Consider the following 115,343-nt stretch of genomic DNA (forward strand, 5'->3'; position numbering starts at 1 on the left):
GTCAAACGCTTTCTTGCATATTTGTGGCAATTTTCTCCGGCTCGCGCGTTTCGACGCCCCACGGACCCCAGCGGCCAGGGCTGCGGCGATCGCCGTCAAGTAGTTGCCCCCCAGCGCTCTCCGCGCCGCCGATCGCCAAGCCCGGCGCGACGACGCCATACGTCGACCAGTGAGTGCCGGTGCCAGGGCGTCCCATGAGACCGCACCGTTGCTGGCATCGGCCCGCCATCATTGGCATCGCCGGGACCGAGAATATCGCAGGCAGCAGCAAGTATCGCGGTCGTCGCAGTAGCGAGACGATGGCGCGGCTCGCACTCCCGATCGAGCTTGCCGTCAAGCGATCGGCACGTCCACCCGTGCGAGCGGACTGGCTAACGCACTGAGCGGCACAGCCAAGGGCCCCGCGCTCCCCGTTACTGGGCGCTGGCAGTGCCACAGCCACGGCCATCAGATACGAAATTGCGCCACCACATAGATCACGACGATCGAGTCTTGGATGGAGTACGCGGCAAGCCGGGATAGCCTGAGGATCGGTGCGCAGGGCCGCGCTGGTCTATGCAGATCGAGATCACAGCCATCCGATGTCTGTTCCCCAGCAACCGCAGCGAGCGCCGGTGTCTTCGGATACGGGCTTGAGCAGCCGATATCCGTCTACCGATGCTAACGACATGCCTGGAAGGCCTTGTCCCAACCCGCAGTCGATATCCAACGTTTTGATTGCAAATAGGTCGACACGTTGAAAGTACGCGCTCAGGCTGGATCGAGCGCGATCGTCTTCAGCGGGATGTTGATATCGGCGAGTCTGGTCTTGTCCGGTGCGTGGCGGCCTGTAACGAGCGCCTTGCCCTGAACGTAATCCTTCGTGGCGTTGACGCAGTCGAGCGCGATGACATGGCCGCCCTTCAGATACAGGACCGAAAAGCTTCTCGCCGCAGGATCGCCGCGCAAAATCGCGTCGTCGAACCCGATTGAGAGCCCCACGGTCTGGAGACGCAAGTCATACTGGTTCGACCAGAACCAAGGCACGGCTCGATAAGGCTCGCCAATTCCGAGTATATGTTTGGCCGAGACATTGGCCTGATCATTTGCGTTCTGCACCGATTCCAGCCGGATGAGGGCGTGATCGGCAAACGCGTTGGCATGCAGCGCGCAGTCGCCGATCGCATAAATGTCGGGCAAGCTGGTCCGGCAATAGGCGTCGACCTCGACGCCGTCCCCACCAGCAGCGCCAGCCTCCAGCAGGGGGGCGACGGCGGGGGTGATGCCGATACCGACGATCACCATATCGGCGGGGAGGATCTCGCCATCGACCATGCGAACGCCGGTCACACGATTCTCGCCGAGGATATGGTCGACCCTCGCATTGACCCGCACCTCGACGCCATGGGCACGGTGCTCGGCCTCGTAAAAGCGTGACAGCGGTTCGCCGGCGACACGCGCCAACACTCGGTCGAGCGCTTCGAGCACGATCACCTGCTTATCGAGCTTCTTGGCAAGAACGGCTGCCGCCTCGAGGCCGATATAGCCGCCGCCAATCACGACTACATTCCGGGTGGCGTCGAGCTCACGAAAGATACGATCGACATCCGAGCGGGTACGGACACTGTGGACACCCCCAAGATCGTGACCGGCACAGGTAAGCTGCCGCGGCGTCCCGCCGGTTGCCCAGATCAGTCGTCCATAGGAGATCGTCGAGCCATCGGTCAGTTCGACACGGTGTGCATCCGCATCGACGCGCACCACCCGCTTGCCGAGCAACATTACGACATGGCGCTCATCCCAAAAATCGGGTTGTCGGATCAGAATCCGCACGAAGCTCTTCTCCCCCGAAAGATACTCCTTCGATAAAGGCGGCCGCTCATAAGGAAGCCCCGGTTCGTCGCCCAGCATGGCGATGGTGCCCGCGAACTTGCCTTGACGCAGCGCGATCGCCGCCTGCGCACCGCCATGCCCCGCTCCAACGATAAGCACGTCATACTGGACGGCCGCCATGCCAGCCGCATGCGAGGACACCACGTCGCCCGAAACCACCGTCATACACCCGTCCTTCAATCGAAGTTGATCAAACCACTATGACGGACCTCATACTCTTTCCAGTGTGCATCAATACGCGACGTCCCATAGCCGGCATCACGTTCGGGCACGATGACGGATGCCTGATGATGCCGTCGCGCGAGAGGTTCTGTAACAAGGTGAGCAACTCTCAGCCCCAACGCGCGCTTGGCACGATAACGGGGACTAAACGCGATGCCCCTGCGGCCAGCCGAAGGATGTGCGCCGCAATTCGAGCCTATCGGTCCTACCGCCCGCTGACGCAGGCGCTGTTCGATTTCTGCGCGTCGGTCTCCGGGAATATTTCGCCGCGATCGAAGCTGACATGTCCCCAATCTTGTTTCCCGAGACGTATCGCGCGCAGCTTTCCCCGCGCAACGGCACCCGTCTCATGCGGGCGCCGGTCGCCAAAATCATCAACGAAATTGACCAGATCATGCCGCGGCCACGCAATGGATGGCCGAGCTCAATCCTGACGCATACCGGATCTCGCATCCGAGACTTAGGTTTACCTACCAAGACGTTTGTTCGCGGGCGAAACAGTCCCGATCACGCGACGACGGCTAGGCCTGTGTCATGGTTTGACCGAGCAGGGTCCCCCAATCCAGATCGGATTGCACCGTGCCATCGCCCCCCCCGGCAACGTCACAGCAAAACCGAACGCCTGCGGATCAGGCGCACCCGGATAATAGTCGGTACTGACCGCCTGCGCACCGCTGTCGGCCGCTGCTTTCGCCTTGGTCAGGTCGTGGGTACGCGCTTCGACGGTGCCTGAGTCGGTCCGGGTCCGAACGATCACGCCGGCCTTCACCCAAGCGCGGATCCTGGCACCGTCGACCAGCGGATCCTGGACGATCTGGATCGCGCTTTCGGGCTCGCCATCGGGATACCAGCCGAACATGGCGCGCCCGCGCAGCGACCGATGCCCCGCGCGATAGGCATTCGAGACGGCCGGACGCACGTCGAACAGCACGTAGATTCGCCCGCGCGCGGCCTCCAGCGTCGGCCAACCGGACTCATGAATCGAGGCGGAGAGCGTTACCGCCCTGCCCCGGACCTCGTCCGGAACGATCAGCCGCCGCCCCGGTATCGCCTGCCGGATCTCGCGATCAAGCGCGTCAAGTAGCGCGGGATCTTCGAGCGGCAACGGTGCCGCGACCTGCGCGGGGGCCTGCGTATCGGCGGCATTGATCGTGATCATGATCGGCAGGTGCCGCGGGTGCGCGCGCGACCACGCATCGACCACGCCGAGGCACCGCCGCAGCGTCACGCAGGTCGAGATGTAATCGATGTCGGGGACGTGGAACACCTTATACCCTGGTCGCAGCATCGCCGCGCGGTCGAACGCGGTCTTCTCGCCCGCCACCTGCGCGAGACGTTCGCCCTTCGGATCCGCATAGCGCCCGCCCTTTGGATCGGCGAAGATGTCGATCTCGATCTGGCGCACGCCGGAATCGAGCTGCGCGGCGAGCGGCAGATGATAATAATCGAGCGCCGCCGCGGTCTTCGGATCGCGCCGCCTGAGCTCGGCCATCACCGCGTCCGGGATCTTGGGCTTGAAGCTGTTGTGCGAACCGACGACCTGGACGTCGTTCATCCGGGCCGGGGCGCGATCGGGTTTGGCGGCCTGGGTCGAGCCGCCGATCGACAGCGCGGCGAGCAGCGCGATGTGTGCGATCCGCATCAGAATTCCGCCCGCACGCCGAACAGCACGGTCCGGCCCCAATAGTTGATCTCGCCGAACCGCACGTCCTTGTCGTTGTAGGTGTAGAGATGCGCCCCCGACAGGTTGATCGCCTCCAGGCTGACGGTCACGCGGTCGCTCGCCTTGACCGAGATGTTGCCGTCGAGCGATCCGAACGGCGCGGTATAGACCGGCGCCTGCGTCGTGCTGCCGGTGCCCGACAGATACCGGTCGCGCCACACATAGGACAGCCGGGTCGAGATTGGCCCCTTCTCGTAGAAGCCGGTGACGTTGGCGCTGTTCTTCGACAGCCCGATGAGTTCGTCGCGGATCGGCCGCGCGCCCGCGGTGTAGTTCGCCTTGACCGAGGTGTGCGTATAGGACGCCTGAAGCCCAAGCCCGTCGAACGGCGCGGGCAGGAAGGTGAGCACCTGGTTATACGCCGCCTCGACGCCGTAGACCTTCGCGTCGCCGCCGTTCACCTGCGTCGACAGCAGCACCGTGCCGCGACCGGGGATGTCGATATTGACGTTCTGCTGCGTGATGTAATCGTCCATCGCCTTGTAGAACACCGCGCCCGTCAGCGAACCTTCGCGGTTGAAATACCATTCGAGCGATCCGTCGAACTGCGTCGCCAGAAACGGCACCAGCTGCGGGTTGCCGCCGCCAGCGGTCGGCGCGTCGGTCGACACGGTGATGCGTGGTGCGCTGTCGGTGACGTTGGGGCGCGTGAGCACGCGGCTCGCGGCCAGGCGCCCGACCAGGTCGTGCGTCAGCTCGGCGCGCAGGTTGAAGCTCGGCAGCCAGTTGTTGAACGTCTTGGGAAAGCTTGCCGGCGTCGCGACATTGCCCGTCGTCAGCGTGCCGCTCGCGACCTGATCGGTATGGACGTAGCGCACGCCGATATTGCCAGTGACCGGCACCGCGCCGACATCGAAGCCGTAATCGGCGCGGGCATAGGCGCCCCAGATCTTTTCCTTCACGACGAACGACGAGCGGAGATCGCCCGCGGTCAGCGGCGATCCCTGGACCGCATGCGTGAAGAACGCGTCGAGATAAGCCTGCGTCACGGGGACGAGGAACTGGCGTATCGTGTTGCCCGCCACGCCTTTCAGAAAATCATCGTACGGCAGCTGTTCGTAGGCGCCCGCCCCCAGCGACGACAGCGGCGTGTTGGCGGCCGGGTTGACGTTGAAATCGCGGCGGAAATAGTCGCGCTTGCGCCAGTGATATTCGCCCCCCGCCGCCAGCTTGGTGACGAACCCGTCGAAGTCGTGCGACAGATCGGCACGCGTATAGAAATCCCAGTCCTTGCTGTCCTTGGGCGCGATGTTGAACTGGTATAGCTGGTAATTGGCGGGATTGGTCGCGTCGACCGGCGTCGTGAAGGTCGGGATCGTCTTGTACCCGGCCGATCCGTCATAGGTCAGCGGCGCGAAGAACATCGCGCGGCTGCGCACCGTGCCCTCGTTGTAGTTCGGGTGATAGCTGTGCGCGCTCGACCAGTTCACCGCGCCCGACGCATGCCAGGCATCCGAATCCCAGGTCTGCCGCAGCGCGATGTTGAGCAGGTCGTGGCGGTTGAGGCTGTATTCGCGCGACGCCATGAAGCGCACATCGTTGATCGTCGCGGCGACCACCGTATCGCCGTCGAGCTTGACGCTGGAGGGCACGATCACCGGGCGATGCCCGGCCACGCTCGCATCGTCGGGATAGATGTCGAGCCCGAACTCGTCATAGGCGACGTCGAGCCGGGTCGCGAGAATGTCGAGCGTCGTCTCGAACTCGGCGTTCGGCTTCCACTGCGCGGACACCATGCCCGAGATGCGCTTGCGATCCTCCGTCTCGATCGTCGGCCGCGTGCGCGTCGGCGTGTAGAGGCCGGGGGCGAGACCGCCCGAGGCGGGGGCGGTGAACTTGTCGAGGTTCCACCCGAAGTTCAGGAAGCGATCGTTGCGGACCGCCTTCTGCCAATATTGCGCGCCCGCCAGGATGCCGAACGTGCCGCTGGCATTGGTCGCGCTGGTGATGACCGTCGCGTTCGGCTTCACCTTGTCGGTCTGGCTCGTATAGGTGCCGCGCAGGTTGAGCGTCGTCTTGTTGCCGACGTCGAGCGGGTGGAACGTCTTGACGTCGATGTTACCGCCCAGCGCGCCCTCGGTCATGTTGGCGGTCGGCGTCTTGACGACGTCGATGCTCGAGGTGAACTCGGCTGGCAGCATCTCGAACCGGAATTGGCGACCGTTCGCGCCGCCATTCTCGATCAGGTCGTTCAGCGCGACCGGGCTGCCGTTGAGCAGGGTGGTCTGGAACTGCGGCCCCAGCCCGCGCACGCTGACATACAGGCCCTCGCCGCGCGGTCGCGTGATCGTCACGCCGGGGACCATCTGCAGCGCCTCGGCGACGTTCTGCGTCGGGAACTTGCCGATGTCGGTCGAGCTGATCGAGTCGACGCCGTACGCCGCGAGACGCTTGGTCTCGGTCGCGGCGCGCAGGCTGCGGGCGTAGCTGCCGGTGACGACGATCTCGCCAGTCTCGTCGGTCTGCGACGCGGCGGACTCGGCGGGTGGCGCGACAGCGGGACGCTCCTGCGCCTGTGCACCGGTCGTGCTTGAAACCAGGATGAGTGAACCCGAGGCCAACAACAGGCCCTTGACCATACGCATTGAAACTGTCCCCGGCGGCGACGCTGCCACTGAGGGGGCCACTAGGTGGACTCCGCGTCATTGCGGCGAACGAACGGAGACAGTCCCATTACGCGGCATATTATCGTGTCGCGCAAACACCGACACGCGGCGCCGGCACCGCGGAGTTATTGCTATTGCGAACCTTTCTCAAATTCCGTAGGTGCGAAGCGCTGTCAGGGGAATTTCTTCGTGCGTCTCACTTCAACTTGCCTGATTGCCGTGGCGGGGCTCGCGATACCGTACAGCGTTGCCGCGCAGACACCCCCGTCGCATGGCGGGCGCGATCAGGAGATCGTCGTTACCGCCCGCGCATCGCCCACCCCCAGCGAGGCGGACGATCGATACAAGCCAACGCCCGACGCATCGACGCTGCGGTCCGCGGCGTCACCGCTCGATACACCGCAGTCGGTAAACGTCGTGCCCGCGCAGGTTATCCGCGATCAGCGCCCGCGCTATCTCGACGATGTCCTGACCAACGTCAGCGGGATCACGCAGGGCAACACGCTGGCCGGGACGCAGGACACGGTGCTCAAGCGCGGCTTCGGCGGCAACCGCGACGGTTCCGTCATGCACAACGGCACGCCGGTGGTACAGGGCCGCGCGTTCAATGCCGCTACGCAAAGCGTCGAGGTGCTCAAGGGCCCCTCCTCGCTTCTCTACGGGATCATGGATCCGGGCGGGGTCATCAACGTCGTCAGCAAGAAACCGCTGCTCGATACGCATCTCACCGTCGCGCTGACCGGATCGAGCTATGCCGCCGGCCGGTCCGGGCTGGAGGGCATGGCCGACCTGACCGGATCGCTCGGCGGGAATTTCGCCGCGCGCCTCGTTGTCGATCATCAGGACGAAGACTATTGGCGCAATTTCGGCGAGCGCCGCGATACGCTGATCGCGCCGTCGCTCGCCTGGTACGGGCCGCGCACGCAGGCGGTGCTCTGGTACGAATACCGGAAATTCGACTATCCGTTCGATCGCGGCACCGCGCTCGATCCGCGCACGCTGACGCCGCTTGCCGTACCACGCCGACAGCGGCTCGACGATCTGAACAACAGGATGGCCGGGTCGAGCCACCTCGTCCAACTCGCGGTAGATCACCAGCTCGGCGGCGGCTGGGCAGCGCACTTGGCCTCGAGCTACAACAGCGAGACCTACGACGCAGGACAGCTCCGCGTGTCCGGCGTCAACGTCGCGCGGGGCACTCTCACGCGCAGCAACGATGCCACGCTCGGATCGCTCGGCACGGACGCCTATGCCCAGGCCTATGTCGATGGGGCGTTCGGAATGCTGGGTCTCGACCACCAGGTGATCGTCGGAATTGAGTTCGAATACCGGCGCTATTACCGCCGCGACCTGATCCGCCAGCCCGTCCGCTCGACGTTCAGCTATGGGAACCCGGTGTACGGACTGGAGGCATTCCCCTCGGCGGTCTCGGCCAGCGACAGCGATCAGACCGACCGCCTCTACAACTACTCGCTGTTCGCACAGGATTCGATTCCTTTCGGCGACCGCTGGATCGTCAGCGCCGGCGGACGTCTGGTCGGCTTCGACCAGCGCGCCGGACGCGGCCGCCCGTTCGTCGCCAACACCGACCTCACCGCATGGGAATTCGTGCCGCAGGCCGGGCTCGTCTGGAAAGCCGCGGACGTCGTTTCGCTCTATGCGAGCTATACGCGTTCGCTCAAGCCGACGTCGACGATCGCACCGCTCGCCAGCGGCGTCACGATCGGATCCGGGTTCGCCCCCGAACGCGGGCGCTCGTTCGAAGTCGGCGCCAAGCTCGACATCCCCGACCGGATCACCGCGACGCTGGCGCTGTACGACATCGACAAGCGCAATGTGCTCGTGTCGCAGTTCAACACGGCCACGGGCCTGACCGAGTATCGGGCCGCGGGCCGAGCGATCTCGCGCGGCGTCGAGTTCGACGTGTCGGGACGGATCACCAGGACGCTGAGCGTGATCGGCAGCTATGCCCATACGCACGCCCGCACCACCGAGGACCCGGTCTTCGCAGGCAAGCAACTCGCCAACGTCGCACCGCATACCGCATCGCTGTCGGCCGCCTACGCAGTCGGCCCGATCGCCGGCGACGACAACCTGCGTCTGGGTGGCGGTGCGCGCTATGTCGCGCAGCGGCCGGGCGACAGCGCCAACAGCTTCCGGTTGCCGGGTTACACCGTCGCCGACGCGTTCGTGACCTATGACACGGTGCTGGCGGGAAAAGCGGTGACGTTCCAGTTCAATCTGAAGAACGTCTTCGACCGGACCTATTACACGTCCGCGGTCAACGTCTACGGCGTAGCGATCGGCGATCCGCGGCGGGCGATCGGCACGATGAGTTTCCGACTGTGACGACAAGCGTCGCGGTTGTTGCGCTCGGTTTCGGCCGCGCCTCGCCGGTAGCGCCGGCAGGCGTCCGCCTGCTCTATGCCGCCCTTGACGGGGCGGTGGGCGCACGATGACTCGCCGCATTCTGTTCCAGATCCACTGGTTCCTCGGCATCACCGCGGGGTTCGTGCTCGTGCTGATGGGCGTCACGGGCGCGATGATGAGCTTCGAGGACGAGATCATGGCGGCGCTCAGCCCTGGCGTCGTCACGCTGTCCCCCTCGCCGCTCCCCCGCCTGTCGCCAGACCAGATCATCGCCGCCGCTTCGGACCAGCGGGACGGTGCACGCGTGACGCAGCTCGTGATCGATCGCGATCCGACGCGGGCGGCCGAGGTGACGTTCGCGCCGCCGAAGGGCGTCCGTCGTGGACCGCACCTGTTCGTCGATCCGCGCACAGGCGTGCTGCTCGGCCCGGCGACCGGCGAGACAGTCTTCCGCACGGTCATGGACCTGCACCGCTGGCTCGCGCTGCCCGGCGGACCCAACGGCATCGGCCGACAGATCACCGGGTTCGCGGCGCTGTCGCTGATCTTCTTCGCGCTGTCGGGGCTGTATCTGCGCTGGCCGCGGCGCGCGCTCGACTGGCGATCCTGGCTCGTGCTCGACCTGCGCAAGACCGGGCGCAACCTGTATCGCACGCTGCACGCGGTGATCGGCGGCTGGCTGGTCGTCTTCTACCTGCTCAGCGCGCTGACCGGTCTGACCTGGTCGTATGACTGGTATAAGCGCGGTGCGACCTATGTGCTGACGGGCAAGGCCGCCAAAGGCGACGAGCGCCGCGGCGAGCCGTCCGTCACCCCTCCCGCACCCGCGCCGGTATTGGCGCCGGCATGGGCCCGGTTCACGGCTAGCGAAGGGTCGCACTTCGCCTGGGTTGCGATCACGGTTCCGAGCGGCGACAAGCCCGTCGTCATGCGCGTGCTGCCACGCGGCGCGCGGTTCGATCGGATGACCGACGACCTGCGCTTCGATGCGACGACAGGCGCGCTCGTGAAAGCCGACCGCTACGCGAAGCGCGGATCGGGCGCGACGATAGCGGCGAATTTCTATGCGCTGCATACGGGCGCCTTTTTCGGCCTCGTCGGCCGCATCCTGCTGTTCGCGAGCAGCCTCACTATGCCGGTGTTCGCCGTCACCGGCCTGCTGCTGTATCTCGCACGGCGGCGGTCGAAGCGCGCGCTGAAGGCAGTATCGGCGTCGACGATCCCATCGACCGGCACGTCAGGCAGCGACATGCTCGTGGTCTACGCCTCGCAGACCGGCAACGCCGAACGGATCGCTCGGTTAAGCGCTGCGGCCTTCCCCGGCGCGAGCGTTCGCGCGCTGGCGACGCTGGACCAGGATAGCCTGCGCGCCGCCGCCCGCGCGCTGTTCGTCGTCGCGACCTATGGCGAGGGCGACGCCCCCGATCGCGCCCGCAAGTTCGCGGCGACGATGATGGCGGCCCCGATCGATGTTGGCACGCTGGACTATGCGGTACTTGCGCTCGGTGATCGCGAATATCCCGATTTCTGCGCGTTCGGGCATCGCGTCGATGCGTGGCTGCATGCCAGTGGTGGACGGCGGCTGTTCGACCGGGTCGATCGCGACGATGCGGACATCGATGCCGAGCGGCATTGGCAACAACAGCTGTCGGCGATCGCCGGCGCCGCGATCCAGCCCGACTGGCAACGCCCAGCCTATGCCCCGTGGACGCTGGTGGCGCGCGACCACGTCAATCCCGGCAGCCCGGGCGGGGCGGTCTACCGGATCGTGCTGATTCCGGATGCACCGGCCGACTGGACGCCCGGCGCGATCGCCGAGGTATTGCCGCGTCACGATCCAGCCCGCGTCGACCGATGGTTGGTGGGCGTCGGACGATCCGACGAGCCTGGATTGCGCGAAACGCTGATGGACAAGATGCTGCCCGACGTCCGCGACGTCGACGGCAGCGAGGCCCCGTTCCAGGCGCTCGCGCACCGCGACTATTCGATCGCCTCGATCGCGACGTCGGGCACGGTGGAACTTCTGGTCCGCGCCTGCGCCGCGTCAGATGGCGCGCTCGGGATCGGCTCCGGCTGGCTGACGCATGTCGCACCGATCGGCGGGACGGTCTTGATGCGGCTCCGTGAGAATCCGGGATTTGCGAACGCCGATCCCGCCGCGCCCATCATCTTGATAGGTAACGGCACCGGACTGGCCGGGCTAATGGCGCACCTGCGTGATCGCGCGGCCCGCGGCGGTGCGCCCGCATGGCTGCTATATGGCGAGCGATCGCGTGCGCACGACCGACCCTACGCGACGGAATTGGCGGCGCTCGTCAGCGACGGGACATTGGCGCGGGTCGATCGCGCCTTCTCGCGCGACGCGGATTGCGGTCGCTACGTCCAGCATCTCGCTGCCGATGCCGCCGACGAGATTGTCGACTGGGTGGCTCGCGGCGCCGTTCTGTACGTATGCGGCAGCCTCGCCGGGATGGCGAGTGCGGTCGACGCCACGTTGCGCGTCATTCTTGGCGATGCGCGATTGGAAGCGATGGCTGAAACAGGGCGCTATCGCCGGGATATCTATTAGCCAGAACGCCATGCCGAATGCGTCGGCGGCCGGGATCGTTCGCGGTTGCACATTCGCCATGAAGCTGCAGCCAAGGCATATCCCGGTGAGCGCCAGTCTTTGGGCAGCCCACCGTGTTGCGAACGGTGATCTTACCATGCGCGATCGGTCTGTTGCTTCACCATGTCGCGACGCGCCGCAAACTGTTGATACCGGCTCGGTTTGCCTCTGGTGATCTCGGCCCTCCTTGACGCAATGCCACGCGACGGACGGCATGCTCCGCTTGGCTGACGCGACATCCCTGGTTCGCCAGCACCTCTGGCCGCCATCGAGATATCGCTATCATTGTGATATTTGATACCCGCACGCTGGATTACAGATTGGGCATTTCAATGACGTAAACGATATCGACAGCGGCCGTGCCGGGTATCCTGGCTATGAACAGGCTAACGCCATCCGACAGTGTCAATAGGCCTTTCAACGCCCGATAGCTGCCCCTTCCACTACTTTAATTTAAATCAATATCGACTTGATTATTGCTCTGATGGATGATGGACCGCTGCCGCAACAAAGTCGTGCCCAATATACCACACAGGGCAAATAATCTCCTCCCGACATTGGTATACCATTTCTTTCCGCTGGTGAGTCTCTTGGGTTTCGAAAGGGTAACGCCTTTGGAATCAAGCCGATTCACATAAGTTACCCAGGTAGAATGCGGGAATACAACTACGTCGACCGCCTAGCTCTACGTGACCGGTGTTGACATCATCTAGCTAGATGGTAGCCCTATCATACACGGCAACGACCGTGTGCACTCCGGCCGGAACAGGCAGGCCGGGATAGGGGAGGATTTATGATCAAATTTCCGCGCGCGCTCGCGCATTCGGTATCGACGATCGCCGTCGTTGCTGGCTTGGCAGCGTCGGGTACGGCCACCGCACAGACTGGCGCCATGCCGGCGGGCACCGCTCAGACCGATCAGGGCACTCAAACCACCACCGCGCCCCAGACCGTCCAGCAGACGCGGCCAGACTCGGCGCCTGCGACGGCGCCCCTGGGTGACGGCACGGCCGGGACGACCGAAGATATCGTCGTCACCGGCATCCGCGCCAGCCTCGACCGCGCAATCGACATCAAGCGCAATTCCGCGGGCGTCGTCGACGCCATCTCAGCGGAAGATATCGGCAAGTTCCCCGACACCAACCTGGCGGAATCGCTGCAGCGGATCACTGGCGTATCGATCACCCGCGCCAACGGCGAAGGCTCGCAGGTCGCGGTGCGCGGGTTCAGCGGGGGCTTCAACCTCGTGACGCTGAACGGTCGGCAGCTCGCATCGACGAGCATCGATACCAGCACCGGCAACGCCTTCGCGGTCGGTACCGGCCGCTCCTTCGACTTTCAGAATCTCGCGTCCGAAGGCGTCGCCACGCTCGAGGTCTACAAAACCGGCCGCGCCAACATCCCGTCGGGCGGCATCGGCGCTGCGATCAACGTCGTCACGCGCCACCCGCTCGACGCACGCGAAGACGGCCTGTCGGGTTCGATCGGCGCCAAGGCGCTGTACGACAGCTCGGTGGAGAAGGCTGAGGCCAATCTCAAAAAGGTCACGCCCGAGCTTTCGGGTCTCATCAACTGGAAGAACCCGAGCGAAACCTTCGGGGTCAATCTGTTCGGCAGTTATCAGCTTCGCGAGTCGGCGTCGGTTCAGTCCAATCCGAATTATTGGAACATCGTTTCCCTCAACAATTTCCTGAATACGACGACGTATATCAGCCCGACCACAAACATCACGAACCGTCCCACGACGGCGTACGTCCAGATCCCGAACGATAGCCGCTACCAGTTTTCCGAGAACCGACGCGAGCGTCTCAACGGTCAGGCGAACATCCAGTTCAAGCCAACGGATCGGCTGGAGATCACGATCGACGGCCTGTATGCCCGCAACAAGCTGAGCGACGAGCGCAGCGAGCAGACCAACTGGTTTCAGCGGCCGTTCAGCGACATCACGTTCGACGACAACAAGCAGATGCAGTCCGCGATCATCCTCGCCGAGGCCAAGCAGGCGGACAAGGGGTACGAGCAGCAGCGTTTCGCAACGAAGACCGAGCTATACTCGGTCGGCGGCAATTTGAAGTGGAACTTCACGGATGCGCTGTCGCTGAAGCTCGATGCGAACCACTCCAAATCCACGACCGATCCTGACAATGCGAACGGAACGTCGGCAACGACGATATCGATCGGTGCCCCCGTGCGCGCGACGCATAAGGTCGATTTCTCCAATGGCTTCCCGCAACAGTCGGAGACTCTGAACGATTGCAACGCGACCAACGGTGGCCGTGGCGGCAACTGCAACAACGTGCTGGACATCGGCGACGTGGGTACGCAGATCGCGCGGGAGATCTTCTCGAGACAGGAATCGAGGATCAACCAGTACAACGCGGAACTGGGCTGGGATCTGGGCAACGAAAGCCGGTTCGTCGTGGGCGGCAACTATGTCGACGCCAAGATCCACTCGACGAGCTCGAACACGGAACAGCTTCTCGGCGACTGGGGCATCACGGATACCGGTATTGTCGACCGGCTCGCGGGCGACCTTGTCAGCACCTATTGCCTGACCTGCAAGTTCGACAAGTACAACCCCAACTCGACCGGGTCGGCGCTGGTCGCATTCCGGGGCGACGCGGTCGATCTGCTCGACATCTTCTCGCCATTTTATGAGAACGTTCCTGGTCGCAACAAAGTGGAGCGGGCATCGTCGGACAACACGGTGGGGGAGAAGACGTGGGCGATCTATGGTCAGATGGCCTGGCACGGCGACATCGGCGGACGCACGGCCAATGCTCTGATCGGCGTCCGCTACGAGCAGACACGGGTGAACTCGCTGGCTCTCCAGACGATCCCGTCGGCCTTGGAATGGCAGTCGGATAATGACTTTGCCGTCCTCGGCGGCGCGGCGGGCGGCGCAGTGAACGTCAAGTCGAAATATGACAATCTGCTGCCATCGCTCGACTTCAATATCGAAGTGCTCGACAACGTGGTTGCGCGTACGTCGTTTAGCCGGACGCTGGCGCGCGCGGATTATGGCAGCCTGTTCGCGTCCGTCACGGCCAACGCACCAACCCGTCCAACCGCGCTGGGCTCAGGATCAGCACCGGCAAACCGGCAGAACCCGGCATTGTTGCCGCTGGTTTCGGACAATTTCGACGTGTCGGTCGAGTGGTATTACAAGCCGACGAGCTTCGTGTCGGTCGGGTTCTTCAACAAGAACGTGCGCAACTTCGTCGGCAATCAGGTAAGCAACGGCAACCTCTTCGGATTGCGCGATCCCGGTTCGGGTGCGCCCGGAACGCGGTCCGGCACGGCGCTGGACTATCTCAGGACTAACAATATCGCCACCACCGACGAAAACCTGTTCGCCTACACCGCGCTGTTGCAGCAGAATGCCGGAAACCAGGCGGCGGCGACCGCGGCGTTCCAGAACGGGTTTGACGCCGCCACGGGCAAATTTCGCGGTACGTTCTACACCGATCTTGCGCTGGCCGTTAACCTGGTCGGCGATGCTCAGGATCCGCTCGTCAACTTCGCGATCAGCGAGCCGATCAATAACCGCGACGCCAACATCCACGGGTTCGAAGTCGCCTGGACCAATTTCTTCGGGCAATCCGGCTTCGGTTTTGCGGTCTCGTACACCAAGGTCAGCGGTGACGTGAATGTTGATCCCTATGCCGATCCGAACGTCAATATCTTCGCTCTTACCGGGCTTGGCGACAGCGCCAACCTGACTGCGATCTACGACAAGGGGGGTATCTCGGCGCGCGTCTCGTACAACTGGCGCGACAAGTATCTGGCGGCCACCAACCAGGGCGACAACCGCAACCCACTGTTCACCGCGGCGTTCGGTACGCTGGACGGCAGCATCAGCTACGACGTCACACCGGCCTTTTCGGTGTCGCTCGAAGCCGTCAATTTGACGAGCGAGCCATTCCGTCAATATGGCCGGACCGAGACCAACCTGGTGTATGTGCAGGAGCTTAAGCCACGCTTCTATCTCGGTGCGCGCTACCGCTTTTGATGCCTGCAGGCGTGGATTTCGGTCCACTTCCGGCTAGGAAGAAAGGCCGCCGCAACGAGCTGCAGCGGCCTTTTTCTTTTGTCGGTCGCCATCGCGCTGATAGACCTTATGGAAAAGCGGAACCGGAGCGGATGAACCTCGTACAGCTCAACAATATCGACCATGCCGAATTGCGTATCACCCCCCGCGCGGGGGCCGCGTTCGGCGACGCCGCCAATCAGGCGCTGATTTTTCCCGCCGAGTTCGAGCAGGTGCAGCGCGAGTTCGCCATCGTCTTCCGTCGTCGCGACGAGGGCATGCAGGCCTATGCGCTGCTCGGCCTGGACCGCGACGAGAACCTCTTTCTCGCCGACGACCATTGGACGAGCCGTTATGTGCCCGCCAGTCATCAGCGCGGCCCCTTCTCGATCGGGATCGTCCGCGCGCCCGGCGATGCGATCGACGAGCCGATGCTGCAGGTGGATCTTGACGACCTGCGCGTCGGCGAGGATGCTGGCCTGCTGCTCTTCCTCGAGCATGGCGGCAACACGCCGTACCTCGATCATGTCACGGGCGTGTTGCGCCTGCTGTACGAGGGGATGAACACCGCGCCGGCCGCCTATGCCGCACTCGACGAAGCGGGCCTCCTGACGCCGGTGACGCTGACCGTCGATGTAAGCGAAGAGCGTCGCTACACGATTCCCGACGTGCTCGTCGTCGACATAGAGCAGATGGCCGCGCTGACGGGCGACCCGCTCGAGCGGCTGCATGCCTCGGGCGTACTGCGTCTCGCCATCCTCGCCGCAGCGTCGCTCGGCAATATCCAGCAGTTGATTGCCCGCAAGCAGCCGCTGCTGAACCAGTTCGGTTGAGCGCGGTGTCGGGTAGCACGCGCCGTACGCGTGTGATCGAAGGCGAGGACGCGGCCAGCGTGCCCATTGCCGATCTCATCGCCGACGGCCGCCCGGTGATCCTGCGCGGGATCGCGCGCGACCTGCCGCTGGTTGCCGTCGGGCTGGAAGGCGCAATGCCGGCGATGACGTGGCTCAAACAGTTCGACGGGGGGCGTCCTGTCACGGCGTATCTGGGCGATCCGGCGATCGGCGGCCGCTTCGCCTATGCCGACGATTGCGCGGCGCTGAACTTCAAGCGGGAGAGCGGGTCGCTGTCCGGCTATCTTGATCAGATCCTCGCCGACCTCGGCAATCCGGACGCGCCCGCCATCTATATCGGCTCGACCGACATCGATCTGTATCTGCCGGGCCTTCGCGCGGAGGCGGCGTTGCCGTTCGGCGATCCGCAGCTCGCCGAGCACCCACCGCTGGTCAGCATCTGGATCGGCAATCGGACCATCGCCTCGACACATTACGACATGTCGAACAACCTAGCATGCTGCATCGTCGGCCGGCGGCGCTTCACGCTGTTCCCGCCGGAGCAGGTTGCCAACCTCTATCCCGGACCGCTGGAGCCGACGCCCGGCGGACAGGTCGTCAGCATGGTCGACCTCCGCGCCCCCGATTTCGACCGCTACCCGCGCTTCGCCGAGGCGCTGGCGCACGCCGAGGTCGCCGAACTCGAGCCGGGCGACGTGCTGCTCTACCCGGCCTTGTGGTGGCACAATGTCGAGGCGCTCGACGCGTTCAACGTGATGATCAACTATTGGTGGAACGCGGTGCCGCGGTTCATGGATACGCCGATGAACACGCTGCTCCACGGCCTGTTGTCGCTGCGCGACCGGCCCGATCACGAGAAGCAGGCGTGGCGCGCGATGTTCGACCATTATGTCTTCGGTCCCGCGGACCAAGCCCGAGCGCACCTGCCCGAGCTTGCACAAGGCGAGCTCGCGCCGCTGGATGCGATGTCGGCGCGGCGGTTGCGCGCCAAAATCCTCCAGCGCATCAATCGATAGGAGCGGATCATGACCGAGCAGCGCGTCAAGAAAGTGGTCATCGCCGGCGGCGGCACCGCGGGCTGGCTCGCCGCCGCCGCGCTGTCGCGACAATTGGGGCAGTTGCTCGACATCACGCTGGTCGAATCCGACGAGATCGGCACGATCGGAGTCGGCGAAGCGACGATCCCGACGATGCGGTCCTTCCACGCGATCCTGGGCCTCGACGAGCGCGAATTCATGCGCGCGACGCAAGCCACGTTCAAGCTCGGCATTTCGTTCGAGAACTGGGCGCGCGACGGCGATCGCTACATCCATTCGTTCGGCGACCTCGGCAAATCAACGTGGATGGGCGATTTCCACCATTTCTGGCTTGCCGCCAAGGCCGCGGGCGATCCGAGCGAGATCGGCGACTATTGCCTGGAGCTTCAGGCGGCCAAGGCGGAGCGGTTCGCCTTGCCGTCCGAAGGCGAGATCCACTACGCCTATCACCTCGATGCAGGACTTTATGCCCGCTTCCTACGCGCGCGTAGCGAGGCCAACGGGCTGAAGCGGATCGAGGGCCGCATCGCCAGCGTCGACCGCGACGGCGAAACCGGATTCATACGCGCGCTCGTCCTCGACTCGGGCGAGCGGGTTGAAGGCGATCTGTTCATCGACTGCACCGGGTTTCGCGGGCTGCTGATCGAGGGCACCTATGCCGCCGGGTATGAGGACTGGTCGCACTGGCTGCCCACCAACAGCGCGCTGGCCGTGCAAAGCGCGGCGACCGGCCCCGCGCATCCCTACACCCGCGCGATCGCGCATGACGCAGGCTGGCGCTGGCGGATCCCGTTGCAGCACCGCGTGGGCAACGGGCTGGTCTATGCCAGCGACCACCTGTCCGACGATGAAGCGCATGCGAGGCTGCTCAGCGCGATCGACGGTGCGCCGCTGACCGAACCGCGGCTGATCCGTTTCCGCACCGGTCGCCGGCGGCAGGTGTGGATGGGGAACTGCGTCGCGCTCAGCCTCGCCAGCGGGTTCGTCGAGCCGCTCGAATCGACCAGCATCCACCTCGTCATGACCGGCGTCACCCGGCTGATGCAGGCGTTTCCGTTCGGCGGTATCGCGCCCGCGGCGGTGACGCGGTTCAACGAGCAGGCGCAGGCCGAGCTGGAGCGGGTGCGCGACTTCATCGTCCTCCATTATCACCTGAACGAACGGACCGAGCCCTTCTGGGCGGCGCGCCGGGATATGCCGATCCCCGCCACGCTGGTCGAGCGCATCGCGCTGTTCGCTGAGGCCGCGCAGGCCTATCAGGGTGGCGAGGACCTGTTTCGGGTGGCCAGCTGGGTGCAGGTGATGCTCGGCCAGCGGCTTGCTCCGCGCGATCACCACCGCTTGGGCAGCATCATGGGTGGCGCGCAGCTCGCCGGCGTGTTGACCAACATCCGCAGCACCATCGCGGACGCGGTCGCCGGCATGCCAATGCACCAGCAATTTCTCGATCGTTACCTTCCGGCACCGGCCGTCAGCGCCGCCCAAATTCGGTAGGTGACGCTCGTGCGAAGGGTTCTCGTATTGGGATGCCCGCCCTACCCCGTTATGCAACCGTCATGTCAGCGGTCGCATACTGGCCTATGCCGAGATCGGCCTCGCCGCTGACGCCAGGTCCGCGTTCGAGCCGCGCCAAGGGGTCTAATCCACCGGAGTATTCCCGGCTTGAAGCCGGAACGCTGAGCGCGTCGCAGCGGCAGGGGCTTACCCCGGCAAGAGCCCGGCCTTGCGGTAGCTATCGATCATCGTGTCGAACAGCGCGATATGGGCGCAATCCCTTGCGAAAAGCTGCGCGCCCGTGACGGCCGCATAGATGGCACGTGCCCTGTTCTCGCTTTCGTCGGGGCCGACGACGTCGGCAGTGACGAGCAGCGTGCCGAGCCAGGTCACGTTGACGCCGGCAAAGCCTTGAACCTCGGCCTTCACCGGCTCCGGAAGATCGTCATGTTCCGCCGCCATGAAGCTCAACCGGCAGACGCGGTTGTCGTTCGATAGCGATTGGCGGAAGATGTCGGGATAGCGGCGCAGCGCCGCGAGCGGATCAAGCTCCGCGTTCGAAATCGCCGCCAGTTGCGCGACCGCATTCTCCCAATAGCGCCGCACCACCGCCGCACCAAGATCGGCCTTGGTTGGGAAATGATGATAGATGCTCGGCGCGTTGATCCCGACCTCGGCGGCGATATCGCGAAAGTCGAAGCCGTCATAGCCGCGCCCCATCGCGCTGCGCTTCGCCGCGGCAAGCACCGCTTCCCTGGAGTTCGAAGTCCCCAAACGCATCGTCCATCATGGAACCGACCAACTGGTAGAGGGACCTGGACGCTCCCGAGGCAAGCTCGCATTCACCAGGCTACCGGTCACTCGGTAGGGATTCACCATGACGACCCTGACGCCGCCATCGACCGCGAAGCTTCGACTGTTCACCTCGCCCGCCGCCTTCCCCAATCCGCAGCGCCTGCGCATCTTCCTCCATGAAAAGCGGATCGCGGACCGCTTCGACGAGCAGTCTGTGACATGGCACCGGTCGGCGAGCAGCGGCAGTGGAAGCATCTCAAGATGAATCCTTGGGGGGGAAACGCCGAAGCTCGAACTGACCGCCAACGCCGCATGGGGCGAGCATTGCCGCAAGGAAGCGCTGGCGCATATCGCGCTGATCGACGGACATCTGGCCGATGGTCGCGACTGGCTGCTCGGGGGCGACGCCCCCATCTTCTCGGACATCACGCTGGCGACCGTGATCGCGTTTTCGAAGTTCGTGGTCAACGCGATGCCGCTCGACGAGCGCTATAAGCATATCGATGCGTTCTGGCAGCGCTGGCTGCGCAGTCCGATGTTCCTAGCCGCTTATGCCAACCGCAACAGCGGCGTGCCCGAACTGGATACGCGCGAGTGGCCCCGCGATGCCGGGATCGGCCAACACTTCGGTATTACCTTGGGATCGAGCCGCCGCTCGAGCGTTACGCCCCCGCATTCTCGTTATCTCACCGGAAGATATAGCCATGTCCGGCCTCCCCCCAGCCCCGTCCTGCAGCCCGTTACGGTCGGCGATTTGCACCTGCAAAACCGTATCGTCATGGCGCCTCTCACACGCAGCGCGCGGACGCCGGCCTCATCATCACCGAGGCGACGAACATCTCCGCGCAGGCACGTGGCTACGCCATGACGCCTGGGATCTAGTCGGACGCGCAGGTCGGCGCGTGGACGCCGATCGTCGATGCTGTGCACCGACGTGGCGGCAGGATCTTTCTCCAGCTATGGCACACCGGCTGCATCTCGTACCCCGATCTGCATGGCGGTGCGCTGCCCGTCGCGCCGTCCGCGATCGCTGCGGACGGATAGGCGTTCACGAACGACGGGATGAAGGATTTCGTCACGCCGCGTGCGCTGGAGACGGACGAGATTCCCGCGATCGTCGAGGATTACCGGCATGCCGCCGAACAGGTGAAGTCCGCCGGATTCGATGGCGTCGAGGTCCACGTCGCGAACAACTATCTGCCCGAGCAGTACATCCGCGACAGCACCATCCAGCGGACCGACGACTATGGCGGCGCGATCGAGAACCGTCAGCGGTTCCCGCTCGACGTGGTCCGCTCGGTGGTCGAAGTCTGGGGCGCAAACCGCGTCGGCATCCGCATACCACCGGCAACGACCGAGCCCGGCAAGACGCCGCTCGATAGCCAGGTCGGGCGCACCTTCGATGCCTTCGTCGACGCACTGTGCGAGATCGGCCTGTTGTACATCCACGATATCGAAGGCGTCACGCAGCATACGCGCGACGTGCCGGACGGCGTCGACTTCCAGCAACTGCGCAAGCGCTTTGCCGGCGCGTATATCGCCAACAACCGGTACACGCTCGATCTCGCCGAGAAGACGCTTGCGGACGGCAAAGCCGATCTGTTCAGCTTCGGCCGCCCCGTCCTCGCCAACCCCCGACCGCGTCAAGCGGCTCCGGACCGGCGCCCCGCTCGCCGAAGCCCCGAAGCAATATTGGTATGGCGGTGGCGCCGTCGGGTATTAGGACTCGCCCGGCGTGAACGGCAAGATCAAGCTCGCATAGGCTGGAGCGATGACGCCCCGAACGCCAGGACGGGATTTGGGGCCGACGGACAGTAACGCCGCCCCGTTCCACATGAAAACCCAGCGGGCTATCGGCGACCGCCGCGCCGCTAACCGCTGGTTACCGCATTTGCATGAACACCGCGACGGCATTGCGGACGCTATCCGCAAACCGGTCGTAGATTACGCGTGCGACCTCGGCGATGACAGGCTGGCGATCGCGTCCGCCGCGTGCGAATACGGCAACTGCCACGCGCCGGCCGTCGGGCATGGTAATGAACCCGACATCGTTGGTGATACCATCGAGCGTCCCGGTCTTGTCCTCCACCCGGGTTCCCGCGGGGAGCAGCGCCCGAATCCGCCGCGTGCCTGTCGCGCATCGGCCCATCAGGTCAAGCAGAAGCGCGCGGCTTTGCGCCGTCAGAACGGTACCGTTGTCGAGCTTGTTCAACAGCGTGACCATGGCGACCGGTGTCGAGACGTCCCGGCTGTCGGCAAGGTGGCCGCGCTCGCGCAGCAACTGGGCTATCGTGCGATCCATCCGGATGCCCGGTATGTTGTGCGACGACAGCCATTGCTGGACCGCGACGGGGCCACCAAGCGCGGCAAGCAACTGGTCGGTGGCCTGATTGTCGCTGCGGATAATCATCAGCGCCATGACTTTCGCCGCGGGTCGGCCAGCAATCATGTCGCCGAGGCCGCGTCGGCCTTGATCGACCTCGGCGAGATAGGCAGCGGCAATGGCGATCTTGACCGTGCTTGCCATCGGGAAAGGCGTGTCGCCGTTGATCGAAACCGCCGAGCCATCGCGAAGGTCGAGCGCCGCGATGCCATAGTCGCCGGGCCGTTCGCCAACCAGCTTGCTCAGCGCGCGCTCAAGCCCGATGAGTTCGGGGGACGTTGCGGCCGCCGGTGCCGGAATAAGGGTGGCTGCCGCTAAACCGGAAAGAAACAAGCGGAGAAACAGGGGCGCGCGCATCGATCGTCCTTGAGTAGTGTTCTTCGGCGACCGGCAGATGGTAAGCCGAAGAACCTGAACACTTCGTGTTGCATGCCGGTGGATCCCGGGCCTTGGCAGGTCGCGAAGCCGATGCGTTCCGCCTAGCGTTCGGCAGCTTTTGGAGCAAGGCGCGCTGACCCAACCATGGCTCAGTCCGACTACTATGGTCTGGCCGACTTGCTAAGACAGCAATGCTACCTAGTGATCACGAACGGCCGCCACGCCTCCCCGCCCCCGCCCCCGGACGCGGCAGCACCTTGCCGACGCCCGTCGCGCCCATGGCCAAGTGCCCTCTTGCCCACTTTCCAAACAGCGATCGTGCCGCCAACGCCAGCCCCCTCCCCGGAAGGACGGTTAATCGGAAACCGACGCTCGATGGCACGACTGCTGAGACCAATATCGTGAATGCCCAGCGGTCCACTGTTATCGTACCGTGATGCCAAGCATCGCCGATGAGGACGACGCGCGGCTGCAGGCTGCCGTTGTTCGCCTCGTGCTCGGTCGTATCGTCGAAGACCAGCGCTTCGCCGGGGACCCAGCCGCTGCTTGGCCCGCCCGCCGTCAACGATGATCGGCAGCGCGCCAAAACCCGATGTCACGCGCCTTGGGTGGTCTGAAAAGGCGCTTCGGCTCTTGCCACGCAGCACAGAAACAAGGCGAAGTTTCTTTTGAAACGGGTCATGGCACAAAATAGGGGTTGCGCTTCGGCCGCGGGATGTCCGCACTGGCTGCGGGTATTGATGGGACCGGCGCACGGGATCGAGGACGAATGGTCATGCCATGCTGACGATGAACTGCGAGCTTCTCGACCTGCGCGCGCTCATCGCGGTGTCAGACGGGCGCAGCTTTCATCGTGCGGCGCAGCAGCTCAACCTGTCGCAACCAGCGCTCAGCCGGCGCATCCAGAAGCTCGAACAGGTGATCGGCACGCGCCTGATCGAGCGCAGCACGCGGAGCGTCCGGCTGACGCCCGCGGGGCAGCAGGTCGTACCGCTGATCCGACGCGTGCTCGACGAGATTGACGGGTCGCTCGTCGGGCTGATGGCGCAGGGCGAACGGCAGGCGGGCCGGATCACGCTGGCGAGCGTGCCGAGCGCCACGGTGCGCTTCCTGCCGCAGGTGCTGCAACGCTTCGCCGAGGATTACCGCAATACCCGCGTCCGCATCCTCGACCGCTCGGCGTCCGAGTGCGCCGAAGCGGTCCGGACGGGCGAGGCGGAGTTCGGGCTGTCGCTGCCGGTCGCGGTGGATTCCGACCTGTCATACACCCCGCTCCACGACGATCCGTACGGATTGATCTGTCGCAAGGACGATCCACTGGCGACCATGCCCGACGTCTCCTGGGCGGACCTGGTCGGCAAGCGGCTGGTGACGATCCATCGCGCCAGCGGCAACCGGACGACGCTGGAGGCGGGGCTTGCCGCAGCGGGCATCACCCTGACCTGGTTCTATGAGGTGACGCGACTGACGTCGGCGCTGGCGCTGGTCGATGCGGGGCTTGGGCCATCGGTCCTGCCGCGTCTGGCATGCGAAGGACCCGAGGCCCGCGACTTGGTATGGCGGCCGCTCGGGGAACCGGTGATCGCGCGGACGATCGGGCTGCTGAAGCGTCCGGCCGCACCGATCTCGCCGGCCGCCGCCCGGCTCGTCACGTTGCTGACCGCGGCGTGGGCGACGGCATGACGAGCATCGCGCCGTCCCAGCGCGCGACGAGCAACGTCGCGCTGATGTTGGCGAGCCCGCTGGTCAGCGCGCGGATGGTCGACAGGATGCGGTCGACCGCGATCAGCATCGCCGCCGCGCCGACGGGCACGTCGGGCAGCAGTGACAGCGTCAGCAGCAAGGCGGAAAACCCGCTGCCCGTCACGCCCGCCGCGGTCTTCGACGTCGCGAGCATGACGACGAGGTACAGCGCGAGCCGGTCGGGGGGCAGCGCGATGTCGAGCGCCTCGGACAGGAACAGAGTCGCGACCACCAGATAGACTGCGGTGCCGGCGAGGTTAAGCGTGTAGCCAAGCGGCACGATCAGCCCGACGACCGCCGGCGGCACACCCAGCGCTTCCAGCTTGGTCATCAGCCGCGGTAATACGACTTCGCTCGACGACGTGCCTAGCACGATGACCAGTTCGTCACGGAAATGGCGCAGGATCCGGATCGGCGACATGCTGGTCGCGGCGCGCACGGCCCCCAAGAGGAGCGCGACAAGCGTAGCACACGCCACCGCCAGCGTCGCAACGAGCAGTCCCAGCGAGCCGATGAAACCGATGCCATAGGCGCCGACGGTAAACGCGACCGCCCCGAACGCACCGATCGGCGCGGCGCGGATGAGAAAGCCAAAGATCGCAAACTGCAACTGCGTCAGCCCGCGAATGGCCCGTGCGATCGGCTCACCCGCCGGACCGATCCGGATCAACCCAAACCCGACGAGCCCGGCGATGAACAGCACCGGCAGCACGTCGCCCGCGGTGAAGGCGGAGAAGAAGGTGTCCGGCACCATCCGCAACAGGAAGTCGCCCGGCCCGGTGATATGCCTTGCACCGAGCTGTCGATCGAGGTCGATTCCGGCCGGCAATGTCGGCATGCGCAACCCCGCCCCTGGACGCATGAGGCTGGCGACCACCGCCCCCGCGAGAAGCGCGGCGATCGTGATGCCGATAAACACCAGGATCGCGCGCGCGATGGTCGAACCGGTCCGGCGGGCGCCGCCGTGCAGCACGATGCCGTCGACGATCGTGCAGAACAGGATCGGCGGCACCATCATCCGCATCGCCTTGACGAACGCGATGCCGAGCGGGGCAAGCTCGACGCCGATCGTGGGCCAGACATGGCCGACGATCGTCCCCAGCACGATGCCAAGGATCATCTGCACATAGAGCTGACGAAACAGCCGCACCCCGCCCCTTTCATGCGCCGCACACATCAAACACTCCGATCGTTGCAATTGTTAGATCGGTCGCGAACCGCTTCTATCGTCAAACGGTCGCGACGTCTTGCCCGACGTCGCGACGCAGCGATCGCCCAAAGAGGTGATGCCAATCGAGGAGCAGGACGACGATGGATCGGCAACCGGACCAGAACGCGTGAGGATGACGGCTATGATCACGCGTCGTACGACGTTTGGCGCGTTGATCGCATGCGTGGTCGCGCCGCTGATGGTCGGTTGCCAGTCGCTGCCACCCGCCCGTCCAGCCGCCACGTCCGAGCTTAACGTCGTCACCTCGGGTGGTTTCAACGCTGCATTCGATACGCTGGCGACGCGGTATACCGCCGAGACCGGGACGCGCATCGTCACTGGCCACGGGCCGTCGATGGGCGAGACGCCGAACGCGATCCCCGCGCGGCTCGCACGCGGCGAGGCCGCCGACGTGGTCATCCTCGCGCGCTCGGGTCTCGACCGACTGGTCGCCGACGGCAAGGTCGCCCGCGGGACCGAGATCGATCTCGGCCTGTCGAAGATCGCGGTGGCGGTTCGCGCCGGCGCGGCCGTTCCCGACATCTCGACGCCCGACGCGCTGCGTGCGACGCTGATCGCGGCGAAATCGGTCGCGTGGTCGGACAGCGCGAGCGGGGTCTATATCCAGACGACGATGCTCGCGCGCCTAGGCATCGCCGATCAGGTGACGCCAAAGGGCAGGATGATTCCCGCGACCCCGGTCGGCGAGATCGTCGCGCGCGGCGATGCCGAGATCGGCTTCCAGCAATTGTCCGAACTGCAGCCGGTCAAGGGGATCCGCATCGTCGGCCTGCTGCCCGACAGCCTGCAAAAGGTCACCGTCTTCTCGGGCGGCATCGTCGCCTATTCGCCGCGTCAGCGCGAGGCGCGCGCGCTTCTCACCTATCTCTCCTCCCCCTCAGCCGACGCCGCGATCCGCGCAAGCGGGCTCGAGCCGGCGCCGCGAAAGGCACGCCCATGACCGCCGACACCCTCCCCGCCGGCGCGATGCCGCTCGGCGGCGCTGCCACGGCGGCGACCAAGAAATCGGCCTTCAAGTCGATCTTCATCGTCGCCAGCGGCAACTTCCTCGAGATGTTCGATTTCATGGTGTTTGGCTATTACGCCACCTACATCTCGAAGGCGTTTTTCCCGACCGGTAGCGAGTTCGTATCACTGCTGCTGACGCTGATGACGTTCGGCGCGGGCTTCCTGATGCGGCCCGTCGGCGCCCTGGTGCTGGGCGCCTATGTCGATCATCATGGCCGTCGCAAGGGGCTGCTGCTGACGCTCGGTCTGATGGCGCTGGGGACGCTCGCCATCGCGATCACCCCTACCTACGACCAGATCGGCCTCGCCGCGCCGCTTATCATCCTCGCCGGGCGGCTCGTGCAGGGCCTGTCCGCGGGCGTCGAGGTCGGCGGCGTTTCGGTGTATCTCAACGAGATCGCACCGCCGCACCGCAAGGGCTTCTACACGTCGTGGCAGTCCGCCAGCCAGCAGGCGGCCGTGGTGTTCGCCGCGCTGATTGGCCTGCTCGTGTCGACCAGCCTGTCGCCCGAGACTATGCAGGCCTGGGGCTGGCGCATTCCCTTCATCATCGGCTGCGTGATGATCCCCTTCCTGTTCATCATCCGCCGTCACGTCGAGGAAACCGATGCCTTCCTGAACCGCAAGGAGCATCCGAAAATCGGCGAGATCGTGCGGATCATCGGGGCCAATTGGGGGATCGTCCTGCAGGGCGCGCTGATGGCGGTGATGACGACCGTCTTCTTCTACATGATCACCGCCTACACGCCGACTTTCGGCAGCAAGGTGCTGAACCTGGGTCCGGGCGAGGCGCTGTTCGTCACCGCCTGTGTCGGCCTCACCAACTTCATCCTGCTCCCGGTCATGGGGGCGCTATCGGACAAGGTCGGCCGCCGCCCGCTGCTGATCACCGCCAGTGTGCTCGGCGTCGTGCTTGCCTATCCGCTGATGAGCTGGCTCGTGGCGAGCCCGAGCTTCGGCAAGCTGCTGGCCGTCGAACTCCTACTTGCCACGATCTACGCCACCTATAACGGCGCGTTCATCGTCTACCTAACCGAGGCGATCCCGGCACACGTCCGCACCGTCGGCTTCAGCCTCGCCTACAGCATGGCGACCGCAATCTTCGGCGGCTTCACGCCCGCGATCAGCACCGCCCTGATCGGCGCGACCGGGGACAAGGCGATCCCCGGCGCATGGTGTGCCGCGGCCGCGCTGCTCTCGCTGCTCGCGTTGCTCATCGGCAGCCGGGTCAACCGGCACGCGGAGGCGCATGGCTGATCCCGGCCCCGCGCCGCCGACGATCACCCGCCCCGAAACCTTACGACCGACGACTTAAGACCTGCAAAAAACAACAAGAAACGAACATTTGGGAGAGAGACGATGACCTGGAACACCAGGAAGACGATGCTCGCGTGCGGCGCTGCCATGGTGCCGCTCGCGATGATGCTGGCGACGCCGGCCGCCGCCCAACAGGTGCCGACGCCCGGCGCGCAGGACGCCTCGGCGATGCCGAACGCGCCTGCGACCACCCCGCCGGCAGATCCCGAAACACCCACGGGCGATCTCAAGTCCGCCGAAAGCAATGCGCCCGCGAGCGACCCGGGCGGCGACATCGTGGTCACCGGCAGCCGCGTCGCCACTGGCTTCAAGACCCCCACGCCGGTGACGATGGCGAGTTCGGAGCAGCTGCGCGAATCCGCGCCGACCAACCTCGCGGACGGCCTGAACCAGCTGCCAGCCTTCAACGGCAGCACCAAGACGTCCAGTCCATCGACCACCAACAGCCGCGGCGGCAGCAGCGGCCAGAACCTCCTCAACCTTCGCGGCCTCGGCGCACAGCGCACGCTGGTCCTGCTCGACGGTCGCCGCCTGCCCGCAACCAACAGCGGCGGATCGGTCGATATCAACATCATTCCGCAAGGGTTGGTCAGCCGCGTCGACGTCGTCACCGGCGGCGCATCCGCCGCCTATGGATCGGACGCGGTCGCCGGCGTCGTCAATTTCGTGCTCGATACCAAGCTGAAGGGGTTCAAGGCGGAGGCGCTGGGTGGCGTCTCGACGCATGGCGACCTGCCGTCCGCCGGCGGATCGCTGGCGTTCGGCACGTCGGGCATGGACGACCGGCTGCGCTTCGTCGCGGGGGTGGACTATTTCTACCAGAAGGGCCTTCGCGCCGACCAGGACACCGGGCGGGACTGGTTCGACGACAATGCCGGGCAGATCGTGAACCCGGTATCCGGCGCGCGGCCGACGAACCTGATCATTCCGTCGATCCGCAGTTCGCTCGGCACGATCGGCGGTCTGATCAGCGCGGGTCCGCTCCGCGGGACGCAGTTCCTCGCCGGCGGCGGCTCGGCGCCGTTTGACTATGGCACGATCACCGGTACCGCGTTCCAGAGCGGGGGTGACGGCGCGCGCGCCAATATCGGGCTGCAGCCGACCCAGGAACGCTACAACGCGTTTGCACGCACCGAATTCGAGATCGCCCCGGTCGCAACGGTGTTCGTCGAGGGGTTGTATGCGCGCAGCCATACCAACCAGGGCGCGTTCGTCAGCCAGAATGTCGGCTCCAATGCCGCCTACACCATCTATCGCGACAACGCGTACCTCCCCGCCAACATCCTGGCGCGTATGGTCGCGGCGAACGTCCAGTCGTTCCAGCTCGGCCGGTTCGAAAGCGAATTGCCGCTGGTCGAGAATGAATCGACGATCGACGTCTATCACGCATCGGTCGGCGTCCGCGGCGATCTCGGCGGTCCGTGGAAATACGACGCCTCGTATAATTTCGGTCAGTCGGACCAGGAATTACGGTCGAACAACCTGACGGTTGCGCGCAACCTCTATGCCTCGGCCGACGCGGTGCGAAACTCGGCCGGCCAGATCGTGTGCCGCTCGACGCTAGCCGGGCTCGATCCCGGCTGCACGCCGCGCAACCTGTTCGGTCCACAGGCGTCGAACCAGGGGATCACCGACTATGTCACCGGCGACAATGTGCTGAACCTGCGTCTGCGCCAGCAGGTGGTGTCCGCCAATATCCGCGGCGATCTGGGCGACAGCATCCAGCTGGCAGGGCCGATCGCGGTCGCGGCGGGCGTCGAATATCGCAAGGAGACCGCGCGCCAGACCACCGATGCGCTGTCCCCGACGCGGATCGACTTCACCGGCATCCGCGGCGGCCCCTCGGCGCTGTCGGGGCGGCAGGGACCGTATCGCTTCTTCAACCCGCTCCCGTTCTCCGGCGAATACGACATCCGCGAGGGCTATCTCGAGGTCGCGGTGCCGGTGCTCAAGGACAGCGCGATCGCGCAGTCGCTCGACCTGAACGGCGCCATCCGTCACGCGGACTACAGCACGTCGGGCGGGGTCACGACGTGGAAGCTGGGCGCCAGCTGGCAGCTGGTCGACGACCTGCGCTTCCGCGGCACCTGGTCGCAGGACATTCGCGCGCCCAACCTGCTCGAACTGTTCAACCCCGCGACGCAGCTGAACGGCAACGTCGTGTTCAACGGCGTGACCACGCCCCAGGTCAATTTTGCGACCGGCAACCGCGATCTGAAGCCCGAACGCGCCCGCACGATCACCTTCGGCGGCGTGTACCAGCCCGGCTGGCTGCGCGGGTTCCAGGCCTCGGTCGACTATTACAAGATCACGCTGAAGGACGCGATCAGCACGCTGGCCGAGCAGCGCGTGGTCGACGAATGCGCCGCGGGCAACCAGACCCAGTGCGCCAACATCACCGTCCTGCCCTCGGGCTCGCTCAGCATCCTGCGCCCCAACCTCAATCTCGCGCAGCAGACCGTCGCCGGCATCGATTTCGAACTCGGCTACAAGACCGAAGTCGCCGGCGGCGACCTGAACCTGCGGCTCGTCGGCAACCACGCGACGCAGAATAATTCGGAGACGCCGGGCTCCGCGGTGCGCGAGGCGCTGGGCGAGACGACCACGCCGAAATGGAGCGGCATCCTGCAAGCGACCTGGTCGAACGAGGCGTTCTCGCTGTTCGTGCAGGAACGCTTCATCAGCGCGGCCAAGCTCGATGCCACGCGGGTCGAGGGCGTCGACATCAACGACAACACGACGCCCGCGGTGTTCTACACCAACCTGACCGGCACCTATAATCTGCGGATCGGCGGGGGGAAGCAGCAGGTGTATCTGTCGATCGCCAATCTGTTCGACCGCGATCCGCCGCTGTCGCCACCGCCGGTGACGACGTTCACCACCGCGGCGAGCAGCGCCTATGACCCGATCGGCCGCTATGCCACGCTCGGCGTCCGCGTCTCGTTCTGAGTGTTATCGACCCTTTGCAGGAGGTACACGAATGCGAAAACCCCGTATCGCCATGCGCCCGGTGCCCGCGCATATCGTCAGCCAGATGCTGGCCGCCATGCGCGACGAGACCGGCTCGGCGCTCATGATGCGCTATGGCATTAGCTACAATACGTGGCGAAAGCTGAGGGTCGGCGATCCGGTCCGCGATTCGCTTGCCGAACGACTGGAACGACGTGTCGTCGAACTGCAAGCCGCCGACCCCCGATCGTACCGATAGGCGCATCCGGCACGCGGCGGCACGGCGTGACCGCGCAGCGACACTAATCCCGCCGCCCCCGCCGCAGCGATCCAGGCTGAGACACGCGCCAGCGACCGCGTTTCAGGCCAGGTGAAGCTGACCGAAGAAGCGGGACAGCGCCCCATCGATCGAGGATGCGCCATCCTCGACCCGTCGCGAGTCGGTGCGGACTAGCGACGCCATGCCGGCAGTGCCTCTGGTCGCAACCGAGACCTCGGTAACGAGGCGGCCGATGAGATCGAGATCGTCGGCAGCGCCATCGACGTTGCGGTTGATCGTCTGGCCGCTTTGTGCCTGTTCATCGATGCTCGACGCCAGAGCATCGGCGCCGCGCGCCATCTCGTCCACCAGCCCGCGGATTTGCGTCAACCCGGTGGACGCGGCGTGCGTGCCGCGCTGCATGCCGGCGATCTGGCGCGCAATCTCGTCGGTAGCATCCGCGGTCTGCGTCGCCAGCATCCGAACCTCGCCTGCGACGACCGCGAACCCCTTGCCCGCGTCGCCAACCCGCGCCGCTTCCATCGCGGCGTTCAGCGCAAGCAGCTTGGTGCGCGCGGCGATGCTGCCGATCAGCCCGACGATCGCGCCGATCGCACGCGCATCGTCCTGCACGCCGGCCATGTCGCGCGCGAGTTCCGCCGCACGGTCCGCCGCCTGTGCGCTGAGATCGGCGGTCCGCCTTGTGCTGTCGCTCGACTGCCGGATCGCGCCCATGAACTGCGTCGTCGCGGCGGCGATATCGGTCGCGCCGTCAAGCGCCCGCCGTACCGCAACGCCGACGTCGCCGAGTTCGCGCGTCGCTGCGGTCGAGTGATCCTCGAGGTCGCCCGACGTCACCGTGAGCTGGTGCGCCGATCCGCGCAGGCCTGCGAGCACATCGGCGATCTCGTCTTCCAGCATCGTTGCCGCCTGTCGCACGATACGGTTGCGCTCGGCCTCGGCGTCTTCGAACGACCGGCGCCTGATCTCGACCTGCCGTTCGCGCTGGACCTCGGCGATTTGCTGGCGACCTGCTTCTGCGTGCAGGTGTTCGCGTTCGACCACCGAGGCGCGAAAGACTTCGATCGCGCGCGCCATCCGGCCGATCTCGTCGCGCCGTCCGGCATGCGGCGTTCGGCCCTTGGCGTTGCCGCCGGCGATCGCCGCCATCGTCCGCTCGATCTGCAGCAACGGGCGGATGATCGTGCGCTGGACGATCAGGACCGTACCGCAGGCGGCGAGCGAGAACAGCACGAGGCTTGCGAGGACGCTGATCGTCACCTCCTGCCGTTCGAGGTCGTAGGCATGGCGGAACAGGCGTTCGACCCGCACTTCCTGGGCGCCGATCAGCGTATCGGCGATCGTTGAGGCAATCCGTTCGTTCGGGCGGACGTCGCGGCGGAAGATCGCCCATGCGCGTGCCTGCCCGCCATTGCTCGCCGCCGCGGCCACGATCGCCAGGCGGTCCAGGACGACCGCTTGACTCTCGATGTAGCGACTGTGCGGGGTCAACCGAGCCGCGGGAGTACCAACGAGTTGCCCGAGTTGCAGGCGCATCTGGTCCGAACGCGTAGAAAATTTGCGGTGGATGATCGCTCGTTCGCGCGGATCGCGCTCGAGCAGCAGATTGAGCGCATCGCGCTGGAGCGAGCGACTGAGCGAGCGCACTTCGACCAGGTGGATCCGCACGACCTGCGCCGCATTGGCGGCATCGCGCGCAGTCTGGACGCGACTGCGCGTTCCCAGCCCGATCGAGCCGAGCACGCAGACCAGTCCTAGCATGATGGCGACCGGCACCATCAGCCGCGCAACCATGCTTCGCGACCAGAGTTTGGGAATTCCATGGATCATAGGCCAGCGCGCTACGGCAGCGATCTTAACCCTGTGTGACAGTCAGAACGCGATAAGGGGCACGTGCATGGCCCCAACGCCGCCCCATCCACGGCCGACGGTGGCGCGAGCGCCTTTTTCCAGACCGGCGGCACCGATCCGTTCCGGTATCGAGCGTTTGAACCGGCAGAGCGCAATCGGACAGCGCAGAACCGGCCATCGACGCCGTCTCGCCGCGATCCCGGCTTCGAACGGTCCTTTATCTGGCGGCGCCTAGGGCTGCTCGCCAACGGGCGCCACATATTCCCCCATATCCGGCTCATCGTCCTGCGGCTCACCCCGCTGCAGGTGCGAGTGACGGATGCCATAGACGAAATAGAGCAGGATACCGCCGACCATGTACCAGGCGAAAAACATCAAGACCTTCATCGGCACCGTCGTGATGAGATAGACGCACGACGCAATGCCCAGGAGAGGCACTGCCGGATAGAGCGGTACAGAGAACCCGCGCGGCAGGTCGGGCGCAGCGCGGCGCAGGTAGATGACCGACAGGCAGACGATCGAGAACGCCGCGAGCGTGCCGACCGAGGTCATGTCCCCCAGCACGTTGATGTCGAAGAATCCCGCCGCCACTGCCGTGACGACGCCGACCAGCACCGTGTTGACATACGGTGTCTTGAACGTCGGGTGCACGGTCGCGAACACGCGTGGCAGCAGGCCGTCGCGCGCCATCGTGTAGAAGATCCGCGTCTGGCCATACATCAGCACCAGCACCACCGAGGTCAGCCCGATGATCGCACCGATCTTGATGAGCTTGGCCAGCCACCCCCAGGCCGGGCCGAAACTGTCGACCACCACTGCGACCGGATCGGGAACATTGAGCGCGGTATAGGGCACCAGCAACGTCATGATCGCCGCGACGAGCATGTAGATCACCGTGCACACGATCAGCGCGCCGATGATCCCGAACGGCATGTCCTTCTTGGGGTCCTTGGCCTCCTGCCCCGCGGTCGATATCGCCTCGAACCCGACATAGGCGAAGAACACGATCGATGCGGCGCGCATGACGCCGTCGACGCCGAACTTGCCGGCGCCCTGATTGGCGGGAATGAACGGCGTCCAGTTGCGCGCGACCAGTTCGTTCAGATGCGACAGCACGATCACGCCGCCGACCGCGATGAAGGCGACCAGCACGCCGACCTTGATCGTGACGATGATGGTGTTCACCTTCGCGGATTCCGCCACGCCCCGAACCAGCAGCGCGGCGAGCGCCAGACAGATCAGAAAGGCCGGCAGGTTGAAGATCGTCGTCACCGGCAGACCATCGACGATAACCGGCACGCCGCCGCGGATGAGCGGATACCCGGCCGGCCCTGTGAACTGCGGTGGAATATGGATGCCGAAATCGCCCAGCAGGCTGACGACGTAGCCCGACCAGCCGACCGCCACCACCGACGCGGCAAGACCATATTCGAGCAGCAGCAGCGCGCCCATCGTCCACGCGACGAATTCGCCCAACGTCGTATAACCATAGGTATAGGCCGAGCCGGACACTGGCAGTGTCGACGACAATTCGGCGTAGCACAGGCCGGCAAACGCGCAGACCATACCGGCCACCACGAACGACAGCAGCACCGCAGGACCTGCATGGAGCGCGGCCGCAGAGCCGGTCCGCACAAAGATGCCCGCGCCGATGATACACCCGATGCCGAGCATCAGCAGGTTCCATTTGCCGAGCGTTCGCTTCAGTTCACTTGCGGCGGTTTCGCGCTGAACCTGCGCGATCGATTTGCGCGCAAACATGCGCTCGACGATGCCCCTCGAGGCCTGCCTTGCCATACTTCCCCCGGGGTTAAAAACCAGCCAACCAAACCCGTCCAAGCCTAGCGGGCAACCGGGACAACGCAATGTCCCTTAGCATTCGAGTGGCTTAGCGGCTGGGATGAAATTGCCATTCTGTCCTTTATGGGGGGAACAATGTCTGGTCGTTCCAATGCGGTTTGCCGCCTCTCGACACCAAGGGGCCAGGCAGGTCGGATTTTAGGGGCACGGTCCCGGTCGCTGTCGAAACCCGAGAGTAGGGCTTGCGAGAGGCATCCGCTAAAATCCGGCTCGATCGATCATCGTTGCGACCTCGATCGGCAGCTCGGACTGCGACGTTGGCAATAATCGGTTTAACACGGTCTGCACACGCTTGCGCGCTACCTGATATGCCTTGTGGCGGATCGCGCGCGTTGCGTTGGTTCGCCATGATGCGCTCTCACCGAGCAGCGCCTCCCACTTCGTCTCTTCTGCCTCCAGGATCGAGAGCGCCAGACGCAATCCATCCCGTCGCCCGCGCGCCTACTCGTCGGACATAGCTGGCCTCTCCATCGTTCGCGCAACATTGGCCTCGCTCCAGAAGCTTGGCAAGGCAGGCTCGCCCCCCTGCCGCCGCCTGCACCGCTTGCGTTTGCAAACGTCGGGATCAGCGACGGGCGTCTGAACCGACGACGGGCGTCAAAGCCAGCGATGGGCGGGCCGGCACGGTCGACAGCGCCACCGCGCTGGCCACCTCCAAAGGCAGCGCCGTCGCAGCACGCGTATCTCATGACCGTCTATCGTGGCCATGCCACCTGCGGGCGCGTGCGACGGGTTCCTGCAGACTCAGGCGGATCTGCTCGTTTATGTCATCGAAAAGGTCTTCGACAGGCCGTGGTACAACTTTTCGCGGCACACCCACTGGCTGGCGGCATCGGCGATGAAAGCCGTTGCGAACATCGGCAGCATCAGGCCCCGGCTGGCGGTCGTCTCCGACAGGATGATGACCGCGGTCAGCGGCGCGCGGACGACCCCTGCAAAATAGGCGACCATACCGAGGATCACGATCGCACTCGCCGGCTCGCCGGGAAATACCTCGCGCAGCAGGTTGCCGACGCCGGCGCCGACGGCGAGCGACGGCGCGAAGATCCCGCCCGGGAGGCCGGCGATCGCGGTCGCGGCCGTGGCGATCAGCTTGGCCGGCCCAAACCAGAGCGGGGCATCCACGCCGACGATCATCGCGCGCGCGGACGCATAGCCGGTTCCCCAAGTCAGCCCGGTCACGACGCCCAGCACCGCGACGACACCCCCGCAGATGCCGGCGAACGCCACGGGATGCGCACGGGCCCACCCCGTCAGCCGATTGCGGCTGACCGCCATCGCCAGCAGAACGCGCGAGAAGAGCCCGCCCGTCATGCCACCCGCGACTCCGGCGACCGGGGCGACGATCAGCGCGGACAGCAGCGGCATATGCGCGCCGATCGCCCCGAAGTAGATATAGTCGCCCTGCACCGACTGCGCGACCATCCCGGCGATAACGATCGCGGCGAGGACGAGCAGCGTCACGCGCTGCTCATACGCGGAGGCGAGTTCCTCGATCGCGAACAGCAGCCCGGCAAGCGGCGTGTTGAAGGCGGCTGCCACGCCCGCCGCACCGCCGGCGATCACAACGCCACCGCGCAACGGCACGCGGACGATTCGGTGCGTCACCCCCATGACCGCGGCCGCCACTTGGACGGTCGGCCCTTCCCGGCCGACCGATGCACCGCCCAGCACTGCGCCGATGGTCAGCACCGCCTTTGCCGCGACCGTCCGGATCGAAATCAGCGTTCCGGTGGCGTCGTTCGGATTGCCCTGCGCCGCAATGACCTGGGGAATACCGGATCCCCGCGCGAGCGGCGCATAGCGACGGGTCATCCAGACCAGTCCCATGAAGATGAGCGGCGTCGAGATCAGCGGCAGCCAGCGCCAGGTCGCGGCAAAACGGCCGAAGACCGCGCCTGCCCAGTCGGCAGCCTCCGCGAACAGGGTCGCGACGATGCCTATGAGGATCGCACCCGTCAGGATCGCCACGCGCGTCCGAAACTGCGTCGATCGCGGACCTCGCGCGCGCAGCAACGCTCTGTACCGTGACGGTGTCCAGCGTTTAGCCGGTATAAAGCGATTGATCAGGCCAGCCATGATGCTTCTTTAGGTCCCGCCGCCAGTTAGGCTACCCCCTCCCCGCCCACATGCGCGGCCTGCCGGGGATGGGATCAGCCACGAGGCTCCGCCATCCTTGCCCGAAAGCGGCGTTCGGGACGGTCGTCATGCGTAAACAGCGACGCCTGACAGCGCCGAACGACTGGGACGGTGTGACGACCTGTTTTGGAACAGAAGCAATCGTTTAGCGCTTGGAGTTTTGATCATTCCGGGAGCTAGGACAATGACCGATACCACACGCCGCACCTTCGTGACGGGGGCAGCGATTGCCGCCGGCGCGATCACCGCGACGGCCTCAAGCGCGGCGAAGCCAAACGGTGGCAGTAATGCCGCGACGACACCCGCCGCCGCCGCTTATCCCAAGCCTCCCTACCCCGTACAGCGCCAGCCTTGGCCAGGACTAGCGTCGAAGATGACCCCGCGGCCGGATCACGGCGAGACGAGCTACAAGGGCTCGGGCAAGCTCCTGGGCAAGAAGGCGCTGATAACCGGCGGAGACAGCGGCATCGGTCGCGCGGCGGCGATCGCCTATGCGCGAGAGGGGGCAGATGTCGCGATCAACTACCTGCCCGCCGAAGAACCCGACGCCCGGGAGGTCGTTGCGCTGATCCGCGCCGAGGGCCGCAAGGCGGTCGCCATCCCGGGCGATCTGCGAGACGAACGCTTTTGCCGCCGACTGGTGCAGCAGGCGAGCGAGCAGCTCGGCGGGCTCGATATCCTGATCAACAATGCAGCGCGTCAGCAGACGCGTCCCGGTATCGCGGATATCTCGAGCCAGGACTTCGACGATACCATGAAAACCAACGTCTACGCGCCGTTCTGGCTGACAAAGGCGGCGCTCGAGCGCATGAGCGCGGGCGCGGTGATCGTCAACACGTCCTCCGAGCAGGCGGGAAATCCTTCGCCCGATATCGTGGACTATGCCCTCACGCGTGCCGCGGTGCTCAATTTCACCAAGAGCATGGCCAAGCAGGTCGCGTCCCGCGGTATCCGCGTGAACGCGGTCGCGCCCGGTCCGTTCTGGACGCCGCTGCAGGTCAGCGGCGGGACGACGCCCGAGAAGCTACGGAGCTTTGGCGGGGACTCGCCCATGGCTCGGGCGGGTCAACCTGCCGAGATTGCGGCGCTGTACGTTGCCGCAGCCGATCCGTCGCTGAGCTATTCGACCGGCCAGATCTTTGGATCGACCGGCGGCAACGGTCAGCCGGCGTAACCGGGCGCGCCGTAACTTGTTAAGGTTGCGGCGCGAACCACGCGATCTCGATCGCCGCGGAATGCCATGTCGCACTCCGGTCGACGGAGTTCAGCCATGGACGGCTGTAGGACAATGGAAGATACCGGCCCCGCTGATTACGGCGTTCTCCGTTCCGGACGCTTGACCGACGCGCCTTGCTATTGCCCGTCATTCGCTGTCCGGGCTCGACCTCGCCCGGCACTGGCCGGCTTTGTCAGTACGCGGATCAGCGTTGCTTCGGCAGCGCGATAGGGCGTGCCGTCGGCACGTAACACCTCGTGAAACCACACCGTAGGCTCGTCGGAGGTATAGGGCTTCTTCCAGCTGTCCCATGGCAACCGAGTCTGCGTTTTGCCGTCGACGAAGCCCCAATTGACCATGCCGATATTCAGCCGCTTACCGATCGGCAGCGAACCATCGAAGGTCGACCCTGCCCCCCGCGCCATATATTCCGTGCAGAAAACCGGGCGACCATAGCTGAGCATCTGCCGTGCCCGGGCCTCGAACTTTTCGGGCCAACTATAGTCGTGGAAACTCATGACGTCCGAATTCGCGACCTGGATGCGCTCGACGGGATCGAGCGTCGCCGGCTTGTCCCAATCGTCGCCGATCCACAGCCCGCTGGTCAGCGGCTGGTCCGGATCCGCCGAACGGGCCGCGGTGAACGCCTGCGCGATCAGCTCGGCAACCAGCGCCTTCTTGCCCGGCGTCGGCGCGTAATTCCCGCCACCCTCGTTATTCGGCTCGTTCCATACGTCCCATGCCAGCACGCGATCGTCCTTGGCGAACCGGCCGACGATGTCTTTGACATAGGCCATAAGCTTCGGATGGCCCGCCCGGTCGGCGAGCCGTGCGGCGCCGGGTCCCTGCACCCAGCCCGAATTATGCACGCCGGGTATCGGCGGATGCTGTGGCCCAGAGACCGGGTGGGGATCCCAGCAGCTGTCGAACAGCACGAACACCGGCCGGATATGATGGCGCGCCGCGATCGCCAGGAACGCGTCCATCCTCTGTTTCAACCCCTCGGGATCCTCCTCCCAGAGCAGATTGTGGACGAACACGCGCATCGTGTTCATGCCGAGCCCTTCGGCCCACCCCAATTCCTTGTCGATCGTACCAGGATCGAACGTCGCGGCCTGCCACATCTCCAACTGGTTGATCGCGGTCGCGGGCGCGTAGTTCGCCCCGACGGGCCAGGGCTGGCGGGCATACCAGGCGTTGGCAGCCTGTTTGGTCCACAGGTCGCGGGCATCGGCGGCAGCCGGCAAACCCAGTATCCCGGAGATGGCCAAGCAACGTAGCACGAAGCGCATAGTTCGACTCCCTCATCGGCCCAGTAGACCGCATCTCGGCGGATGGTATTCCACCATCCGCCGCATCAGGCGGGCTAGAGGCGGAACCGTGCGCCTACGCCTAAATACCGTCCTTCGTCACGTACATCGCGGGGGTAGGACCGGTCATCGCCATATTGTGCGTAATTCCGAAACGGCTTCGCGAGGATATTGGCCGCATCGAACGTCAGGGTGATGGCCTTTATGGGCGTGTAGTTGAACGAGAAGTCGAGGCGGGTCACGTTTTCCGTACCTTCGCCAAAATACACGCCATCGACGATCTGGTTGCCGTTCAGGTATCGCGACCGGCCGTTATACGACAACCGGGTCGATATCGTGTCCTTCTCGTAGAATAGCGCCGCGTTGTAGCTCCACTTCGACAGCCCCGGAATGCCGACAAACGGCGGCGACGTGTTCGCAGGGCTAAAATCTACCGGGAATCGCTGACTCCCGTCGAGATAGGTCACATTTCCCTGCACGCCGAAGCCGCTGAACAGTCCCGGTAGGAAATCCAGGAACGTCTGCCCGCCGACTTCGACGCCCTTGATCTTGCCGGCCCCGGCATTGGCCTGGGCGTTCACCTCGATCAAGCCATAGAGCGGATCCTGAAAACGCTGGGTGTATCCCGACAGGAAGCCGAAGAGGTCGCGATAGAAGAAGGATGCGGTCAGCGAAGCATTCTTGGAGAAGTAATATTCGATCGTCGCATCATAGTTTGTCGATGTGAGCGGAGCGAGGTTCGGATTGCCGCCATTGCCATAATAGTTCGGGCGACCCTGAAGATTCGCGGCAAACCGCGGATCGCTGAGGATCGTGACCGGCGTACCATCCGCGTTCACGGTCGGCGAGACGTTGGGTGTCAACGTCACTGCGGGATTGAGCGCGCCGAATTCCGGCTTGGTGCGCGTTTCGGTGAATGCGAAACGGATTTGCAGCTTGTCGTTTGGACGAATGCGCAAACTGGCGTTCGGCAGGATGTCGACATAATTGGCATTGGTCGTGATCGGCTGGGTCGCCGTGACGACACTGCCGTTGGCATCGGTTTGAATGACGCCATTGACCACGACGGGTACCGTCCCCTGGCCGCTATACTTGCCGACGGTGTTGACGACGCGGACGCCGAGCAGACCGTCCACCCCGACCGAGCCGATATCAAATTCATATTTGGCCTGGCCGTAGAAGGCGTAAGTCTGCTCTTTCGCAAGGAACGCCTGTAACGGATCGAGCTGGACGTTCGCGGTCGAGAACAGGCGAAGGGCGTCGCGATATCCGCCGTCGTTCGGATTGGCTGCGACGAGCTTCTGAAGCTGGGCGAGCGAGAACTGGCGCAGTGCAGCGGCATTGCCTTCGATTCCGGCGCGGGTCGGCATCAGCCAGCTCGTCCAGCCTTGCGTGTTTCCGCGAAACGCATCCTGCGTGAGTTCGAGCGCACCCGCGGGCGTGTCGGCCAGCGGGATGTTCAGGTTCTCGGTATAGGCATACCGGTTGCCACGCTTGAGCGACGCGTCGCGATCCGTGAATCGTGCGCCGAATTGCAGCTTGGGGAACAAGGAGACGTCGGTGTCGAGGTCGACGTCGCCACGCCACTGCCAGCCGGCACCCTTCACCCGATACACGCTCTCGAAATAGCCGCGCCATTTGTAATTGGCGGGATTGTCGCGGTCATAACCGGGAAGGCTGAACGCGGTGCCGCCGTCGACGAAGAAATTCACGTCCATCGTCGGCGCGGTGGTCTGCGCCATGTCGAAGCTATATTCGTTCGAGGTGTAACGGCTGCGGGTATAAGCGAGATCACTCGAGATATGCGCGCGGCCGATATTCCACTTGAACCCGCCCGCCGTCTGGTAGGTGTCGGTATTGTTGTTGTTGGTACTGCGATATGCCTGTCCGCGTTCGCCGCCCGTCTTGGTCAGCGTCTGGACCTGGTCCGACTTCCCTTCGCGCAGGACGACGTTCGACAACACGGCGCTGTTGTTGAGAAGCGACGCTTCAAACTCGTCGTTGGCACCGCGACCGCGATACCCCTGATACAGGAAGTCATAGTAGAATTCGAGGTTCGACGCCGGTTTCCACTGTGCGCTGGCATTGACCGCGGGACGCCAGCGTTTTCCGCTATCGTTATAGACACCGATCCGTTCCGGAATGCGAAAGGCACGTCCGACCGAATTCGGGCTCACCGTGACGTTGTCGGGTATCGTCGTCGGAACAAAGCCGCTCGCGAAGCGCACGGCGTTCCGGTACTGCGACTGGGCGTAGGACCCGTTGATCAGCACGCCGACTTCGCCGATCCCGGTGTCCGTACGCGCGCTGACCAGGATGTTGCCCAATGGATCGTATTTTTTGCTCTGGTCGTTATAGGTCCCGCGGATCCCGCCCGCGACGACGAACTTCTCGGTGAAATCGAATGGGCGGCGCGAGCGCACGTTGATCAAGCCGGCAAGACCCGGCTCGAGCAGGTCGGCGGTGCCCGACTTGTAAACCTCGAGACCGGCCAGGGCGCCGGCAGGGAAATCCTGCAGCGCCGAGCGCCGTCCCTCAGCGGTAAAGATGTCACGGCCGTTGAAGGTCGTCGCGACGTCGGGAAGGCCGCGCACGATCACCTGGCTTACTTCGTCACTGGACCGATTGACCTGGACACCAGTGATACGAGCGATCGACTCGGCCGCGGTATTGTCGGGCAGCTTGCCGATATCCTGCGCAACGACGGCATCGAGAATCGCGTCGGAGTTTCGCTTGATCGCCTGCGCGCTGCCGAGGCTGGCGCGATAGCCGGTGACGACGATATCGTCCGTCGACGCGGTCGGGCCAGTATCGACAGGTTGCGCGACATCGTCAGCCACGGGCAGATTTTGGGTTGCTTCGGTGCCGGGGCTCTTGCCCTTTGCTGCATTCGTCGCGCGTTCCTGCGCAACGGGGGCCTGCTCTTCGAGTGATGCGTCCGGAGCGGCTGCCTGCTGCTGCTCCGCAACCGTCGCAGCCTGCCCCCACGCCGCCGTGGTCATCAATGCGAATGGTGCTGCCGAAACAAACAATGCGAAGCGCTTCATCATTTTCCCCTCTCCCAATGCAAGCGGCCCAGCTGTTACCGTGGAACTCACCGTTGATCCCATTTGTCTGACTTAGGGAAACAGGTCAAGGCATTCCCAACGAATGTCGATAGACACTCTTATTGAAACCCGGAATTTGCGCTATTTCAATTGTGGGTCAAATCCCTGCGAGCTCACCCCCTACGAGGACCTGGTGAGATTCGCCGCGGTTTCTAAGGATGACGGCACATGTCTTCGATGACGATCAGGCGTTGGGTTTTCAGCATTGTTGCGGTCGCCATACCGGCTTCGGCAGACGCGGCAGTGATCAGTTGGGGCCGGGCCGGCGTTTCACTCGTGCAGTACCGGGCCGACGCGGTCGAGTGCGGCAAGCTCGGTGCCAATGCCGACATCTCCAAGGAGCCTGCGACGCAGGCTATCGTCGCCGCCGAGCAATTTACCGAACGCAATCTCAACGCATCGATCGCCGGCAGCGATCCGGCACTGGAACAGGCGCTGATGGCGCGACGGCTAAGCCCTGCCAAGAAGCTGGCTGAGGCGCAGGGCGTGATGCTGACCGCGACCGAACTGTGTCTCACACGCCTCGGCTATCACCGGTTCACGCTCACCAGTGACCAAAGCGGGAGATTGGGTCGATTACGCCTGGGCTCGCCCGAGCGTCACGCCTATCTCCACGCCTTGGCAAGCGACCCTGCGATCCTGGCGAAACAGGCGGTGCGTCCCACCGCCGAAGTCGCTACGCCGTCAGATCGATAGCGGCCCGTTCCCGACCGGCACTCCAAAATCGGGGGTGCCGTCGGCGCGATAGCGGAAGCGCTGGACACGCGTATGCCGGTTTGGGTCGTATAGGGGATCGCCGGTAATCGCGTCGTAATCGCGCGCGTGGAAGACCAGGAGATCATTCCCCCGCGTATCCACGGTGAAGCTGTTGTGACCAGGCCCGTAGATCCGCCGTTCGGGTGACGTCTTGAAGACCGGTGTCTGGGATTTGGTCCAGCTGGCTGGATCCAGGAGATCGGCATCGTCGCGGGCCGTCAGCATCCCGAGGCAATATCGCGAGTCGGTCGCGCTCGCCGAATAGGTCATGAACACGCGGCCGTTGCGGATCAGCGGTGCAGGGCCTTCGGCGACCTTGAAACCCTGGATTTCCCAGGGCAGCGTCGGCACCGTCAAGCGGGTAGGCTTGGTAGCGAGCGTCGTGGGCGTCGCCAGCGGCGCCAGATAGAGATTGGAGTTCGTGTCGATCCCCGGCTCCTTCTGCGCCCAGCAGAGATACCGTGTCCCGCGGTTGACGAAGGTGGTCGAATCGAGCGTGAATGTATCCCACGGCGTCTGAAGCTCACCTAGCACCGACCAGGATCCCGTCACCGGGTCGTTCCCGTCGCATTGCAGGACATAGGTGCGGATGCGGAACACATCGTCGCCGTCACCCGCCGCGACATACACATACCAGCGACCGTCGATCTGGTGGATCTCGGGCGCCCAGATGTGGCCGGCCATCTTGCCGGATGCAGGCCGACGCCACAGCACCGTCTCCGGCGCATCGGCAAGCCCCGCGATGGTCGTCGCCCGCCGGAGGATGACGCGGTCATAGGCGGGCACTGACGCCGTAAACGTGTAGAGCCCGTCGGCCTGAAGCGCGATCTGCGCATCGGCGCGCTGGCGGATCAGCGGGTTGACGATCGCTCCGTCGCGAGGCCGCCGCGCCAGCAGCGGGTGCGCGAGTCCGGCGATAGCGGCGCCGGCGACGAAGCTGCGGCGGGTCAGGATATTCATCGGCATCGTCTTTCAGTTGTCGAGCGCCGGCCATCCGTCCCGCGACCAGCGCATCCGCGCCAGACGAAGGGTGGCTGCGCCGTGCCTGTCGCGATCATAGGCATGGTAGATCAGGTAATCGCGACCATCGCGGTCGTGCAGGAAGCCGGCGTGGCCGGGGCCGCGAAAGCGATCCTTGCCGGCCGCATCGGCCTGCAGCAGAACCGTCCCGCCGCCGTCGCGCATCGCGACGCCGGCGCGGTCGACATAGGGCCCGGTGATCGCACGCGATCGGCCGATGACGAGGTGGTAGTCGCTCTTGGCACCCCGGCAGCAATGGTCGAACGACGCGACAAGCCAGTACCAGCCGCCATGATCGACGATGAACGACGCTTCGATCGCGGTATTGGGTCCGGGCGCACGGCGCGCGATCGGGATGAGCGGCGCCCCCGGCACGGCAAGCTTGCCGGTCGCGGGATCGAGCCTGGCGAGCTTCAGGCCGGTCCAATAACTGCCCATGGCGAGCCATTGCCCACCCTGCCGGTCGCGCGCGAAATTCGGGTCGATCGCGTTATAGTCGTCGCCGTCCTTCGACGCGATCACCAGCCCATCGTCGCGCCAGCCATAGCCGGGCTTGGCCGGATCGAGCGTCGGGCTTGTCAGCAGTCCGATCACCGACCGCTGCTTGCCGAAGGTCGAAACCGAATAATACAGCCGATACCGTCCGTTGGCGTAGGCAATATCGGGCGCCCAGATATCCTTTGCGCCCGGCACCGCCGCGAGCGCCCAGTCCGGGATCGCCGCGATCGGTCCCGGCAGCGCGCGCCAGGTGACGAGATCGCGCGACGTGCGCGCGAGGATCGGCAACCGACCATTTTGTCCCGTCGAATAGGAATAATAGCTGTCGCCCTCTCGGATCAGCACGGGATCATGCGCCGGCACGATGTCACCGGATAGCCGATCGTTCAGCGACGGCGGCACTGGTGTCGCGCTCACGAGCGAGAACGCCGCGACGACGAGGCAGGATATGGCGCTCGAACGCCAGTCAATCGTCGCCGTTCCGATCTTCGCTGCCGACGTCTTACGGCCCGGCCGTGTCATCGACGTCCGCCGAAATAACGTTCGAGACGCTTCACTTCCTCCGGGGTGACCGCCATCACCGCGCCGTGCTTGGGCTGGGCGAAGTTCGTCGCCTTCATCGGCGACCCGGGATCGTTGAACCGACCGATGTTGCGGAACGTGACGAAGTCGGTTGTCTCCGCAAACCCCATATTGTTGGGTGTCACCCCGAAGACGTCGTACATCAGCACCCACGTATTCGTGCCGTATCTGCGCCAGAGGTTGGGGGCTTCGGCGGCCACCGTCTCCGGATCGATCTTGCGGGGGTCGTAAACATAACCGCGATCGACCCGACCCGATACCGCCTGACGGATGCTGCCGGGCTTTTCGTGCGCGACGTAGAACATCCGGTACTTGCCACCGACGAGAGTGATATCGGCGTCGATCGTGTTCACCTCCGATCGCGGATATTCCAGGACCTTTTTTGGGACCGTTGTCAGCGTCGTGAAGGCGTCATCAGCCTGGGACGCGACCATGAAATTGGGCCCGTTGCCGATCCGCGTGGTGAAATAGACCATCATGCGGCGGGTAGTCGGGTCGTAGATCATCTCCGGTGCCCAGGCGTTGCCCGCGTTTTTGTACGCCGGGAACAGCCGCGACACGTCGACCTTCGCCAGCGTCCAGTGGAGCAGGTCGACGCTCTTCATCAGCAGGAGGTTGCGGTTGTTGCCCCAGCCATACTCCTTTTCGGGACGTTCCCACTCGGTCGTCCGCAGGCCCTCCCGTTTCCCGAATATGTGCAGGTCGGTCATCGCCATGTAGAAGGCGCCGTCGGGCCCGCGCGTGATATGAGGATCGCGAACCCCCTTCTGATCGGCGATCGACCGCCCCGCGAGTATCGGTCGACCTCCGTTCACGTCGGTGAAGGCAAGCCCGTCGCGCGATGTGGCGAAATAGATCGAATGCGTATCGTCTTTGAAATAGACGAGCAGATACGCGGATCGCTTTCCGACTGCGGCTGCCCCGCGCGCCGCCCCCAGGCGCGGGACGATGGTCAGCTGCCGATTGCCCGTTTTCTGGGCGGCCGGGGGCGCTGCATCCGTTGCTGCAGCGCCCATCACGACCACGGTCGCCAAGCCGCAGGTCATGACGGCCTTCGACAGGTGCATCACCAACGCACGGACCCTGCCGGGACGAACCGAACCACGAGCCTGCATCGTCGCCGGCATCATCGGATGTCGAGCATCACGACCGACTTGGGCGGCAGCGTCACCGTCAGCGTTCCGTTCGCCAGTGTCGCACCGGTGAATGCCGCAGGCTTGACGACATCGGGGGCATCGAACGTGTTGTGTGCGTCGATCGCCGACGCGGTCAGGATGCGGCCCGTGATACCGGCCCCCGTCACGCCATCGAGCTTCACCGATACCGTCGCAGGCTGGTTGGGATCGACGTTGGTCAGGCCCATGTGCACCGCGCCATCGACGCCGCGCACCGCACTCGCGCTGACCGCCTTCAGCGTCCACTGGTTCTTGTTGTACCAGCGCGACTGCACGTCGACCGGCAGGACGACGCCGTCCTGATAGTCCTTGTACATGTCGAAGACCCAATAGGTCGGCGTGCGCACCATCCGGTTGCCGTCGGTCAGCAACATCGCCTGCAGCACATTGACCATCTGCGCGATGTTCGCGCCGCGCAGGCGGTCGGTGTGGCGGGCGAAGATGTCGAAGTTGAGGCTGGTCACCAGCGCATCGCGGAGCGAGTTCTGCTGGTAGAGGAAGCCAGGATGGCTGCCCGGTTCCTGATCGTACCAAGTGCCCCATTCGTCGACGAGCAACGCGACGCGCTTGCCCGGATCATACTTGTCCATGCGCTTGGCATGTTCGGTAATGTAATCATCCATCTTGACGGTCTTGGCGAGCGTCCGCGCCCACTGATCCTCGTCGAAGCCGGTCGCTGCACCCTTTTTCGCCCAGTCGTACGGAATTGTGTAGTAATGAACACCGATGCCGTCGAAGTGCGCGCCGGCATCGCGCATCATCACATCGGTCCAGTTATAATCATCCGCATTGGCACCGCTGGCGATCTTCATCACACGCTGGCCCTCGGGCATCTTGACGAACGTCGAATACCGCCTGGTGACATCGGCCGCATATTCCGGTCGCATATTGCCACCGCAGCCCCAAAGCTCGTTGCCGATACCGAACATCGGCAGCTTCCACGGTGCCTTTCGGCCATTGGCCGCGCGTTCCTTGGCCAGGCTGGAGCCGGTCGGGGAGGTCATGTACTCGACCCACTCCGCCATTTCGCTCGGCGTGCCGTTGCCGACATTGCCCGACACGTACGGTTCGGCACCAACCATCTCGGAATAGTTCATGAACTCGTGCGTACCGACCGCATTGTCCTCGGTCACGCCACCCCAGTTCGTGTTGATCTTGACCCTGCGCTTGGCGGGGGCACCGATGCCTTCACGCCAGTGATATTCATCGGCGAAGCACCCGCCCGGCCACCGGATCACCGGCGTGCGGATCGCCTTCAACGCGTCGAGAACGTCGGTGCGGTAGCCGTTGACGTTGGGAATACGGCTGCCCTTGCCGACCCAGATGCCGCCATAGACGCCTGTACCGAGATGTTCTGCGAACTGACCGAAGATCCGCTTGTCGAATTTCGGCGCAGGCTTGTCGCCGTGCACCGTGACCGCCGCCGGTGCCCCGTCGACGGGAGGCGCCTGCTGGGCCAGTGCAGGACTGGAAAGCACGAGCGCAATCGCGGTGAACATCATTCGCATCATTCAGTCTCCGATGCGCGCGCCGGGCGCGCCTTGTCGAGGGTGGTTTGCTCGCCGGTAAGCGGGGTGAGGTGAAGGGCGAGATACCTAGGCGTTGGCCCAGATATCGGCCCAAGCGACGACATTGTCCGGGATTTCGCAAGCGGATCGCTGAACGCGCTGCATGGGGAGTTGCCGTCGACCGCCGGTTGCTCGCAGCCAGCCAATAGCGTGCGACGTCCATGCGGCACGCCCCTCGTCGATTTCCGCCCGCCCGGCGAGTAACGGCCGAGATCGTCATAGGAGAAGGCAAGCATGTTCATCACGATCGATCTCTCGCCTGCAAGATGCGCGCGCCTGCCCACGATCGATGCCTACATCCCGCATACGTCGACTGTGTCGGCGTTTTGCCGCGGCCGGATGTAAGCAGGGTTCCAGTCGCGCGCGGTTTGCCGCGCCAAAAGCCTGCAGAATTCTGCCAATCGGTTCGCTTCGGCTCGATATGTATGGCTTGCAGTCTCACCGCCCCAGCCAACGCGGAGCCGGTGTTCTGCAGCGCGGTCGCGGCCACGCCAGCCAAGATCGACGGTTGGCGCAATGCCACTCTCCTCCCCACATTTCATGGATTTTCTCCATGTCTTGTCCGACAATAGCAACCGATTTTTAATGTGCAAGTGTGTCGGGCGCGTTTTCGGACTCGTCTCGCGCTTGCGTCGCACCATTGGCTCTGCGTAAGTCTCGTTAAATTTGGAGACGTGATGACTGCTGGGAAACGAGGTCGTCCGGCGCATGTTAAGCTGGCACAGAGCATCGGCGTTGCGATCGTCACGGGTCGGCATCAGCCGGGAAGCCTGTTGCCGGGCGAAATCGATCTAGCCGGAAGTTTCGGCGTGTCGCGCAGCGTCATCCGAGAAGCGCTGCGTATGCTCTCCGCCAAAGGACTGGTCGAAAGTCGGCCAAAAATCGGCACGAAAGTCCGTGAGCGGCATGATTGGAATCTGCTGGATCCGGAGATGCTTGGCTGGATGTTCGATGGCGAGCCGCCGCTCCCGTTCGTACGCAGCCTGTTTCAATTGCGCCTGATCGTCGAGCCTGCCGCGGCGGAACTTGCAGCGGCCGGCCGCACCGCGCGGCAATTGTCGGGAATGGGCCACGCCCTCGAAACGATGGCACAGCACGGACTGTCGAGCGAGACGGGCCGTTCGGCCGACTACGAGTTCCATGCCCTGATCCTGCAAGCAACCGAGAACGAACTTCTGGTCAGCCTGTCCGCAAGCATCGCCGCCGCAGTCCGCTGGACGACGTTCTTCAAATATCGACATGAAAAACACCCGCGCGACCCGTTGCCGGAACACCGCGCGTTATTCGAGGCGATCGCCAATAGCGATGCGATCGGCGCACGCGATGCCACGCGTGCGCTGATTCATCAGGCCCAACGCGACACGGAATATGCAATGGGCATCGAGGCGCGCCGGGTGATCGCTTAGGCTCGGCACGTATCGGCCAAAGCGCGTATATGTCGGATCGCCGCGTAGGCGACGAAGACTAGCGACACGACCGGGCAGCGGTCATGGCGGATAGCAGGCCAGCGCCGGTCCCTCAGGCGCTTAACTATGCGCGCCACCGCCGTTTCCATCTCGTCGGATTGGTGCTCGACATATCCATTCCTGCAGCCGGCCTGACTTCAAGAATTTTTGAGGAGCACAGGGGCATCAAGCCTGTGCGATTGCCCGCTGGACCGCGATGTGATGCCGGGTCAGCACCTCGATGTCGATCACGCTGATGTGGGATCGGCTGGCGTCAACATCACCGCCGGTCGCGCATCACCGGCAGATGTCGGCAGTGAGCGCGGTCTGCGGCAACGCGTGCAGCGGGCGCAGCGTCGCTGGCCAGACGAAACTTTACCGGATCGTGACGATGACCTGATCGGCGGCACGACCGGCGGCGTCGACAAGTCGCAACCGGTGGCGGCCCGGCGGGGCAAAGAACAGCAATTGCTGGGCGGCGGGGCCGAGGTCGCGATCGTCGAGGAAGACGTGGTGGGCGCGGACATCGCCGGTCGTCTCGATCGCCAGACGCTGACGGCCGGCGGGGATATCGGGGTCGATCGCATAGACGCTACCCGAAGCGGGATTGACGATCCGCGCACGGCGCGCAGTGGCGGGCGCCGCGGCGATCAGCGACTGACCGGTGCCGCGCAGGAAATATTCGAGCCGCGGCTGCTCGATCGCGTCGGCAAAGGCGATGCGTCGGCGCTCGACGCCGGCCGGCATCGACGGGCCTGCGTCTTCGTCGCGATCGAGCGCGAGCATGACGTCGCGCCAGACCGGCGCCGCGCCGCTCGTACCCGAAACCGCGCGCATCGGATCGCCCTCGACGTTGCCGACCCAGACGGCGACCGTGTAGCGCTGCGAGAAGCCAACGCACCAATTGTCGCGCATGCCTTTCGACGTGCCCGTCTTCACCGCGGTCCAGAACGGCAACCTGAGCGCCGAATCCAGCCCGAACGTGGCCGCCCGCGCGTTGGGATCGGCCATCATGTCGGCGACGATCCAGGCTGCCGCCGGCGTCGTGACCCGGCGGGCGGTGCTGCGCGGGGCATCGACCGTCAGTCGTAGCGGCGACCAGCGTCCGCCATTGGCGAGCGATCGGTACGCGTCGGCCTGTTCGAGCAGCGTCACTTCGGCCGATCCGAGCGCGAGGCTGAACCCATAATAGTCGTCATCCTCGACCAGGCCCCGATACCCCGTATCCCATAACCGGTCGCGAAACGGCTCAACCCCCACGAGCAGCAGCGTCCGCACCGCGGGCACGTTGAGCGATCCCGCCAGCGCGCTGCGCACCGACACACGCCCCTTGAACCCGCGATCGTAATTCTGTGGAACGTACAGCCCCGATGCGGTGTCGAGTTGGACCGGCGAGTCGTCGAGCACTGAGGCCGGCGTCAGATAGCCGCGCTCGATCGCCTGCGCGTAGAGGAACGGCTTCAGCGTCGATCCCGCCTGGCGATACGCGTTCGCGGCATCAACCGCCGGCGCCGTCGATGCGCCGCCGATCCCGCCGACATAGGCAAGCACGTCGCCGGTCGCATTGTCGATCACTACCGCCGCGCCGTCGCGCGCGCGCGACCCGCCTAGCCCCTGGAGCTGGCGACGCAGCGCGGCGGCGACACGGCGCTGGATCGCGGCATCGAGCGTCGTCGTGATCCGCAGCCCCGGCTTGGTGAGCAGCCGATCGGCGAGATGCGGCGCGAGACCGGGATCGAGCGCCAACGTCCGCGCCGGTCCGAGCATCGACGCCGCCTCGCTGGCAAACCGCGCGCAATCGCCCTCGCCGCCGATCCTGCACGCCCGCGCGGCGATCCGGTCCGCGGACGCCTGCGGATCGGGAAGTAAAGCGGTCAGCAGCAGCGAGTCGTCGCGCGCCAGCGCCGCCGGGGTCTTGCCGAACAGCGACAGTGCCGCCGCGCCGATCCCCTGCGCCTCGCCGCGGAACGGCGCGAGGTTGAGATACGTCTCGAGGATCTGGTCCTTGCTCCAGGTCATCTCCAGCGCTTGCGCCGCGCGCATCTGGCGCAGCTTGTCGCGCCAGCCCCGCGCGCCGGGCATGGCGAGCGTCGGCGACAGGAACGCGGCGACCTGCATCGACAGCGTGCTCGCGCCCCTGCCGCGCTCCCCTTTCGCGCGCGACCGGAGCGACCCGAGCACTGCGAGCCAATCCACCCCGCCATGGCTACGAAACCGCGCGTCCTCTGCCGCGACCACGGTGGCGGGCACTACCGGCGCGATCTGGCCGAGCGGCACCCACGCCAAGCGCCTTGCCGCGAAATTGACGCGCGCGCTGTCGATCAGCACGCCGTGACGATCGTACAACCACGCCTCGGACGGTTTCCACGCCGCGCGGACCTGCGCATAGCCCGGCAGGGGCGGCGGGAACGTCGCCCAGTCGCACCCGACCGCCACGAGGATCAGCACCAGCAATCCGGCGAGCGCCGCGCGCTGCGTCATCGATCCGCGACGACCATCGTCTGATTCGGCACCGCCGCATGGATCGCCGGCGAATACATTGCCTCGACCCGGCTCGGCGGCATCTGGAACCGACCGGCGCCGTTCAACCGCAGCGTGTACGACACGGTGGCGGTGCCCTTGGGCAGCCATGCGAAATAGGCGCGCCACGTATCGCGCCCGCGCTCGACATAGCTCGGCCCGCCGCCTTCACTTTCGCCCCCTTCACTGTCGCCGCCCTGCTGGAGCAGTTGCGATTGCCCGCCGAGATCGCCGATCACCGTCGCACCCGCGGGCACGGGATCGCTGATCGCAACCCAGTTCCGCTCGGCGCTCGCCTCGACCGTCAGCGTCACGCGCAGCACGTCGCCTGTCGTCAGCCGCGCTTTGTTGCGCGCCTGCACGACCTCGACCTTCCGCGTCAGGCGATACCCGGCGAACAGCGGTTGCTTGAGCGGCACCGCCGCCGAGACGGATACGGTCGCCCATGGCCCCGCGCCGCCCGCCTGCGCCAGCCGCAGCGGCCCCGCCGCCGCGAGCGGGAACGCCGTCGACCGTGCCGCCTCCGCCAAGGGCCAGCCGCGCGCGATGCTGCGCCCGCCATAGGACAGCATCGTCGCACCGGTGACGGCCTGCGCCGGATAGAGCTGCGCAAAGCGACGCGCGGCGATCGCCCCCCACGCATTGGCGGTCGTCGTGTCCCAATGCCCGCGCGACTGGCGCAGCGCCGTGCCGACCATCAGCCGCGGCGCATCGTCCTGCCAGCCGGGCCGGCCGAGCACCGCGGCGGTGACCTTGTTCGCGGCCTCGTCCGGCGACGACATCAGCCACCAGGACGCGTTGGCCGAATCCGACAGATCCAGCCGGGTGCCCTCGAACACCAGCCGGGTCCGCAACACCGCCTCGGCCTGCGCCTTCGCTTCGGTCGAGGTGCCGGGGATCGCATCGAGCGCCGCAATATAATCGGCCAGGCTCGCGGTCGGCATGTCGGCGGGCGTCATCCCGATCTGGCCGAACATCGCCGACGTCGCCTCACCCTGCCGCGCCAGTGCCGACAGCGCCGCGATCTTGGTCAGGCGGACATCGCCATAATCCTCGCGACGCAGCCGTCCATCGAGCACCGCCTTCATCGCCTCGATCATCCGCGCGCGCTGCACCGGCGGCAGCGACAGGTTTGCCGCCCCCGCGATGGACAGGACATAGGCGGTAAGCGCCTCCGACCCCTGCAGGCTGTCACCCGGGAAATAGCGCAGCAATCCGTCGGGCGCCTGATAGGTCGGAATTTCGCCTGCCAACCCCGTCCAGCCCGCCATGTCGCCCAGCACGATGATCCGCGACAGCCGCTGTTCGAAACAGTTGAACGGATAGCGCGCCATGTAATCGCGCACGCCCGCGAGCGACGGCGCCAGCGTATCGGCGAGGCGGATGTCGACGCTGCCCCGTCCCGGCAACGCGCCGGCCGGCGGTGCGATCGGGATCATCGTATCGTCGCCGACATGCGCGAGCGTCGCCGCCCAGATCTCGGTCGGCACCGCCGAAATGACGTCTTGCGTGACCGTCAGTTGATCGGCGGCACGGCCATCGTCGCTTTTCGCGCTGACCCGCCAGCGCAGCGTGTCGATCCCGGCGGGCGCGGTGAGGTTCCAGGCGACCGGTGCGGCGCCGCCCGCTGGAATGGTGACGGTCAGCGGCTTGCCCTGCGCGATCCGCGGGACGACGTCGACGCTCGCGGTCACCGTCATCGGGCGGTCCGATCCGTTGCGCAGCGTGAACCGCGCCCCGTAGAAATCGCCCGATCGGACCAGTGGCGGCAGACCCGCATAGAGCGACAGATCCTGCGCGGTGCGGATATCGGTGCTGCCGGTGCCGAACGCCTGCGCGCCATCGGTGGCGATCGCGACGAGCTGGAACGACGACAGTGCATCCGACAACGGCACTGCGATGCGCGCGCGCCCTTGCGCGTCGAGCGGCACATGCCCCTTCCACAGCAGCACCGGCTGGAAGTTTTCGCGGTTGAGCCCCGACAGGTCGCCGCCACCACCGCCGCCGCCTGCTTCGAGTGCCTTGCGTCCATAATGGCGTTTGCCGACGACTTGCATCTGCGCGGTCGCGGTCAGCACCGACAACGGACGATCGCCCATCATCGCCTCGAGGATGTTCCAGCTGTCGTTCGGCGCGAGCTGGAGCAACGCCTTGTCGACCGCCGCGAACGCGACATCGGCCTCGCGCGCCGGGCTGCCGTCCGGCTTCTTCACCTGGACGAGGACGTTGGCGGTACCCCGCGGCGCATAACGTTCGCGGTCCGCCTTGACCGCGACGCCGAGCGTATGGCCTTCCCAGCCGACCTTCACCTTGGCGATGCCGAGGCGATAGGCGGGCTTGGCGAGATCGACCAACGCAGTCGGTTCCTGCGCCTCCTCGGGCGTGTCCGACAGGCCGAGCGTCCGCGCGATACGGTGCACCCAGCTCCAGAACCCGCTCTCGACACGGCCGCGCACGACCAGCACCGAGACATAGACGTCGGGCGCATAGGCCGCGTCCATCGGCACCTCGATCACCGGGTCCTTGCCCGACAATTCCGTGACGAAACTCGACAACACCCCCTCGCGCTCGACGCTGACCAGTGCGGTCGCCGCGCGGAACGGCATCCGCACCTGGAACCGTGCGGTCTCGCCCGATGCATAAGCGAGCTTTTCGGGGACGACGTCCATCCGGTCACCATTGTCGCCGCCGAACCACCAATCGTCGTCGCCCGCGAGCCACACTGATTTGACCGAGCGCGCGACATTGCCGTCGGCATCGGTGGACGTGGCCACCGCATAGATCTCTCCCGAGACGCCGGGGTCCGCCTTGCACTGCGCAAGCCCCTGCGCGTCGGTCGTGGCGCTGCACGACGCGGACAGCTTGGTCGTCCGCATCCGGTTGTCATAGGCGTAGAACCCGCCGATCAACCGCCGCCGCGCGGTCAGGATCTGGCGACTGTAGAACGCGACCGACAGCTTTTGCCCCTTGATCGGCTTGCCATCGGTATCAAGCGCGACGAAGCGCAGACGCAGATCGTCCGCGCGCATCATCCAGCCGTCGGCCGCGACGCCAAGCTGGACGCCCGCGGCATAGACCGGGATCGATTTCGACGCGGTCAGCGTCTCACCGTTCGCGTCGCGATAGTCCATCTCGATCTGCATGTCCGCGGTGCCGGGCAGCGTCTGCGGCATGTCGACGGTCATCCGGCGCGTGCCGTCGGTGCCGAGCGTCGCCGGCAGCATCTGGGTCGGCGGCAGAGGCGTCTTGGCATCCTCCCCCTCGCCGTCGAGCGGCTTGACGCCTTCCGCGATCGCATCGCCGCCGAAGCTGTATGCGTCGTAGCCGGTCGGCGTGGCGCTATGCGCGAACCAACCGATGCGGACGTTGACCGGCAGGTTCGCTGCGCCGCCGCCCGACAGATACCCGGCGAACAGATCGAGTTGCGCCGTGCGCGGTTTGACCAGCGCAGTCTTCGGCCCGGTCACGCTCGCGCGCATCGTCGGCAGGCGGTATTCGTCGACCTTGAACGACTGGGCGGATTCGGTGGTGGTATCGCCGACCACGAAGACGAGGTCGTAATCGCCCATCGGCGCGCCCTTGGAGGCGGTCCAGACCGTCTCGCCGGTGCCGTTCGCGCCGATCGTCACGGGCATCTCGAACTGCGTGTCGGATCCGCGATGCGACAGCCTGAGCGTGCCGGTGAAGCCCGGCGCCAGCGAAAAGCCGCGCGCGTCGGGGCGGCGCAGGATGTGCTTCATGTGGATCGTCTCGCCCTGGCGAACCAGCGCGCGATCGAACACGGTGTGGATCATGTCGGTCGCCGCCGAATAGCCGTACGGCAGGTCGAAGTCATAGGGGCGGATGCCCTCGCCCCAGTCGGTCAGGGTAAAGCTGAAATCGTCGCCGCTGCGCGCCGAGATCATCAACGGATGCGCCCCGCCCTCGCCTTTGCAACTGCCATAGGTCTCCGGCTCGGGCAGGCCGCGTGCGACCATCAGGCCGCCGGTCTTGTCGGTCGCACCGCGCGCGAGTGGCTTGCCGGTGCAGCTGTCGCTGACCTGCACCACCGCGTTCGCCACCGGTTTGCCGGTCGACAGCCGCGTGACCCAGGCGAGAGAACGATCGCGGCCCCATTCGAAATGAACCGCGAGATCGGTAACCAGCGCGGCGCTGGCGACGTAGCGCGGCACGTTGCGCCCGAGCAGTGCGCGACCGAGCGTCGGGCTCGCGAGTTCGACGACGTAGAAGCCGGGCTTGCCCAGCGGCAGGCCGACGACTTCGAAATCCTTGCCCTTGCCTGGTAGGTCCAGCTTGAAAGGGTCGCCCGCCCCACTGTCTCCGCTCCCGAACAATATCGGCTTCTCGCCGGTGTGGTTGATCTGGATCGGCTCCGCACCCTTGCGCTCGATCGTCTGGATGTCGGTCTTGCCGGCATCCTCGACGCGGCGCAGCCACGCGGCGATCTCGCCATCGGTGCCGGCGACGCGCAACCGCTGGCCACCGATACCCGCGGTCTGCCCCTGCAACGACGGCTCGACGTTGCGGACGGTAACCGGCAGCACGCCGCCCTGCTTGGCCTCGAGTATCCCGAAGTCGGCCGCGAATTTCACCAGCGGCGGCGCCTCGTCGAACTTCACCTGGAGCGGAAAGCGCTCGCGGTTCGCAAGGATACGGCCGGTCTCGTCCTTGAGTTCGGCTGGCACCGACAGCGTGGCGCGCGTGGCTGCGGGTAACGGCGCGGCGAAGGTCACCTGTTCGATCGTCGCGCGGCGCTTGTCGTCGTCGGCAAAGACCGGTGCGATCGTCTTGCCATCCGCCAGCGTAAGGCGGATCGCGGTCGCGGCACTCATCGGGATCGGTGCCGAAAAGCGGAGATAGGCCTTCTCGACCGGGCTGCATCCTGCGGCGGTGTTGACGCGCGAACATTCGAACCGCGCGGTGAAGGGTTTGCGAACGGTGAAATCGAACCGCTGGTCCGCGCCGGCCAGCTTGCCGCTGGCGCTAGCGATGTTCGCGCCCCAGACCAGCACCATGTCACGGCCCGGTGGCAACGGTCGACGGCATTTCAGCGCGGTGACGCCGGCGAGCGCGCGCTGGCGCAACGCCGGATCGCTGGGCAGCGTCTTGGGCAGCCCTGCGCTGTCGAGGAAATTACCGACCTGATAGGCATCGCCCATTCCTGCCAGCAGCTTGGCCGGAAGATCGGGCGCGAGAACGTCGACCGCGATCTTCTCGCCGATCCCGTCGACCGCGCAATAGGCGTTCGCGGCGATCGACATCCGCGTCGCCGGCATGTTCGCCGCGACGAGGAAGACCTGGTCCTCCTCGATATCGCCATAGCCCGGCATCACGGCGCGCGCGACGGGGCCGCCTGCATCGACGGTGAAACTGTCCGCATCGACCGCGTAGCCCGCAGCGCTCTTGAGGCCATCGCGCGTCGCCAGCGTGCAGCGCGTACCACCGGGCAAGGGTTGCGCGAACTCCCAGACATAGGTCTGCGGATCGGCCCAGCGCCCCTCGCCCGGCACCGCGCATTCGACCTTGAGCGGCGAAGCGGCACGCGGATCACCTAACGGTACGATCGCATCGCTGAACCGCACGGTAAACCGGGCGATCGCGCCATCCGATAGGTTGGGCGTGGCCAGCGTCACATGCGGCTTACCGCCACCGAACGCGGCAACCGGTGCAACAACGATCGCGAGCGCCGCCCACAGTCTAGCAAATCGCATGCCCGCTCTCCCCCCTGACAGGATACGGATCAGGACGCGCTAGTCCAGACGAAACCCGGTGATGACCGCATTCACCCTCGCGACGAACGCAGAAATAGCGGCTAGCGACGAGCGCAGCGTTGCTATCAGATACGGTCCTCCGGATATATGAGACTGGACTTCGCACCCACTGCGGGGCCAGATCTTTGACTTCGATCCATTATCGATCGAACGCATCGGCAGTCGCTCGGCAAATCTTTCTGAAGTAAAGCTAAAATGCCTAATTCGCTCGCCCCTGTCCTGACGCTGCGGGCACCACATCGCCGGCTTGAGGCGCGATAGCCAATCCTTGGACTACGCAAGTTTGCAAAGATGTGATCCACACAGCATCTGTCGCCAATGCGCGATCGCCCTCGACCCGTCGGTTTAGGTGCGCCATGTACACGCCAAGCTTGGCGGGAATGCCGCAGGGGGACGCGTAGGAATGATCGTCTGGGCAGGGATTGTCGGCGCGTTGATCGGCTGGCTCTTCGCCGATCTTGAAACGTACGGACTCGTGATCGGGGGGCTGATCGGCCTCGTCGTCGGCGTCGGATTACGACACAGCGTCCGTACAGAAGTGGCGCGAGCGACGCGCGCACTGCAGGACCAGATCGACAGCCTGACCGCACGCGGCCCATCCGAGAGGGGACGATCGGCGGCACCGGCGCCACCCGTAACCGACGTCGGCCTGTCATCGACAGCGCGCGCCGCCGCCGATGAACCCACACCCAGCCCCTGGGCGACGCCGCCACCCTCCCCGATCGGCGCGACCTTGCGGCGCAATCCGGCGTTTGCAACACCCGCAGGGCCGGCAGAACCGAGCGTTGTCGGAGCGATCATAACGCCTGTCATGACCGCAGCGAAAAACTGGCTATTCGGTGGCAACACGATCGTTCGCGTCGGCCTGATCATCCTGTTCGTCGGGCTATCGTTCCTCGCGCGCTATGCGGCGTCGGCCGGACTGTTCCCGATCGAGCTGCGTCTGGCGTTGGTCGTCGCAGTCGGCATCGCCCTGCTCGCGGTCGGCTTCCGTACGCGAGAGAGACGCCCCGGCTTCGGCCTGGCGCTGCAAGGCGGCGGGATCGCAACGATCTATCTGGCCCTGTTCGCCGCAGCAAAGCTGTATGCCCTGTTTCCGATCATGGCCGCGTTCGTGCTGATGATCGTGGTTTGCGCGCTCGGTTGCACGCTGGCGCTGTTGCAGCGGTCGCAAGCGCTCGCGGTCACCGCGTTCGCGGGGGGCTTTGCGGTGCCGCTGTTGCTCGCGGGCGGTGGTGGCAGCATCGCCGTGGTGTTCGTCTATTATACCATTCTCAATCTAGCGATCCTGGTCATCGCCCAGCGACAGGCGTGGCGCGTCCTCAACCTGCTCGGCTTTTTCGCCACATTCGGCGTGGCGACGCTGTGGGGCACGACACGCTACCAGCCGACCGACTTCGTCGCCGCGCAGGGCTTCCTGATCGCATCGGTGCTGATCTACGTCGCAACCGCGGTTCTCTATGCTCGGGCGACGCCGGGGCGGCTCGGCAATATGGTCGATACCACCTTGCTCTTTGGACCGGCGCTGGCGGGCTTCGGGCTGGAGGTCGGGTTGGTCCACGATCGCCCCTTCGGCAGCGCGTTCGCCGCGATCGGCTTTGCGGCGCTGTACCTGGGCGTGGCAGCCTGGACGATGCGGTATCGTCGCGAGACGTTCCGCGTGATGAACGAGACGATGCTGGCGATCGGCATCGGTTTCGTCACGCTGGCGGTGCCGCTGGCGCTCGGCGCACGCTGGACGTCCGCCGCTTGGGCGCTCGAAGGTGCAGGTGCATTCTGGGTCGGCCTGCGACAGGCGCGCTGGATGCCGCGGCTGTTCGGGATCCTGCTCTTACTCGTGGCGGCGCTGATCTACCTTGGCGGGCTGTCCGACACCGTCTCCGCCATCCCGCTCGCCAATCCAGGCTTCATCGGCGCGATGCTGATCGCGCTGGCCGGGCTGGCGACCGCGTGGTGGCTGCGCGAACCACTGCCGCACAGCCGGTCGCGGTGGGCAAACGCCTATGCGCGATACGAGACGACGATGGCGGCACCGGCGTTCGTGTTCGGCTTCTTCTTCTGGTTCCTGGCATGGTTCGCCGACATCACGCGCATGACCCCGCCGCGCGCCGCCGGTCTGCGAATCGCGCCGGCGTTCGATCCCGGACTGCAACCGCTGCTGATGCTGCTCGCCTTTGTCGGCAGCGCATGGGCGGCGCAGTATGCCGGGCGGCGCTGGCGCTGGCCGGTCGCAACCCGGCCCAGCTACACCAGTCTGATGGCGTTGGTGCTGACGTTCATCGTCACGGCCGGCCAAGGCCACCATGTCCTGCAGATGCCCGACGGCTTGCTGTGGACCGCCGCGATCCTGCTGCACCTGCGGATGCTGTACCGCAACGACCAGGATCAGACGGCGACCGAGTTGCGCGCAGTGCTCGGCGTCATCCATGTCGGCGGGGTGTGGTTTGCGACCGCGATGCTCGCGGACGGCCTGTGGTTGGCGATCGAGACCGCGCGGCTGTGGAACACCGCCTGGGCGCAAGTCACGCTGCTCTTCGCCACCGTGGCGGTGCTGGTGGCGCTGACGATGTGGGCGGGTCGCACGCTGCACACCGCGGCGGCGCAGGACGATGCGATGGGCGGGCGGCGGTGGCCGCTTGATCGGCATGCTCAGGCCTATGGCTGGTACGCGGCGGTCCCGATCGCGGCGCTGGTCTATCTCGGCGCACTGCTGACGGCGGTGATCTCGTCGGGCAATGCGGCGCCCCTGCCCTATCTGCCGCTGCTCAACCCGGTCGATCTGACGCTGGGGTTGTCGCTCGCCGCGCTCGAGCTGTGGCGGCGTACCATTGTGGCGGCGGTGCCGATGCCGCCGGGATCCGCCGCTTTGCGCGACACCGGGATGCTTGCCGCGCTGGCAGGGCTGGCCTTCGTCATGGTCAACACGGTCTGGCTGCGGTTCACGCATCAGATGCTCGGGATCTCGTGGAGCGGCGATGCGCTGCTCGACAGCGTGGTCGTACAGACCGGGCTGGCGATCCTGTGGACGTCGCTCGCACTGGCGTTGATGGTGCTGGCGTCCCGCCGGGCACAGCGCAGCCTGTGGCTGGTGGGCGCCGGACTGCTTGCGCTGACCGTGATCAAGTTGCTGCTCGTCGATCTGAACGCCGCGGGCGGCGGTGCAAGGATCATCACGTTCATCGTGGTCGGCGTCCTGATGCTGGTCGTCGGCTATCTCGCGCCGCTGCCGCCCAAGGCGACGCCTATCGACGACAGGGTCGTGGCATGAGGAGCGTCCTTAGGCGTGCCGGCCTTGCACTGGCGACGGGTGTACTTATCGCCGCGGCCCCGGCTGGCTCCGACGACGATCCACGGGCCTATGCGCGCCACGTGCCGATCGTCATCGCGCCCGGTTCGACCGTGCAGCGACTGGCGATGCCCGCCGCGGTGCTCGCCGCATCGAGGACCGCGAACCTGTCCGATGTCAGGGTCTTCGATGCCACCGGCCGGCCGATGCCGATCGCCCGCATCGCGTCCGCCGCGGGCCTCGCGAAGCGTTACGACGTGCCCGCGCTTCCGATTCTCGGCGCCGCCGATGCGCTGACAGTAACCGGCGTTTCCCTCCGCCTCGACGGCGCCGGCACCGCCCGCGTCGCACAAATCGACGGCAAGCTATCAGGTCGCCCTGCGGAGGCGATCACACTCGGCGTGCTGCTCGACACCCGCGCAGTGGCGGGACGTGCAGACATGCTGATGCTCGACGCAGACGTGCCGCGCGCGCAGCCGGTGACCTTCACCGTCGAAGCGAGCGCCGATCTCAAGGATTGGCGACCGCTTGGCACAGCGGTCGTTTACCGAACCGCTGGCAACGCCGTGGGTCCGCTGAAGCTTGGCGGCGCAGTGCTGGACGACGACTATCTCCGCATCACATGGCGCGCAGCGTCGCGGCTGCTATCGCCGGTATCGATACGAAAGGCGGCGCTGGTCATGCATCCGGCCGCCGCGACCAGCGTGTCGATCGCTGCGTCGCTGCCAGCGCTGACCGACGCCCACGCGGTCGAATTCGAATGGCCCTCCGCAAATGCGTTCGACACGATCCAGATCGTCCCGACCGGCAACGACATGATCCTGCCCGTGCACGTCTTTGGTCGCGACGACCGTGAACAGCCCTGGACGCCCATCGGATCCGGGACGGCCGTACGCGCAGGCGCCGGGCCAACCTCGCCCCCGGGTATCGCGCTGGACGGGCGACGGTATCGCACGGTACGGATTGAAGCAGATCCGCGATCCCCCGGCTTCACCGCTCCGCCCGCCATCAGGTTGGGATTTTCGCCGCGCGCGATCCTGTTCCTTTCCGCCGGCAAGCCGCCCTACATCCTGACAAGCGGCCGAGCGAATGCGCCAGATATCTACCTGCCGGCCGAAGCCATCATGAGCCAGGCGTCCGGCGACACCGTACCGTCAGCCACGGCCACCGCTGCACAGACGGTGCTGCGGCTTGCACCGGTGAGCGATGAGGCCGCAGTCCGGCGCCAGACCCTGCTGTGGAGTGTTCTCTTGGCAGCGACGGCACTGCTCGCCGCAATGGCTTGGGTGCTCTGGAGGCGCAGTGTCGCGACGCAAACAGGCGATAGCAATCCGTAGAGGCACCGCCCCACCTAATGCGGGGTTGACATATATCCGCCTTGCGTCTTAGTAAGGTGCATCCTGAATATATGGGTGTGGCATGAGCGAGCATGAATTCCTGCAAGGCTATGATCCCTCGGCCTATGAACGGCCATCGGTTGCGGTCGACCTCGTTCTGATGAGCGTGATCGACGGCGCGCCTGCTGCGCTATTGGTGCGGCGTGAGGACCATCCGCACCTCGGCCGATGGGCGCTACCCGGTGGCTTCGTGGCGATCGACGAGAGCCTCGACGATGCCGCGCGCCGCCTGCTCGCCGACAAGGCACGGATGAAGGATGCGTATGTCGAACAGCTCTACACGTTCGGCGCAGTGAATCGCGATCCCCGAACCCGGATCATCAGCGTCGCCTATTTCGCGTTGCTCCCGTCGCCGGACTTCGCCGCTGCCCTGAAGGCAGAACCGGAACTGGCGCTGGCCGAGCTGATCGTACCATGGCGTGGCGAAGTCGGCGGACCGGTGGAGGCGTGCTCGACTGACGGCGAAACGCTGCCGCTCGCGTTCGACCATGCCGACATGCTCGGGCTGGCGATGCTGCGGCTGCGCGGCAAGCTCGATTATTCCGGCGTGGCGTTCGCGCTGCTGCCCGAGCGCTTCACCTTGCGCGCCCTTCAGGACGTGCATGAGGCCATCCTGGGGACGAAGCTCAACAAGCCGGCGTTTCGCCGTCGCATGCTCGACCGCGGCTGGCTGGAGCCGACCGGCGAGCGCGAAAGCGGCGCGTCCTTCCGCCCCGCCGAACTCTATCGCCACCGCACCGGCGCCTGACCAGACAGCACAAGGAGAACGATCATGGCATCGATCAAGAACATCGGCTTAATTGCGCAACTACGCAGCGACGCCAGCAACCACGTCATCCGCTATCGCAGCGGCAAGGTCCGGCAGAGCGGGCGCGGGCTGGTCTTCTGGTTCCGCCCCGAGACCGCCAGCATCGCCGAGCTGCCGATGGACGACCGCGAGATGGCGCTGTTCGTCAAAGGCCGCAGCCAGGATTTCCAGACGGTCGCGATCCAGGGCACGCTGACCTGGCACGTCGTCGATCCCGAGCTGCTCGCCGCCCGCGTCGACTTCAGCCTCGGCCTCGTCACCGGCGCCTACAAGAGCGAGCCGATCCAGCGCATCGAGACGCGGCTTGCCGGCCTCGTCAATCAGGCGGCGCTGCAATATCTGGCGCAGGCCCCGGTACGCGCACTGCTCGACGGCGGCCCCGAGCCGCTGCGTCATCAGCTCGAGGCGATCCTGGCCGGGGATCCCGCGCTCGGTGAGATCGGTATCGCGGTGACGGCGGTGCGGCTCACCAATCTCGCGCCCTCCAGCGAACTGGAGCGCGCACTCCAGACACCAACCTTCGAGGGGTTGCAGCAAAAGGCCGACCAAGCGACCTTCGAGCGGCGCGCGTTGGCGGTGGAGAAGGAGCGTGCGATCGCCGAAAACGAACTCGGCAACAAGACCGAGCTTGCCCGGCGCGAAATGCTGCTGATCACGCAGGAGGCGGAGAATGCCCGCAACCGCGCCACCGGCCATGCCGAGGCACAGCAGATCGAAGCCGCCGCCGAGGCGGAGCGGATCCGCACGGTCGAGAGCGCCAAGGCCGAGACCGAGCAGGCGCGGATGACGATCTACCGCGACCTGCCGCCGTCGGTGATGCTGGGCCTGGCCGCGCGCGAGCTGGCGGGCAAGCTCGATACGATTGAGCATCTCAACATCACGCCCGACCTGCTGGCCACGGTGCTTGGCGAGTTCCGCCGCGACGCGCCTGCGCTGCCGCGAGGCTGATCGCATGTCGAGCAATGCCCCACGCGCGGTCTTCGTCACCCGCGAGACCGATTACGAGCTGCTGCTCGCGCGCCACGCCACGCGCGGGCAGGCCAGGTTCTTCCTAGAGACGCGCGGGCAGGACATCGACATGCTGGAGGATCGTCACCGCCAGTTGCATGCCACGCTCCGCGCCGGGCGCGCCGCGGTGCCGGGCGATTGGCGGCAGGCCGAGGTCAGGCGCGCCGACCTCGACCGGTTCCTGTTCGGTCCCGAGGACGTGATCGTCGTCGTCGGCCAGGATGGGCTCGTCGCCAACGTCGCGAAATACCTCGACGGCCAGCCGGTGCTGGGGCTCAACCCCGCGCCAGACCTGTATGACGGCGTATTGGTGCGCGTGCCGCTTGCCCGCCTGGGCGGGCTGCTCCCGGCGAGCGTCGCGGGCGCGGCGCCGACCGAGCGGCGGACGATGGTCGAGGCGCAGCTTGACAGCGGCGAACGCCTGCTCGCACTCAACGAGGTATTCGTCGGCCATCACAGTCACCAGTCCGCGCGCTATCACATCGCTTGCGATGACCGGGCCGAGGACCATTCGTCGAGCGGGCTGATCGTTGCCTCGGGGACCGGCGCGACCGGTTGGGCACGGTCTATCATGGAAGCGACGCACGAAGCGCTATCGCTCGATCCGCAGGAACGCGCCGTCGCGTTCTTCGTGCGCGAGCCGTTTCCCAGCATCGCCACCGGGACGAGTCTGCGCGCCGGCAAGCTTGCGACCGCGCCGCTCGGCGTAACCTCGCGAATGAACGATGGCGGCGTGATCTTCGCCGACGGCATCGAACAGGATTTCCTCGCCTTCGACTGGGGCCGCAACGTCAAGATCGGCCCCGCCGCCCAGACGCTCAACCTGGTTACCGGCTGAGAAACACGGACCGGCCCATTCTCGATAGTCCAGCCTCACGTTGTGCCGCCGACATGCGCACCATGGACCGTCTGAACTACAGGTGAGCGTACAGACCGGCAAACAGGATGGAGCGCGGTACCAGCATCCCCAACGTCGGTCATATGTTCCCGTCATCCCTTATCCCGAACAGGCAGCCACCGTCGTGATCACGGCGATGACACGTCCCGTGGTCCTTCGACGGTCCATCGGTGCCGTTACCCGTATCAAATCTTTCGGCAATAAAGGCGGCCGCCTTCACTTGATCAGGCCGATCAGAAGCGACGGCAGTCATCCCGTAAGGATCGCTCGCCCGCCCCCATTGCTCGAAGGAGCAAGCTGCGGCGATGCTTCGCGACATGCCCTGCCTCGCTTGGACCGAGAGCGCCACCGTGCCCGCCAATATGGTGCAGACTTGCCTTCCCCGTAAATCCCGGACAGTTCGAGAGCAGCATCAATCAGAAAGCGTGTCAGCTCAAAGCGTTCTGATATGCGTCCGCCCGCAAACCGCTTTAATGATGACGTCGTTAACCATTGAGTTCCTGGGGATCCACGTCTGCGCGACGCTAAACGAGGTTTACCTGCTTTACACCGGCAATACACCTGATAGCTTATCCTGACGGGGGATGAACGATGCTCGAACTTACCAATGTCACACATGTGTATGCCAACGGCACGCGGGCGCTCGACGATGTGTCGCTAAGCGTACCTAACGGAATGTTCGGGCTGCTCGGCCCAAACGGTGCCGGCAAATCAACGCTGATGCGGACCATTGCCACGTTGCAAACGCCGACAGCCGGTAAAATTCGTTTTGGCGACATCGACGTGATCGCGAACCCCGAAGCGCTGCGTGAAACGCTCGGCTATCTTCCCCAAGATTTTGGCGTGTACCCGCGCGTATCGGCGTATGACATGCTCGATCACATGGCGGTGCTAAAGGGCATTGCCTCGACACGCGAGCGTAAGGAAACGGTCGAGACGCTGCTCAACCAAACCAATCTGTGGAGCGTGCGCAAAAAAGCGATTGCAGGTTTTTCGGGCGGCATGCGCCAACGCTTCGGAATCGCACAGGCGCTGATCGGCAACCCCGCGCTGATCATCGTCGACGAACCAACTGCTGGCCTCGATCCCGAGGAGCGCAACCGGTTTCTCAACCTCTTGGCGGAGATCGGTGAGAATGTCGTCGTGATCCTGTCGACTCACATCGTCGAGGATGTTGCCGACCTGTGTCCGCGGATGGCCGTCCTGGCGGCGGGTCGGATCCAGCTCGAGGGCGCCCCCCTGGACCTTATCGAGCGGACTCGCGGCAACGTCTGGGCCAAGACGATTGGCCGCGATGAGCTCGATGAAAGCCGGCAGCGTCACGAGGTGATTTCGACACGCTTGTTTGCCGGCCGGACGATCATCCACATCCTGTCCCCGGACGATCCAGGCGATGGCTTTGCGGCCGCGCGCGGTGGCTTGGAAGACGTGTATTTCTCCACGCTTGCGCGGTCACGACGCGTGCCGGCGGCGGACGCCCCTTCCGCCTCGATCGGGGCCTGAGCGCAATGTTCGGCCAGATCGCGCGCTTCGAACTCCGCTATCAGTTGCGCAATCCAGTCTTCTGGACGGTCGCGATCCTGTTCTTCCTTCTGACCTTCGGGTCGATGACGATCGATCAGATCAAGATTGGCAGCGGCGCCAACATTCACAGGAACGCGCCGATGGCGATCGCGCAGATCCACCAGATCATGTCGATTTTCTTCATGTTCGTGACGACCGCGTTCGTCGCCAACGTAATCGTGCGTGACGACGAGAGCGGGTTCGGGCCCATGGTACGATCGACCCGGGTGGCCAAGTTCGACTATCTGATGGCGCGCTTCCTCGGTGCGTTCGTGGCGGCGGCGCTGGCGTTTGCCGCGGTTCCGCTGGCGATCTGGCTCGGTTCGCTGATGCCGTGGGTCGATCCCGAGACGCTCGGGCCGAACCGGCTGGGCGACTTCGCCTATGCGTATTTTCTGCTGGCATTGCCCAACGTCTTTCTGACCTCTGCAATCTTCTTCGCGGTAGCGACGATGACGCGATCGATGATGTATTCCTATCTCGGCGTCGTCGTGTTCCTGATGCTGTATCTGGCGATGACCTCGATCCTGCGCGCCAAGCCGGAATGGCGGCTGACAGGCAGCTATTTCGAGCTGTTCGGGATCAGCGCATTCAGCGGCACGACACGGTATTGGACCGCGAGCGAGGCAAATGCCGGGATGCCTGCCTTTTTCGGCGTGCTGTTGTGGAACCGCGTGATTGCGATCGGCGCCGGGGTGGTGGCCATGGCGGTCGCCTACGCACGCTTCTCGTTTGCCGAACGCGGCGTGTCCAAGCGCAGGTTGCGCAGGCAAATGCGTGCTACCTCGAAGCTGGCGGCGACAATGCCGCTTATCGTCCCGCGTCTGCCGGCAGCCCGGCCGAACGAGGCAAATTGCACGCGGATGATCGCGCGGTGCCAGTTCGAAATGGCATTGGTGTTCCGTAGCCCCGCCTTCGTCGTGTTGCTGCTGATCGGGCTTTTCAACACGTTGGGCGGGATGCTGTTCGCCAACGAGATGTACGGTGCGCCGATCCGCCAGCTCACGTTCGCGGTGATCGCCACGCTGGAGGGTACGTTCAGCATCGTCCCGCTGATCATCGCGATCTATTATTCCGGCGAACTGGTCTGGCGCGATCGAGAACGCGGCATGCACGAAATCGTCGACGCGACCTCGCTGCCGAACTGGGCGTATCTGGTGCCCAAGGTGCTCGCCATCACCGGCGTCCTGTTCGCGACTGCGGTGACAGCGGCGCTGACCGCGTGCATCGTCCAGCTCGCGCGCGGGCAGACCGACCTCGCGCTTGGTCATTATCTTGCCTGGTGGGTCCTGCCGATGACGGCGGACGCGGTTATCCTGGCGGTCCTGGCCGTGTTCGTGCAGGCTTTGAGCCCGAACAAGTATATCGGCTGGGCGATCATGGTCGTCTATCTCGTCGGCACGATCACGCTGACCAACATGGGCTTCGAACACCCGCTCTATCAATATGGCAGCACCGGCACGGTCGAGCTTTCGGACATGAACGGCGCGCAGATCGGTGGACCGCGCGCGTGGTGGCTCAGACTCTATTGGGGATCAATCGCGCTGGCGCTTTGCGTGTTCGCGCACCTGCTCTGGCGGCGTGGCACGGAAACACGGCTCGGGGTTCGTCTCGCCCAGGTTCCACGCCGGTTGATCGGGGCGCCGGGCGCCGTGCTCGCTGGTGCGTTGATCGCGACTACGGCGAGCGGTGCGTATCTGTATCACGACATGAACGTCATCAACCGCTATCGCACCACGCAGGAGGGCGAGGCCCGGCTGGCCGCCTATGAGAAGAAATATCTCAAATATGCGACGCTGAAACAACCATCGGTCACCGACATGCGGCTGACAGTCGCGCTCTACCCCGACCAGCGGCGCATGGAGACGAGCGGGACCTATGTCTTCGTCAACGATACCGGCGCGCCGTTATCCGACCTGCACGTCCGCCTGATGAACGACCAGACCCGGCTGGGTAAAATCGTCATCCCCGGCGCTCGGCTGGTGATGGACGACAGCGATCTTCACTACCGCATATATCGGTTCCGGACGCCGCTCGCGCCAGGCGCACGCGGCACGATGGCGTTCGAGGCGACGCGCTGGCAGCGTGGGCTGGTCGCCAACAACGACGATACCCGCGTTGTCGGCAACGGGACGTTCCTGCAAAACGACGAATTCGCGCCGCAGTTCGGCATGAGCCAGAACGGCCTGCTGAAAGATCGCGCCAAGCGGCGCAAATACGGCCTGTCGCCAGAACTGCGCCCTGCCAAGCTGGAGGATCGTTCGGCCGAGGCGCGCAACCTGATCAACAACGCGTCGTGGGTCCGATCGGACATCACCGTCTCGACGATCGCCAGCCAGGTCCCGGTGGCGCCGGGCCGAAAGATCGCCGACACGATAGCGGGCGGGCGCAGGACCGCGCGGTTCGTCTCGCGGGCACCAATTCTCGCTTTCTTCTCGGTCCAGTCCGCTGCCTATGCCGAACGTTCGCGGACCGTCGACGGCACGCTCCTGACGGTCTTCTACGATCCGCAACACGCCTTCAACGTCGATCGCATGCTTGACGCGATGCAGCGCTCGCTTGCCTATTACCGTGCCAATTTCGGGCCTTATCAGTTCGACTATGCGCGGATTCTCGAATTTCCGGGCTATGCCAGCTACGCGCAGGCTTTCGCCGGGACGATCCCCTATTCGGAACGTATCGGCTTCGTGGCGGACACGCGTAATCCCGACAGGATCGATTATGTCAGCTACGTCACCGCGCATGAATTGGGGCATCAATATTGGGGCCATCAATTGGTCAGCGCCGACATGCAGGGCGGATCGATGCTGGTCGAAACCATGGCGCAGTATTCCGCGCTGATGGTGATGAAGCACCAATATGGCGACGACAAGATCCGCCGTTTTCTCAAATACGAACTCGACAGCTACCTGCGGTCGCGCGGCGGCGACGTGGTCGAGGAGGTGCCGCTCGATCGGGTCGAGAACCAGGGCTACATTCATTACCGCAAGGGGTCGCTGGTCATGTACCTGTTGCAGGATCGTTTGGGGGAAGCGCGCGTCAACGCCATGCTGCGCGGTCTGCTTGCCCGCTATCGCTTCAAGGGAAGGCCCTATCCGCGTTCGCTCGAGCTCGTCGCTGGCTTCCTCTCTCTGGCCCGCACCCCCGCGGAACGCCGGCTCGTGCTCGATCTGCTGGATCGCATCACGGTGTACGACCTGAAGGCTACCGGTGCGACCACGCGCAAGCTGCCGAACGGCAATTTCGAGACTCTGCTGACGATCGACGCTGCCAAATTCTATGCGAACGGCACCGGCGTCGAGAAAGCGGCGCCGCTTGCCGACATGATCGACGTCGGCGTCTTCGACCGACGTCCCGACCTCGGCAGCTTCGCCGCGCAGGACGTGATATCGAAGGAACGTCGACCGATCATCTCGGGCATACAGACGATCCGGATCGTGACCCGCAAGAAGCCGGGCTTTGCCGGGGTCGATCCCTACAACATGTATGTGGACCGTAACGGTGACGACAATGTCGTAGCCGTTTCGCGGCACTGAAACGGCGACGCCTATCTCATGCCGCTACGCCGCCGCAGCCAAGCTCCAAAATCCCGGCTGCCAAGGACCCGCGGTCTCGGCCAGGTATCGAGCCCCGGTACGCCCGCGGCCTTACCTGAAAGACCCTTTTCCACACTCCGGACGGCGTCCCCATGCCCAAACTCCGGCCATTCGTTCAGTTTGGTTCCGCGCTAGGCCTTCGCCTGCTTCGTGGCGTTTCGGCCTGCGACGTCTGCGGCCCTGTTGGTCTGATCATGCACGCCAATACCGGCGTTCGGCGAGGTCCACAGATGACCAGCTCGAGTATTAATTCAAATCAATCAACTATTTGACGATGGAACGACGGCGGGGCGATTTGGTTTGGGACCGTATTCACCATAATGGTCACCGCCCATGCCTGCACTTCGAACCCAGCATCTCATCATCGACTATGCCGATCACGGCACCCCATCCGATCCGCCCGTCCTGCTGATTCACGGCTGGCCTGACGATATGTCAAGCTGGGACGCGGTAATCCCATCGCTGGTCGCTGCAGGATTGCGCGTGATCGTGCCATCGCTGCGCGGCTTCGGCGCGACGCGCTTCGCCAGCGACCGCGAACCGCGCACCGGTAACAGTGCGATCCTGGCGATCGACGCGATCGCCCTGATGGATGGGCTCGGGATCGATCGCTTCATGGTCGCGGGCCATGACTGGGGTTCTAACACAGCCGAGGCGATCGCGGTCGGATGGCCCGACCGCGTCGAACGCATGGCGATGCTCGCCACCCCGCCGCGCCTCGGCGGCATGCCGACCCCGCCGTTCGAGCAGGCGCAGCGGCAATGGTACCACTGGTTCATGGCGACCGCGCGTGGCGCACGCGCCGTGCGCGACGATGCCAAGGGCTTCGCGCATATCCACTGGGTCAATTGGTCGCCGCCGGGCTGGTTCGACGAGGCGACGTTCGCGCAGGTCGCGCGTTCGTTCGAGAACCCCGACTGGGCCGACGTCACGCTCCATAGTTATCGTGCGCGCTGGGACGAGGCGGAGCCCGATCCGCGCAGCATATGGCTCGAGAACAAGGTCAAGGCGACCGCGACGCTGTCGGTGCCGACGATCTACATCCAAGGCGCCGAGGACGGCGTGAACCCGCCCAGCGCGGCCGAGGCCGTGCCGAGCAAGTTTACCGGCCCGTTCGCCTTCGTGACGCTTACAGGCGTCGGCCATTTCCCGCAGCGCGAGAACCCGCGCGCGGTTGCGCAACATTTGATCCAGCTTTTCACGGGCGACCCCACGACACTCGCCGACACCACCGACCGGAGCCCCACCATGACCAAAGCCAAGCCCTTCCTCGCCGGCGCCGCCGCGATCGGCGTTATCTCCGCCGCCGCGATTGGTATCGCGCAAGCGCAGAGCCGGCCCCTGACCGCCAGCAGCGGCCTGACGCAGGTCGCCGAATTCGACCATCAGGCGACCGGCGTCGCGGTCACCGCGGACGGACGCCGTTTTGTCAACTTCCCGCGCTGGACCGACGACGCGCCGATTTCGGTCGCCGAAGTGCAGAAGGACGGCAGCCTCAAGCCCTATCCCGACGCCAAATGGAACAGCTGGCGTAACGCACGCGCGACTGAACTGCCGGTCGGCGACTATTTCGTCTGTGTCCAGTCGATCGTCCCCGATGGCCACGGGAATTTGTGGGTGCTCGACCCCGGCGCACCGGGCAACGAGAAGATCATCGAGGGCGCGCCCAAGCTGGTCAAGATCGACCTCAAGACCAACCGCGTAAACAAGGTCATCAAGGTGCCGCTCGATGTCGCGCTTCAGGGCACCTATCTCAACGACATCCGCTTCTCGCCCGACGGCAAGACCGGCTACATCACCGACAGCGGCACGCGCGGCGCGATCATCGTCATCGATCTCGAGAGTGGAAAGGGCTTCCGTGCGCTCGACGGCCATGGCTCGACCCAGATCGACAAGGCGGTGACGGTCGTCACCGACGGCAAGCCGCTCGTCCGCCCCGACGGTCGCCAGCCGGCCTTCGCCGCGGACGGGATCGCCATATCGAACGACGGCAAGACGCTCTACTATCAGGCGCTGACCGGCAAGACGCTGTATTCGATCGACACCGCACTGCTGCGCGAGGGCGTCGGCGAGGCGGACCGGGCGGCGGGCGTGAAGACCGTTGCGCAGACGCATGTCGCCGACGGCTTGTGGATGAGCAAGGCGGGGACGCTCTACATCACCTCTCCCACCAATGACGGCATCTCGCGCCTTGTCGGCAACCGCACCGAACCGGTACTGACCGACCGCCGCCTGCGCTGGCCCGATACGTTTTCCGAAGGGCCGGATGGCCGCATATACGTCACCGCAAGCCACATCCAGGACACCAACTGGTTTAAGCCCGGTGCGCCCGCGTCGATCAGGACGCAGCTGTTTTCGTTCGCGCCGGTACGGTGAACTCCGACGGGGTGCGCCGATACCGCGCCCCGTCGAGCGATATTCAGAACGAGACAATTACCCTGTTACAGACGGGTGGGTGGAGATGGCAGCATGAGATCGGTGTGGCAGCGCGGAGCCGCCGATCGAACGCGTCGTTATCGACCAATTTCAGCGAGCTGATCTTGCCGGGAAACACGCGAGCCCTTGCCCGTGCCGACATAGGCGAGAAATCCCGCCATCTTGTGGCGTAGGCGGAACAGATAGAAATAGCGGATGCCCGCGCACGGGGTAACCGGAGTGGTAAAGTCCTTCATCACATTTCGCAGATCGCCTGCAATGATGGCTCCGATGCGGGCAATATGGCGAACGTGTTTCGCGTATAGCGCGCCGTCTCCAAAACTATAACCTGCGAGCAGCGTCACGACCTCTTTGGGACAGCGTCGCCCGTGGTGGTGGTCGACGGTAAAGCGGGGGTCGTACCGGACCGGAATACCCTGCCTCAATGCACGAAACAGATAATCCGTATCCTCCGCCGACACGAATGGCGCGCCGGCACCGAACCGTTCGTCGAAGGGGCCGATGCGGGCGATCGCGTCGGCCGTCATGGCGAGGTTAGCGCCCATGACGAAACCACCGGGAAAACCATCGGTCGGGGCAATCATCGGATGATCTTCCAGCTTCACCGTAACCGGCAGATCGGCGGGATCTCCCAGCAGGATGCGTCCGCCGATTATTGCCGGCCCGGTCACTTCGGCGAAACACGTCGCGAGCTGGTGAAAATAATCGGCGTGGAGGACGCAATCGTCATCGGTCATTGCGATGATCCGGCCGCTCACATGCACCAACCCGGTATTGCGCGCCCGGGCCAGACCTGGGCGCGGTTCGTGGAGCAAGCGAACACCAAAGGACCGGTCGGCACCCCATGCCTCCAGCCGGTCGGCGGTATCGTCGGTGGATCCGTTATCGACGATCAGGATCTCGATCGTGAGATCGGCTACGGTGCCAATCGCGCACTCGATGGAGGCGAGCGTCGCGGCGAGCGTCGCGGCACGGTTACGTGTACATAGTAACAGACTGATGTCGGTCATGCGCGCAGACCGAGATGCGCGATTGCCTCCCTGGCCGATGAGGCCGTGCGCACGCCGACGCAGGTCCCCGTCCAGCAGTCGATATAGGCGGAAATCTTGCCGTAGTCATTGTCCAAGGCCACGTGGGGAATGTCGAGCAAGGTTGCGAGGATATGCGCATGTAGCCGGTCGGTCACGATCGTCCGCCCGCGTGACAGGAGGCGCAGGCCGCGTTTGAGGCGCGCGGTGGCGATGCCGTCATAGGCCTGCGCTTTCGTGTGGCCCGTGGTATCGGGCAGCGTTTCGTCGTCGAGCCAGTCTATGCTCACCGCACCCGGCATATCCGTCAAGGCCGATCGGTCTTCGGGACGGCGCTCTTCGTCGGTGCGCATAAGCATCATGACGTCGCAATCCGGAGCCGAGCGTGACTGCGGCCCCAGCGCGAACGCTGAGTCGGGTGCAAGATCGGTCGCGCAGGGCAGATGCCGGGCTGCAAAATCCCGGCTCTGCCGGTCCCGGACGTAGAGGTGAAAATCGGGATGATCCGCGACGATAGCCGCGAACGGCGCAATCCGGCCGGCGTGGCGAAAATGGATCGACTGCGGCAGTTGCACGATCGGTCGATCGCGAATGGTGCGCAGAATGGATTCGCGGAACGCCTGATGGTGCGGCCAGATATCCCCGAGGTTACCGCCGCCGTGCAGGAAGAGCACGCCGTCCGGACACGCGCGCCGGAACGCCGCCTCGTCGAAATCCGCCCAGGTCGAGACATACTCCGGCTCCCGCCCGGTCACCGTGCGCAGCATTCGGGCCTCGCCCAGCCATATGGCGCTGTCGCCGACATTGGCATGATCAGGGAAGTCGACCAGCGCATACGTACTGCCGGGCCCGACATGGCGACGGTAGAGCCTGTCGAGCGCGCCATGCTGCTTTGTGATAGCATCTGCCATGCCAATCATGCGGCTACGGCCTGGACTTCGGCATACAGCGCCTCGCACGCGTCGAGCCAGCGGTCTCGGGTGAACAGGCATTCGACGCGCCGACGGGCAGTATGGCGCGGGATCGCCATCGCCTCGCGGATCGTGTCGGCCAATGCAGCGACGTCGTTCGCGGGAGCGAAGCGGCCCCCCTCGCCGATCACCTCGCGCGCGGCCCCCATGTCGAATGCGGCAACGGGCAGGCCGCAGGCCATCGCCTCGATCGCAACGAGGCCGAACGGCTCGTCCCAGCACGGCGTGAAGACGAACACGGAGGCACGGCCCATCTCGGCAGCCAGTGCTGCCCCGTCCAGATGTCCGCCATAGCGGATATCCCCGCCGAGCAGCGGCTCGACCTGCGCAGCCCAATAATCAGGGTCCTCGATCTGTCCGAACAGCGTCAGCGGAACGCCGGCCATGCGCGCGGCCTCGACCGCGAAATGCGTACCCTTGTTTGGCGTGATCCGACCGCACCACACCGCACTGTCGTCACCCGACGCGACGTACGGCCACGCCGCCAAGTCGATGCCGTTGTGCAGCACGGACGCCCGGCCCGGCGCACCGTCGGGCCACCATGCCGCCATCTGCCGCCCCGACGTAACCGTCAGGTGATGGCCCGGCGTCGCGCTTGCCTTTACGAACCAGTGGAGCGCGTCATAGGGCGGGACGTGCAGCGAGGTGACCGTCGGCACCTGTGCGGTGCGGCGCGGCTCAATTGGAAAGCGGTGCAGACTGTTGTTGTGCACCACGTCGAAGCCACCGGCCGCGATCCGGTCGCACGCCGCTGAATAGCCGGCGTCGAGATGCGCGATCAGCGGCGCCGATCCGCGGTGCTCCGCCCAAGGAAAGGTGCGCTCGTAATGCTCGGCCACGACGGGATCGATCGTGAAGCGCGGATCGCTGTCCCCCGCTGCGAACAGCACCACGTCATGTCCGCGCGCGATCAGTCCGTCCGCGAGATACCAGCTATGCGATTCCATGCCGCCCATGAACGGCTGCGCGATCCGCTGGCGGACATGCGCCAGCAGCGCGATTCTCATGCCGCGACCCGCGCTTCGAGAATGCGGATGACCGTAGCGGTGTTGGCATAGGGTTGGTGGCTCTGTTGCCCGGTCAGCGCGAGGTCATCGCTATCGGGACGACGCAGGATGCGGATCGGCCGACCCGGTGCGTGGTCGACCAGCCCCATCAGCGCGAAGGCATGCAGCCAATGCCCCATGGTGCGATAGCCCCATTTGGCTTCGAACACTTCGGCATTGCGCACCACGCTGTCGAGGTGATGGACGGGTGGCATGTGGTGCGGATGATATTGATGATAGGCGAGGCCGCCCTTGATCCACGCAATCGGAATACCGGCCTGATCGATCGTCTTGCCGTAATCGGTATCCTCGCCGCCATAGCCGACATAGCGCTCGTCGAACCCGCCGCTGTCGATGAACGTCGCGCGGCGCATGGCAAAGTTTAGCGACCAGAAACACCGATAATCGGTGCAGATCTGGATACCCTCGGCGGGTGGTCCCTGCCGGTCGGAATGGCGCACCGCGATGGCTTCAAACGCGTCATACGACCACGCCGCCTGTGTGGCGCCGCCCGGCAGGTACATCACCTCCCCCATCAACAATCCGTCTAACTCGTCCAGCCGGCGCGCGTAATCGGCAATCAGCGTGGGGGTGGGAATGCAGTCCATGTCGAGGAAGACGATCGTGTCGCCGGTCGCAGCGCGCGCCGCCGCGTTGCGGGCAGCGGCAAGCGCCAGTTCGGGCGTCGCCATCATCATCTGGCGCACCGGAAACGGTGCGTCGGGCAGGACGTAGGGCTCGGTCTGCAGGACGGCAACGATCAGCTCGACGGGCAATTGCGTCTGACGACCAAGTCCGAGCACCAGATTATGCAGATGGTCCGGGCGTCCCCCGGCGAGCGTGACAACGGAAACGGCATTCATACGGTCAGGCTCCGGTGAGATCGGGAGATGAAATGATGGTTGGGGCGGACGTCCACAGCTTTGCAGCCAGCCCTTCGAGCCAAGCTGCGACATCGTCCGCCGGGGTATCGTCGATCATCGCGCGCTGCGCATCGGGGCGATGCGTCGCGATGGTTTCGGCCAGCGCGGCTTTCCAGGCATCGGCAGACGAGGGCAGATGCGGGCGTACGCAGGCGACCCCCGCGGCAGCCAGCGCGCCGGCCTTGCGATGCTGTTCGTCGAAGTACCGCCATTCGGGGATCGCCAGCCAAGGCCGCGCGGCGGCCAGAATCTGCTGGCAAGTAGTATTACCGGTCGAGGCGATGACGGTATCCGCCGCAGCCACGTAATCGGCTGGATTGTCGATCCAGCCGCGATGCTCGATATTTGACGGCTCGGTCGCGTGCCAGTCGCGCTGGACGGGGCCGATGCTAATCCACCGCGCATCCGGCCTTGCCCGTGCACCGACGCCAAGCGGCGCCTGGCCGAAACCGTCTCCACCCCCGCCCGACAGGACCAGGATCATCTCTTCATCCGCGCCGACGCCGATGCGCTGGCGGGCCAGTTCGCGCTCCGGCACGCGTGTGTCGACGCCGAGTCCACCGGCGAAACAGGTCTTGGCCAGCATCGCCGCGTCCCATTCGGGCTGGGCAAGCCCGGCGTGGAACGCGGCGAGCAGACCGGCCGCCCCATCATAGGCCGCGCGGTGACCCTGATCGCCGCGGTCGCCGTGCTGCACGATTTTCACATGCGGGACGCTGCAGATCCGGGCGAGTTGCGCGATCTCGGCAGAGACGTCGCAGATCATCAAGGCGGGGTTCGCGGTATCGAACCACCCCGCGATCGTCGCCATCGCGTGGCGGATCCCCGGCCAACCGAGCGGCGCGCAGTGCAGCGTTGCGGGCGTCGCGATATCATCCATCGTCCCAGCCTCATCCCCCACCGGTTCGAACAGCGAGGGGATACGGACGATATCGACATGCGCGGGCAGCGCAGGAAAGATATCATCGCGTGCACAGAAGATCGTCAGCGGTCGCGTCACCGGCAGCGCATTGGCGATCGCTGCGCAGCGTTCGGCATGGCCGCGTCCCTGATGATGGACGAAATAGCCGAAAGGCTGCGTCATGCCGCAACCGCAGCACGATGGGTCAGGCCGAGCAGGTCCAACCCTTCCATCACGCCCGCCGCGTGACTTGACCGAACGCGGTGAAGACCAGCGCGCGGCGTCAGCTCAGCCAGTTCATCGCTGGCATTGGCGACAACGATGGCATGCCCGCACGCTTCCAGCATATCGGCGTCATTGCCGCTGTCGCCGGCAGCGACGCACTGGCGCAGCGACAGGCCCCGCCGTCCTGCATAGGCGCCGATGGCGGCTGCCTTGCCCCCCATCGGCGCGACCACGTCGATCAGGCGACCATGCGAGAAGATTACGCGTGCGCCTAGCCCCGACGCCAGCAGCGTTTCGCGGATCCGCACGGCATCGGCGTCGGTGCCAAAAAAGCTGAGCTTGTGGGGACCGTCCGTTTCCACCGGCTGTGGTTCGATGCGCAGCGGGGCGAGGGACCGGGCAACGGCCTCCCGGTCCCAGTGTGTGTCCAGCATCGCGTCGTATTCGGGGCAGATCTGCCAGTGCCCTGCGGGGTCAGCGATCATAAGCCGCGTACCGACATCGACGATATAGGCGTCCGGGTCGGGCAACTGCCATTCCCGCAGCACTGCGCGGGCCGCATCGAACGACCGACCAGTGGCAATGACGAAAGGCAGCGCACTGTGCGCACGCCACTCCGCGAACGCGCGCGCGCCGTCTGCACAGCCGGTCAGCGTATTATCGATGTCACACGCGAGCAAAGCGGGCTGGATAGTGCCGATCGACGAATAAACGGCGACGCTGGCGCTCGCATAGCGCGCCCAGTCATAGGCGCCGACCCGCGCCAGCGCGGCCTTGCTCAAGCGCGTGTGCAGCACGGCGTCACCGACGATCTTCAGGCAGGCCTGTGCGATCGCATCGTAGTCGCGCGGATCGACGATGAGCCCGTGGCCGATCGTGTCGACGATCTCGCCCGGACCGCCATTTCTGGTTGCGACGACCGGCACGCCCATCGCGGCCGCCTCGATCAGGGTCAGGCCGAACGGCTCGTGCAGTGCGGGATTGACGAAGACGCCGCCCTTCGCTGCTCGGGCATAGAGCGCCGATACATCGTCGGCATCGTGCGCGGGTGGCAGGGCGACACGGCCACGCAGTATGGGGTCCGTACACAGCGTTCGCATCTCAGCCAACACGGCCCGTTCCTCCGGCGAACACGGCCTATCATGCTGGCCCGCAAGGATCACCAGGTTCGCCCGTTCCCGCAGCGCCGGCACCAGCGCAAAAGCCCGGATCAGCGCGGCGAGATTCTTCTTCATTACCGGTCGCGCAATAGTCAGGATGATCGGCTTTTCCGGCACGTCCAACCATTCGCCAAGTCGATCCGCCAGCGTCGTCGCCCCATGTGGCAAGGAGCGTTGTGGTACGCCAGGAGGCAGACAGTGGATACGATCGTCGACGTCGACGCCGTACGCGATGAGCTGCCGCTCGGCTTCATCGCGGCTGGACACGATGATCGCATCCGCCTCTACGATGGCGTGACGCTCGGCATCAATCCGCGCGCGGGCATCCTCCCCGGCACATCCCTGCGCTCGCTTATCTATGCCAAGTGCATGAGGCGTATAGACGACCGGGATACCGAACCGCCGCCGTGCCTCGCATGCGACCATCGTCGCATCCGCGAAATGCGCATGGATGACATCGGGTTTTTGTGCCAATCCATCAATATGACGGCAAAACGCATCGGTAAACGCAACAACCTCCGCAGCCAGCGCCTCTTTTTCCAGATATCGACGGTCCGCTGTCGCGATGCGGTCAATAGTAACCTTGCTATTTAAGCGCTCTCTTCGGGTTCCGTGAATTGGCGAAAGTCCGACATCTTCAAAAAGGCGCGTAACGATCGATACCCGGCTCACATTACTCTCGCCGCCTTGAGCAAGCGCGGCTTCGATTACATAGGCAATATGGCCACCGGTGTCCGCCGTAATTCCAAATGTGACAGGCGGCGCGCGAAGGCATCCTCCCAGTGCGATATGCAGGATGAACAAGGCGGCTCCGTTTGTTTTGCACCCATAACGACCAACCTCGTCCACGGATCCAGAAGATAATCGAGATCCTGGCAACATGGGTTGTTCGCATCGTGATTTGTCTAACTGCGCACTATCAGTTCAGTGCATTTGCGCTGAGCGTCTCCGCTCGCAAGTTGACGTGGATTAGGACGATTTATTCGACCCAAACCCCTCACATCGGCCCGGCCGCCAAAGTTGGGGAGATGCGGGCAAGCGTTGCCAAGTGCCTACGTTTGCAGAAATCCTTGGCGACGTGCGCGGGCGTCGCGTAAGCGGTACGCCGCAACCGGCAGCGAAAGACACAGATGACCGCGACTATCATTACCCCAAGCGGCCCCGGCGCAATGGAGGCCGGCCTCGTACTTGACGAGGAAGGCGGCCGCTTCGTCGTGCTGACGTTCAAGGAGCCCAAGGGCGAGCCGACGCTGGTGACGTTCACGGTTCCGGTCTTCCAGAATTATGTCGAGCATCTAGTTCGTACGGCGAAGGCGGCCAACGAGGATGCTAACTGGGGCATCCCCGGCTAACCTGGGTGGACCTGATATCAGACGGCAGCCCTGCGGAACTTCGTCCATGTCGGTATCGAGTTCGTCGACAGAAGTACGCGCGATCGGCCAGCGATCGCCTCCACGCTGCAGGCCCCACCAACGGCCCTTCGTCTACTCTTGCTCAATCCGGACGTTCAAGAACGTCTTGTTGCTCGATCACGAATGCCCGCCTTGCTGCACGCGCATGGCACGGCCCGACTCACCGGCAGGGCGTTGTCGAAGAGGGAGATGCCGACGCGGCATAGGTGCAAACATTCGGCATGGGTCCTTTTCGGCAGGGGATCGTTGTGCAAGCTCCTCTACCGGAGACTTCCATGACCGATAACAACGACGTGTCCGTCCTAAACGGCCTTATCAAGACCACGCTCGACAGCATGAAGGGCTACGAGGACGCCGCCAAGGATGCAGAGAGCACTCAATATGCGACCATGTTCGCAGACTTCGCCCGGGATCGTGCAAAGGTCGCAGCCGACCTGCAAAACGAGGTCCGCAGGCTCGGCGGCGAACCGGAACTCGATTCCAGCATGCTCGCTGCTGCGCACCGTACGTTCATGGACCTAAAGCAGGTGATTACGGGCAAGGACGACAAGGCGATCATTCAGGAAGTCGAGCGCGGCGAGGATCATATCAAGGCAAAGTTCGAAGATGCGATGAAGGACGCCAATCTGGCGCCCGCAACGCTCGAAGCGATTTCCACTGGCTTCGCATCCGTACGCGAGGGTCATGACAAGATGAGCGCTTTGAAGCATAGCGTCGCATAACATGATACAGGGCGGCGCCCCCTCGCCGCCCTGTTTTCGTCGAGAACTTTCTGCCGTATTAATTAACAGTTGATCACCCTCCCTTATCCCAAGCTCGGCCCTTCAGTCATCGCGACATCGATATCAGGTGTGCGTTCCAATTGAGACCGTCGTTCCCGCCACTGGCGTAGAAGTGCAGACATATGCGGCAGGTGATATGCCTCTTCGTCACCTTTAACGATAAGGTGGTCGTCCCCGCGCGCGCAATGTTGGCGGCCGGTCAGTATTCGACAGCGAGCGCGCCTCGCGCGATGCTGCGGTCGCAAGCGGTGCTGCGCGACTCATGCCGGGAGGGACGAGCGCTGCAGGATGACCTTAATCCCCCAACCATTCAGCCGCGATCTCGCCCCTATGCCCTGCCGGCGCGAGCACGGCACGCAAAGCGTCCAGCATGGGCGGCAAAGCCTGCATGAACGCGTAGGGTGGGTTTACGATATACAGGCCGGCGCCGTTATAGAGACCGGGCTGATCGTCATCGTACAGCCAATGCTCCACCCCAAGCAATTTCGGGATACCGAGCCTGCGTAACTGATCCTTCCATCGCCACTGTGTGCCGCGGTCTTTCAGCGGAAACCAGATCACCGTCACGCCATGCGCCCATTTACGGTGGGCGGCAGCGAGGGTGGCTGTGATACGTGCACGCTCGTCAGGCTGCTCGTACGGCGGGTCGACCACCACCACGCCGCGCGCGGTTCTGGGCGGCAGCATCGCCAGCCAAAGTTCGTAGGCGTCGCGCTCGTGCACGGCAGCAGGTGTGTCGCGCATCACGCCGCGCAGCGTATAGGCGTCCTCTGGATGTTTTTCGTTTAGAATCAGGACATCCTGCGGGCGCAGGAGCTGCGCCAATATCCGCGGCGAACCGGGGTAGACGCGCAGCTCCGCCCCGACATTCACCGCCTGGACGACAGCGCGATAGTCCTTCAGCAAGGGGTTCGAATCGGCAAAGGCCCGCAACACCCCATCTATAGACTCGCCCGTGCGGCGGGCATCCTCACCGCCAAGGTCGTACAGCCCGCAACCGGCATGCGTGTCGATCAGCGTCAGCGCGCCCGGTTTTTGCTGCAAGGCCTGCACGAGGGCGATCAGCAGGCTGTGCTTTACGACGTCGGCACTATTGCCAGCATGAAAGGAATGGCGATAATTCATTGCGACTCAAAATCCTGACACTCTACCGTCATGCGCGCCGCTGGGCGCGGTTGCCCAGCGCAGGGCGATTGCCGTAAGCAACCCTGCGCACCTATAAAGTCGGGCGAAAATCTTCAACGAATCTCTGTACGATGCCTCGCGCCCGCGGCAGCGATCGTGCGTAAAGGCAGCGACGCATCGATCCGGGCGTTCGGGGACATTTGATCATCGAGGCGCCGGCACGGCTGGCATGACCTAGAAACGCCCGTTCGACGGCGATCGCTTGGCGTGCTGCGAGGTCGAACGATCATGCGCGTGGATGCAATCGGGCGGGACCGCCCCGACGCAAGAAGACGCCTCGTTTCCGGACGTCCGCAGGACATTCTCGCGACGCCGGCTTCGGTCATTCATGCATGGCGGCGGCAGACAGGAATGCAGGTACCAAACCTCGTGCACGGCCTGCCCCTTCCCGAAATGGATCGCGACCGAAAACGCGGGTCGTAGCGCTTACCGAAACGCGCTAAAGACGGACCATCGCAGGCAGCACGCTGGCGTACGAGAACGGGCAGACGAGAATGGGTATGGCATCTTACCGCTGGATGAGCCTGTTGGCCCTTGCCTGCGCCAGCGGCGCTGCGGCGCGCAGCGAGCCGGAACTCGTCACGATCGACACAGGCATGACGCGCGGCGCGACTGCCGACACCGTCCTTGTCTGGAAGGGTATCCCCTTCGCCGCACCACCCGTCGGGCCTCTCCGATGGCGCGCGCCGCAACGGGTCGCGCCCTGGGCCGGCGTGCGCGACGCGCTCGCCTATGGTCATGACTGCATGCAGCTCCCTTTTCCCAGCGACGCCGCGCCACTGGGTACGCCGCCCGCCGAGGACTGCCTTTACGCAAACGTCTGGAAACCGGCGGCGGGTAAGCGCAAGCTGCCGGTACTGGTCTGGATCTATGGCGGCGGGTTCGTCAATGGCGGGTCGTCACCGCCAACCTATGCGGGGACCGAGCTTGCCAAGCAGGGGATCATCGTCGTCAGCTTCAACTATCGTCTGGGCCGCTTCGGCACCTTCGCGCATCCGCAACTGAATGCCGCGCGCGAGGATGGCGCACCGTCCGCGAACTTCGGCTATATGGATCAAGTCGCAGCGTTGCGCTGGGTGCAACGCAATATAGACGCGTTCGGCGGCGACCCCGCCAACGTGACGATCGTCGGTGAAAGCGCCGGCGGCATCTCGGTGCATGCGCTCGTGACGAGCCCGATCGCCAAGGGGCTCTTCGCGCGCGCGGTGGTGCAGTCCGGTGGGCCGATCGCGCTGGGCGAAGCGACCCCCGCTGCGGCCGAGGCAGCGGGGGTCGCGTTCGCCGCCAGCAAGGGCATCGCCCCCGACGATACGCACGCACTCGAGAAGCTGCGCGCTTTGTCGGCGGATGCCGTGACGGACGGCCTCAACCTGGCGAACCGACCGAAAACAAGTCCGGTGACGTACAGCCCGCCGATCGTCGATGGTCGCTATGCCGTGGACAGTCTTGTGGCCTACCGCGCGGGAGTGTTCACTAAAGTGCCGATGATGGTCGGCGCGACCAGCGATGATATTGGCGGACGCAATGGACCGATGACGGTCGGTGCCCGCGAGATCGCCGGCATCCTCGCCGCACAAAACGCGCCCGTCTATTATTACCGTTTCTCGTACGTAGCCACGTCGGCGCGTACGGCGGAAACGAAGGGCGCCGCGCATGCGACGGACATCCCGTTCTTCTTCGATACCGCCGCGATCAAATATGGCGCCGACACGAGTGCTACCGACCGCTCAGCCTCGCGGATTGCAAGCCGCTATCTGGTAAACTTCGTGAAAACTGGCGACCCGAACGAGCGCCGTGCGTCCAAGAGCGCCAAGCAGCCCATATGGCCGGCCTATGATAGCGGCGCTAAACCGATGTTGGACCTGAACGCGGCTGGCGGTGCATCAGTTGGTAAGGATCCGTGGGACACTCTAGACTGAAGCGGTCGTCGACGAGCCGCAGGCAAGACGGATTGAAGCGCGAACGCGATCACTGACATACGGACACGCGTGCGCCCTTCCTTGCTTCGCAATTTGAGAAACGCGGTCATGTTCGAGCTGCTTATTTTGTCGGCGTCCGAGCGACCGTCGTGACCGTCGTGAAAGGCTAGGTTGGCCGCCGGTCCGCTTCCAGCGCCATAAGCAGGCGTTTGCAACGAAGACGGTGATTGCGAAGGCCAAGCCAAGAGCAACCGCAACTCCAGCGCCACCATGATCCTTATAGGCGTGAAGTTGCCATGCAGGGCGGATCCCGTCCCTCGCATCCGCCACCCGCCATCATGCCAGTGTCAAAAAGGATCAGCGCCACCGGCGTCATCAGCACGATCGCGGACGGGCCTCCCCAGTTGATCGGACGCTTTTCATAGCTCGGTCGGGCATCCTGGTCGCCGCCGCGAACGGCTGCAAGGGGGCGGTACCCGCTACACGCCGGAGCTGGTAGATTCATCTCACACCCAGAGCTACCGAACCCATGGTCTTTTTATCTGCTCTCCATTCATCGCCATAGCCGGCCTATCAGGTGCCGATAGCCGCGTTACCCTCGATTTTACTCGCTCGACGCAGCCTGCTCGCACAAACGCGACCGCAGGTCGTCATCATCCCCCGGTACGCGCGGTAACCGCATGCTGGTGCGATCCGCCCCAACAACGGCTTCCGGCCGCCGCTCGCTTAGTCTTAGCGCCATCCGGAGATCCGCAACCGGTTCCTGGTGCACGGCGGGCGTCACCGCTGTTCTGACAGCAGGTCCTTCGGATGCGTCCCTTCGACCGGCTTAGGACGGGATCGTAGAGCGTCGCGCCCGCCTCAGCTTGCCTTTCCGCTCGCGCTAATGCTGGCTAGGAGCGTACCATCGCAGAGCGACGCGCCGCACGGGCGTGCTCACGGGTAAAGTCGCCGACGCCGCGGTCTGTGTGACAAAGCCGGTCCCAATGGCGGAAATACAGCCCGTAATTGCAGCCATAGAGCTCATGGTGCCGCTGATGATGGCTTGCTGTGATCAGCCATCCGCCAAGCGGACCGGTCCACATGAACCGTGGAAAGATTTCCCATCCCATGTGGTTCGTGACACCCATCATCGTCATGATCGTCAGGACAATGGCCAGACCGCCGATATGGATCGGAACGAAAAAGACCAGCAAGGGAATGACGACCGCGCCGGTCAACGCCTCGATCGGGTGGAACGCCATCGCCGCCCATGCCGTCGGAGGACGGCTCGCATGATGCAGCGCGTGCGCCAGTTTGAACGGTTTTGGTCGATGCATCCAGCGATGCGTCCAATAGAACCAGGTATCATGCAGCAGGAGGTACACGAGCACAGAAACCGGTAGGTACCAGAGCGGATAGGCATGAATGTCGGCATATACCTGGGTCCAGCCGTGATGCTGCCATCCCCAAGCGACGACGCCAGCCGGTATCCCGTACAGCGCGGCCGATGCCAGGCTCCAGATGATTTCGCGACGGACCTGCGGGTCCAGCCCGAGATACAACCCGGGATGCTTGCGTATCGTGATCCAGGCGAACGCGCCCGAAACGAGGAGATAGCGAACGCCAACGATGACCGTCATCGCGACGGCGGACAAAATGATGGCGAGCGTCATACGTGATCCTCGACACCGCGATGATCGGCAGCGCGCCCGGTGTGCGCACGCCGTCGCGCGGGGAGCCCCCACCACGGTGTTCCCGGCGACAGATGATGTTCATGATGATACCCGCCGAAATGGAAACACGTCAGCAGAGACAATAGCGGCCCCACGTCGATGCTGTGTGCACGGTGGGCATCCGCGAAGGGAACTTCGCGCTCTCGATGTGGCAGCCACGTCCCGAAGACGAACAATTGCGCCACCGCCCCCAAGGCCGGCAATGCCCAGAAGATGACGATGTTGCCGAGGGGCGCACCAAGCAGCAATATATAGAGCAGCGCTACCACCGTTATCCGGATGATCTGCCCGTGAGAATAGTAGGTCTTGAAGAACTGAAGGAACCAACCACGAAGGCTTGGATCGCCGCCATGAAAATCCGGATCACCGGCCCGGCCCGTTTCCTTATGATGCAAATGATGCCTTGGCAGCAGTGCGGCATATGACAGGCAGGCGTATAGCGATAGACAAGTTGCCCCGATCACCCGGTTCAATTGTGGGTGATCGGGTGCCAACGCTCCGTGCATTGCGTCGTGCGCGACGATGAACAGCCCGGTACTCAGCCATGTCTGGAGGACGACCAGCACGATCGCCAACGCAATCGTATCGACGCCCCACCGCCAGAAGAAAATGCCGGTTATGTGGATTGCGAGCCAGGCTGCAACGATTACGCCAGCCAGCGCAACGCCGATCCGCGTCTGACGCCGCATCGCCGCCGATTGGGGAGCCGTCACGCTCACGTCTTTGCATTTGCCGAGATTGGGTTTCCGGTTTTAGCTGAAGGTCCGTCGCGCAGCGGCGGATTCGCGTTCGCACGCAGTTGCGCCTTCAGCACTGCAGGTTTGCGGGCGAAGAGGAAACCATGACTGACGGTACCGTCCTTGCCTTCAACTGCATGGTGGAGGCGATGCGCTTGTAACAGGCGCTTGAAATACCCTCGTTTGGGCACCCAGCGGAAACCACCACGCTGATGCACGAGCATGTCGTGCACAAAGGCATAGATGCCGCCGTACACGGTGATGCCGAGCGCGGCCCACCAAAGCGGCTCCCATGCGAGCCCGACGATAAACAACATGATCGGCACGATCGCGAACACGACCGCATAAAGGTCGTTTTTTTCGAACCAGCCTTCATGATCTTCATGATGCGACTTATGCCAGCCCCAACCCCAGCCGTGCATGACATAGCGATGCGCCGCCCACGCAAAGCACTCCATGAACAGAACCATGAAGACGACGATGGCGAGCTTCTCGAACCAGGTCACGTAAATCGATCGCACAAATTGCCGATGACCGTGTGCAGAGGAATTAACATGATGCATACATAACCCTTACCGGCAGCCGATGCGAGGGCGGTCCGCTACAAATTCTGGGGTCGGTGACGCCTACGCCGGCGCTGCTTTCAGGGCGGCATCGCCTCGAGGTCGCTTAGCGATAACCGCCTCTCGCCGCCACTCCGGTGCGGTGGCCCGAACCCGCGCGATTGGATGTTCCGGTAAAATGCTTAAGCGCGCTTACGCTGGGTACCGCGTGGCGGCGATCTGCGTTCGTCCGATATGATCGCCCCAGTGCTCCGCGCCGACCACCCCGACACGCCCTCGTGGCTGTTGATCGCAGCGATGCTCATGAGTTTTCTCGCGGCCCAATATCACCACCGTTTCACGGTGGATCCGATCCGCGCGGTTCCCGCGCTAGCCTCGCTGATGGCGCTCGGTAGCGCGCGGGCGATCGGCAAGTATACCGCGCGACCGCGCTTGGCGGCTGGCGCTACGGCCTTCCTGCAGATGACGCTTTTCACGCTGTTCGGCGTCGTGCTGGCGTATGCGTTGGCAGCGAATTCGGGACGGTTGTGGGATAGCCGTCTGGCGGCCGCGGATCACGCGGTCGGCTTCAACTGGCCGGTCGTCTTCGCGGTGCTCGACACATGCCCTCCTGCCATCTGGCTCCTCGGATTGGCGTATCACAGCCTCACGTTGCAGATGGTCGTCGTCATCGTAGCGTTGAGCGGAACCGCGAAATTCGACACACTGAGGACGATGGTCTGCGCCGCGATCCTGTCCGGTTTCGTCACGATACTGATTTCGGGTCTTACCCCAGCACGGGGCAATCTGTTCGATCCATCCCACTACGTGCATCTCTGGCCGTCCATAGCGTGGTTGGAACAAGAATTGATATCCGGGCTGCGAGATGGATCGTTACGCGTGCTCGATCTCACCATGCTCATGGGGATTGTCAGCTTTCCCAGTTTCCATGCGACTCTCGCGGCAATCTTCATCTGGGCGTTCGCCGCCTTGCCGCGTATTGCCCTACCGGCCCGGGCATGGGCGATACTGACGATCATCGCGACGCCGGTCTTCGGCGGTCACTACGGAATCGACGTCATCATGGGGCTCCTTCTCGCGCCACCAGCCATCCTTGCGGCGCGCCACCTTACGCAGCGCAGGCGGCCTTCCCATCCGACGGGTTCGGCCCTGCCGGCCTGAGATCGCTATCGCTCCGAAGCGCCGCATCGACCATCGCTGCCGCCTCGGCTGCACCCCCGGCCCCCGCCATATCCGTGGCCAGCAGCCGAGATGCACGGCGATATTGTGGCTCTCGCAACACAGTCCGCAACGCCGGTTCGAGGCCACCGTTGCCGGCTTCTGCGGCAGAAACGACGCGCGCGGCCCCAATCCGCTTCAGTCGCGCCGCGGTTGCCGGTTGTTCGAAAGCCAACGGCACCGCAACGATCGGGAGGCCGGCAGCCAACGCGTCCAATACCGTGTTGAAGCCGCCATGCAGGATCGCGGCCGAACACAGTGGCAGGACGCGGGTCTGAGACCAGAATGCCCGGACCAGCGGACGTCCAGGGAGCGACTGGGCCTCACGGTCGCTCAGCCCGCCGCCATGCGCCACCACGGCACGGGCACCCACCGCAGCACAGGCCGTGGTCATCGCCGCGAACAGTGATCGGCGCGCACCCTGCAGCGATCCTAGCGAACAGAAAATCAACGGCCGTCCGTCGTTTTCCGGCAGGATCGCGTCGGGCTCGTCCCGTCGCCATGGCCCGCCGTATCGAAAGCTCGCGGGCAATGCCAGACGCGGAAAGTCTAGGCCTACCGGGCATTGCGCGATCTGCAGGAGGGCGGACCATTGATGTCGGGGGTGAGGATCGAGTGCCCAACGGCGCGCATAGGTCGAAACCATGGTACTGATCGGCCGCATCAGCAGATCGCTGACCGCGTATCCGCCGCTGTTGCGGTTTCGCCCCACCGCATCTGGACGATACGCCCACCCAAGAAACGGTGGCGGCACCGCCGGCTCCCTGAGTAGCGGCAGTCCTGTAACGGCGGTCACGAACGGCAAACGAAGATGTCGTGCCACCAGTGCCCCTGCCGGTTCGACCGAGTCGGCAAGCACGGCGTCGACCCTCAGCCTAGCCATTGCCGTCGGGAGCGCCTTCAAAAGCAGTTCCGTCATCGATGCGGTGCCGCGGATCATCCGCGGTAGCCCGACAGGCCCCGATGGCTGTGACAGCCTCCGATAATATTCTGCCAACAGGCCTTGGCAGTCCGCAGGGTGGTCGAGTGCCGCAAAGTCCACGCTACAGTCGGGCACCAGCGAGGCGACGTCAGCCATGTGGATTATCGTGGCCCTATGGCCCGCTTCGACGAGCGATGTTCCCAATGCGGCTAGTGGATTGATATGGCCCGCGGTTGGCGGCGCGATGATGGCGATGTGCCGCCTTTTGACCGTCAATTCAGTGGATCTTTCCGTCGCCGTCTTGTTCGATCGACTAGTATCAGTATGCGGCCGACAAACGATAGCGCCATTCAATGGGCAGAGCCGCACAAATAACCTGGCCACCCGCTTGTCGCCAACGCCGGCGTCGCTCACCACGGCGCGCAATGGAGATACCCGGCCTACCGTCTACCGTTGGGCACGGCCGGCGCCGCGCGGCGTCCGCGAACCTCAGCGACCGCTGACGGCGCTGGGCAGGCTCGGTTGATCGCGGACATTGCGGATGACGGACAAAGGGCGCGCTGGCTGCGCGCCCTTTGATTTTACCAGATATGGACCCGATCGGCCGGGGCAAGATACAGCGCATCGCCGGGCTTGACGTCGAACGCCGTGTACCAGGCGTCTACGTTCCGGACGATGCCGTTCACCCGGTAGAAGGGCGGCGAGTGCGGATCGGTCAGCAGGCGCGCACGCGCGGCACCTTCGCGCAACTTCGCCTGCCACGCCTGTGCATAGGCGAGAAAGAACCGCTGGTCGCCGGTCAGCCCGCCGATTACCGGTGCCTTGCCATGCACTGCCTGGTACTTCTGGTACGCGGAATACGCCGTTTCGACGCCGCCGAGATCGCCGATATTCTCGCCAAGCGTGAGCGCACCCTTCACGTGCACGCCGGGGATTGGTTCGTACGCGTCATACTGCTTCGACAGCGCAGCCGTGCGCTGCGTGAAAGCGGTACGCGCCTCGGGCGTCCACCAATTCTCGAACTTGCCCGTTGCGCTAAACTGGCTTCCCTGATCGTCGAAGCCGTGACCCATTTCGTGGCCGATGATCGCGCCGATCGCACCATAGTTGACCGCCGCGTCCGCCTTCGGATCGAAATAGGGCGGCTGCAGGATCGCGGCGGGGAACGTAATCTGGTTGTTGAGCGGATCGTAATAGGCATTAACGGTCTGCGGCGTCATGCCCCACAGCGTACGATCGACCGGTTTGCCCAAACGCGAAAGGTCTAGCCGATGCTGGAACTCGCCCGACCGCATCCCGTTGCCGAGCGGATCGCCGCGTACGACCTGAAGCGAGGCATAGTCGATATACTTGACCGGATGGCCGATCCGCGGATCGAACGCGGCGAGCTTGGCGAGCGCCTGCGTCTTGGTCGCTTGGTCCATCCAGCCGTTCGCGCCGATCCGCTCCTTGTATGCGGCGCGCAGGTTGGCGATCAGTTCGCCCATCTTCGCCTCGCTCTCGGGCGGGTAATGGCGTTTGACGTAGACCTCGCCGACGGCCTCGCCCATCGTGCCGTTGACCAGCGCGATGCCGCGCTTCCAGCGCGCACGCTGTTGCGGCTGATCCGCGAGCGTCTTCCCGTAGAAATCGAACGTCGCCTGATCGAACGCCTTGGGCAGCATGCTCGCGCTGGCGGATGCGAGGCGGAATTTCATCCAGTCCTGCCAGGTCGAGACCGGGGTGGCGGAGAACAACTTCCCGAGCTCGGTCAGCGCAGTCGAATTGGTCATGTAGACGACCGGGAAATTGCCGTATCCCGCGGTCGAGAGCAGCAGTGGCCAGTCGAACTCGGGTGCCAGCGCCTTGCGGCCAGCCGCATCCATCGGCTTCAGCATGGCCTTCAGGTCGCGCGACTGGACCGGTGACCAATGGACCTTGGCCATCGCGGTCTCCAGCGCGACGATCCGGTCGGCCTTGGCCGAGGCGTCGGCTATACCCGATAGCGCCAGCATCTTCTCGACATAGGCGCGATACGCGGTGCGGAAGGTGTCGTACTTGGGACCCTGCTCAAGGTAATAGTCTCGGCCGCCCATGCCGAGCGAGCCCTGGCCTGCGGCAACGGCATAGCGCTTGGGATCGGCGGGATCGGGCAGCTGGCCGACCTCGACCGGGGCGGCGTAGCCGACCGTCGAGAACAGTGTCTGCAGCTTCTGCTTGTCGTTTGCCGCGTCGATCTTGGCGAAATAGGGCTTGAGCGGCGCGGCACCGGCACGCTCGATCGCGGCCTCGTCCATGAAGCTGGCATAGAGATCACCGAATTGCTTGGCGCCGGGACCAACCGCGGCGGGATCGCGCGCGGCATCGTCGAGGATCGTGCGAACCTGCTGCTCGGCTTGGTCGGCGAGGATGACGCTACCACCGGCCGAGGTGCGATCCGCAGCGATCTCCGTGCGCTTGTTCCAGCTCCCGTTGGCATAGGTCCAGAAATCGTTGCCGGGCTTCACCGACTTGTCGGCGGCAGTCAGGTCGATCCCGAATGTCCCATAGCGAGTGCCGCTCGGCGCCGTCGACGTGGTGGCCGCCATGGGGGCGGTCTGGGCCAGGGCGGACGCGGACAACGCCAGCGTGGCGACGCCTAGCGACAGGCGGGAGAAATGGTTGAACGGCATCGCAACTCCTTTTGGATAGATGATTTTATACCACGTGAGAGACATTCAGGCGGCCTCTCGCCGCATCAGCCGGGCGAGTGCGGTGAGATTGGGCTTTTGTCCCGCATTCAACAGGCTGGCGCGAAACACGCGCGCAAGCAAGACGAACTCTACTGCGATGAACACCGCGAGCGTCAGCGCGCTGCCGACGATTTCCAGCACCGACACGCCGCCGCCGAGCCGCGCCAGCATCGTGAACGGGGTATAGAGCGGGATCCAGGTAAGCACCTTGAGCGCGGTGGCGCCGGTGTTCGACAGGATCCCCTGCGCGACGATCGTAAACGGCATTGCGATGACCATCAGCACCGGCGTCAGATAGCTTTGCGCATCGCGCATCGAATCGCTCATAGCGCCGATCGCCAGCAGGATCATCGACACCATCAGATATCCCGCAAGGAAGAAGTACAGCATCACCAGGATGATCCAGGGCGATGCGAGCGGGGCGAGCGCCATCCGCAGGAACGTGCCGACCGCGCCTTGCGTGACGAATGCTGCCCCGGCCGCGCACAGCGCCCAGACCACGACCATCGTCAAACCCACCGCGACCGTCCCCGCCAGCTTGCCGTACAGCAGCTCGTCCGGGCTGATGCAGGCCAGCACGGTTTCGATCAGCTTGTTCGACCGCTCCTCGACCAGCCCCTGCAGGATCCAGTTTCCCGACAGCAGTAGCGACATCAGCAGGATGTACGCGCTGAGCAATGGCACGATCGAGCGTACCAGCATCCGCTCGCGGCCGCCGCCCGGCGCCGGCGTCGAGATCGCGATTGCCGGCACCAGCGTGGTCGCAGCCGCCGCCTCGTTGAGAGATAGACCGGTCGACTGGAGATACGCGGCGCGCAACCGCAACGTCAGCACCGACTGCAATGGCTGGATGAAGTTCGCGCTAGGTTGTTCGCTCGACCAGAGGCGGACGGCAGTCGTGCTAGTCCCGAACCGACGCGGGATATACACGGCGTAGTCGAGTGGCTTGGTCGTCTTGTCGCCAAACTCGCCCGGCTGGATCAGCGGCTTGAGCAGACGATCGAGCGTAGCGGGATCGGCCTTGGCGATCGCCGGCGGGGTCGGGACGACCGTGAAGTCTGGTTCCGGCGGATCGAAAGCGGGCGTTTCGGGGGTCGCCGCGCGCTTCATCGTTGCCAGTGCGGCCGGCATGCCGCCCGCCTTCACAAACGCCGCGACCTCCGCATCGCTGTAGAGCCGGTCGTGCTGCGCCCAGAGCGCCGCGGGGTCTGCCCGGTCGAGATCATAGCGTTGCGCATGGCGTGAGAGCGAAGTGAGGATGCGCCGCTGCCGATCGCTGTCGAGCCGTGCGCGGATCGCTAGCGCCTCCCGGCCTTCGGGATCGATCAGCATCACGCGTTGGACCTTATCGGAACCCATCAGCCTGGTGGCTATCGGTCCGATGGCGAGCGCGACGGGCAGGATCAGCAGCGTCAGCCAGAAGCTGCGCATACCGGTAATCTGTCGGAACTCGCGCATCGCGACGAGCAGGATGTTGTGAATCATGACGGCCGCCCCTGCGTATCGGCTGAGTTGGGCCCCACGAGGTTCAGAAAGACCTCGTGCAGGCTTACCCGGTGCTGGTCGAACTGGCGCAGCGTGATGCCTTGTTCGGTAAGGCATTGCAGGACGTCGCCGGGATCGATGCCTTCGGCAAGCGTCACGTCGTACGTCCGCCAACCGCCCGCATCCCTCGCGACCTCCTCCGCGCGCTCCACGCCGGGGCATTGCATCGGCGTCACGCGAGACACGATTCCGAGGCGTGCCGGCAACCGCCCGCGCGCTTCGGCCTGCGTACCCTCGAACACCTTGCGCCCCTGCGCCAACAATAGCAGCCGATCGCACAGCCGCTCGGCATGCTGCATGACGTGCGTCGAGAAGATCACCGTCGCACCACCGCGCGCGGCGCCAAGTATCTCATCCTCGAGCAATCCCTGATTCACCGGGTCGAGCCCCGAGAACGGCTCGTCGAGCAGCAGCAGTTTTGGACTGTTGACGAGGGTGGCGGCAAGCTGAACCTTTTGCGCCATGCCCTTCGACAATTTGTCGATCTGCATCTTGGCCGAGCCCGCCAGTCCGAACCGCTCGAGCAGATCGTGCCCCTTGGCGCGCGCCGTGGCGGTCGTCATGCCCTTCAGCCGGCCGAAATAGGTTACGGTATCGATTGCCGACATCCCGCGGTACAGCCCGCGTTCCTCGGGCATGAAGCCGATATCGGCTGCGTTCTCGCGCCCCGGCGGGCACCCCAGCACCGCAATTCTGCCCGATGTCGGCCTTAGGATGTCAAGAACCATGCGCAGCGATGTCGTCTTCCCCGCGCCGTTGCCGCCGAGGAACCCGAAGATCTCCCCCGGTTTCACCGTGAAGCTGAGCGCGTCGACGGCTACCCGCTCACCAAATCGCTTCGTCACGTCGTCGAGAACCAGTGCGTCCATTCGCTATTTCCCCGTTTCCGTCGTCGCGGTCGTTTCGTCCGGTGTTTCGTCGGTCACCCTGAGCAGGTCGCCGGGCTGACACTCGAGCACGCGGCAGATCGCCTCCAGCGTCGTAAAGCGGATCGCCTTGGCCTTGCCCGTCTTCAGGATCGACAGATTGGCGAGCGTGATATCGACCGCCTCGGACAATTCGGTCAGGGTCATGCGCCGCGCGTGGAGCATGTCGTCCAGGCTGACCGCGACGGGCATCAGACCGTCGTCGCCAGGTCGTCGCGCATCCGGGTGCCGATCCGGAAAACACGCGCGAGCACGAAGATCATCACAACTGCGATCCACCCGCCGAGTGAAGGGCTCCAGCCGGTCGAGTCGAGCTTGAGAGCAGAGATCCAGCGCATCAGCGCGCCCAGCACGAGATCGAGGCACTGGAGGACCAGCAGGGCCCAACCGATCCTGCCAAGCAACGTGGCGTTCGCGTCGACGAACGGATCGCCTGCCTGCACCGTCGCGACGATCCGGAGCAGGCTGGCAAAGATCGGATGGATCGCAAGCGCGCAGGCGATCCCCAACGCCATCATCAGCCGCATTGCCATCACCGCGTCCGCGACATCGAGCGACGGCCCGTATTTCGCACCGAGCCGCAGCGCCAGCGCATGCCCAAGTGGCCAGGACAGCGCAAATGCTACCATGAGCATCACCAGCAGAGCGATGTTCAGGACTAGCAACAACCGTAGCAGGATCGTCGCACCTGTCAGAACGCGATCCTTTTCCATTATTGATCGGCGCCCCTCACCCACCAGCTTTGTCTCCCGCGATGTATTGGTAAACGATAATTCGCATATTGATTATCGGCAACACGCATTAGATCCATTTTCGTTGTTGTTGACTGATCTGGCCTGACGGGTCGACGGGGTCTGCGGCTCTGCCGGGCGGCGTGGTTCCCGAACAGTCGATGGACATGCAGGTGGCGAATGTGCGGGCGTCAGGACGATGCCGATCCCGCAGCGGCGCCACCCCGGCCTTAGTTCCGGTACCCGTTAGCGACCTGCGTCGTCCTAAGCGGGGTCAGCACGGGCACACCCGGCGGCCTTGTCAAAAGGCATCGTAACGCGGCCGCGCTTCCCCGCCGCTCGTCCTTACGGTTTTCGGGGGACGCGGTTTACCGATGACTGGTGGGATAGATCGCACGCTTCTCGCCCAAGGCGATGATCGTCTCGTACCGACACCATGCCCCCGGGGCGGTATCAAGATCTGCCATGGTCAGCGGCTGCTCTGGCGCAGAGATGTGGCCATCACGCGCCACGCCTCGGTCGCGCGCGCAGCGCTGTGCCGTGATCGTGGCACAGCGCTGCGCGGCGTACCATGGCGCAACACTCGTGAGCGCACCGCTGTCGGCCCGGACGCGTGCGCCGACGCAGATGCTGGCACGGGTCCATCCGTTGCCATTTTGTCCTGTATCCAAGCGGGACGCGCGGGCCTGGAACAGTCCCCCACCGCCGGCACAAAACCGTAATCGGCTCCCAGGGAAACGGGGGATCGAGCCCGGCGATCGGCATGTTTGGTCTCATGCGCCTGTAACAAACACTTGAGGCAGCGCTGGGACAGTCCCGACCCAGCCACGCATTTCTCCAGCTGAGTCGACGAATTTCCGCCGTTCCTGAAGCCATAAACAGACGGATTGGCTGGGGCGGCAGGGTTCGAACCTGCGCATGGCGGCATCAAAAGCCGCTGCCTTACCACTTGGCGACGCCCCAACAGAGGCGGCCTTATAGCGGGGCCGCGCCGCGTGAAAAGCCCTTGCGCGCGTCAATCGGCGAGATGGTGCAGCCACTTGTTGTCGTCGGGTGCGGTGCCACGCTGAATCGACACGAGCGCGTCGCGCATCTGCAGCGTCATCGGGCCGGGGCCACCGCTACCGATCGTGAAACGACCCTCGGGGCTCGCCACCGTACCGATCGGCGTGACGACCGCTGCCGTGCCGCAGGCGAACGCCTCGACCAGCCGCCCGCTGGCCGCATCAGCGCGCCACTGATCGATCGTATAGCCCTCTTCGCGGACCTCGATTCCCTGCGCCCGCGCAAGCGTCAGGATCGAGTCGCGCGTGATCCCGGGAAGAATCGTGCCGGTGAGCGCTGGCGTCGCCATGCTGCCGTCGTCGAACACGAAGAAGATGTTCATGCCGCCGAGTTCCTCGACCCAGCGCCGCTCGGCCGCGTCAAGGAAGACGACCTGGTCGCAGCCGTTGCGGATCGCCTCGGACTGCGCGAGCAGGCTGGCTGCGTAGTTGCCGCCGCACTTGGCCGCACCGGTGCCGCCCTGCGCGGCGCGCGTGTACTGCTGGCTAACCCAGATCGACACCGTGGGCGCGCCGCCCTTGAAATACGCGCCGACCGACGACGCGAGCACCATATACAGATATTCGGCCGACGGCTTCACGCCGAGGAAGACTTCGGACGCGAACATGAACGGGCGCAGGTACAGCGCGCCGCCGTCGCTCTCCGGGATCCAGTTCGCATCGGTCTTGACCAGCCGCTCGACCGATTCGAGAAACAGGTCTTCAGGCAGTTCGGGCATCGCGAGGCGCCGGGCCGAATCCTGGAACCGGCGTGCATTGGCCTCGGGACGGAAGAGAGCGGTGCCGCCGTCCGCGAGGCGATACGCCTTCATCCCCTCGAAGATTTCCTGCGCGTAATGCAGCACCGACGATGCCGGATCGATCGTGAGCGGCGCGCGCGCGGTGATCCGCGCGTCATGCCAGCCCTTGGTCTCGCTATAGCGGATCATCGCCATGTGATCGGTGAAGACACGCCCGAATCCGGGATCGATCAGCCGCTTCGCCCGCTCATTCGCCTCGACCGGAGTCGCGTTCGGTTCGTGCCGAAAGGCGGAGGGCGCGGTAAAAGCTGGAGCGGACATCGAAAATCTCTCTCGTGGCGGGTTGCCGACGACTACGGGCGATGGCTAAACCGGTCAACATGTCTGCCACAGCGTCTTCTGCCTCACCCCTGTTCCTGCGGGAACCCGAGCTCCGCCGCGGGATGGAGCTGCTGTATTTCGGCTATAGCCATCTGACGCGGTCGATCGACCAGGGGCTGGCCGAACAGGGCCTCGGGCGGGCACACCACCGTGCGCTGTATTTCATTGCCCGCAAACCCGATCTGACGGTCAGCGAGCTGCTGTCGTTGCTGGCGATCACCAAGCAGTCGCTGGGCCGGGTGCTCAACGAACTCGCGGATCGCAAACTGGTCGAAACGCGCCCGGGCGAGCGCGATCGCCGCCAGCGGTTGCTCAGGCTGACCGAGGAAGGCGCGACAATGGAGCGCGACCTGTTCGAGTCAGCGCGGGTTCGCATGGCCGCGGCCTACGCCAGCGCCGGACAGAGCGCGGTCTCGGGATTCTGGGCGGTGCTGGAGGGGCTGGTACCCGAAAGCGATCGCTCGCGGGTATTCGGTCTGCGCGGCTGACGCCGTAAATCAGCGCGCCGCGGCGGCCATTTCGCCGTTGCGACGCTCGGAGGCGGCCAGGGTTTCGGTCAGCAACCGCACCAGCGCATCGTCGCGGTCTAGGATATTCAAACCCTCCCGTGTCGATCCACCCGGGCTGGCCACGCGGTCGGCGAGGACGGCGGGCGAGACGTCCGCATCGGCCGCCATGATCGCCGAGCCTTCCAGCGTGGCGATCGCGAGCCGCGCGGCCTGGTCTGCCGGCAAGCCGAGCGCCGCACCTGCTTTGGCAAGCGCGTCGGCAAAGCGGAACACGAAGCCGGGGCCGCACCCCGCCAGCGCGGTCACCGCATCGAAATGCGCTTCGTCGGCGATCCATTCGTAATGACCGAGCGGTGCTGCGAACGCTTCTGCCGCCGTCATCGGTCCGCCGACCGTGTAGAGCGACGTCACACCCTTGCCGATCGCCACCGGTAGGTTGGGCATCGCGCGGACGATGCACTCTGCCGAAAACCGCGCCGACAGGGCAGCATGATCGACCCCTGCGAGGATCGACAGCAACAGCGTCGGCGCCCCGCGCAGCGGCGCCAGCAGCGCTTGCGCCGCATCGATCTGTTGCGGCTTGAGCGCGAGCATCAGCGTGGCGGGCGCCGCCTCGTCAGGCAAGGCGGTCAGCAAACGGACACCATCGGGCGCCCCCTTCCCGCTTCGCGTGATCACCGTCACGGTCGCCGGATCGAGCCCCGCGGCGATCCAGCGCCGCAGCATCGCGCCGCCCATGTTGCCGCAGCCGATCAGCCACAGCGGACCGTCAGGGAAACCCGCGCTCACGCCTCGCCGTGCGTTTCGATCAGCGCCGCGGCGAGCGCGTCCTTGGGGGTCTTGCCGCCCCACAGCACGAACTGGAACACAGGGTAGAAGCGCTCACACTCCTCGATCGCCGATTCGACGAGCAGTTCGGCCGCCTCCAGCGACATCGTCCCCTCGTCACCGCCATCGACCATCGCCGCGTGCCGGAACAACAGGATGCCACTCGACGACCAGAGTTCGAAATGACCGATCCAGAGCTGTTCGTTGACCAGCCCGATCGTCTCGTACACCGCCTGACGGCGTTCATCCGTAACCTTGATGTCGGGGAAAGCCAGAAATTGCAGCACGCTATCGTCTTCGCGCCACAACGCACGGAGCTCATACGTCGTCCAGCTGCCCTTTACGGTCGCGACGATCTCGTCCTCGTGGCGCTCGTGCTCCCAGCCATGCGCAGCGTAATAGCTCTCGAGCATGTCGATCGGGGCAGCGTCTTCGTGGTCATGATCTACTTGGTCGAGCATCATAGGGTCCTGGCGGTCCTTATCGCACAACAATGGGTGCCGAGGCAAAAACGCCACGGCAACCCCATCGGACCCATTTCTGCGGAAAACTGTGGAAAAGTCAGTCGACCGACGCCCCAGGCGGCGCATTGACTGTGGATTGTGCGGCAAATTTGGCTTCGAGCACGTCGAGACGCGCCTTTAGCACGTCGTTCTCGTCGCGTGCGGCGGCGGCCATGGCCTTTACCGCGTCAAATTCTTCGCGGCTGACGAAATCGAGCCCGCCGAGCCATTCGCGGGCGCGTTCCCGCGCGCCCGAACCGGCTTCGCGACCGACGCCCGCAAGCGTACCGGCCGCACCGTTCAAGACCTTGACAATATCGTCGAACACGCGGTTTTCGGACTGCATTGCTTCAAAATCCCAGAGACTATCGCAGTAACGGTCGGCGTGACTGCTGCATCACAGCATTTGGGACGTATGCGACGCCGGTGCAAGGGTTTCGGCATCGGGGTTCAACTGACCGATGCTGAACGCGAGCACGCCGGCAAAGCTGATCCAAACCATGTACGGCACCATCAGCCATGCGGCCGCGGGGCGGATGCGCGCGAAGACGACCGTCGCGGCGATCGACAAGGCGAGCATCGCGACGATCACCAACACCGATGCACCGATCCGGTGCGCGCCGAAGAAGATCGGCGTCCAGGCGAGGTTGAACACGAATTGCCCGACGAACAGTGCGACCGCAAGCCCGCGCAATCGCGCGCCGCGCGCGTTCAGGATCATGGCGAGTGCCAGACCGATCAGGATGTAGAGCGTCGTCCAGACGACCGGAAAGACCCAGCCCGGCGGGTTCAGCGCGGGTTTGGCAAGCGCCATGTACCACGCATTGTCGCTACCGACGCTGACCGATCGACCGGAGACGAACCCGAGCAGCAGAATCAGGGGCACGGTCACGACCGCCCAGCGGAGGAACGACATCCTCAACTGGCCCTTCGAAGCGATACCGCCCACACACATCCTTCCGTCTCGACGCGCGCTCGTCCTGCCGCGCATTTTGCGATCGGTAAACCGTGCGTCGGCGAGAATCGTTCCGCTAGTGGTTCATTCCGGCACGGTGGGCGCGAACGACGGCGCCGTATGCCGCGCAGCGATCAGGAATTCGACATTGCCCTCGGGACCCGTGATCGGGCTCTCGACCACGCCCTCGACGTGCCAGCCCTGCGTGGTCAGCCATGCCCCGACCTCGTCGCAGACGCGCTGGTGGATGGCGGCATCACGGACGACGCCGCCCTTCCCTACTTCCTCGCGGCCTGCCTCGAACTGCGGCTTCACCAGCGCCATTAGCCTCGCGTCGGGCTTGGCAAAGCTCATCGGGCGTTCGAGAACCTTGGCCAGCCCGATGAAGCTCGCATCGCACACGATCAGGTCGATCGGTTCGGGGATGTGCGCGGGCGTCAGGATGCGCGCGCTGGTCTGCTCGTGGACGATCACCCGATCATCCTGGCGGAGCGACCAGGCGAGCTGGTTGGTGCCGCTGTCGACCGCGTAGACGCGCGACACGCCGCTCTTCAGCATGACGTCGGTGAACCCGCCCGTCGACGAGCCCACGTCGATCGCCACCGCCCCGCCCAGATTCCAGCCGAAATGCGCGAGGCCGTGCGCGAGCTTGATCCCGCCGCGCGATACCCAGGGGTGATCGCGACCGCGCACGTCGAGCAGCACGTCGTCGGGAAGCGTTTGGCCGGGCTTGTCGACCTTCTTCGTGCCCGCGAACACGAGTCCCGCCATGATCAACGCCTGCGCGCGCGTCCGCGACTCGACAAGGCCTCTGTCGACCAGCATCTGGTCTGCCCGGAGCTTTACCATGCCCGTATCTTCACCCTGCGCCTACCTTCACCATCCGCCCGCTATCGCCGTCCGATCCGATCGCCGCAAGCTGCCTTCCTTTCGCCGCAATGCTATTGCCTACCGATCCAGTGGGATTACGTTGAGGCTTGGGAAGCGTGATCAGCCGGCGTCCCCTAGAGCGTCCCCCCGGTCACGCTTTCCACCCCGAAACGGGGCCTTGGAGAAGGAGAAGCGCTGTGGGTAGTTTCGCACCGTATGATTCCGTCCAGCCGACCATCCTGACCGTGCCGGGTCTGGGCGGTTCAGGCCCCTCGCATTGGCAGACACTGTGGGAAGACGCGCGGCCCGACACGGTGCGCGTCGAACTCGGCATGTGGAACACCCCGCACCGCAACGCCTGGGTGACGCGGCTCGACGAGGCGATCCGCCGTGCCGACGCGCCCGTGATCCTCGCCGCGCACAGCCTCGGCTGCCTTGCAGTCGCATGGTGGGCCGAACTCAGCCCGCAGCCCTATGGCTGGCCGGTGGCGGGCGCTTTGCTGGTGGCGCCGGCGGATGTCGATCGTGGTGGCGCACAGGCCGAACTGAAGGGCTTTTCGCCGACGCCGCGGACCCCCCTGCCCTTCCCTTCGATCGTGGTGGCGAGCAGCGACGACCCGTGGGTCTCGCCCGAGCGCGCGCACAGCATGGCGGCGGACTGGGGCAGCCACTTCGTCGACGCCGGGCCGCAGGGGCATCTGAACGCTGCGAGCGGGATCGGCTGGTGGCGCGAGGGGCAGGATCTGCTCGAACGCGTCATCGCGGCGAGCGGCGATGGGCGGGGGCAGACCTTGCCGCCGAGCACGGCACGCTCGATCCTGGCGGTGAGTGCGACCGATGCCGCGCAGACGCACTATCTGGGTGGATGACAACCAGTCGTACGCTGTACCATCCCGACCTTTCGCCGGGGTGGTGCGCCAATCACGAAATCCGAAACCCGTCCTCGTCGAACAGCTCGGGGTCAGCCACCTGCTCGGCCTTGGCGGCGGCAAGGCCACCGCGCATCCGTCGCCACATCGCGATGTTCAGCGACACCATCACGATCACCGCGAGCGCGATGATCACGATGGCCTTGGTCGGGCCGGTCATGCGCGCGCTTCGGCGACTCCACCCGAATTGTGGCGGAGCGCCTTGAGCACGGTGTCGACCAGCGCGGTCGCGTCGAGGCCAGCTTCGGCATATTGGACTTCGGGCTTGTCCTGATCCTGGTACAGGTCGGGCAGACGCAATGTGCGCAGCTTGAGCCCGCCATCGATCAGCCCTTCGTCCGACGCCATCGTCAGGACGTGCGCGCCGAAGCCACCGACCGAATTCTCCTCGATCGTCACCGCGACTTCGTGCGTCGTCAGCAGCTTGCGGATCAGGTCGACGTCGAGCGGCTTGGCGAAGCGAAGATCGGCGACCGTCGTGCTGAGGCCCTTGGCTTCGAGGATCGCGGCGGCCTTGAGCGCCTCTTCGAGACGCGTGCCGAGCGACAGGATCGCGACGGTCTTGCCCTCGCGCACGACGCGACCCTTGCCGATCTCGAGCAGTTGCGGCGTCTCGGGCAGCGCGACGCCGGTGCCGTTGCCGCGGGGATAGCGCAGCGCGATCGGGCCGTCGTCATACTGCACGGCCGTGTGAGTCATATGGACGAGTTCGGCCTCGTCCGCCGCCGCCATCACGACGAAGTTCGGCAGGGTCGCGAGATAGGTGACGTCGAACGACCCGGCATGGGTCGCGCCGTCCGCCCCCACCAGGCCCGCGCGATCGATCGCGAAGCGGACCGGCAGGTTCTGGATCGCCACGTCATGCACGACCTGATCATAGGCGCGCTGCAGGAACGTCGAGTAGATCGCGCAGAACGGGCGGAGGCCCTGCGCAGCGAGGCCCGCGGCGAAGGTCACGCCGTGCTGTTCGGCGATACCGACATCGAAGAACCGGTCGGGATAGGCCTTGGCGAACGCGTCGAGCCCGGTGCCCGACGGCATCGCCGCGGTGATCGCGCAGATCCGCGCATCCTTGGCGGCCTCCGCGACGAGCTGCGCGCCGAAGACGTTCTGATATTGCGGTGGCCCTGGCGGTGCCTTGGTCTGCACGCCCGAGATCACGTCGAATTTCTGGACGCCGTGATATTTGTCCGCGGCAGCCTCGGCAGGGGCATAGCCCTTGCCCTTCTTGGTGACGACATGGACGAGGATCGGGCCTTCCTCAGCATCGCGGACATTCTCGAGCACCGGGATCAGATGGTCGAGGTTGTGACCGTCGATCGGGCCGACATAATAAAAGCCGAGTTCCTCGAACAGCGTGCCGCCCATCGTCATGCCGCGCGCGAATTCGTCGGTCTTGCGCATCCCGCTGGCGATCGGCCGGGGCAGCCGCTTGGCGATCTTCCGTGCCAGATCGCGGAACCCGAGGAACTCGCGGCTGGAGACGATCCGGCTCAGATACGCCGACAACCCGCCGACCGGCGGCGCGATCGACATGTCGTTGTCGTTGAGGATCACGACGAGGCGATTGCCCGCCTGCGCGGCGTTGTTCATCGCCTCATATGCCATGCCCGCCGACATTGCGCCGTCGCCGATCACCGCGATGCCCTTGCCAGGCGTGCCGGCGATCTTGTTGGCAACCGCGAATCCGAGCGCCGCCGAAATCGAGGTCGACGAGTGCGCCGCGCCGAACGGGTCGTATTCGCTCTCGCTGCGCTTGGTGAAGCCGCTGAGCCCGCCGCCCTGGCGCAGCGTCCGGATGCGGTCGCGACGTCCGGTCAGGATCTTGTGCGGATAGCATTGGTGGCCGACGTCCCACACGAGGCGATCACGCGGCGTATCGAAGACGTAGTGGATCGCAGTGGTCAACTCCACCACGCCGAGGCCCGAGCCAAGGTGGCCGCCGGTGGTACCGACAGCGGAAATCGTCTCGGTACGCAGTTCGTCGGCGAGTTGGCGGAGCTGGTCTGGGCGCAGCTTGCGGAGGTCGTCGGGAGTCGAAACGGTGTCGAGCAGCGGGGTCGCGGGAAGATCGGCCATCCCACCGGCTTAATGCAGCGCGCGTATCGTGTCGATTGTTACCGTGTCTTGACGTAGCATTCGCGCTGAAATCACTCGGGAAGTGCTCAATCATGGACTTTACCCACCGTTTTGCCGTCGTGGCGGATATCCCGGCGATCGCGGCGTTGATGGCGCGCGCGATCGGTGCGTTGCAGGACGGGTTTCTTACACCCGCGCAGGTCGAATCGAGCCGCGCGGTCATGGGACTCGATACACAGTTGATCGCGGACGGGACGTATCTGCTGGTCGAGGCGGACGGACGGCTCGCCGGGTGTGGCGGGTGGAGCCGGCGGGCTACGCTCTACGGCGGCGATCACAGCATGGCGTTGCGCGATGCGGCGCTGCTCGATCCGGCATGCGATGCGGCGCGAATCCGCGCGATGTACACCGATCCGGCGTTCGTTCGGCGGGGTGTCGGACGGCTGGTGCTGTCGGTTTGCGAGGCGGCCGCACGCGAAGCGGGGTTTGCGCGGGCCGAGATGATGGCCACGCTGGCGGGGGAGCCGCTGTACCGGGCCTGCGGGTACCTACCGATTGAGCGGATCGAGACGCCGGGGCCGGTGCCGGTACCAATGATCCGCATGGGGAAGGACTTGGTCTAAACCTCATCCTCCCCCGCTAGGGGGAGGATCGAGCAGCGGCAGAGGCTATTTCGCCTCGCACTCCGCACAGCGACCACGGACTTCGATCACGGGGCGGACGGGGGAGAAGCCCGCCGCTTCCGCCGCGTTACGGACGCCCTTGGTAATGGTGTCGTTATCGAGATGCGTGGTCTGGCCGCACGAGTCGCAGACCAGGAAGATGCAGTCGTGCAGGCAATCGGGGTGGGCGTTGGCGACATAGGCGTTGGCGCTCTCGACCCGCCGCGCGAGGTTGGCGCCGACGAACAGGTCGAGGATGCGATACACGCTGTTCGCGGCGACGCGGCGGCCCTCCGCTTTCGAAACGGCTTCGGCGATATCGTACGCCGATGCCGGCTTTTCGAAGCTGGCCAGCGCAGCGAACACGCTGGCGCGCATCGTCGTCCACTGTTCGCCCGCCTTTTCGAGCGTCGACTGTGCCGCGATGGTGAGATCGGCGCCTTGCGGTTCGGTGTGGGTGTGAGCGTGCGCCATGCCGATGAAGTAGGATGCCGGAGGGGTTCCAGCAACCCGACTTAACTGTCCGCGCGGCGGTTGAGATCATGGCCGAACGCGAGCAGGCCGACTCCGACGATCGTCCACAGCGTCTCGCCCCCGCCACTATCGTGTGGCAGCGTCATCGCACCGGCCATGATGCCAAGCCCGAGCGCGCCCATCGCGGCGGGCATCATATAGCCATGGTTGAGCACGCCGCGGCCGAGCGCCAACGCGCCGAGTCCGATCGCGACCGTCAACCCAACCTCATGAAAGATCGGATCGAGCAGGAACCCGCCCGCGGTCGACATCAGTGCAACGAGCACCGAGGTGGCCAGGCAATGCACCATGCACAGCCCGGACAGGCCGATCGCATAGCGATCGAGACCGGCAAAGCGGTGGGTATGCGTGGCCGAGGGCGTCATTGTTCACTTGATATAGACGGCACGTTGACAGGATACAACATTACATTGCCGAATCTTTGGTCGAACTTTAGCGGTTTTGGTCGACCGTTACCCGCCTTGCCGCCGTCATCCTGACGAACGTCAGGATCCAGGGCCTCAAGCGGCAGCGTGCGTTACCCTGGGTCCTGACATTCGTCAGGATGACGGAGACGTAATCAAACGCCATGTCCCCACCTGCGGCATTTCCGGCAACATTCTCCGGCAACATGAAGCAATGGCACTCCACGAAGCGATGGCGCAGCGCCGCGCAAACCACTATCTCAACGCCATGCTTCAGCCCAGCGCCGCCTTCCTCACCAAAGCCCGTCCTCGGTCGGTAGCCCTGTGGCTGTTCACCGTCGCCGGCCTGATCGTCGCGATGGTGGTGATCGGCGGGATCACGCGGCTGACCGAGTCGGGGCTGTCGATCACGCAGTGGAAGCCGATCAGCGGCATCATCCCGCCGCTCAACGACGCGCAGTGGCAGGCCGAATTCGCCGCCTATAAGCGCATCCCCGAATATGCCGCGTTCAACGCCGACATGACCGTGTCCGGGTTCAAGGCGATCTTCTTCTGGGAATATCTCCATCGGTTGTGGGGTCGGGTGATCGGCCTCGTCTTCGCCGTGCCGCTGATCTGGTTCGCGGTGCGCAAGCGGATACCGGTCGGCTATGGCTGGCGGCTGTCGGCGTTGCTGGCGCTCGGCGCGTTCCAGGGCGCGATCGGCTGGTGGATGGTCGCCTCCGGGCTGTCGGTACGGACCGATGTCAGCCATATCCGACTCGCCGTGCACCTGCTCACCGCGCTGACGATCCTTGCGGGGAGCGTATGGACCGCGCTCGACCTGATGGCGCTGTCTCGCAACCCGCTCGCCGCGCCTGCCCGCATGGCGACGGTCGCGATCGTCGCCCTCGCGCTGCTGTTCGTACAGCTCGTCTATGGCGCATTCACCGCCGGTCTCGATGCGGGCTATGCGTTCGCGAGCTGGCCGCTGATGGGCGACGGGCTGTTCCCCGCCGACGTGCCGATGGTGAACCCCGCCTGGAGCAACGCGGTCGACAACCCGATCGTCGTCCAGTTCATCCACCGCTGGTTCGCGTTCGCGGCCGCCGCGGGCCTCGTCTGGCTTGCGATCAAGGCGACCAAGGCCGGCAGCAGCGCGGGGTTCTTCGTCGTCGGCTTGGTCACGCTGCAGATCATGCTCGGCATCGCAACTCTTATGACCGGCGTGCAGATCGACGTCGCGGTCGCGCATCAGGGCAACGCCGCGTTGCTGCTCATCGCCGCGATGTTCGCTGCGCACGCGGTCGGCAGCGCCCCCCGGCTGCAACGACGGGTATGATGATACCCGTCAGCAAACCGGCGGAAAGCTTGACTTAGACGCCCCCCTTCAGCATTAGCCCTCCATTCGCGGCGTCCGGATTCGGCCGCTGCGTGGATTTCAATCTGGAAGGTCTAACGCCCATGAAGGCGCTCATGAAGACCACCAAGTCGGCGAAGCCGGCTGAGGTGGAGAAGCAGTGGCATATCGTAGACGCGGAAGGTCTCGTCGTCGGTCGTGCCGCATCGATCATTGCCAACGTCCTGCGCGGCAAGCACAAGGTGTCGTTCACCCCGCATGTCGATTGCGGTGACAACGTCGTCGTGATCAACGCCGACAAGATCCGCTTCACCGGCAACAAGGCCGCGAAGAAGATCTATTACAAGCACACCGGTTACGCCGGCGGCATCAAGGGCATCACGGCTGCCAAGGTCCTCGACGGCCGCTTCCCGGAGCGCGTTCTCGAAAAGGCCGTTGAGCGCATGATTCCGCGCGGCCCGCTCGGCCGTGAGCAGATGCGCAACCTGCGTATCTTCAAGGGCACCGAGCATCCGCACGAGGCACAGAACCCCGCCGTGCTCGACATCGGCAGCATGAACCGCAAGAACAAGGTGGGCGCATAATGTCCGACAACCGCCAGTCGCTCGCCGATCTCGCGAGCCTGACCAACCAGCCCGCGCCGGCTGCCCCCGCCGCACAGACGCTGCCGACCAGCGAAGGCGACATCGCAGCGCCGGTCTCGAACGAGCCGGTCCGCGAGCCCATGCCGCTGCGCGAGCAGATCCTCGACAAGCAGGGCCGTGCCTATGCGACCGGCCGTCGTAAGGACGCCGTCGCGCGCGTCTGGGTCAAGCCCGGCACCGGCAAGATCACGATCAACGGTCGTGATCAGGAGGTGTATTTCGCACGTCCGACGCTGCGTCTCGTCATCAACCAGGTGTTCGGTATCACCGAGCGCGAAGGTCAGTACGACGTCGTCTGCACCGTCAAGGGTGGTGGCCTTTCGGGCCAGGCCGGCGCGGTCAAGCATGGCATCAGCCAGGCACTGACCCGCTTCGAGCCGGTGCTGCGCAGCACGGTCAAGGCCGCAGGCTTCCTGACCCGCGACAGCCGCGTCGTCGAGCGTAAGAAGTACGGCAAGGCAAAGGCCCGTCGTAGCTTCCAGTTCTCGAAGCGCTAAAGCCGCTTTCAGTATCTGCATATCAGAAGGGCGGTCCGGCAACGGGCCGCCCTTTCTGGTTTTGAGGACCTAGCACGGCGTGCTCGGCCCCCGTCAGTCCCGACTTATCGCGGAACCCGCCGCTCTCCGCGCTCGCAACGCTGTCGACCTGGTGGAACGGTGGATGCCGGATCACGTCTGGCCGAACGGGTGAACGTCAGCCTGCCTTACCCCAGCGCCACGATGATCTCGTCGAGCGAGGCGTTGCCGATGCCGCGACGGTCGAACTCGTCGAGCATGGTCGTCCACCACGCGTGGAACAGCTTCAGGTCGGCGGCATCGCGGACATAGGGCGTGTGCCCAGGTGCCAGAGAGGGCGAGTGAAACGACAGATTGAACAACCGCAATCCCTCACCCGCCGCGACTGCGACGGCTTCGAGGGCATCGGCGATCGGCATGTCCTCAGGGGTGAGCGCGATCCGCGATAGAAGCCCCGCGCGGGCAAATACACCCCTGCCCTTCGGCACATGCCCGAGCGCGCGGTACAGCCTGCCACCGCCCCGTCGCGCATGCCCGGTAAAGACCGTGGTCAGCGGCAGTTCGACGATGTCTCCGGCGCGGTACGCTCCGGCGTCGGCCGTCGAGAAATCAGGCCCGCCATCGACCCGGTAATCATAGCCGGGTCGGACCGAGCTATCGATCCGGTAGCCATGCGCGGCCAGTAGCGCGAAACTGCGCGGGCCAATACCATAGCGGCCGGCGCGATAGACGCGGGGCGACGATCCGAACGCCGTCGCGATCGCCCCGGTCAAAGACTTGAGCTTGGCCGCCTCCAACGCGAGCGGAAGATTGCCCGCATATGTGGTCGCAGGGTCCTCTTCGAACGGCGGATTGACCCAGGCATGCAACTGCGTGCCGATCTCGGAACGTCCGTCCTCGACGACGCGCGACAGGATGGCGACGGCGACCGGGTCGGTAGCGATCGGATGGTCGACCATGCAGGCCAACGCAACCCTGCGTTCTGCAAACCGCTGGTGGGCTTCGGGAAATGCCGTCATCGCAGTGGTCGAGCGGTTGCGGGGGTCGAGCGGGGCGCGCCAGTCGAATTCCTCTTCGACGTCCACGAAGACGGTAAAACGGGTGCCGAAATCCTCGGGCCAGGTCACGCGCTGAGCATCGGTGGGCCGCGGCGGGCGATAGCTCACCGCCGGTCGTCGGCGGCGCGCTCCGCTTCCGCTACGTTTGCCGCGGGAAGTTGCAGCATCAGGCGGTCGAGCCCGATCGTCAGCGCACCACCTAGTTCGACCGCGAGGTTCTGCGCAAGACGCAGCGCAAAACCAGTCCCCAGCAACGGCGCGCCGTCTTCGCTCTCCTGTTCGGCATCGATGCTGAGCAGGATATTGGTCGCATGCGCCGCGAGTGAGGCGGGGCGATCGAACGCGATCGTCACGGTGTCGGCGACCGGGCGGACGACGATGCCGAGTTGCTCGCCCTGCCGCCCGGCCGATACCAAGGCAGCAAGCAGACGCCCGACCAGCCGCTCAACCGCACGATCGTCACCCAGGATACCGCAGTCTCCGCCGGGCATCGCGACCGACAGGCTCGTCCCCCGCAACGTCGCGAGCGGTTGCAGCTCCTTCGTCACGCGGTCGAGCAACGCACCGACCGGCACTGTCGTCGGTCGTAGATCGAGTGCGTGACCCTCGATCCGCGCGGCGGTGTCCAGATCGTCGATCGCGGACAGAAGGTCGCCCGCCTGCGTCCGGATCATCGTGGCGCGGTCGCGGTAGGTCGGCGAGACGGGGCCGAGCAGCTGCGTCTCGATCAGTTCGGCGAACCCAGCGATCGCATTGGTCGGCGTCCGCAGTTCGTGGACGAGCTGGCGTAGCGAATCGGATACCGGCGAGGGGGCCTGGACGGGTGCGGCGGTCTCGTCGCGGCGTGGTCGGCGCGCTGTGCCACGAAAGCCGATGAACCGGCCCGAGGCGTGGTCGAACGCAGGCACTGCCGACAGTCGCCAGGCACCGAACGCGTCGGACAACCCACCGACTTCAAGCCGCGCATCGCTGAACCGCGAACGGCGCCGGAACGCGCCGGCTGCGACGCCATCGAGCTGCGCCTCACCCTGCTGTGCGACATAAGCCAGCGAGACGCCGACCAGCGCCGAGCGCGATACGCCGTCGATCATGCGGATGATGCCTTGCGCATCGGTTTCGAACCGGAAGGTCTCGGTTTCGGCGGGTGCCGCTACGGGCTTGGCGTTATCGACGGTGCGGTCGCGGTTAAATGCCTCGATCCGCGCCACGAGGTCGGAAATCTCGAATCGATCTGCTGGCGACGCGGTTGCCGGCTCGACAACCACAGGCTCGGCTTCGGCAATCTTGGCGTGGCGCAGCGCCTCCGCGACGATCGGAAGACCGCGCGCGACGGCACCGAGCGCGAGAAACGGCGTCTCGCCGAGCGGCGCTGTGAGGGGGTGCGGGTCGGGGCTCGCGCCGGGAACCGTCTCAGATACCGGCTCTGAACGGCGTTGGGGCTCGGGAACGGACTCCGCTACGAACGGAGCCGACTGATCGACAACTACCGCCGTATCCAGGATAATTGGGTCTACGACGGTGATCGGCACCGCCTCGACCGGCTGGTCGGCGGGCAGGTCGGGTTGCGGCAAAACGAAGTCGACCGGGCCGAAGCTCTGCAAGCCGCGCTGAACCTCCGCGGGTAGATCGCGCCGGTGCCGCAGTACCGAACGACTTTCGGGTGTCAGGCGCGGCAGGATCGCCAGCCAATCGTCGGATTCAAGCGTCGCGGTCCGCAGGACCGGCGCAGCGATCGCCAGCGTGTCCTCCGCAAAGAACCCGACCAGCTTCGCATCAGGGCGGGCAAAGGCGAGCGCGCGCGCGCTGGCGGCGCGGACCTCGAGCGGCACCGCCTGGCGTAACAGACGCAGCCGTGCGATCGCCGGTTCGTCGACCGCCGCGCGCCCGCGTCCCATCAGGTCGACGAGCTGCCGCCACGCGGACTGCGCGCCGAAACCGGTGGCCATATCGGCAGCGAGGATCGTCTTCAGGCTATCGTCGAACCGCACATCGTTCCCCGGTTTGGCTGGGCCTACCACGCTCTCCGTACCGATTCCTTAACGCCGCCGGCCCGATGACGGAACTGCGCATTTCGATGCTCGTGGACGTTCGTCGCATAGTGGGACAATTGCGTTTCGCCGCAACAATCTTATCGCTATGAGGAATGAATCGCTTGGTTTGCGATGCCTATCGGGAGTTGCACGAAATGAGTTTTGACCGGATCGATCGGCAGATCCTGTCGCTGTTGCAGGCCGACGGTCGGATGACCAATGTCGACTTGGCCGACCAGGTGGGCCTGACGGCACCGCCCTGCCTGCGCCGCGTCCGCGCGCTGGAGGAAGCAGGGGCGATCCGCGGCTATCACGCAGACCTCGATGCGAGCCGGTTGGGCTTCCCGATCACGGTGTTCGCGATGGTGTCGCTGCGCAGCCAGGCCGAGCACGACCTCGCCGCGTTCGAGCATCATATCGCCGACATTCCGGAAATCCGCGAATGCCACATGCTCAACGGCGAAATCGACTTCATCCTGAAGATCGTCGCGGCGGATCTGAAGAGTTTCCAGGAGATCCTGACGACGCACCTGACGCCGGCGCCGAACGTGGCAAGCGTCAAGACATCGCTGACGATCCGGACCGCCAAGGCGCTGTCGGGGATCCCGGTCGTGGTGGACTGACGCGTCGTCGGTGGGCGCCTGCTCACTAACGTTACGACCCTGGCCGATCCCTCCGAGGAAGGGCTGTCGAAGCTAACGTGGAACCGGACACTGCTGTTCCGCGCCCTCCCCCTTCCGTCGCCTTCGGCGCCATTTTCTAGCCGGGAAGGATTTAATCCCCCAAACGAAAACGGGGCGGCATCGCTGCCGCCCCGTTTTCCTTTGAAAAGACTCCGGTCGCTCAGGCGGCCGGTGCGCCGAGCCACGTGGTCCACAGACCCGCGACGTCCGCCTTGGGCGATGCCTTTACCGCCGAGAACGCGGTCGCGGCCCCAGCCTTGTCGCCCGAGCGTGCAAGCGCGATACCCAGATGCAGGTTCACGTCGTCGGCATCGACGCCACCCTTGGTCAGCGCCAGGCGATAGAGCTCGACCGACTTGGCGTAGTTGTTCTGACCGAGATACGCATCCGCGGTCCCTGCGGCCAGCTTGCCGTTCGGTGCCGTCGCAGCGCGCTTTTCCAGACCCGACAGCGGACCATCGGCGGCGATGTTCTTGGTCGCATCCGCCAGCAGGCTCTTGGCCATCGTGTTCGACGCCGGGATCTTGCCCGATGCCAGACCTTCCTTGATCACGGCCTGCGCTTCGCTCGGCAGGCCACGACGGTTCACGCTGTCTGCATATTGCAGATAGTCGGTCTGATCGGCGAGCGAGTTGGTCGCGCGCATCAGGCGGAAAATATCGACCTTTTGCGGCTCGTCGAGCGTGATCAGCGCGTCCTTCTGGATGCCCGACAGGATCAGCACGTCGCGCCAGTTCTTGGCGGACGGATAGGCGGTGATCCACTTCTTCAGCCATGCCATCGTCTCGGGCTTGCGCTTGGCGGCATACGACTTGGCGACTGCGTAGCGATAATATTCCTCGGGTGCCTTCTGGCCCGACGCGGTCATCTGCGTGATCGCGGCATCAAGATCGGCGGTGGCCCCGGCGACATCGCCGCTATCCATCTTTGCTTTGATAATCTGCAACGGCAGGTTCGGATCGGTGTAGCCGAGTTCCTTGGCCTTGGCGAAATACTGCAGCGCGACCGGGTATTGCTTGCCGTTGAAGGCGAGCGCGCCGCGACGATAGGCGTAGCGGCCGCGATCGGCAGCCGGCGTCGCCGGGTTGGCGATCAGCGCGTCAAGCGGTGTCGCCAGCGTGGTTTCGTTGATGGGTGCATTCGGGTTCGCGGTCTGTGCCGCAATGAGCTTCTCGGATTCGAGCTGATAACGCAGCGCGGCGCCGATATATTTCTCGTAATCCGACTTAGCGGCGGCATCGACCTGGTCGATCGCGGTCTGCGCGGTCGGATAATCCTTGGCTGCCAGCGCAGTCTGCGCAGCCAGCCCTGGCTTCTGCACTTCGGGGCTCAGCTTCACGGTCGCCGCGGCATCGGCCTTCTTGTCCTTGGCGAAGGCGGGCGTGGTGAGCGCCATGCTGCTCACGCCGGTGGCGAACGCCGCAACCAGTGCAAGCTTGGAAATGGTCTTCATGCGGAAACTCTCCCTCTGCGTCAGCCCGCTCACCTCGGTGGCGCGCCGCGACGCTATATGGTCCGTGGTGCATACGTTCAAGCAAGCGGTCCGGATCCCCCGTCTGCAAATTAGCCCCCTGCAAATTAGCGCGTGAACGTCGATTGAACGCACTCGCCGCGGTCGCTAGATCGCGGCGATGATCGCTGTCCTATCGCCCGCCAAGACGCTCGATTACGAGAGCGCCCTGCCCAATCTCGAGCCGACGATACCGCGCTTTGCCGCCGAGGCGACGACGCTGGCGCATGCCGCGGCGCATCTGACGCAGAAGAAGCTGGCCGAGCTGATGCACATCTCGCCCGCACTGGCGAAGCTGAACGCGGACAGATTCCGCGATTTCGACACGCTGCCCGAGCGGCCGGCGATGTTCGCGTTCGCGGGCGACGTCTATACTGGCCTCGAGGCCAAGACGCTCGACGAGGTGGCGGTGGCGTATGCGCAGGATCATGTCCGGTTGCTGTCGGGGCTGTACGGCCTGTTGCGGCCGCTCGACCTGATGCGCCCCTATCGGCTGGAGATGGGCACGCGCTGGGCGCCGCGGAAGACGAAGCTGACCGACTGGTGGGGCGACCGGATCGCCAAGCTGCTCGCCGCCGATGTCGAGGCGGAGGGGGCGGGGACGATCCTGAACCTCGCCAGCCAGGAATATTGGGCGGCGGCGCAGGGGAAGCTGCCCGCGTCGATCCGCGTCGTGGCGATCGATTTCCGCGAGGGCGAGGCGCAGAAGTTCGTCAGCTTCCACGCCAAAAAGGCGCGCGGCATGGTCGCGCGCTGGCTGGTCGAGCACCGGATCGACGACATCGAGGGGATCAAGGGGTTCGACAGCGACGGCTATGCCTATGACGCGGCGGGCAGCAGCGACACGCAGTTCCGGTTCCTACGCAAATGAGCAGCGCGGTCGTCATCGGCGCCTCGGGCGGCATTGGGAAGGCACTGGAGGAGGCGCTGATCGAGGAGGGCGCGTTCGATCGGGTCTATGGATTTGCACGGTCGGAGAGCGGCGACCGGCATCTCGATCTGGAGGACGAGGCGAGCATTGCCGCAGCGGCCGCACGTGTCGGGTCGCCGACGCTGGTAGTGGTCGCAACGGGATTGCTCCACGACGGCGACAAAGGCCCCGAAAAGGCGATGCGCGAGCTCGACCCCGTGTGGATGGCGCGCAACTTCGCGATCAACGCGATCGGGCCGGCGCTGGTGGCGAAGCACTTCCTGCCGACCATGCCAAAGGCGGGGCGGATCGTGTTCGCCGTGCTGTCGGCGCGGGTCGGGAGCATCGGCGATAACAGGCTCGGCGGCTGGTACGGCTATCGTGCGTCAAAGGCGGCGTTGAACCAGCTCGTGAAGACGATCTCGATCGAGGACAAGCGCCGCAATTCCAGCGGCATCGTCGTGGGGCTGCATCCGGGGACGGTGGACACCGGGCTGTCGGCGCCGTTCCAAGGCAATGTGACGCCGGGCAATCTCTTCAAGCCGGACCGCGCAGCAGTCCAGCTACTCGACGTGATTGACGGCCTGCGCGCCCCCGACAGTGGCAAGCTGTTCGCCTGGGACGGTGTCGAGGTCACGCCGTAGCCACCTACAATCCTCCCCCGCCAGGGGGGGGTGGCTGGCACTTGCCAGACGGAGGGGGAGGAAAGGGAAACCGCCGCTCCGTGTCCGCCCCCTCCGTCGCCTTCGGCGCCACCTCCCCCTGGCGGGGGAGGATCGCCTCTTCTCTCGGCGCATGACGCGGATTTCACCTGTCCGCCACCCTGCGTTCAGGTGCCCGCGCCCACTCTCGGCGCATCGTCCACC

The 115,343-nt window shown here is 65.0% G+C and carries 85 protein-coding genes, 1 tRNA gene and 2 pseudogenes; 38 read left to right on the forward strand and 50 right to left on the reverse strand.

Features of this window, described 5'->3' with window-relative positions:
- Positions 1–750: 750 nt before the first annotated feature.
- From ASE88_RS01180 to ASE88_RS01190, 3 genes are all read right to left on the reverse strand, one after another.
- The gene (locus tag ASE88_RS01180; protein ID WP_235527640.1) at positions 751–2,037 is read right to left on the reverse strand and encodes an NAD(P)/FAD-dependent oxidoreductase; all 1,287 of its coding nucleotides are present in this window, start codon (positions 2,035–2,037) and stop codon (positions 751–753) included.
- A gap of 589 nt (positions 2,038–2,626) precedes the next feature.
- Positions 2,627–3,736, reverse strand: coding sequence for a Ca2+-dependent phosphoinositide-specific phospholipase C (locus ASE88_RS01185; protein ID WP_056474439.1), 1,110 nt, complete (start codon positions 3,734–3,736; stop codon positions 2,627–2,629).
- A complete protein-coding gene (locus tag ASE88_RS01190) occupies positions 3,736–6,402 on the reverse strand; it encodes a TonB-dependent receptor (RefSeq protein WP_200910119.1) in 2,667 nt (888 codons plus the stop codon). The genes ASE88_RS01185 and ASE88_RS01190 overlap by 1 nt, the downstream gene beginning before the upstream one ends.
- A 210-nt stretch (positions 6,403–6,612) precedes the next feature.
- Between ASE88_RS01190 and ASE88_RS01195 the strand changes: the two genes are divergently transcribed.
- From ASE88_RS01195 to ASE88_RS01220, 6 genes are all read left to right on the forward strand, one after another.
- Positions 6,613–8,772 (forward strand): TonB-dependent siderophore receptor, encoded by a 2,160-nt coding sequence (locus ASE88_RS01195; RefSeq protein WP_235527643.1) that lies wholly within the window; start codon positions 6,613–6,615, stop codon positions 8,770–8,772.
- Positions 8,773–8,878: 106 nt separating this feature from the next.
- On the forward strand, positions 8,879–11,362 hold the full coding sequence (locus tag ASE88_RS01200) for a PepSY domain-containing protein (RefSeq protein ID WP_055880394.1): 2,484 nt from the start codon (positions 8,879–8,881) through the stop codon (positions 11,360–11,362).
- An 832-nt stretch (positions 11,363–12,194) separates the two neighbouring features.
- On the forward strand, positions 12,195–15,413 hold the full coding sequence (locus tag ASE88_RS01205) for a TonB-dependent receptor (RefSeq protein ID WP_082463448.1): 3,219 nt from the start codon (positions 12,195–12,197) through the stop codon (positions 15,411–15,413).
- A complete protein-coding gene (locus tag ASE88_RS01210) occupies positions 15,413–16,264 on the forward strand; it encodes a SapC family protein (protein ID WP_235527651.1) in 852 nt (283 codons plus the stop codon). Before ASE88_RS01205 ends, ASE88_RS01210 begins: the two co-directional genes overlap by 1 nt.
- Positions 16,265–16,323: 59 nt before the next feature.
- Positions 16,324–17,301 (forward strand): cupin-like domain-containing protein, encoded by a 978-nt coding sequence (locus ASE88_RS01215; protein ID WP_321163388.1) that lies wholly within the window; start codon positions 16,324–16,326, stop codon positions 17,299–17,301.
- Positions 17,302–17,310: 9 nt separating this feature from the next.
- Positions 17,311–18,816 (forward strand): tryptophan halogenase family protein, encoded by a 1,506-nt coding sequence (locus ASE88_RS01220; RefSeq protein ID WP_056474442.1) that lies wholly within the window; start codon positions 17,311–17,313, stop codon positions 18,814–18,816.
- A gap of 207 nt (positions 18,817–19,023) precedes the next feature.
- Here the strand turns inward: ASE88_RS01220 and ASE88_RS01225 are convergent, their stop codons facing one another.
- On the reverse strand, positions 19,024–19,596 hold the full coding sequence (locus ASE88_RS01225; protein WP_055880386.1) for a TetR/AcrR family transcriptional regulator: 573 nt from the start codon (positions 19,594–19,596) through the stop codon (positions 19,024–19,026).
- 97 nt (positions 19,597–19,693) lie between these two features.
- On the opposite strand from ASE88_RS01225, the gene ASE88_RS19075 reads away from it, so the two are divergent.
- The 3 genes and pseudogenes from ASE88_RS19075 (at position 19,694) to ASE88_RS01235 (ending at position 21,429) form a co-directional block, all read left to right on the forward strand.
- The gene (locus ASE88_RS19075) at positions 19,694–19,876 is read left to right on the forward strand and encodes a hypothetical protein (RefSeq protein WP_162233379.1); all 183 of its coding nucleotides are present in this window, start codon (positions 19,694–19,696) and stop codon (positions 19,874–19,876) included.
- A 30-nt stretch (positions 19,877–19,906) separates the two neighbouring features.
- The gene (locus tag ASE88_RS19320; RefSeq protein ID WP_268795203.1) at positions 19,907–20,479 is read left to right on the forward strand and encodes a glutathione S-transferase family protein; all 573 of its coding nucleotides are present in this window, start codon (positions 19,907–19,909) and stop codon (positions 20,477–20,479) included.
- Positions 20,480–20,535: 56 nt separating this feature from the next.
- Positions 20,536–21,429, forward strand: a pseudogene (locus ASE88_RS01235) (hypothetical protein).
- A gap of 64 nt (positions 21,430–21,493) precedes the next feature.
- On the opposite strand, the gene ASE88_RS01240 reads toward ASE88_RS01235, so the two are convergent.
- Both ASE88_RS01240 and ASE88_RS01245 read right to left on the reverse strand, forming a co-directional pair.
- On the reverse strand, positions 21,494–22,351 hold the full coding sequence (locus tag ASE88_RS01240) for a serine hydrolase (protein WP_082466026.1): 858 nt from the start codon (positions 22,349–22,351) through the stop codon (positions 21,494–21,496).
- Positions 22,352–22,577: 226 nt separating this feature from the next.
- On the reverse strand, positions 22,578–22,958 hold the full coding sequence (locus tag ASE88_RS01245; protein ID WP_082466028.1) for an aspartyl/asparaginyl beta-hydroxylase domain-containing protein: 381 nt from the start codon (positions 22,956–22,958) through the stop codon (positions 22,578–22,580).
- Positions 22,959–23,152: 194 nt separating this feature from the next.
- Between ASE88_RS01245 and ASE88_RS01250 the strand changes: the two genes are divergently transcribed.
- Positions 23,153–24,055: a LysR family transcriptional regulator gene (locus ASE88_RS01250; RefSeq protein WP_082466030.1), complete on the forward strand. Its 903-nt coding sequence runs from the start codon at positions 23,153–23,155 to the stop codon at positions 24,053–24,055.
- On the opposite strand, the gene ASE88_RS01255 is transcribed toward ASE88_RS01250, so the two are convergent.
- Positions 24,021–25,265 carry a cation:dicarboxylate symporter family transporter gene (locus tag ASE88_RS01255; RefSeq protein ID WP_056474449.1) on the reverse strand — a complete coding sequence of 415 codons (1,245 nt, stop codon included), beginning with the start codon at positions 25,263–25,265 and terminating at the stop codon, positions 24,021–24,023. The genes ASE88_RS01250 and ASE88_RS01255 overlap by 35 nt on opposite strands.
- A 202-nt stretch (positions 25,266–25,467) precedes the next feature.
- Here ASE88_RS01255 and ASE88_RS01260 point away from each other — a divergent pair, with 202 nt between their 5' ends.
- From ASE88_RS01260 to ASE88_RS01275, 4 genes are all read left to right on the forward strand, one after another.
- Positions 25,468–26,286, forward strand: a complete 819-nt coding sequence (locus ASE88_RS01260) for a substrate-binding domain-containing protein (protein WP_056474935.1) — start codon at positions 25,468–25,470, stop codon at positions 26,284–26,286.
- On the forward strand, positions 26,283–27,611 hold the full coding sequence (locus ASE88_RS01265) for an MFS transporter (RefSeq protein ID WP_235527658.1): 1,329 nt from the start codon (positions 26,283–26,285) through the stop codon (positions 27,609–27,611). The genes ASE88_RS01260 and ASE88_RS01265 overlap by 4 nt, the downstream gene beginning before the upstream one ends.
- Before the next feature lie 102 nt (positions 27,612–27,713).
- Positions 27,714–30,620 carry a TonB-dependent receptor plug domain-containing protein gene (locus ASE88_RS01270; RefSeq protein WP_056474452.1) on the forward strand — a complete coding sequence of 969 codons (2,907 nt, stop codon included), beginning with the start codon at positions 27,714–27,716 and terminating at the stop codon, positions 30,618–30,620.
- A gap of 31 nt (positions 30,621–30,651) precedes the next feature.
- Entirely contained in the window at positions 30,652–30,879 is a 228-nt protein-coding gene (locus ASE88_RS01275) for a hypothetical protein (protein WP_156356850.1), read from the forward strand.
- Positions 30,880–30,981: 102 nt separating this feature from the next.
- On the opposite strand, the gene ASE88_RS01280 is transcribed toward ASE88_RS01275, so the two are convergent.
- The 4 genes from ASE88_RS01280 to ASE88_RS01295 form a co-directional block, all read right to left on the reverse strand.
- Positions 30,982–32,730, reverse strand: coding sequence for a methyl-accepting chemotaxis protein (locus ASE88_RS01280; RefSeq protein ID WP_082466034.1), 1,749 nt, complete (start codon positions 32,728–32,730; stop codon positions 30,982–30,984).
- Between the two features lie 252 nt (positions 32,731–32,982).
- Positions 32,983–34,512: an amino acid permease gene (locus tag ASE88_RS01285; RefSeq protein ID WP_235527661.1), complete on the reverse strand. Its 1,530-nt coding sequence runs from the start codon at positions 34,510–34,512 to the stop codon at positions 32,983–32,985.
- Positions 34,513–34,809: 297 nt separating this feature from the next.
- Positions 34,810–35,031, reverse strand: a complete 222-nt coding sequence (locus ASE88_RS19080; protein ID WP_235527663.1) for a hypothetical protein — start codon at positions 35,029–35,031, stop codon at positions 34,810–34,812.
- 342 nt (positions 35,032–35,373) lie between these two features.
- Positions 35,374–36,690 (reverse strand): chloride channel protein, encoded by a 1,317-nt coding sequence (locus ASE88_RS01295; RefSeq protein WP_056474456.1) that lies wholly within the window; start codon positions 36,688–36,690, stop codon positions 35,374–35,376.
- Between the two features lie 244 nt (positions 36,691–36,934).
- Here ASE88_RS01295 and ASE88_RS01300 point away from each other — a divergent pair, with 244 nt between their 5' ends.
- Positions 36,935–37,924 (forward strand): SDR family oxidoreductase, encoded by a 990-nt coding sequence (locus tag ASE88_RS01300; RefSeq protein WP_056474459.1) that lies wholly within the window; start codon positions 36,935–36,937, stop codon positions 37,922–37,924.
- Between the two features lie 179 nt (positions 37,925–38,103).
- Here ASE88_RS01300 and ASE88_RS01305 read toward each other — a convergent pair whose 3' ends face one another.
- Positions 38,104–39,258, reverse strand: a complete 1,155-nt coding sequence (locus ASE88_RS01305; RefSeq protein WP_055880360.1) for a cellulase family glycosylhydrolase — start codon at positions 39,256–39,258, stop codon at positions 38,104–38,106.
- Positions 39,259–39,332: 74 nt separating this feature from the next.
- Positions 39,333–42,326, reverse strand: coding sequence for a TonB-dependent receptor (locus ASE88_RS01310; protein ID WP_235527671.1), 2,994 nt, complete (start codon positions 42,324–42,326; stop codon positions 39,333–39,335).
- Between the two features lie 225 nt (positions 42,327–42,551).
- On the opposite strand from ASE88_RS01310, the gene ASE88_RS01315 reads away from it, so the two are divergent.
- Complete coding sequence (locus tag ASE88_RS01315; RefSeq protein ID WP_156348362.1) at positions 42,552–43,079, forward strand: hypothetical protein; 528 nt, start codon at positions 42,552–42,554, stop codon at positions 43,077–43,079.
- Here the strand turns inward: ASE88_RS01315 and ASE88_RS01320 are convergent.
- From ASE88_RS01320 to ASE88_RS18590, 5 genes and pseudogenes are all read right to left on the reverse strand, one after another.
- A pseudogene (locus ASE88_RS01320) lies at positions 43,077–44,099 on the reverse strand (family 43 glycosylhydrolase); the annotation flags it as partial. The gene ASE88_RS01315 and the pseudogene ASE88_RS01320 overlap by 3 nt on opposite strands.
- Before the next feature lie 12 nt (positions 44,100–44,111).
- On the reverse strand, positions 44,112–45,074 hold the full coding sequence (locus ASE88_RS01325) for an arabinan endo-1,5-alpha-L-arabinosidase (RefSeq protein ID WP_235527673.1): 963 nt from the start codon (positions 45,072–45,074) through the stop codon (positions 44,112–44,114).
- 101 nt (positions 45,075–45,175) lie between these two features.
- A complete protein-coding gene (locus ASE88_RS01330) occupies positions 45,176–46,285 on the reverse strand; it encodes a glycoside hydrolase family 43 protein (RefSeq protein ID WP_055880630.1) in 1,110 nt (369 codons plus the stop codon).
- Between the two features lie 80 nt (positions 46,286–46,365).
- A complete protein-coding gene (locus ASE88_RS01335) occupies positions 46,366–47,922 on the reverse strand; it encodes an alpha-L-arabinofuranosidase C-terminal domain-containing protein (RefSeq protein ID WP_082466088.1) in 1,557 nt (518 codons plus the stop codon).
- Complete coding sequence (locus tag ASE88_RS18590; protein WP_156348360.1) at positions 47,922–48,227, reverse strand: hypothetical protein; 306 nt, start codon at positions 48,225–48,227, stop codon at positions 47,922–47,924. Before ASE88_RS18590 ends, ASE88_RS01335 begins: the two co-directional genes overlap by 1 nt.
- A gap of 432 nt (positions 48,228–48,659) precedes the next feature.
- Between ASE88_RS18590 and ASE88_RS01340 the strand changes: the two genes are divergently transcribed.
- Positions 48,660–49,388, forward strand: a complete 729-nt coding sequence (locus tag ASE88_RS01340) for a FadR/GntR family transcriptional regulator (protein WP_055880626.1) — start codon at positions 48,660–48,662, stop codon at positions 49,386–49,388.
- A 414-nt stretch (positions 49,389–49,802) separates the two neighbouring features.
- Here the strand turns inward: ASE88_RS01340 and pbpC are convergent, their stop codons facing one another.
- Together pbpC and ASE88_RS01350 are read right to left on the reverse strand one after the other, a co-directional pair.
- Positions 49,803–51,908, reverse strand: coding sequence for a penicillin-binding protein 1C (pbpC, locus tag ASE88_RS01345; RefSeq protein WP_056474468.1), 2,106 nt, complete (start codon positions 51,906–51,908; stop codon positions 49,803–49,805).
- Positions 51,905–57,658: an alpha-2-macroglobulin family protein gene (locus ASE88_RS01350; RefSeq protein ID WP_056474470.1), complete on the reverse strand. Its 5,754-nt coding sequence runs from the start codon at positions 57,656–57,658 to the stop codon at positions 51,905–51,907. Before ASE88_RS01350 ends, pbpC begins: the two co-directional genes overlap by 4 nt.
- A gap of 463 nt (positions 57,659–58,121) precedes the next feature.
- Here ASE88_RS01350 and ASE88_RS01355 point away from each other — a divergent pair, with 463 nt between their 5' ends.
- From ASE88_RS01355 to ASE88_RS01390, 8 genes are all read left to right on the forward strand, one after another.
- Positions 58,122–60,986, forward strand: a complete 2,865-nt coding sequence (locus ASE88_RS01355) for a DUF2339 domain-containing protein (RefSeq protein WP_056474474.1) — start codon at positions 58,122–58,124, stop codon at positions 60,984–60,986.
- Positions 60,983–62,341, forward strand: coding sequence for a DUF3999 family protein (locus ASE88_RS01360; protein ID WP_082466036.1), 1,359 nt, complete (start codon positions 60,983–60,985; stop codon positions 62,339–62,341). Before ASE88_RS01355 ends, ASE88_RS01360 begins: the two co-directional genes overlap by 4 nt.
- 82 nt (positions 62,342–62,423) lie before the next feature.
- Positions 62,424–63,149 carry an NUDIX hydrolase gene (locus ASE88_RS01365; protein ID WP_056474481.1) on the forward strand — a complete coding sequence of 242 codons (726 nt, stop codon included), beginning with the start codon at positions 62,424–62,426 and terminating at the stop codon, positions 63,147–63,149.
- 24 nt (positions 63,150–63,173) lie between these two features.
- Complete coding sequence (locus ASE88_RS01370; protein ID WP_055880329.1) at positions 63,174–64,157, forward strand: SPFH domain-containing protein; 984 nt, start codon at positions 63,174–63,176, stop codon at positions 64,155–64,157.
- 4 nt (positions 64,158–64,161) lie between these two features.
- Positions 64,162–65,055, forward strand: a complete 894-nt coding sequence (locus ASE88_RS01375; RefSeq protein ID WP_056474951.1) for an NAD(+)/NADH kinase — start codon at positions 64,162–64,164, stop codon at positions 65,053–65,055.
- Between the two features lie 651 nt (positions 65,056–65,706).
- Positions 65,707–66,618, forward strand: a complete 912-nt coding sequence (locus ASE88_RS01380; protein ID WP_056474483.1) for an ABC transporter ATP-binding protein — start codon at positions 65,707–65,709, stop codon at positions 66,616–66,618.
- 5 nt (positions 66,619–66,623) lie between these two features.
- Positions 66,624–70,214 (forward strand): ABC transporter permease/M1 family aminopeptidase, encoded by a 3,591-nt coding sequence (locus tag ASE88_RS01385; RefSeq protein WP_056474485.1) that lies wholly within the window; start codon positions 66,624–66,626, stop codon positions 70,212–70,214.
- A 393-nt stretch (positions 70,215–70,607) separates the two neighbouring features.
- Entirely contained in the window at positions 70,608–72,650 is a 2,043-nt protein-coding gene (locus ASE88_RS01390; protein ID WP_056474487.1) for an alpha/beta fold hydrolase, read from the forward strand.
- Between the two features lie 137 nt (positions 72,651–72,787).
- Here ASE88_RS01390 and ASE88_RS01395 read toward each other — a convergent pair whose 3' ends face one another.
- Genes ASE88_RS01395 through ASE88_RS01420 form a run of 6 tightly spaced genes read right to left on the reverse strand, consistent with a single transcriptional unit; the run spans position 72,788 to position 79,768 of the window.
- Positions 72,788–73,720: a glycosyltransferase family 2 protein gene (locus ASE88_RS01395; RefSeq protein ID WP_056474489.1), complete on the reverse strand. Its 933-nt coding sequence runs from the start codon at positions 73,718–73,720 to the stop codon at positions 72,788–72,790.
- Positions 73,717–74,730 (reverse strand): polysaccharide pyruvyl transferase family protein, encoded by a 1,014-nt coding sequence (locus tag ASE88_RS01400; protein ID WP_414893244.1) that lies wholly within the window; start codon positions 74,728–74,730, stop codon positions 73,717–73,719. Before ASE88_RS01400 ends, ASE88_RS01395 begins: the two co-directional genes overlap by 4 nt.
- Positions 74,655–75,716 (reverse strand): glycosyltransferase, encoded by a 1,062-nt coding sequence (locus tag ASE88_RS01405; RefSeq protein WP_056474497.1) that lies wholly within the window; start codon positions 75,714–75,716, stop codon positions 74,655–74,657. The genes ASE88_RS01400 and ASE88_RS01405 overlap by 76 nt, the downstream gene beginning before the upstream one ends.
- Positions 75,713–76,618 (reverse strand): glycosyltransferase, encoded by a 906-nt coding sequence (locus tag ASE88_RS01410; RefSeq protein ID WP_056474501.1) that lies wholly within the window; start codon positions 76,616–76,618, stop codon positions 75,713–75,715. Before ASE88_RS01410 ends, ASE88_RS01405 begins: the two co-directional genes overlap by 4 nt.
- A gap of 4 nt (positions 76,619–76,622) precedes the next feature.
- The gene (locus tag ASE88_RS01415; protein WP_056474504.1) at positions 76,623–77,762 is read right to left on the reverse strand and encodes a hypothetical protein; all 1,140 of its coding nucleotides are present in this window, start codon (positions 77,760–77,762) and stop codon (positions 76,623–76,625) included.
- On the reverse strand, positions 77,759–79,768 hold the full coding sequence (locus ASE88_RS01420; RefSeq protein WP_056474509.1) for an HAD-IIB family hydrolase: 2,010 nt from the start codon (positions 79,766–79,768) through the stop codon (positions 77,759–77,761). Before ASE88_RS01420 ends, ASE88_RS01415 begins: the two co-directional genes overlap by 4 nt.
- 326 nt (positions 79,769–80,094) lie before the next feature.
- Between ASE88_RS01420 and ASE88_RS01425 the strand changes: the two genes are divergently transcribed.
- Positions 80,095–80,316 (forward strand): hypothetical protein, encoded by a 222-nt coding sequence (locus tag ASE88_RS01425; protein WP_156348358.1) that lies wholly within the window; start codon positions 80,095–80,097, stop codon positions 80,314–80,316.
- Between the two features lie 335 nt (positions 80,317–80,651).
- Positions 80,652–81,098, forward strand: a complete 447-nt coding sequence (locus tag ASE88_RS01430) for a ferritin-like domain-containing protein (RefSeq protein ID WP_056474513.1) — start codon at positions 80,652–80,654, stop codon at positions 81,096–81,098.
- Between the two features lie 354 nt (positions 81,099–81,452).
- Here ASE88_RS01430 and ASE88_RS01435 read toward each other — a convergent pair whose 3' ends face one another.
- Complete coding sequence (locus ASE88_RS01435) at positions 81,453–82,283, reverse strand: 23S rRNA (adenine(2030)-N(6))-methyltransferase RlmJ (RefSeq protein WP_056474516.1); 831 nt, start codon at positions 82,281–82,283, stop codon at positions 81,453–81,455.
- A gap of 578 nt (positions 82,284–82,861) precedes the next feature.
- Between ASE88_RS01435 and ASE88_RS01440 the strand changes: the two genes are divergently transcribed.
- The gene (locus ASE88_RS01440; RefSeq protein ID WP_235527689.1) at positions 82,862–84,262 is read left to right on the forward strand and encodes a carboxylesterase/lipase family protein; all 1,401 of its coding nucleotides are present in this window, start codon (positions 82,862–82,864) and stop codon (positions 84,260–84,262) included.
- A gap of 893 nt (positions 84,263–85,155) precedes the next feature.
- On the opposite strand, the gene ASE88_RS01445 is transcribed toward ASE88_RS01440, so the two are convergent.
- The 3 genes from ASE88_RS01445 to ASE88_RS01455 are packed head-to-tail and all read right to left on the reverse strand — an operon-like array spanning position 85,156 to position 87,220.
- Positions 85,156–85,917 carry a sterol desaturase family protein gene (locus tag ASE88_RS01445; protein ID WP_055880281.1) on the reverse strand — a complete coding sequence of 254 codons (762 nt, stop codon included), beginning with the start codon at positions 85,915–85,917 and terminating at the stop codon, positions 85,156–85,158.
- Entirely contained in the window at positions 85,914–86,696 is a 783-nt protein-coding gene (locus ASE88_RS01450) for a fatty acid desaturase (RefSeq protein ID WP_235527691.1), read from the reverse strand. Before ASE88_RS01450 ends, ASE88_RS01445 begins: the two co-directional genes overlap by 4 nt.
- A complete protein-coding gene (locus ASE88_RS01455; protein WP_200910120.1) occupies positions 86,693–87,220 on the reverse strand; it encodes a sterol desaturase family protein in 528 nt (175 codons plus the stop codon). The genes ASE88_RS01450 and ASE88_RS01455 overlap by 4 nt, the downstream gene beginning before the upstream one ends.
- A gap of 303 nt (positions 87,221–87,523) precedes the next feature.
- On the opposite strand from ASE88_RS01455, the gene ASE88_RS01460 reads away from it, so the two are divergent.
- Positions 87,524–88,438, forward strand: a complete 915-nt coding sequence (locus tag ASE88_RS01460; RefSeq protein ID WP_162233380.1) for a phosphatase PAP2 family protein — start codon at positions 87,524–87,526, stop codon at positions 88,436–88,438.
- Here the strand turns inward: ASE88_RS01460 and ASE88_RS18085 are convergent.
- The 8 genes from ASE88_RS18085 to ASE88_RS01495 all read right to left on the reverse strand — a co-directional run bounded on the left by ASE88_RS18085 (position 88,386) and on the right by ASE88_RS01495 (position 97,455).
- Complete coding sequence (locus tag ASE88_RS18085) at positions 88,386–89,831, reverse strand: glycosyltransferase (protein ID WP_235527693.1); 1,446 nt, start codon at positions 89,829–89,831, stop codon at positions 88,386–88,388. The genes ASE88_RS01460 and ASE88_RS18085 overlap by 53 nt on opposite strands.
- Before the next feature lie 167 nt (positions 89,832–89,998).
- Positions 89,999–92,068, reverse strand: coding sequence for a M13 family metallopeptidase (locus ASE88_RS01465; protein ID WP_056474528.1), 2,070 nt, complete (start codon positions 92,066–92,068; stop codon positions 89,999–90,001).
- A gap of 45 nt (positions 92,069–92,113) precedes the next feature.
- The gene (locus ASE88_RS01470) at positions 92,114–93,613 is read right to left on the reverse strand and encodes an ABC transporter permease (protein WP_056474531.1); all 1,500 of its coding nucleotides are present in this window, start codon (positions 93,611–93,613) and stop codon (positions 92,114–92,116) included.
- The gene (locus ASE88_RS01475; RefSeq protein ID WP_056474534.1) at positions 93,610–94,542 is read right to left on the reverse strand and encodes an ABC transporter ATP-binding protein; all 933 of its coding nucleotides are present in this window, start codon (positions 94,540–94,542) and stop codon (positions 93,610–93,612) included. Before ASE88_RS01475 ends, ASE88_RS01470 begins: the two co-directional genes overlap by 4 nt.
- A gap of 3 nt (positions 94,543–94,545) precedes the next feature.
- Positions 94,546–94,791, reverse strand: coding sequence for a helix-turn-helix domain-containing protein (locus tag ASE88_RS01480; RefSeq protein ID WP_056474536.1), 246 nt, complete (start codon positions 94,789–94,791; stop codon positions 94,546–94,548).
- Positions 94,791–95,312, reverse strand: a complete 522-nt coding sequence (locus ASE88_RS01485; protein WP_056474540.1) for a DUF2975 domain-containing protein — start codon at positions 95,310–95,312, stop codon at positions 94,791–94,793. Before ASE88_RS01485 ends, ASE88_RS01480 begins: the two co-directional genes overlap by 1 nt.
- 906 nt (positions 95,313–96,218) lie before the next feature.
- Positions 96,219–96,293: transfer RNA gene (locus tag ASE88_RS01490), tRNA-Gln, on the reverse strand.
- A 52-nt stretch (positions 96,294–96,345) separates the two neighbouring features.
- On the reverse strand, positions 96,346–97,455 hold the full coding sequence (locus ASE88_RS01495) for a branched-chain amino acid aminotransferase (RefSeq protein WP_056474542.1): 1,110 nt from the start codon (positions 97,453–97,455) through the stop codon (positions 96,346–96,348).
- 59 nt (positions 97,456–97,514) lie between these two features.
- On the opposite strand from ASE88_RS01495, the gene ASE88_RS01500 reads away from it, so the two are divergent.
- Positions 97,515–98,003, forward strand: coding sequence for a MarR family transcriptional regulator (locus ASE88_RS01500; protein ID WP_235527695.1), 489 nt, complete (start codon positions 97,515–97,517; stop codon positions 98,001–98,003).
- Positions 98,004–98,012: 9 nt separating this feature from the next.
- Here ASE88_RS01500 and ASE88_RS01505 read toward each other — a convergent pair whose 3' ends face one another.
- The 5 genes from ASE88_RS01505 to ASE88_RS01525 form a co-directional block, all read right to left on the reverse strand.
- Positions 98,013–98,813 (reverse strand): pyrroline-5-carboxylate reductase family protein, encoded by an 801-nt coding sequence (locus ASE88_RS01505; protein WP_082466044.1) that lies wholly within the window; start codon positions 98,811–98,813, stop codon positions 98,013–98,015.
- Entirely contained in the window at positions 98,810–99,316 is a 507-nt protein-coding gene (locus ASE88_RS01510; protein ID WP_055880243.1) for a YbjN domain-containing protein, read from the reverse strand. The genes ASE88_RS01505 and ASE88_RS01510 overlap by 4 nt, the downstream gene beginning before the upstream one ends.
- 97 nt (positions 99,317–99,413) lie before the next feature.
- On the reverse strand, positions 99,414–99,701 hold the full coding sequence (locus ASE88_RS01515) for an accessory factor UbiK family protein (protein ID WP_056474546.1): 288 nt from the start codon (positions 99,699–99,701) through the stop codon (positions 99,414–99,416).
- Positions 99,702–99,752: 51 nt separating this feature from the next.
- Positions 99,753–100,310: a TspO/MBR family protein gene (locus tag ASE88_RS01520; protein ID WP_235527696.1), complete on the reverse strand. Its 558-nt coding sequence runs from the start codon at positions 100,308–100,310 to the stop codon at positions 99,753–99,755.
- 84 nt (positions 100,311–100,394) lie between these two features.
- On the reverse strand, positions 100,395–101,159 hold the full coding sequence (locus ASE88_RS01525; protein ID WP_056474551.1) for a TlyA family RNA methyltransferase: 765 nt from the start codon (positions 101,157–101,159) through the stop codon (positions 100,395–100,397).
- A 218-nt stretch (positions 101,160–101,377) separates the two neighbouring features.
- On the opposite strand from ASE88_RS01525, the gene ASE88_RS01530 reads away from it, so the two are divergent.
- The gene (locus ASE88_RS01530; protein ID WP_055880230.1) at positions 101,378–102,049 is read left to right on the forward strand and encodes an RBBP9/YdeN family alpha/beta hydrolase; all 672 of its coding nucleotides are present in this window, start codon (positions 101,378–101,380) and stop codon (positions 102,047–102,049) included.
- A gap of 52 nt (positions 102,050–102,101) precedes the next feature.
- On the opposite strand, the gene ASE88_RS18600 is transcribed toward ASE88_RS01530, so the two are convergent.
- Together ASE88_RS18600 and dxs are read right to left on the reverse strand one after the other, a co-directional pair.
- Entirely contained in the window at positions 102,102–102,269 is a 168-nt protein-coding gene (locus tag ASE88_RS18600; RefSeq protein ID WP_156348356.1) for a hypothetical protein, read from the reverse strand.
- Complete coding sequence (gene dxs / locus ASE88_RS01535) at positions 102,266–104,188, reverse strand: 1-deoxy-D-xylulose-5-phosphate synthase (RefSeq protein ID WP_056474555.1); 1,923 nt, start codon at positions 104,186–104,188, stop codon at positions 102,266–102,268. The genes ASE88_RS18600 and dxs overlap by 4 nt, the downstream gene beginning before the upstream one ends.
- 92 nt (positions 104,189–104,280) lie before the next feature.
- Here dxs and ASE88_RS01540 point away from each other — a divergent pair, with 92 nt between their 5' ends.
- Positions 104,281–104,811 (forward strand): GNAT family N-acetyltransferase, encoded by a 531-nt coding sequence (locus tag ASE88_RS01540; RefSeq protein WP_056474557.1) that lies wholly within the window; start codon positions 104,281–104,283, stop codon positions 104,809–104,811.
- A gap of 45 nt (positions 104,812–104,856) precedes the next feature.
- Here the strand turns inward: ASE88_RS01540 and ASE88_RS01545 are convergent, their stop codons facing one another.
- Together ASE88_RS01545 and ASE88_RS01550 are read right to left on the reverse strand one after the other, a co-directional pair.
- Positions 104,857–105,324: a Fur family transcriptional regulator gene (locus ASE88_RS01545; protein WP_055880218.1), complete on the reverse strand. Its 468-nt coding sequence runs from the start codon at positions 105,322–105,324 to the stop codon at positions 104,857–104,859.
- A 41-nt stretch (positions 105,325–105,365) separates the two neighbouring features.
- The gene (locus ASE88_RS01550; RefSeq protein ID WP_055880215.1) at positions 105,366–105,749 is read right to left on the reverse strand and encodes a MerC domain-containing protein; all 384 of its coding nucleotides are present in this window, start codon (positions 105,747–105,749) and stop codon (positions 105,366–105,368) included.
- Between the two features lie 307 nt (positions 105,750–106,056).
- On the opposite strand from ASE88_RS01550, the gene ASE88_RS01560 reads away from it, so the two are divergent.
- The 3 genes from ASE88_RS01560 to rpsI all read left to right on the forward strand — a co-directional run bounded on the left by ASE88_RS01560 (position 106,057) and on the right by rpsI (position 108,268).
- Entirely contained in the window at positions 106,057–107,109 is a 1,053-nt protein-coding gene (locus ASE88_RS01560) for a COX15/CtaA family protein (RefSeq protein ID WP_056474958.1), read from the forward strand.
- A gap of 122 nt (positions 107,110–107,231) precedes the next feature.
- On the forward strand, positions 107,232–107,711 hold the full coding sequence (gene rplM, locus ASE88_RS01565; protein ID WP_060524218.1) for a 50S ribosomal protein L13: 480 nt from the start codon (positions 107,232–107,234) through the stop codon (positions 107,709–107,711).
- The gene (gene rpsI, locus ASE88_RS01570) at positions 107,711–108,268 is read left to right on the forward strand and encodes a 30S ribosomal protein S9 (protein ID WP_082463439.1); all 558 of its coding nucleotides are present in this window, start codon (positions 107,711–107,713) and stop codon (positions 108,266–108,268) included. The genes rplM and rpsI overlap by 1 nt, the downstream gene beginning before the upstream one ends.
- A 206-nt stretch (positions 108,269–108,474) precedes the next feature.
- Here the strand turns inward: rpsI and ASE88_RS01575 are convergent, their stop codons facing one another.
- Together ASE88_RS01575 and ASE88_RS01580 are read right to left on the reverse strand one after the other, a co-directional pair.
- A complete protein-coding gene (locus ASE88_RS01575) occupies positions 108,475–109,413 on the reverse strand; it encodes a polysaccharide deacetylase family protein (RefSeq protein ID WP_156356852.1) in 939 nt (312 codons plus the stop codon).
- 35 nt (positions 109,414–109,448) lie between these two features.
- Positions 109,449–111,332, reverse strand: a complete 1,884-nt coding sequence (locus ASE88_RS01580; RefSeq protein WP_200910121.1) for a sensor histidine kinase — start codon at positions 111,330–111,332, stop codon at positions 109,449–109,451.
- Between the two features lie 197 nt (positions 111,333–111,529).
- On the opposite strand from ASE88_RS01580, the gene ASE88_RS01585 reads away from it, so the two are divergent.
- Positions 111,530–111,997, forward strand: coding sequence for an Lrp/AsnC family transcriptional regulator (locus ASE88_RS01585; RefSeq protein WP_055880606.1), 468 nt, complete (start codon positions 111,530–111,532; stop codon positions 111,995–111,997).
- Positions 111,998–112,217: 220 nt separating this feature from the next.
- On the opposite strand, the gene ASE88_RS01590 is transcribed toward ASE88_RS01585, so the two are convergent.
- Positions 112,218–113,510 carry a hypothetical protein gene (locus tag ASE88_RS01590; protein ID WP_055880200.1) on the reverse strand — a complete coding sequence of 431 codons (1,293 nt, stop codon included), beginning with the start codon at positions 113,508–113,510 and terminating at the stop codon, positions 112,218–112,220.
- A gap of 178 nt (positions 113,511–113,688) precedes the next feature.
- Here ASE88_RS01590 and yaaA point away from each other — a divergent pair, with 178 nt between their 5' ends.
- Both yaaA and ASE88_RS01600 read left to right on the forward strand, forming a co-directional pair.
- Positions 113,689–114,438: a peroxide stress protein YaaA gene (yaaA, locus tag ASE88_RS01595; RefSeq protein WP_056474568.1), complete on the forward strand. Its 750-nt coding sequence runs from the start codon at positions 113,689–113,691 to the stop codon at positions 114,436–114,438.
- Positions 114,435–115,121 carry an SDR family NAD(P)-dependent oxidoreductase gene (locus ASE88_RS01600; protein WP_055880193.1) on the forward strand — a complete coding sequence of 229 codons (687 nt, stop codon included), beginning with the start codon at positions 114,435–114,437 and terminating at the stop codon, positions 115,119–115,121. The genes yaaA and ASE88_RS01600 overlap by 4 nt, the downstream gene beginning before the upstream one ends.
- Positions 115,122–115,343 lie beyond the last annotated feature (222 nt).

The sequence above is a fragment of the Sphingomonas sp. Leaf38 genome (assembly GCF_001421825.1).
Lineage (GTDB): Bacteria > Pseudomonadota > Alphaproteobacteria > Sphingomonadales > Sphingomonadaceae > Sphingomonas.

What these genes read in the sequence shown, in the direction of transcription:
- ASE88_RS01180 (WP_235527640.1), bottom strand. Translation starts at nt 2,037, where the DNA reads ATGACGGTGGTTTCGGGCGACGTGGTGTCCTCGCATGCGGCTGGCATG.
- ASE88_RS01185 (WP_056474439.1), bottom strand. Translation starts at nt 3,736, where the DNA reads ATGCGGATCGCACACATCGCGCTGCTCGCCGCGCTGTCGATCGGCGGC.
- ASE88_RS01190 (WP_200910119.1), bottom strand. Translation starts at nt 6,402, where the DNA reads ATGCGTATGGTCAAGGGCCTGTTGTTGGCCTCGGGTTCACTCATCCTG.
- ASE88_RS01200 (WP_055880394.1), top strand. Translation starts at nt 8,879, where the DNA reads ATGACTCGCCGCATTCTGTTCCAGATCCACTGGTTCCTCGGCATCACC.
- ASE88_RS01205 (WP_082463448.1), top strand. Translation starts at nt 12,195, where the DNA reads ATGATCAAATTTCCGCGCGCGCTCGCGCATTCGGTATCGACGATCGCC.
- ASE88_RS01210 (WP_235527651.1), top strand. Translation starts at nt 15,413, where the DNA reads ATGCCTGCAGGCGTGGATTTCGGTCCACTTCCGGCTAGGAAGAAAGGC.
- ASE88_RS01220 (WP_056474442.1), top strand. Translation starts at nt 17,311, where the DNA reads ATGACCGAGCAGCGCGTCAAGAAAGTGGTCATCGCCGGCGGCGGCACC.
- ASE88_RS01225 (WP_055880386.1), bottom strand. Translation starts at nt 19,596, where the DNA reads ATGCGTTTGGGGACTTCGAACTCCAGGGAAGCGGTGCTTGCCGCGGCG.
- ASE88_RS19075 (WP_162233379.1), top strand. Translation starts at nt 19,694, where the DNA reads ATGACGACCCTGACGCCGCCATCGACCGCGAAGCTTCGACTGTTCACC.
- ASE88_RS01240 (WP_082466026.1), bottom strand. Translation starts at nt 22,351, where the DNA reads ATGCGCGCGCCCCTGTTTCTCCGCTTGTTTCTTTCCGGTTTAGCGGCA.
- ASE88_RS01250 (WP_082466030.1), top strand. Translation starts at nt 23,153, where the DNA reads ATGCTGACGATGAACTGCGAGCTTCTCGACCTGCGCGCGCTCATCGCG.
- ASE88_RS01260 (WP_056474935.1), top strand. Translation starts at nt 25,468, where the DNA reads ATGATCACGCGTCGTACGACGTTTGGCGCGTTGATCGCATGCGTGGTC.
- ASE88_RS01265 (WP_235527658.1), top strand. Translation starts at nt 26,283, where the DNA reads ATGACCGCCGACACCCTCCCCGCCGGCGCGATGCCGCTCGGCGGCGCT.
- ASE88_RS01270 (WP_056474452.1), top strand. Translation starts at nt 27,714, where the DNA reads ATGACCTGGAACACCAGGAAGACGATGCTCGCGTGCGGCGCTGCCATG.
- ASE88_RS01275 (WP_156356850.1), top strand. Translation starts at nt 30,652, where the DNA reads ATGCGAAAACCCCGTATCGCCATGCGCCCGGTGCCCGCGCATATCGTC.
- ASE88_RS01280 (WP_082466034.1), bottom strand. Translation starts at nt 32,730, where the DNA reads ATGATCCATGGAATTCCCAAACTCTGGTCGCGAAGCATGGTTGCGCGG.
- ASE88_RS01285 (WP_235527661.1), bottom strand. Translation starts at nt 34,512, where the DNA reads ATGTTTGCGCGCAAATCGATCGCGCAGGTTCAGCGCGAAACCGCCGCA.
- ASE88_RS01295 (WP_056474456.1), bottom strand. Translation starts at nt 36,690, where the DNA reads ATGGCTGGCCTGATCAATCGCTTTATACCGGCTAAACGCTGGACACCG.
- ASE88_RS01300 (WP_056474459.1), top strand. Translation starts at nt 36,935, where the DNA reads ATGACCGATACCACACGCCGCACCTTCGTGACGGGGGCAGCGATTGCC.
- ASE88_RS01305 (WP_055880360.1), bottom strand. Translation starts at nt 39,258, where the DNA reads ATGCGCTTCGTGCTACGTTGCTTGGCCATCTCCGGGATACTGGGTTTG.
- ASE88_RS01310 (WP_235527671.1), bottom strand. Translation starts at nt 42,326, where the DNA reads ATGATGAAGCGCTTCGCATTGTTTGTTTCGGCAGCACCATTCGCATTG.
- ASE88_RS01315 (WP_156348362.1), top strand. Translation starts at nt 42,552, where the DNA reads ATGTCTTCGATGACGATCAGGCGTTGGGTTTTCAGCATTGTTGCGGTC.
- ASE88_RS01330 (WP_055880630.1), bottom strand. Translation starts at nt 46,285, where the DNA reads ATGACCTGCGGCTTGGCGACCGTGGTCGTGATGGGCGCTGCAGCAACG.
- ASE88_RS01335 (WP_082466088.1), bottom strand. Translation starts at nt 47,922, where the DNA reads ATGCGAATGATGTTCACCGCGATTGCGCTCGTGCTTTCCAGTCCTGCA.
- ASE88_RS01340 (WP_055880626.1), top strand. Translation starts at nt 48,660, where the DNA reads ATGACTGCTGGGAAACGAGGTCGTCCGGCGCATGTTAAGCTGGCACAG.
- pbpC (WP_056474468.1), bottom strand. Translation starts at nt 51,908, where the DNA reads ATGACGCAGCGCGCGGCGCTCGCCGGATTGCTGGTGCTGATCCTCGTG.
- ASE88_RS01350 (WP_056474470.1), bottom strand. Translation starts at nt 57,658, where the DNA reads ATGCGATTTGCTAGACTGTGGGCGGCGCTCGCGATCGTTGTTGCACCG.
- ASE88_RS01355 (WP_056474474.1), top strand. Translation starts at nt 58,122, where the DNA reads ATGATCGTCTGGGCAGGGATTGTCGGCGCGTTGATCGGCTGGCTCTTC.
- ASE88_RS01360 (WP_082466036.1), top strand. Translation starts at nt 60,983, where the DNA reads ATGAGGAGCGTCCTTAGGCGTGCCGGCCTTGCACTGGCGACGGGTGTA.
- ASE88_RS01365 (WP_056474481.1), top strand. Translation starts at nt 62,424, where the DNA reads ATGAGCGAGCATGAATTCCTGCAAGGCTATGATCCCTCGGCCTATGAA.
- ASE88_RS01370 (WP_055880329.1), top strand. Translation starts at nt 63,174, where the DNA reads ATGGCATCGATCAAGAACATCGGCTTAATTGCGCAACTACGCAGCGAC.
- ASE88_RS01375 (WP_056474951.1), top strand. Translation starts at nt 64,162, where the DNA reads ATGTCGAGCAATGCCCCACGCGCGGTCTTCGTCACCCGCGAGACCGAT.
- ASE88_RS01380 (WP_056474483.1), top strand. Translation starts at nt 65,707, where the DNA reads ATGCTCGAACTTACCAATGTCACACATGTGTATGCCAACGGCACGCGG.
- ASE88_RS01385 (WP_056474485.1), top strand. Translation starts at nt 66,624, where the DNA reads ATGTTCGGCCAGATCGCGCGCTTCGAACTCCGCTATCAGTTGCGCAAT.
- ASE88_RS01390 (WP_056474487.1), top strand. Translation starts at nt 70,608, where the DNA reads ATGCCTGCACTTCGAACCCAGCATCTCATCATCGACTATGCCGATCAC.
- ASE88_RS01395 (WP_056474489.1), bottom strand. Translation starts at nt 73,720, where the DNA reads ATGACCGACATCAGTCTGTTACTATGTACACGTAACCGTGCCGCGACG.
- ASE88_RS01400 (WP_414893244.1), bottom strand. Translation starts at nt 74,730, where the DNA reads ATGCCTGTTCACCCGAGACCGCTGGCTCGACGCGTGCGAGGCGCTGTA.
- ASE88_RS01405 (WP_056474497.1), bottom strand. Translation starts at nt 75,716, where the DNA reads ATGAGAATCGCGCTGCTGGCGCATGTCCGCCAGCGGATCGCGCAGCCG.
- ASE88_RS01410 (WP_056474501.1), bottom strand. Translation starts at nt 76,618, where the DNA reads ATGAATGCCGTTTCCGTTGTCACGCTCGCCGGGGGACGCCCGGACCAT.
- ASE88_RS01415 (WP_056474504.1), bottom strand. Translation starts at nt 77,762, where the DNA reads ATGACGCAGCCTTTCGGCTATTTCGTCCATCATCAGGGACGCGGCCAT.
- ASE88_RS01425 (WP_156348358.1), top strand. Translation starts at nt 80,095, where the DNA reads ATGACCGCGACTATCATTACCCCAAGCGGCCCCGGCGCAATGGAGGCC.
- ASE88_RS01430 (WP_056474513.1), top strand. Translation starts at nt 80,652, where the DNA reads ATGACCGATAACAACGACGTGTCCGTCCTAAACGGCCTTATCAAGACC.
- ASE88_RS01435 (WP_056474516.1), bottom strand. Translation starts at nt 82,283, where the DNA reads ATGAATTATCGCCATTCCTTTCATGCTGGCAATAGTGCCGACGTCGTA.
- ASE88_RS01440 (WP_235527689.1), top strand. Translation starts at nt 82,862, where the DNA reads ATGAGCCTGTTGGCCCTTGCCTGCGCCAGCGGCGCTGCGGCGCGCAGC.
- ASE88_RS01445 (WP_055880281.1), bottom strand. Translation starts at nt 85,917, where the DNA reads ATGACGCTCGCCATCATTTTGTCCGCCGTCGCGATGACGGTCATCGTT.
- ASE88_RS01465 (WP_056474528.1), bottom strand. Translation starts at nt 92,068, where the DNA reads ATGCCGTTCAACCATTTCTCCCGCCTGTCGCTAGGCGTCGCCACGCTG.
- ASE88_RS01470 (WP_056474531.1), bottom strand. Translation starts at nt 93,613, where the DNA reads ATGATTCACAACATCCTGCTCGTCGCGATGCGCGAGTTCCGACAGATT.
- ASE88_RS01475 (WP_056474534.1), bottom strand. Translation starts at nt 94,542, where the DNA reads ATGGACGCACTGGTTCTCGACGACGTGACGAAGCGATTTGGTGAGCGG.
- ASE88_RS01480 (WP_056474536.1), bottom strand. Translation starts at nt 94,791, where the DNA reads ATGCCCGTCGCGGTCAGCCTGGACGACATGCTCCACGCGCGGCGCATG.
- ASE88_RS01485 (WP_056474540.1), bottom strand. Translation starts at nt 95,312, where the DNA reads ATGGAAAAGGATCGCGTTCTGACAGGTGCGACGATCCTGCTACGGTTG.
- ASE88_RS01495 (WP_056474542.1), bottom strand. Translation starts at nt 97,455, where the DNA reads ATGTCCGCTCCAGCTTTTACCGCGCCCTCCGCCTTTCGGCACGAACCG.
- ASE88_RS01500 (WP_235527695.1), top strand. Translation starts at nt 97,515, where the DNA reads ATGTCTGCCACAGCGTCTTCTGCCTCACCCCTGTTCCTGCGGGAACCC.
- ASE88_RS01510 (WP_055880243.1), bottom strand. Translation starts at nt 99,316, where the DNA reads ATGATGCTCGACCAAGTAGATCATGACCACGAAGACGCTGCCCCGATC.
- ASE88_RS01515 (WP_056474546.1), bottom strand. Translation starts at nt 99,701, where the DNA reads ATGCAGTCCGAAAACCGCGTGTTCGACGATATTGTCAAGGTCTTGAAC.
- ASE88_RS01520 (WP_235527696.1), bottom strand. Translation starts at nt 100,310, where the DNA reads ATGTGTGTGGGCGGTATCGCTTCGAAGGGCCAGTTGAGGATGTCGTTC.
- ASE88_RS01525 (WP_056474551.1), bottom strand. Translation starts at nt 101,159, where the DNA reads ATGGTAAAGCTCCGGGCAGACCAGATGCTGGTCGACAGAGGCCTTGTC.
- ASE88_RS18600 (WP_156348356.1), bottom strand. Translation starts at nt 102,269, where the DNA reads ATGACCGGCCCGACCAAGGCCATCGTGATCATCGCGCTCGCGGTGATC.
- dxs (WP_056474555.1), bottom strand. Translation starts at nt 104,188, where the DNA reads ATGGCCGATCTTCCCGCGACCCCGCTGCTCGACACCGTTTCGACTCCC.
- ASE88_RS01540 (WP_056474557.1), top strand. Translation starts at nt 104,281, where the DNA reads ATGGACTTTACCCACCGTTTTGCCGTCGTGGCGGATATCCCGGCGATC.
- ASE88_RS01545 (WP_055880218.1), bottom strand. Translation starts at nt 105,324, where the DNA reads ATGGCGCACGCTCACACCCACACCGAACCGCAAGGCGCCGATCTCACC.
- ASE88_RS01550 (WP_055880215.1), bottom strand. Translation starts at nt 105,749, where the DNA reads ATGACGCCCTCGGCCACGCATACCCACCGCTTTGCCGGTCTCGATCGC.
- ASE88_RS01560 (WP_056474958.1), top strand. Translation starts at nt 106,057, where the DNA reads ATGCTTCAGCCCAGCGCCGCCTTCCTCACCAAAGCCCGTCCTCGGTCG.
- rplM (WP_060524218.1), top strand. Translation starts at nt 107,232, where the DNA reads ATGAAGGCGCTCATGAAGACCACCAAGTCGGCGAAGCCGGCTGAGGTG.
- rpsI (WP_082463439.1), top strand. Translation starts at nt 107,711, where the DNA reads ATGTCCGACAACCGCCAGTCGCTCGCCGATCTCGCGAGCCTGACCAAC.
- ASE88_RS01585 (WP_055880606.1), top strand. Translation starts at nt 111,530, where the DNA reads ATGAGTTTTGACCGGATCGATCGGCAGATCCTGTCGCTGTTGCAGGCC.
- ASE88_RS01590 (WP_055880200.1), bottom strand. Translation starts at nt 113,510, where the DNA reads ATGAAGACCATTTCCAAGCTTGCACTGGTTGCGGCGTTCGCCACCGGC.
- yaaA (WP_056474568.1), top strand. Translation starts at nt 113,689, where the DNA reads ATGATCGCTGTCCTATCGCCCGCCAAGACGCTCGATTACGAGAGCGCC.
- ASE88_RS01600 (WP_055880193.1), top strand. Translation starts at nt 114,435, where the DNA reads ATGAGCAGCGCGGTCGTCATCGGCGCCTCGGGCGGCATTGGGAAGGCA.